Genomic DNA, 114281 nt, shown 5'->3' with positions numbered 1-114281 from the left:
AACAGAGATTCGGTCAGTTCGATCAGATCTTTGTAATCCGCATACGCCATATAGAGTTCCATCATGGTGAACTCAGGGTTGTGGCGCACGGAGATGCCTTCGTTACGGAAGTTGCGGTTGATTTCGAACACCCGTTCGAAGCCGCCGACCACCAGCCGTTTCAGATACAGCTCCGGCGCGATGCGCAGATACATATCCAGATCGAGCGCGTTGTGATGGGTGATAAACGGGCGCGCGGAGGCGCCGCCGGGGATCACCTGCATCATCGGAGTCTCGACTTCCATAAAGCCGCGCGCGACCATGAACTGACGCATGGTGGCGAGGATCTGCGAACGCACCTTGAAGGTGTGGCGCGACTCTTCGTTGGAGATCAGATCCAGATAGCGCTGACGATAGCGCGCCTCCTGATCCTGCAGGCCGTGAAACTTGTCCGGCAGCGGGCGCAATGCCTTGGTCAGCAGGCGCAGCTCGGTGCAGTGAATGGAGAGTTCGCCGGTCTGGGTTTTAAACAGCTTACCGCGGGCGGCGATGATGTCGCCAAGATCCCATTTCTTAAACTGTTCGTTGTAGACGCCTTCCGCCAGATCGTCGCGCGCGACGTACAGCTGAATGCGGCCGCCGACGTCCTGTAAGGTGACGAAAGAGGCTTTCCCCATAATCCGGCGGGTCATCATGCGGCCAGCCACGGCGACCTCGACGTTCAGAGAGGTGAGCTCGTCGTTTTCCTTACCATCAAATTCCGCATGGAGCTGGTCAGAAGTGTGGTCACGGCGAAAATCATTCGGGAACGCCACGCCCTGCTCGCGCAGCGCGGCCAGTTTTTCACGACGGGTTTTCAGTTCATTATTAAGGTCAATTGCCTCATCGGCACCTTGTGCTTGTTGTTCAGACATGTTGGTTCCTCATAACCCTGCTTGCAAACTTGCTTCGATAATTGAACCAGGTCACTCTCCAGCGCGGCCTGTTCCGGCGTCGACGCCAAAGAACAATCTTAAGGAGCCTGGCTTCAATTCCGGCTGATTTCGCTCAGCCATCGCTTCAGTAACAGTTTTTTATCTTCGGCTTCCGCGCCTGCCAGAATATCCTCCTCCTGTTCAGTAAACGGTGCAAGGAGCGGCTTGCCGCTCCACTGTTGGGGTTACCGATCCCCGGCTCGCGGCGTAAACGCCTTAGCCGGGCTACCAGCCAGCACGATTTTGTAGCCCCGGTATGCCGGACCTGTCGCCAGACGGGGCTAGGCGCCGCCGCCGGGAAGTTCACCGGCGGCCGCGCGGCGTTTGCCGACGCTAAACGCGGCGGCGAAGGCGACGACGACAATCACCGCCACGCAGACCAGCGTCCATTCGCCCATCTGGGCAAAGAAGTGCTGATACGCGGCAATCGCCGTATCGCTGATCTGCGACTCGGTGGTCTGCTGCGCCACCACTCCCGCCAGCCAGTTGGCTACCGCGCCGGTCGCCAGCATATAAATCCCGGTCAGTACCCCGGTGACGCCGGGCATATTGAGGCGGGTGATCTGCGCCATCGCTACCGGGTCGATAAATAGTTCGGCAAAGCCCATCAGCGCCAGGCCGGCCACCATCATGCCCATTGATGCCTGCCCTTCCGCCGCGCCGTGGCGCGCATTAAGCGCCAGCAGCATAAAGCCGCAGCCCATCAGCACCAGGCCAAAGGCGAACTTCAGCCACACGCGCAGCGCCGAGCGGGTCGCGCCTTCCGGCCGCATCAGCCACGCCAGCACGACGCCAGCCGCCATCACCGCCACGGCGTTAACCGACTGGAACAGCGCGGTCGGCACCTCAATATTCAGCAGATGACGGTTAACAAAGTGGTCGATGAACAGGCTGATCGAACTCCCGCCCTGCTGCGCCAGAACCCAGAACAGAGTCCCGGTCAGCATCAGCAGAACGATCTGCCACAGCGCGCGGCGATGCTCCGGCGATTTGACCATAATGCGCGCCACCATCTGGGCGGCGAACACGCACACGATCGCCAGCAGATAGCCGGACCAGTTATTCTCCAGCAGCAGCGTGAAAAACACCGGCGCAACGCAGAGCATCACCACCAGCCAGCCCCAGGTCGGCAGCACAAACTTTACCGCCCGCAGCGCCTGTTTATCGACGCCGCGCGCGTGGCGGAAGTAGCGGCTACCGCTGAGGAAAATCATCAGGCCAACAAACATGCCGATTCCCGCCAGCGCAAAGCCGATATGCCAGCCGTACCACTGCGCCGCCAGCCCGCAGGCGATAGGCGCGGCGATGGAGCCGACGTTACCGGCGGCGTACAGCAGCGAAAAACCGCCGTCGCGGCGAGGGTCGTCAACGGCGTAGAGCTCGCCCAGCAGGCAGCTGATGTTGGATTTGAACAGGCCGTAGCCGCAGATAATGATCGCCAGCGCGAGGTACAGGCTCCAGGTGGAATCGGATTCCACGCCCAGCACCACGTGGCCAAGCGTCATTAACAGCGCGCCGGCAATCACCGCCGTGCGGTTGCCGAGCAGGCGGTCGGCAAGCCAGCCGCCGAGAATAGGAGTGACGTACACGAGGGAAGCGTAAGCGCTGAACAGGCTGATAGCGTGGCTGTCATCAAAGCCGAGCTGATGGGTGAGGTAGAGGATGAGTAAGGCACGCATGCCGTAAAAGCTGAAATATTCCCAGATTTGGATCGCAACGATGTAATAAATCGCGCGCGGCTGTGAGGGTGTTTTCATGTGTTCTCCTTGCAGCGTGAAAAAGGGAAGTGGCAAGCCACTTCCCTGTTGTGCATCGATTATTTGTTATTTTCTTCTTTCAGCACTTTAACGGTGTAACGACCATCCGCCTGACGATAGGCGCCGTGGATATCGGTTTCGAAGCCCGGATAGTGGGCGCCGATTTCGCACAGCATCTGCAGGAACTCCAGCACCGGACGGCTCTCTTCGGTGATCATTTCACCCGGCATGACCAGCGGCACTCCCGGAGGATACGGCAGGATCATATTGGCGTTGACGCGGCCCACCATCTCTTCGAGATACACCTCTTCGGTCTGACCGTGCAGCTCTTTCTGGAACGCGGCGTACGGCGTGATCATCATGGTCGGCAGCACTTCGAACGCGCGGAACATCAGGTCCGGCAGGTTGTGGTGCTCAATCAGTTTGTGAATGTTCTGCGCCAGTTCCTGAACGCGCATGTTTTCGTAGAATTCCGGATCTTCACGATACAGCGACGGCAGCATGTTTTTCACCCGCAGGTTCAGGTCGAACGCGCGTTTGAAATCGGTCAGCGCACGCAGCAGGCTCAGCGCTTTGGTTTTGTCGATACCGATACTGAACAGGAACAGCAGGTTGTACGGACCGGTTTTTTCGACCACGATACCGTGCTCGTCGAGATACTTCGCCACGATGCTCGCCGGAATACCGAACTCATCCATGGTGCCGTCTTTCTTCATCCCCGGAGTCAGCAGCGTGACTTTAATCGGGTCGAGATACATGTGCTCGTTATCGATGTTTTTGAAACCGTGCCACGCGCTGTCGGAGCGCAGCGGCCAGCATTCAGGGCCATCGATATGTTCCGGCTGCCAGACGTCGAAGAACCAGCCGTCGGACTCGCCTTTCAGGCGTTTGATCTCTTTACGGAACTTGATTGAACGTTCGATAGAACCGTCAATCAGGCGCTTACCGGCGTTGCCTTTCATCATCGCCGCCGCGGTTTCCGTCGAGGCCACCACGCCGTAGTGCGGAGAAGTGGTGGTGTGCATCATGTAGGCTTCGTTAAAGGTTTCTTCGTTCACGTCGCCTTTAACGTGAATCATCGAAGCCTGAGAGAACGCCGCCAGCAGTTTGTGCGTGGACTGGGTTTCGTAAATCACTTTCCCTTCGACGCGGCCGCCGCTCATCCCGCATTTGCCTTCATAAATCGGCGAGAAGTTGGTGTAAGGCACCCACGCGGAGTCAAAGTGGATGGATTTCACATCCAGGGTTTTCTTGATGTAGTCCGTGTTGTACAGCAGACCGTCATAGGTGGAGTTGGTGATAACCGCGTGCACCGGCCAGGTCGCGTTCGGGGTTTCTTTCACGCGCTTCGCGATGGTCGCATGCTGGAATTCGCTCTGCGGGATACCGCCGAGGATACCGTAGGCGTTGCGGGTCGGGCGGAAGTAGATTGGCGTAATGTCGCTCATCATCATCAGATGGGTCAGCGATTTATGGCAGTTACGGTCAATCAGCACGGTGCTACCGGCCGGGGCGGAATACATGCCGACAATTTTGTTGGCGGTAGAGGTCCCGTTGGTCACCATGTAGCTGCGTTCCGCGTTGAAGACGCGGGCGATGTACTCTTCCGCTTCTTTGTGCGGGCCGCTGTGGTCCAGCAGAGAACCGAGTTCAGAAACCGAAATCGAGATATCGGATTTCATGGTATTGGAACCAAAGAAATCGTAGAAGATGCTGCCGACCGGGCTTTTCTGGAACGCGGTACCGCCCATATGGCCTGGGGTACAGAAGGTGTATTTGCCTTCACGCACGTATTTAAACAGCGCTTTGGTCAGCGGCGGCAGAATGGTGTCGATATACTCGTCGGTATTCTGTTTGATTTTGTTGGCAATATCTTCCGCTGCGCCCAGCGCATATTCGAAGAAGCGAACCTGCATCCGCAGATCGTTGAGGCTCACGTCCAGCGTTGAGTAAGTGTTCGCAAAGGCGTACAGCGGCATGTATTCGTTCATTTTGCTGATGTCTTCGCACAGTTCGAGATTGTATTTATCCCAGTCGAAGATCACGCCGCACAGACGCGCATTGTTTTCGATAAGTTTTAATAAGTCTTCACGGTCGTTCGGGTAGACAATACGGAAGTCCAGGCGTTCGAGGGCGCGATGCAGTTCACGGATGGGTTCTTCTTTGAAGTAGACACCCATGTGATTCATGATTGCGATAACGTTCATAGTCAAATCTCCAGATAAAGAAAGCCCCTCCCGCCACGTCGTGACAGGTGATGGAAGGAGCCTCAGGAATAGGGTTGCTGATTAATGCGCGCTGGCGGTGCTGCTATCAGCGGAGTTGTCGTTGTTCTGGCGCTGGTGCATTTTGCGACCGTAGAACATCAGGATAATCAGGCTGACGATAAAGGTACCGGCCAGTTCGAAGGAGCTTGCCCCCATCAGGGCGATGAAGCAGAACGCGCAGCCGAGTACGGAGCAAATCAGGCTGACGAAGTTGCGTACATTGATGCCTTCGAAGCGAATCAGGTCAACGCAGGAGTAGAAGTAAGGCAGCATGGTCAGCAGTACCGCGATACCGGTCAGCTCACCGAACAGGTCAGACGCTTTGCCGCCGGTGGAGTTCATCAGGGTAATCAGCACCATCAGCGCGGTCATTTTCACCGCGGCCAGCAGCAGGCCTTTTTTCGGAATACCGTTGCTGTCGAGTTCGCCATACACTTTCGGGAAGTTACCGTCATTGGCGGCACGTACGCCAGCCTGACCCACCAGCATCATCCACGAACCCAGCGAAGTCAGGCAGGCAAAGGCGGTGAAGGCGGAAACCATCGGCGCAGCCCAGCCGCCGAGAATGGTGGAGGCGCTCACTGCAAACGGCGCACCGGATGCGGCCATCTGAGAGGCAGGATACATACCCGCAATCACCTGGGTCGCGGCGATGTAGACGATACCGGCCATCGCGGTGCCCAGCATGGTGGCCAGCGGCACGGTGCGTTTCGGGTTTTTCACCATCCCGGTACTCACGGCGGCAGATTCTACCCCGACAAAGGCCCACAGGCAGAGCAGGATACTTTTGATTACCGCGTGGCTGTCAGTGGTGCTGGAGGTGTTCCAGTTTGCCTGATAGGTTGCGGCATCAAACCAGTGCCAGCCGACCACCGCGGTCATGACCACAGGAATAAGTACCAGTACCAGGCCAATTGTTGTCAGGCGGCTAACCCAGGTCCCGCCGAGCATATTCACGAAGGTGAAGATCCATACGATGGCGATACAGGCAATACCTGCCGGCACCGGGTTATTTAAAATTGGGAAGAATGTTGATAAATAAGAGACGGCGGTAATACCGATTGCCAGGTTACCGATCCAGTTGGCGTGATAATAAAGCACGCCGGTCTGGAAACCGAACGCTGGGGATATTTCACCGGCGTAGGCAATTGGGCCACCCTGCTGCGGATTCTTGGTCGCCAGCCGGGCATAAACATAAGCCAGAGACATTGCGCCAATAATAGAAATCACCCAACCCCAGATGGCAATACCACCGATGCTAGCGAGGTTTGCAGGTAATAATGCAATACCGCTCCCCATCATATTACCGGCGACTACGCCGGTACAGGCAAATAGCCCGATCTTCTTGGCAGAACTCATGTTTGCTTTTCTCCTAAGTTTATTTGGGAGGTACAGATCATGATGATGAACCTTTTATTGACCCGACCAACTGCCAACAAGATTACGGATTAGTACGAGATAAGTCCTAAAGATAAAGTGAAATAACTGCAAACATCAGACAAATGATATTTTGACCTTTTTCGCGCAACATATCAGGATGACATGTTGATATCAGGAAAAGGTAAATTTAGATATTTTTCATTAGGTTATAAGGTCAACTTCATGTTGAAAAAGTGTTACATGCGGAACCGGAGAGGTTATAAAAAATAACAACCCGGTGGCTCATGAGAAACATAATTTTAACCTCACCACGGCCAAAACCATGACCATGATGAGGGTTTACTTATTCTGAAGCGAGGAAGTTATCGAGATACGGAACCACGCGGGTCACGGAGGTCTGGAATACGGCGTTTTCAATCCAGTAAAATGTATTCTCACCCGGGCGTAAATTAAACGCCGTCAGGTAGGCATCGGCAGCTTCCCGGTTCTGCCCTTTCATTTCGTAGACTTTGCCCAGCAGCACATAATTCATCCACGACATTTCCAGATCAATCCCGGCATTAATCGCGTCATAGGCTTCATCCACTTTTCCTTTGCCCAGCATATCCACCGTTTTAATCTGATAAAATATTGCCATATCTTTAATCCCCGGCATATTACCCACCCGGGTTATTTCGCTGTACAGATCGGCGAGCTGTTTCTCATCCAGCGGCTGCTGAGAATGACGCAATACGTCAACCAGCGCTTTTTCCGCCCACGCATAGGTAAAGTCCGGCGACTGCTTATTCACGTCGGCAAGCAGGCTACTGGCTTTGCCCAGCGAATCAACGTCTCCGTTCATTAATAGCTGATGCGCCTGATAGAAATGGGTAAGCGCGATACTTTGCGACGGCTGATACTGCTTTAACATCTCCTGCATCCGCGCCGGCCACGGCTGCTTCAGCGCCTCAGAGAGGCTGCTCAGCAGGTCGTTCTGAATCGAAAGCTGGTTGTCGCTGGTGACAAAGTAACGCTTATCCATCATGGTCGAGCCGTCGGCGTTATCCACCACCTTCACCGACATGAAGCACTGCTGTGCGCGATAGTGCCGCTGGTTGACGAACTCAATGGTCAGGGTTTTACCGGAACTGCTCGGCTCATTGATGTTGTAGTTGGTTTTGTCGTGCACCATAAAGGTGGAGAAGGTGTTCAGCGAGGTGGTAATCAGGCTCCCCAGACCGATGGCATAGGAGTGCTGCGATGACCAGTTGTTGCAGGTGTTGCCGCTGAGCAGGTGAATATCGACATCACGCGGGTTAAGCAGCAGCCGGGTTTTCGTGACCGGCGGGCGCGACTGCAGGGTTGACAGGGCCACCAGCGCCACGCAGCTCGCGAGGGCCAGCAGGAACAGACCCCAGACGATAAACGTGGTCAGCCGCTTACGTTTTTCCGGCTTCGCCACCGGTGTGCTGTCTGGCGCAGCCGCATCGGGCTGCGGGGAGGTCAACGGCGCCTCAAACCCGACCGTCTGCGTTTCTGCGGGAATAACCGGCGTCGGCTCCTCCCCCTCTTCGGTACACCAGATCACCGGCACCGTCAGCTTATAGCCGCGTTTGGGTACGGTAGCGATATATTCAAGGCTGCCATCGTCGCCATCTTTCAGCGACTTACGTAGCTCGGAAACGCTTTGCGTGACGACGTGACTGGTGACAACGTTGCGGGTCCAGACATTATCGATGAGCTCATCCCGACTGAGTACTTCGCCGGGATGACGGGCGAAGAAAACCAGAAGATCGATTAAGCGCGGTTCGAGAGTTAGCTGACGCCCCTTGCGGCTAATTTGGTTAACAGAGGGAGTAACCAGCCATTCTCCAACGCGAACAACAGGTTGTTGCATAAAAAAGAGCCCCAGGACGAAAAGGGAAAGGCGCGATGATACCACATTTACCCTACCTATTAATGATAGGGGTCATGACCATGAACGCAATATATTCCTCTTCGTTTTTGATGACTGGCAAACTTTCATTTGCTAAAGGCGTCTTTTGCCTGAGGGCGATGTTCCCTGGGGCGACGAAAGCGCGCCATTTTTAGCCCTATTTTTCCCGAATGTGTGACCTGAGCAAAGCTTAGGCGCGACAATCGTCGCCCATCCGTGGGGATATGCTATTTTTAGCTCGCCCGACAGAGATCGGACCGCCGAACAGATGGCCGAAAACAGTGCCTCACCCGCAGCGTAAGGAATGTCGACGATGAACTACAAATTAGATAAGCAAATTGTGCACAATGACGTGTTAAGAAATAGCTTCATTGACCTGGCGATTAAAACCTTCGATCTCTCCTTTAAAGAGTGGTACCGCAAAGGGTACTGGACCGACGCCTATATTCCCTACGCCCTGGTGAGCAACAATAAAGTGATTGCTAACGCCTCCGCCAATATTATCGATCTGATCTGGCAGGGTGAACCCCGCCGCTATATTCAAATCGGCACCGTGATGACCGATATCGATCATCGTGATAAGGGCCTTGCCGGGCAGCTCGTCAGGGAGATTCTGACGGACTGGCAGGATAAGGCCGACGCCTTTTTCCTGTTTGCTAACCCGACAACCGTTGATTTTTATCCGAAATTTGGCTTCGAGCGCACCGCCGAGCATCAATATATTATGCCGGTGGTACCGGCAGCGGGCGACTTCCGCAAGCTTGATATGGACCAGCCGGAAGAGGTTGCGCGATTACAGCGGTACTATCAAAAATCGAATCCGTTTTCACAGCTGCGGGTACAGGATAACTTCGGTTTATTGATGTTCTACTGCTCCGCCTTTATGAAGCACTTCGTCTATTATTCCGACAAAAACCAGGCCATCGCGATTGCGATGCAAAACGGTCCGGCGCTGATCTGTTTTGATATTTTCTGCGACAGCGGACGCTCCCTGTCGGCCATTATTAACGAGCTCGCCGATGAAAATACGTACCAGGCTATCCTCGGCTTTACCCCCAAAGAGAATCGGACCGGCGAGTATGAGAAAATCGAAGGCGAAGATATTCTGTTTATCTACGGACAAAAAGAAAATATCTTCAAAGAGAATAAGCTGATGTTCCCGCTTTTATCCCACGCCTGAGGCTGCGCTTAACGCGTCTACGGCCCGCGCCCGGGCCTTATTGCGCCAGTAACCACTGTTCAAACGCCTGTAGCGCCGATTCGTTGACGCCGTTTTCCAGCGGCCTCACCAGGCAAAAGCGCTTGCTCAGGCTGCGGGCCTGCGGCCAGGGCGCAGCCAGCGTCCCGTTTTCGAGCGCTTTTTCAACGTACACGTGCGGTACCAGCGCAACGCCCTGCCCGGCCAGCGCGGCGGCTATCGCCATCTCATGCAGATCGTAGCGCACCCCCTGCGCCGGATTATCCAGCGCGATCCCGCACTCTTCAGCATAGCGCTGCCAGGCGTCAGGATTCTGCCGTCGATGAATACGCGGCAGCGCGTTCAGCTGGCTGGCGAGATCTTCCCCCGTAAGTAGCCCGGCGTGGCATACCGGCACCAGTCTCTCTTCAAACAGAAACCGCAAGCGCATTCCTGCCCATGCGGGATGCTCGAAATGAACCGCCGCGTCAAAACCGCTGCCGGTGAGGATAAACGGGTCGGTTCTGACCGCGATATTCAGGGTGATATCCGGATTCCGGCGCTGAAAATCCCCCAGTCGGGGAATGAGCCAGCGGCTGGCAAAGGTCGGCGGCGCGGCGATTTCCAGGCTTCGGCTGCCGTCCGCAGCCCCCATCAGATACTGCGTATCTCGCTCAAGACGTTCCAGCGTCTCGCGGACATGGTGGGCATAGCGCGCGCCGTTGGGGTTCAGCCGCACCCGGCTCCCCGTCCGTTCAAACAGCTTGCAGTTTAACAGCGATTCCAGGCGGGCGATTTGCCGGCTGATCGCGCCTTCGGTAAGCGACAGCTCTTCCGCCGCGCGGGCAAAGTTACCGTGCCTGGCGGCAGCCTCAAAGGCCTGCAGCGAGGTACTGCTGGGGAGTTTTTTTCGCACGAACGCCGCCTCTGCTGAAAGTTTATCAATGACGAAATGTCATTGAGTGGTGAAATAATATCGTTTTATAGCGCTTAATGCCCAACGTAGCATGATCAAACGTCAATAACATCATTCCATCATGCAGAGGTCAGCCCATGTTATATATCGTTGAGTGCAGCTACGCCGACCCGCAAAGCGAAGCCGGCTGGAACAGGTTTTACAGCGAGGACAAGCTGCCTGCGCTGGTGTCCGTCAGCGGATTCCGCGCCTCGCAGCGCTTCAGGGCGCTCTCCTCCGGCTGCCCGGTCTATCTTGCTATTCATACCATCGAGCATGGCGATACGCTCGCCAGTGAAGCGTATCGCCAGAAAGGCGGCGGCAGCTTTTCCCGCTGGCAGGCGCATATTCGCGACTGGCGGCGAAACCTGTATCGCTACGGCGGCGTCTTTCCTGCCGTCGCTGAGGGGGATGTTTTGCTACTGAGCCCCGAGCCGCTGGACGTCATTGAGTCGGAACCGGGATATCCGCCAACAAAACTTTCGGCCGCCGGGCTGGATAACAACCCGCCGCAGCGCGTGGCGTACGTTCTGCCGCGCCGGGAAGCCATGCTGCTGGCGGGACGGGAAAACGTCTCAATTTATGAGCCCATGGCCGGTCAGTTGCAAAGCCCGACTGAAATACAGTCCCCATCACGCTAAGAGGTTGATATGCACAAACCCGCTTTTCTCTCCCGCCAGATTGGCGATTTTCAGGTGGCGCCCCTCAGCGACGGCAGCATGGCCGCTGGCCTGGCGCTGCTGTCGGGTATTAATATCGACGATGCCGCAGACATTCAGCGCAGCGCGGGCGTCATCGACCCCGGCAATATCGACATTAGCGGCTATCTTATTCGCGGTCGGGGAAGAACGATTCTGGTCGACGCGGGTACGGGAGGCGGCGTGCTGGAAACCAGCCTGCGAGCGGCGGGGAGTGCGCCAGACGACGTGGATACTGTCCTGCTGACCCACGCTCACCCGGATCATATCGGCGGCCTGCTGGATGCCAACGGCGCGCCGCGCTATCGCCACGCCCGTCTTTATCTGCACCCTCTGGAAGCCGAATACTGGCAGGACGACGCCATGCTAAACCGGGCCAATGCGCGGGGGCAGCGCAACTTCACGCTCGCCCGCCGCACCCTGGACGCCTATTCCCGCAGCCTCGGTTTTCTGGATGAGCGCGAGGCCGTCGCGGGTATCCGCCCGCTATGGCTACCCGGGCACACGCCAGGCCATAGCGGGTTTCGCATCGACGCCGCGGCGCAAAGCCTGCTGATCTGGGGCGACATCGTCCATTTTCCGCATGTTCAGACCGCACGACCCGCCGCCGCCGTTGCTTTTGATTGCGATCCCGCGCAGGCCAGAGCGACGCGGGAAGCGATCCTCGCCCAGGCCGCCAGCGAAAACCTGCTGATTGCCGGTATGCACCTTGGCGGGTCGGGATTTGCGCATATCGTACCGACCTCGCACGGCTATCGTATTCAATATTCCGCGCCGTAAAGAGAAAGCAGGCCGGAGGTTAACGCCCTGGCCGCCTTTTCTTATCCAACAACGCTTTATTTTTCACCTGCTGAAAGATTGAACTGACTCGCGTTTATTTTTTGCCATAAACATAAAATGTCATTTTATTTTAAATGAATTTGTATTTTGTTTTTTACAGGCGATATGACATTAAGGGAAATTTATGCGCAATACCTTTGGACCTTCACGCAGTATGCTGGCGCTGGCTATCGCGCTGGCTGGCCTCGCGGGCGGCTGTAATGACAGCGGCGGCCCCCGCGACAATCAGCAGGATGCGCCCGCCTCCGCGCCGCAGAATGTCTTCGTTCCCGCGCTTTCTGCCGATGAAAACAGCCTGGTGCTGGTCTGGGAAAAACCGGAGTCGGAAACCGAGCAGGTGGTGGACTACGCCGTCTATCGTCAAGGCCAGCGGCTGGGTCAGGCGCGTGAAAATCAAAACCATTTCTCCCCGGCAAAGCCCTATATTGATAACTTCTATCAGCGGATTGCCAGCGACGGCTGGCAGCAGCCAATCGATTTGCGTACCTTTACGGTCACTCACCTGGAGCCGGATACGGAGTACGCATTTACGGTACGTGCGGTCTACGCCAATGGCAAAGAGTCGCCGGATAGCGCGGTGATTAAAGCGCGGACCGGCAAAACGCCGCACATCATCAAAGCCAGCACGTTCGGCGCGAAGGGTGACGGCACAACGCTGAATACCCAGGCGCTGCAGCAGGCGATCGATAGCTGCACCGTCGCGCACTATCCTCAGGGCTGTAAGGTGATGATTTCCGACGGCGAATTCAAAACCGGCGCGCTCTTCCTGCACAGCGATATGACCCTGGAGATTGCCGCTGGCGCCACCCTGCTGGGTTCGGACGATCCGGCCCAGTATCCGCTGGAAAAAGGCTACTCTCTCTATCCCTACAGCGATCATCCGCAGCCCCGTCGCCCGCCGTCATTAATTAACGTGCTGGAAGCGGACGATAAGGGCGAATCTCCGGCCGGGACGTTTCGCAATATTCGCATCGTCGGTCAAGGCACGATTGACGGCAACGGCTGGACCCGGGGCGTCAAAAGCGGCGGCGAGGCCACCATCATCGACGAAATGGGGAACGCGCTGCCGCAGTACCGGGCCAGCAATGCGGCAAAAGTCAGCGCGGACGGCATTCTGGCAAAGTATCAGACCGAAGCGGCCATTGCGGAAGGGATTGAAAGCAATAGCGCCTATAAGAACCGCCGCTCCAGCCTGATGACCCTGCGCGGCGTGCAGAACCTCTACCTTGCCGGGCTGACGATCCGCAACCCCGCGTTCCACGGCGTGATGGTGCTGGAGTCAAAAAATATCACCCTGAATGGGCTGGTCCACCAGACCTTTGACGGCAATAACGCCGACGGCGTCGAGTTCGGCAATAGCCAGAATGCGCTGGTTTTCAACAACTTCTTTGATACCGGGGATGATTGCGTCAATTTCGCCGCCGGGTTTGGTAAAGGCGCGAAAACGTTTCATCAACAGCCGCAAAGCGGGGCGTGGATCTTTAATAACTATTTCCGCAAAGGCCACGGCGCCGTGGTGACCGGTAGCCACACCGGCGCGTGGATCGAAAAAGTCCGCGCCGAGGATAACGTCATGTATATGACCGATGTCGGCCTGCGCATGAAAAGCCGCCCCTACTATGGCGGCGGGGTGCGGGATGTGTTGTTCCGTCATAATGCGATGAAAGATATCGCCAAAGAGCCGTTCGTTTTTACTATCAAATACAGTGCCGACGTGAATGATACGACCCCTGCCGACGAGCCCGCTCAGTTCCGCGACGTTCAGGTACAGGACGTCACCGTCGATGGTACTTCGGCTAAGCACAGCATCCTGATTGACGGCATGACGGTAGCCGAAATGGCAGAATCATTTGGGCTGACCTATTCTCGCGATGCCTATCACCAGAATCTGCGTTTTTCCAACGTCAGCTTCCGTAACACCAAAGCGACCAGTATCTCCTTCCTGCACGACAGTCGGTTTGATGAGGTGACGTTCGCCAATACGCCGCAGGCCTGGGCTTTTTTCGCCGTCAATGACGTGACGCTCGCTGACAGTCTGCATCAGCAGAGCATCACCCGCGGAGAAAAGGACAAACTTATCCTTGAGGGGGCAATGAAGTAATGGCGTTCCCGGCGGCGTAAGTCGCCGGGTTTTATCAGCGCTTCTGGCCTCGACAGATATCTGTCGCTCAGTGGTCCAAAGTAAAGACGCAGGTCATAACCGGCGTATTCAGCGTTCCCCGGACGATATAATTCCATTACATCCCAAATGTGCTCGCCAGCTTAGTGTTCAAGAGCGAGCGCGCAGACATGCTCAACATGAGACAGATCGTGGTATAAGTCAGGTAAGGTCATTTTCTGGCGAATAACCATTTTCAAATTAACCTCAATCTTTCCCTTTTTAAGGTCTCTAATCGTAATATTCTCGATAATATTTTTTTGCTGATGAATACGGCTTATCAGCTTTTCAAGGGCCCCTCGTTCATCAAGAACCACCCGTACTTTCACTTTTCCAGGGAACTGATTTTTAGTTTGCAGGAATATAATGAACGGGCTTAATTTTATCGCCAATAAGAACAAACCCGTGGCGAAAAAAGCATGAAAATAAAAACCGGCGCCGCAGGTAATTCCAACCCCGGCAGATGCCCAGACAATGGCCGCCGTCGTCAGGCCTGAAATAGCATCGTCGTGTCGATGCAGAATCACTCCCGCCCCCAGAAAACCGACGCCGCTGATAATCTGGGCCGCCAGGCGCATCGGATCGCTACGAATGTTCATCGAAATTTCAGCATAGTATTCCGCCGACTGTATTGAAACGATGGTTAACACACAGCTGGCGACAGACAAAATGACGCAGGTTTTGAATCCGACAGGTTTCCCTTTCGATTCTCTTTCCAGGCCAATGATGCCTCCCAGAATAAACGCAATGCTGATTTTGACGATGGTCAATAACGGAAACCATCCGTGATCGACGATCGTGGCGGCCAGATTATTCATATTATTACCTTAATGAAAGATCCGTTATCAATCAGGAATTCGCTTTCTTCAATGCAAGATCCGTTTTGCGTTTTGACAGATCGTCGCGAAAGAAAATCAGGAAGAAGACGCTCACTACCGCGGCCACACCGGCAGAAACTAACCAGAATGTTTCCCATTGCGGTAACGCTTCCGGCCCTTGCTCTGTCACGGTACTGTTAAAAATCTGCCCGCAAACGGTAGAAGCAAACAGCAGCCCGACGCCGTTGGAGACGATAAACCTCAAGCTTTGCGCCTGCGCTTTGATCTCTGGCGCGGCTTTGCGGTCAACATAAATATCGCCGACGGTAAAGAAAAAGTCCCAGCAGAATCCCTGTAACATCAGGCCAATCAGCACAAACATCATGTTGGCATCCAGCGAGGCATGAGCAAACAACAGCGTGCGGATGATCCAGCAAACGGCCCCCAGCATCAGCGTGATTTTAAAGCCGGCTTTTAATAAGAAGAACGACAGTAGGAACATGAAAATCACTTCGCAGGCAATCCCGATCTGCATCATTGATGCGGCATTATCGAACCCCAGCGCTTTCAAAAAGACCGGAATATAGGCGGAATATGCGGTTTTGGGGATCATTAAGACAAAGATACTCAGCATCAGCACGCTGAAGCTACGATCTTTGAAGAGTGCCAGAGCATCGAGACATAACAGATCGCGCAGCGCAAAAGCATTTCCTTTTGCTTTTGGCGGCGTATTCGGCAATGTGAAGCAATATAAGCCCAGGACGACGCCGGAAGCTGCCGCGATATACCAGGTAACCGTGTTGCCGGAATATCCCATTTCACCAATGATAAAGCCGATTGCCATAAAGCCGAAGGTGCCAAAAACGCGGATGAATGGGAAATATTTAACCCCATTGATATGGCTAAAACTGATACTGTTAGCCAGCGCAGTTGTCGGATAAAACAGCAGACCAACGAGGAAAATCATGGTCAGCGTCATGCCGGTATTTTGTGCTTCAATAAATTGCGGAACAAACAGCAGAACGCCAGCATTGACTAAGTGCAGGATCGCCATGACCTTTTGTGATGCAAAGAAGCGATCGGCCACCATACCAATAAATAACGGTGAAATAATTGTCGCTAATCCGAGCAAGGCATAGGATGAGCCGATTATAGTCGCCATTCCATAGGTACTTAATACCAGCCCCATGGTCATATTCCAGGCACCCTGCATAAAATACTGTATGAACATCATAATTAACAGGCGTGGTGTTTTATTAAGGTCCATATTGCATATCCTTTATTGGTTAATGCTCAGGTTAAGCCCGTCCCAGGCAACAAGAATGTTCTCTTTATCGCATGCTGCTACTAGCTCATCGTGCAGAAGACCGCCGCTGTGTGAAATATGCGAGACGACAAGCTGACTTGTTTTCTTCAGGCAGCCCAGTTCCGCCAGTCTGTCTCTGGCAGCGAACACCGTTTCCAGACTCATATGGTTATTGGTACGATTTTCTCCATTAAAGCCGTAGGTACACTCCAGAACGGCCAGATCGATTTTTTTCCCTTCCAGCCACTGCCAGGTGAGCTCAGGAAACCAGCCAGAGTCATGACCGTAAAATATTGACTGGCCCTCTTTTTCGATAAACCAGGTATAACAAAGCTCCCATTTAGCATGGTTAGCCAGCAGCGGAGTTATCCGATAACCACGGGTTTCTACGGTGACGAAGGGCACCAGGCAATGAAAGGCAAAGCGCTCTGCGCTATAGCCCGGCAAAACCTCTGCCGCGCCGTTAATCGCACGATCGTTCCCAAAGATATTCAGCGGATGGGTAATCTCAAATCCGTAACCCTCCATTCGGCTGAAAAGATCGCCGACGTTGAAATGATCGGGATGAGTATGGGTAAACAGAAGCGACCTGATTTCAGTTGCGTCCATGCCGTCGCGCAGCAGCTGCTGGCTAAATTCCGGTGCGACGTCAATCAACAGTTCATCATCAATAATCGCGGAAGAGTGTGTCCGAATGTCTTTTCCCTTACGTATACGGGCTTGCTGACAGTGCTCGCAGCGGCAAAACGGGTTAGGTATCCCTTCAGACGCTGCCGTTCCCAGAAAATGGATCTTCATGATTTCCTCTTATCACTAACAGGTTGCTGTTTTTATCATCAGAAATGTAATCAAACGTAATTGGAACGTGTCAATTATGATTCTGCCGTTTAACAGGAACAATGATCTTTTATCCCAGAAGTGATCACCTTCAAAAACTTATTGTATTTATCTTAAATTTCAACAAATTGTAATCTTTATCACATGGTTACTCGTCTCAAGCCGAAAAAGATTAATATTTTTAATGTCTATAAATCACACAAATTTATTTTGTAACGTTCAAATAACATCGGCAACGATAGTTTTCAGAGGTGTGCCGTGCTAGCATCAACGCATGAGGGTAAGGATTAAAATATGCCAACAATCAAAGACGTAGCAAAGCTAGCCGGTGTGTCACACGGCACTGTCTCGAACGTACTTAATGGCAGAGGTAATGTCAGCGTTGAGAAGATTGAAGCGGTTCAACGAGCGGCTAAGGAAGTGGGCTATCAGTTAAATGCGCAGGCGCAATCGTTAAGAGCCAGTAAAAGCCAGGGGTTGGCGCTACTGCTGCCAGACATTAATGCGGAGCAGTATTACCAGCTTTACCGGGGCTTACATCAGGTCTGTCAGCCATCATTAAGCGAACCGCTGGATCTTTACCTGACCAACGATCTGCCCAACCTGGAACTGGAGATTCTGCAAACGCTGGCGGCAAAATCTTACCAGACCATTGTTACCGTCAGCTGCCTGAGCAATAGCCAACCTTATTATGAAATGCTTAAGCTGCCCGCGGAACAGATCCTTTTTGCGTACCGGCAACCTGCCGGAGCTGACAACTATTTCAGCCTCGATTACGTCACTGCGGGTGAACACCTTGCGAGAAGAGCGCTCGCGCAGCGGCCGGGCCATATCGGTATCTTCTGCGAACCACTTGAATATGCTCATAGCGCATGTTTTATTCAGGCGATACAGGAGACCTGCCGGACAGTAAGTCCGCAGACTAAGCTCACCGTTTTATCCTCGCAGGCGGGCGAGTCTAACACCGTAGCGTTTGATTTTTTCCGCGGCGTTCCCCCCGATATTTTCATCACTCAGGATAGTGATAAAACGCGAGCCGTGACGCAGGCAGCCTGGTTTGGTAGCGCGCACTCCTGTCCGCAGATACTGCAGTTGAGTGATAATCTTCCGGCAGCCTTCGACGGCGTCACAAACTACCAGATGGACTATGGTCGCCTGGGTACCGCCATCGCTTCCCATATTCGCCAGCCTAAAAAACAGGTAACGCAGCGAATTCTGACAAATAGCGGATTTTCATTAGATGGCCAATCCGTCCAGCCGCCTGAGACTGAGGCGACGCTGAATATGTTAATTTTGCCCAGCCCCTCAACCGATGCGCTGAAAAAACTGTTACCTCACTTTTATCGTCAGACCGGTATCAAGGTAAATCTTGCGGTTTATCCTTATGATGAAGTGTTTGAAATTCTTTCCCATCTTCATCTGCATCCCTATTACGATCTCCTGCGCATCGATATGGCCTGTTTTCCCTGGTTTGCAGAAAAAGCGTTATTGCCGCTGGAGTCGATTTCCCCTGCGCTGCCGCAGCTGCTGACTCATTTTTCTGACCAGATTCAACAGCACTTCAGCATGGTGAATGGCACCGCGTGGGCCATCCCCTTTGATGCCAGTATGCAGCTCCTGTTTTACCGACGCGATCTCTTTGAAGATGCGACGATAAAACGGATGTTCTACGAAACGACGGGCAAAGAGTTAACCCTACCCGAAAACTTTGCGCAATTTGATGAGTTAGCGGCTTTCTTCAGTCGCCAGCATCAGCCGGATAACAGGCTGCGCCCGATGGGCACGGCGGTGACCTTAGGCAGCTCAGGGCTTATCGCCACGGAATATCTGCTGCGTTACTACGCGCTCGGCGGACGTCTGGTTCGCGAAGGCGAACCAGTTCACCTGGAGACTTCGCTTGCCGCTACGGCGCTTGAACAATACCTGCAACAGCTCTCCGTCGCCGTGAATCTCTCAGGAGAATGGTGGAGTGACGCCGTTAAGCAGTTTGAGCGCGGCAACCTCGCCATGTTGATCATGTATCTCAATTTGTTCAACGACGTCGCGCATAGCCCTATCGCTCCCACTATCGGCTATGCTTCAGTCCCGGGACAGCTTCCACAGTTGGGAGGGGGATCCATTGGGATGTCCCGCTACAGCAAAAAGAAAAAGCAGGTTGAGCAGTTCTTCAACTGGCTTTATTCCGATGAAATTGCGCGTCATCTGGTTCTGCTCGGAGGAAACTGTGCCTGGTCAGGGGTTTGTCACGATCAGAACGTCCTGAACCTCTATCCATGGTTTAATTTATTGAATGAAAAGGGCATGGTCGGGATAAGAGAGTCGCAGGGTACGCAGGGTAAGCCCTTCAACCTGCGCCAGGCAGAAATTATTATCGGCCAGGGCGTGACGAACGCGATAAATGGGATTATGGATGTCTCTCAGGCCGTGGAATACATTAACAGGCGAATAAAAAATGAAACCGGCGCCTGAGGCCAGGAAAACGAGCGTACCATTCAGCGTTTTTCTTCCGGCGTGCCCCGGTGTCCTGGCAAAATGCTGTTTTAGCTGCGGCTGCACCCGAGACGAAGCTCAATCGCATGGATAGCGTGTCAATCCACTTCCAGGATGCTCTCTCTGCAGCGCAGGCGCGACATCCAGTTACTGATATTTTTTAACACGGCGATTGAGTAGAATGCACCATTAACGTCATGTCATCAGCCTCTACTAATATCATCCAAAAGCAGGGATTCGCTTCTTCGCAGATAGCAAAATATGCAGCTTAAACCACTCACCAAAGGTCGTTTTCATAGCATTTGGCAACAGGATGATGCATTTATTGAGAGAACGTTTCGCGAGCTACTCTCAGATAAACAGCTTATTGCCGAAAATGAGCATCTTTATCATCAGGGGCAGGTTGTTGACCGCTTAATCATGGTCGAATCGGGCAGAATATCTCTGCGTTACAGCGCGGAAAACGGCCGCCGCTTCCAGCTGGGTGCGATGGAATGCGATGAGCAACTCTTTGGTGAAATGGAGTTTTTCACAGGCTATCGCTGTCAGCTGGATATCGTAGCGGAGGAGCCACTTACCGTTGCGGTATGCAGCTGCGAGCGGCTCGAAGAAGCATTGAATCAACACCCTAAACTGGCGATATTTTTTGCCAGCGCCATGGCGGTAGACTACCAGGATATGCTGGAAATCTTCTTGCATCGCATGCTCTACCCCATCGTTCATAATGTTGCCTATGACCTCTACCGGCAGCACCTGAACAAACAGCCAATGGATGGATTCAGTAAGAATTATCAGGAAGCGGAAAGATTCGGCACCACCGACCGCGTTTATCGCCGCGCGGTTAAAGCGCTGATTGATGCCGGACTGGTAGTACGAACTAAACAAGGCATTGCAATTCAGGATCTTGATGGATTGCGGAAGTTTCTCGGCAACGATATTGCTGAATGACGCGCCGGTGGCGGCGCGCCATTCATATCCAATTAAAACTTCCAGGTGAGACTAAAGTAGTGCCCGAGGCCGGTTGTGCGGCCTGCGCCGCCGTGGTTTTGCATCAACGCCATATTGCGGAAATATTTTAAGCCGTAGCCTACCGCATAGTTTTCCGTGTGCCAGTAGATCCCGTTATACCATTCAATCGCATTGTTACTGTAAAGCGACCGATCGCTATTTTTATTGGCAGCAAATTGATAATCGAAATACCCCTGGTAATTTAAATGACTGCCATTGGAAAACCGGTAAAAGGGTGTTGACCAGTTCGTGGAGAACATATACCCGTCCCACTTGCCTTCGTTTTCCGCGCCATAGTTTTCCCGCACATAGTGAGCATAGATGTTCATACCGACCATGCCGAACCAGGGTACGGTTACATCCGTCCCAAGCCCAACATAGTGCTCAAAGAGCTCGCGATCGCCTATGTTATTGACCGTTGCGATATAAAACTCGTTGAACGGGCCGACGGATAAATCTGTATTGAAAAGAGCATCCAGCGAAAAACGCGGTGATAGCTTAGCAAAAAAATTATCCCCACCATGGCGATCGTCGTGTTTGCTGTCAAACACATCAAAAATATCAACGTAGCCGTAAAGATCGACAATACCCGAGCGCGCACCGAACTCCAGTTCAAGATAAGTGTCGTTACGAATTCCATATGGAACTTTGGCATCAACGCTCTGCATTAAATTCATTTGCATCCAGCTAAAATCATTTTTCCTGGTATTTCCGTCGCGATAGTCTGCGGCTATTGCCTGCGAACAGCCAACGCTAACGACCATTGCCAATATCGTTTTTTTGACATTAAACATATTCCATTCCTTAGATAAAGCCTGAAGCTCATCGCTCGCCAAATGGAGCAATGTCAACAGATTAAATTGAAAAGAGAGATGCGTTTACTGTACTGATTTACGTTTTAATTTAAGAGTGGCAATCAGCATAATAAAGATAATCAAATATAAAACGGGTATGGCATACATAATTTTCTGCAGGCCCATCGTTTTTTCCATTAACGCACTGATCGCCGGGCTGAACATGGCTCCCGCGCTTCCGCTGATTAAAATATATGATACATTCTGACTGCTGGCGCGTTTAACAAAGGATACGCCATAGGCAATAAACGAGTTGTAAAGCGCTGCACATACAAAACCATAGCTGTAAGCCAGATAATCTAATCCAGAGATTGTTTGCTTAGTGACAATAATCGTCGTAATAACACAGGCCAGTAAAATAATGCTTAGCAAGAAATAATGTATCCTGACCCGGGCAACGATAACGGTTGACACTAATGCGCCCACCAGCGCAGCTCCCCAATATTGAGTGATGATATTTCCAGCCTCTTCAAAGGGAATACCAAATTTGTTTTTCACAAACAGCGGCGCCCAGGTCAGGAAGGTATAGAGTGCCAGCATACCGAGAAACAGGCCAATCCCGCCGCTGATAATCCCAGGGTTCCACTCGGACTTAACCGTATCAGGCTGTTCCGCTGAGGGCGTCGCTTCACAGGCGCTAAAGCGGGTCAGAGCCACAATGCCGAGGGTGACAAGCGCCACCATCCCCACGCTCAGGTAACTGTAGCTCCATGACATATTGTGGGTCAGTGCATAGGTGGTGATCAGCGGGAAGACCACGCCCGCCACGTTAAAGGTGGCATCCTGGACGACCAGCATCGTGCTCTGGATACGGTCCTGCCAAACGGAGACCACGATGGTACCCGCTACGCACAGGCCAATGCCGCCGCAGAGCCCCACCAGGGTCATCGCCACCATCACCGGCCATAAACCGCTGCTCATATGCATCAAGAGCGCGCACAGGAACACCACGGCGTAGATAATCAGCGTCATGCGTTTTACGCCGACTTTTTCAATAAGGAAAAAAGCCGCAATCGTCCCTGCTAATGCGCCACCGTTGAGTAAAGAAAAAATAGACGCAACCGCGTTGATATCCGCATGATAATGCTGTGCAATGGGTTCAATCAGCATGCCAAACTGACTGGCAAACCCGGCCATAATAAAATTGGCCAGAAAACTAATTAAGGTCAGTGAGAGTTTATTTTTCATATAACACATCCCTGCAGGAGTTAATGAACGAAAGCTAAGCCGTCATAGCCGTATTCAGAGCCAGCTCAATCATGTTATTGAACGTTAGCTGTCGCTCTTCCGCCGTGGTTTCCTCGCCGGTCAGGCAATGATCGGAGACCGTTAAAATAGCAAGGGCTTCAATTCCGAACTGATGGGCTAAGGCATAAAGCCCGGCCACTTCCATATCAATCCCCAGTACCCCAAACGCCTCTAATGCAGGGATCAGATTTTCATCCGGGTCGTAATAAAGATCGCCACTAAATACGTTGCCCACTTTGACATCGACGCCATTTTTTTGCGCAACTAACCATGCCTGATGTAATAGTTTAAAATCCGCAGATGTCGCCATTGAATATCCAGAGCTGCGTTTCAGATTCGTGACAGAGTCAGTCCCGGCAGCAACCGCCAATATTATATCGCGCATTTTAACATGATGTTGCGTCGCCCCCAGGCTGCCTACGCGGATGATTCGCTTAACGCCATAATCATTAACCAGCTCATGGGCATAAAGCGTCATTGACGGTATTCCCATACCGTGCCCCATTATCGATACACGCTGTCCGGAATAAAAACCGGTATATCCCAGCATGTTGCGAACATTGGTCACCTCCTGATAATCCTGCAGATAGTTTTCCGCAATAAATTTAGCGCGTAATGGATCCCCGGGCATAATAACAGTTGAAGCAAAATCACCGAGCCGGGCATTAATATGTGCAGTCATAACAACTCCAGAAATTTCATAATAAAGAGATGCTGGAATTGTAACCGGCGACAACGCGAGCAGAGAGGACAAAAGTCCTGCTCAAACGATCGGCTTCGCATTTTCGAGAGTTATTGTTTGTAAGGGGTACACCTTTTCAGACGCTGTCGGCGAGCCCCATTCTGGGCAGGAGATGCGGTAAAGAGCGGCAGCTTCGCCCATAAAATGTCGTGATGACCTTTATTCACTTACAACCCGTGACCGTGGCTGCTCTATGCAGTTATCTGCTCACATAGCCCTGCCACACTCCCCGCCTCAATCCTGTGATTTGTCGTGATGAGAGCCTGCCGGAAATGTCGCCCGTAATCCTGCCACGCCACCCGCGGTCATCAACATACCGAAATCAGCAGGTTGCCCGTGGTGTTGTGTCAGAAAAGTACGTTTTTCCGAGATGGTTGATTCAATACATTACGTAAGGTGTAAGTATTTTCCTCCAACATAAATAAGAGAGCAAAGTATCGCTTTTAAGCGCCAGTGCCTTTCTTCACCTTAAGCATATAGTCAGCCAGCGCAACGGACTCTGAAGATTGGCTGTTGATTAACCCCTGCAGCGTTCCTCGCTGATCGGCCTGAGAACGATGCTGCCCCAGCTTTTCTTTGGCCTGAAATTCCTCAATTTCAATTTTGAATCCAATAATATTTTTTAATTTTTCTTCGATAAATGCCTTTGGCATAACGTCTTTCTGCGCCTGAAGGGTTGGTTCATGTTTATGAACTAAAGCGTCCATCATCGTGCGCAATTCATTGACGGGAACAAGGCTTACCGTGCCATAACAGTGAATGGCGGTATAGTTCCACGTTGGCACCGCGGGAGAAGTTTGATACCAGGTTGGAGAAACGTAACTATGGGGCCCTTGAAATATGGCGAGAACCCTCTTTCCGTCAAAGTCTTTCCATAGAGGATTCGCACGGGCCATATGGGAAAGAAGAATTCCCTGCGATGAAGAACTACGATCGAGGATAAAAGGAAAATGGCTGGCGTTGAGGGTGGGAGAAACGACTAATCCAAAGCTATAAGTGTCAATAAAATCAAAAATATGCTTTTTATCTGATAGCTTCATTGCATCAGGTGTATACATTATTTACCTCATCATGTTGACCCGCCAGGTAGTTTCTTTGAAAAAGATAATGCCCCCTTTTTATTAAGCAATGATTTAGTGTATCAAAGCGTTGGCGCCAGGGAACGTCATCCACTTCACCTCCCCTTATCGCACTGGTTAGTAATATTTTTTGTTGTTTTTATCGTTTTAGTTAGAATTGTATAAAGTTTTTATGTATTTTTTAATGATATTAATTATCAACACCTTTTTAACCAATTGAATATAATGATCTTACATAGATATACACATTCTGTGTTCGTATTATCTACATATTGATCTCTTGCCAGACTATTGTGTTTTTTTGATCTACCGGGAAAGCATCGAAATGGTACGCCGTTATGCCCAGCTGGCGCCTAACCATTTAACGGAACACGCAAGGCAAATTGACTCGATTTTTGCAGAAGATGTCCCAAATGTGTTCCATGAGAAAACATCAGCGAGAGGAGGAAGTTGATAACTTATTGATTTTAAATGGTACGCCCTACAGGGTTCGAACCTGTGACCTACGGCTTAGAAGGCCGTTGCTCTATCCAGCTGAGCTAAGGGCGCATTGAGAAGCGAGCTTCATGATGTGCAATCGCCGGAATTATACGGTCCACGCCTGATGAGTCAATGTATTTTGCCGCGAAACTGCGCTTGCCTGTGCAGGCTGGCGGCTTATGCCGCAAAAGCAGTATAAAGTTTATCCAACCTTATGTTTCTGCACGTTAACTTTTCTCCGGCTCTCGGGCTCCTTTTTGCGCCATTCGCGGCGTGGTCAGGCCCGTTTTTCAGCCGCCGTAACGCCAAAGAAAGATAAAATCTTAAACGAAGACTGACAGCGGGGCTGGCTTCTGACAAAATATCGCCATCCCCCTTTCGTAAAGATACAGATGGAATCCTCTCTCTGATGGCAGCAAAAATTATTGACGGTAAAACGATTGCGCAGCAGGTACGCTCTGAGGTTGCGGAAAAAGTGAAGGCGCGCGTTGCGGCCGGATTTCGTGCTCCAGGGTTAGCCGTCGTGCTGGTCGGCAGCAACCCGGCATCGCAGATTTATGTCGGCAGCAAGCGCAAAGCGTGTGAAGAGGTAGGCTTCGTCTCCCGCTCGTACGATCTCCCGGAAACCACCAGCGAAGCGGAGCTGCTGGAACTTATCGACACCCTGAATGCGGATAGCGCCATCGACGGCATTCTGGTCCAGCTGCCGCTGCCCGCCGGCATTGATAATGTCAAAGTGCTGGAGCGCATTTCGCCGGACAAAGACGTTGACGGTTTCCACCCGTATAACGTGGGCCGTCTGTGCCAGCGCGCGCCGCGTCTGCGTCCGTGCACGCCGCGTGGGATCGTCACGCTGCTTGAGCGTTACAACATTGATACCTACGGCCTGAACGCGGTGGTCATTGGCGCCTCCAATATTGTCGGACGCCCGATGAGCATGGAGCTGCTGCTGGCAGGCTGCACCACCACCGTCACCCACCGTTTTACCAAAAACCTGCGTCATCACGTCGAAAACGCCGACCTGCTGATCGTGGCCGTAGGTAAACCGGGCTTTATTCCGGGCGAATGGATTAAAGAAGGCGCGATCGTGATCGATGTCGGCATTAACCGCCTGGAAAGCGGCAAAGTGGTCGGCGATGTGGTCTATGAAGATGCCGCCGCGCGCGCGTCGTACATCACGCCGGTTCCCGGCGGCGTCGGCCCGATGACCGTAGCCACCCTCATTCAGAACACGCTGCAGGCGTGCGAAGAGTATCACGACATTCAGGAGGCCTGAGATGGCGAATTTTTCTTTAGGCAAACACCCGCACGTTGAACTGTGCGACCTGCTGAAGCTGGAAGGCTGGAGCGAAAGCGGCGCGCAGGCGAAAATTGCTATTGCCGACGGCCTGGTCAACGTTGACGGCGTGGTGGAAACCCGCAAGCGCTGCAAAATCGTCGCCGGTCAAACGGTGAGCTTTGAAGGTCAGAGCGTTACCGTCACCGAGTAAAACGTTCAGGCGCCGCAGCCGGCGCCTGTCCCCCCACCCCGACAGATGGTCTCTCGTTTTTCTGCACTTCAGTCAGCGCCGCCATCTTCCGATATCACGTCCTGTGTAGTACAGCCGCTCCCCTGGCTGCCCCGGCAACCTGCGCTTCCGCCTGATACCTCTTCTTCCCGATGAATGCTGCAGCCGCTGGCCGGGAACGTACGCAGGCGAAATCAGGACCGCGCTTCGTTTCTTAGCCTGAGTCAGGGCAAAAAAATGCCGGGGATGGCCCCGGCTAAAAAGAGAGAATGAGACTACTTACGGCGCCAGGTGGTGCCCTGCGGGCCATCTTCCAGCACGATGCCCATCTCGTTGAGACGGTCACGCGCGGCATCCGCCGCCGCCCAGTCTTTCGCTTTACGCGCGTCCAGACGCTGCTGGATCAACGACTCAATTTCCGCCACTTCCCCGTCGTCCGCCTGCGCGCCGCTCTGCAGGAAGGCATCCGGCTCCTGTTCCAGCAGCCCCAGCACCGAAGAGAGCTTGCGCATATGCGCCGCCATCGCGTTGGCCGCGGCGGCATCTTCGGTTTTCAGGCGGTTAACCTCACGCGCCATATCGAACAGCACGGAATAGGCTTCCGGAGTATTAAAATCGTCGTCCATCGCTTCGATAAAGCGCGCCTCAAACGCCTCGCCGCCGGCCGGCTCTGCGGTTTTGTCGGTTCCGCGCAGCGCGGTATACAGACGCTCCAGCGCGGAACGCGCCTGCTTTAAGTTCTCTTCGCTGTAGTTCAGCTGGCTGCGATAGTGGCCGGACATCAGGAAGTAGCGAATGGTTTCCGCGTCGTAGAACTTCAGCACGTCGCGCACGGTAAAGAAGTTGCCCAGCGATTTTGACATCTTCTCGCGGTCAACCATCACCATCCCGGAGTGCATCCAGTAATTGACGTACTCGCCGTCGTGGGCGCAGGTGGACTGGGCGATTTCGTTTTCATGGTGCGGGAACATCAGATCCGAACCGCCGCCGTGAATATCAAAATGGTTGCCCAGCTGTTTGCAGTTCATCGCTGAACACTCAATGTGCCAGCCTGGACGGCCCGCGCCCCACGGCGACGGCCAGCTTGGCTCGCCCTCTTTCGACATTTTCCACAGCACAAAGTCCATCGGGTTATGCTTGACGTCAACGACATCAACCCGCGCGCCGGCCTGCAGCTGATCGAGATCCTGACGCGACAGCTGACCGTAGTTCGGGTCGGTCGGCACATCGAACATCACGTCGCCGTTGTCGGCGACATACGCGTGGCCTTTGGCGATCAGCTGCTCGGTAATCTCAATGATTTCCGCGATATGGTGGGTGGCCCGCGGCTCCATATCCGGGCGCAGGATATTCAGCGCGTCGAAGTCTTTGTGCATCTCGGCAATCATGCGATCCACCAGCGCAACAAAGCTTTCGCCGTTTTCATTAGCACGCTTAATGATTTTGTCGTCGATATCGGTGATATTGCGCACGTACTTTAGCTTGTAGCCCAGGAAACGCAGGTAGCGCGCGACCACATCGAATGAGACGAAGGTACGGCCATGGCCGATGTGACAGAGGTCATAAACGGTAATACCACACACGTACATGCCAACTTCCCCGGCATGGATAGGTTTAAATTCTTCTTTTTGGCGCGTCAGTGTATTAAAAATTTTTAACATCGAAGATTCCGTGTAGACGTGTGTGGATATAAGTCGCGTATTCTAACCTTAATTCAACCCCGAAGCAGCACACATTGCAAGGTGATCCAACCCCGCGGTTATGCTATAACAGCCCCCTATATCTCACCCGACTCCGGGTGCAGGCACCACAATCATCGGAACAGGATGCAAAAATGGTTACTTTCCACACCAATCATGGCGATATCGTAATCAAGACGTTTGACGACAAAGCGCCGGAAACAGTTAAAAACTTCCTGGACTACTGTCGTGAAGGTTTCTACGACAACACTATTTTCCACCGTGTAATCAACGGCTTTATGATTCAGGGCGGCGGTTTTGAGCCGGGCATGAATCAGAAAACCACCAAATCTCCTATTCAGAACGAAGCGAACAACGGTCTGAAAAACACCCGCGGTACGCTGGCGATGGCCCGTACTCAGGCGCCTCACTCCGCCACCGCGCAGTTCTTCATCAACGTCGCCGATAACGACTTCCTGAACTTCTCCGGCGAAAGCCTGCAGGGTTGGGGCTACTGCGTATTCGCAGAAGTCGTTGAAGGGATGGACGTGGTCGACAAAATCAAAGCGGTCGCCACCGGCCGCAGCGGCATGCACCAGGATGTGCCGAAAGAAGATGTTGTGATCAAAAGCGTCACCGTTAGCGAATAATTCGTGGCGACACTTTTTATTGCGGATTTGCATCTGCAAACGGAAGAACCGGCGATTACCGCCGGTTTTCTGCGCTTTTTACAGGGGGAAGCCCGCAGGGCGGACGCCCTGTATATCCTCGGAGATCTCTTTGAAGCCTGGATCGGCGATGACGATCCAAACCCGCTGCATCGGCAAATCGCCTCAGCGCTCAAAGCGCTGGCCGATTCCGGCGTCCCCTGCTACTTCCTTCACGGCAACCGCGACTTTCTCGTCGGCAAGCGCTTTGCCCGCGAAAGCGCGATGACCCTGCTGCCGGAAGAGAAGCTTCTCGACCTCTACGGGCGCAAGGTGCTGATTATGCACGGCGACACCCTCTGCACCGACGATGCGGGCTATCTGGCGTTTCGCGCGAAAGTCCACAATCCCTGGATCCAGCGCCTGTTTCTGACCCTGCCGCTGTTTATCCGCCGCCGTATCGCCGCCAGAATGCGCGCCGACAGCAAAGCGGCCAACAGCAGCAAGTCGATGGAAATTATGGATGTGAATCCCCAGGCGGTCGTTGACGTCATGGAGAAACATCGCGTTCAGTGGCTGATTCACGGGCATACGCACCGCCCCGCCGTCCACCCGCTAGAAGCCAACGGCCAAACCGCGTACCGCGTGGTGCTCGGCGCCTGGCATAGCCAGGGCTCTATGGTCAAAGTGACGCCAGAAGACGTTGAGCTGATTCATTTTCCTTTCTAGCCCCGGCAAGGGCTGATTCTTTATTTTCCGCGATTTATCCGGGCCGCACGATGAGCGCGTTGTGCAAATCTACCTGCTGGTGATGGGCATTCTTATGCTGACCCGGGGACGGGGGCTGGTTTTACTTTTTGCCCGTTCATAACCGGCGCGTTTCATCGAATACCGACAACACAAAGGCGGCTGGCCATGCGCACGCAACCGTTTTCCTTGCCGGGAGTTCATGCTATTCTCTGTGGCCTCTAAAGCAGTGTGAAACACACCCACAGGAGTTTTAAGACGCATGTCTTCCCGCAATAATTCGGCGCGTATCGCCATCGTGATGGGGTCCAAAAGCGACTGGGCTACCATGCAGTTTACCGCAGAAATCCTTGATGCCCTGAACGTTCCGTACCATGTCGAAGTGGTCTCCGCCCACCGCACGCCCGATAAGCTGTTCAGCTTCGCCGAAGGCGCGGAAGAAAACGGTTTTCAGGTGATTATTGCCGGTGCCGGCGGCGCGGCGCACCTGCCGGGCATGATTGCGGCGAAAACGCTGGTGCCGGTGTTAGGCGTGCCGGTTCAGAGCGCGGCGCTGAGCGGCGTAGACAGCCTCTACTCCATCGTCCAGATGCCGCGCGGCATCCCGGTGGGTACGCTGGCCATCGGCAAAGCCGGGGCCGCCAACGCCGCCCTGCTGGCGGCGCAGATCCTCGCCCAGCACGATGCGGAACTGCACCAGCGCCTCAGCGCCTGGCGCCAGGCGCAAACCGATGACGTGCTGGATAACCCGGATCCGCGGGGTGCGGTATGAAGCAGGTTTGCGTTCTCGGCAACGGCCAGCTAGGCCGGATGCTGCGCCAGGCCGGCGAGCCGCTGGGTATTGCGGTCTGGCCGGTCGGTCTGGAAGCCGACCCGGAAGCGGTGCCGGTACAGCAAAGCGTGATTACCGCAGAGATTGAACGCTGGCCGGAAACGGCGCTGACCCGCGAGCTGGCGCGTCATTCCGCCTTCGTTAACCGCGACGTTTTCCCGATAATCGCCGACCGCCTGACGCAAAAGCAGCTGTTCGATAAGCTGGCGCTCGCCACCGCGCCGTGGCAGCTTCTGGCGGATAAAAGGGAATGGCCTGCGGTATTCGCCCGCCTCGGGGAGCTGGCTATCGTTAAGCGCCGCGTCGGCGGCTACGATGGCCGCGGCCAGTGGCGTTTGCGGGAAAATGAAACCGCGCAGCTGCCGGAGGATAACTACGGCGAGTGTATCGTTGAGCAGGGGATTAACTTCTCCGGCGAGGTGTCGCTGGTCGGCGCTCGCGCCCGGGACGGCAGCACGGTCTTCTATCCACTGACCCGCAACCTGCATCAGGACGGTATTTTACGCGCCAGCGTCGCTTTTCCGCAGGCCAACGCCCGCCAGCAGGCGCAGGCGGAGCAGATGCTGTCGGCGATCATGCATGAGCTGGGCTACGTTGGCGTGATGGCGATGGAGTGTTTCGTCACCGCTGATGGCCTGCTGATTAACGAACTGGCGCCTCGCGTGCACAACAGCGGCCACTGGACGCAAAACGGCGCCTCTATTAGCCAGTTCGAGCTGCATCTGCGGGCGATTACCGATCTGCCGCTGCCGCCGCCGGTGGTGAACAGCCCGTCGGTGATGATCAACCTGATCGGTACCGATCTGAACTATGACTGGCTGAAGCTGCCGCTGGTGCATCTGCACTGGTACGACAAAGAGGTACGTCCGGGTCGTAAACTCGGCCACCTGAACCTGACCGACAGCGATACCGACCGCCTGAGCGCGACGCTGGAAGCGCTGAAGCCGCTGCTGCCGCCGGAATATGCCAGCGGTATCTTCTGGGCGCAGGCGCAGCTGGCGTAATCCTCTCTCCTTTATCCCGGCTTGCGGCGCGCTGCGCCTTAGCCGGGCTACCCAACTCGCCAGCCCCACGGATGCTTAAATCCAGCCATTCCTGACGCTATTCAGCGATACACCGTGAAAAATCAATTCAGCAGGGCGCTCACCGCGTACAATAGAGGAATTATCGCGTCGAGCGACGCGTCTGAATGGCTTAACGGTTTAAATGATGGAATTAGTACCACAGAATATTCGGCAGATTCTCGCCAGCGATACGCCGCTGATTGACGTACGCGCCCCGGTTGAATTCAGGCAAAGCGCCATGCCCGCGGCGATCAACCTGCCGCTGATGAACGATGACGAGCGCGCCGCCGTCGGCACCTGCTATAAGCGTCAGGGGCCGGACGCCGCCCTCGCGCTGGGCCATCAGCTGGTCAACGGCGAGATTCGCGCCCGCCGCCTCGCCGCCTGGAAAGAGGCCTGCGCGCGCTATCCCGAGGGCTACCTGTGCTGCGCTCGCGGCGGCCAGCGTTCACATATCGTCCAGCAGTGGCTGAAGGAAGCGGGCGTGGATTACCCGCTGATCGTCGGCGGCTACAAAGCGCTGCGCCAGGCGGCGATACAGCTTACCGAAGAGCTGGTGCAGCGCCCTATCGTGCTGATCGGCGGCTGTACCGGTAACGGTAAAACCCAGCTGGTCGGCGCTCAACCGGACGGTATCGATCTCGAAGGGCTCGCCCATCACCGCGGCTCTTCATTTGGCCGAACCCTGCAGGAGCAGCATCAGCAGGCAACCTTTGAAAATCACCTGGCCGTGGCAATGCTCAAAAAGTCAGGGCAGCAGACGCGCTGGGTGCTGGAGGATGAGGGGCATATGATTGGCGCCAATCACCTGCCGGAGTGCATGCGCCTTCGCATGGCGCAGTCGCCGCTGGCGGTGGTGGAAGATCCGTTCGCTGTCCGTCTTGAACGGCTGCGGGAAGAGTATTTTGCGCGCATGCATCATGATTTCCTGGCGGCCTACGGCGAAGAGCAAGGCTGGCAGGCGTATAGCGAATATCTGCATCATGGTCTGTTCGCAATCCGCCGCCGCCTCGGGTTACAGCGTTTTGCCCAGCTCACCGCCCGGCTTGATGAAGCTCTGCTTGAGCAGCAGCGAACCGCCAGCACCGAAGCCCACTTCAGCTGGCTGATTCCCCTGCTGAACGAGTATTACGATCCGATGTACCGCTACCAGCTCGGCAAAAAAGCGGAGAAGGTTATTTTTCGCGGCAGCTGGCAGGACGTCGCCGCCTGGCTGGCGGAGTAATCACATCCTCTCCTGTCCCGGCTTGCGGCGTAAACGCCTTAGCCGGGCTACGGGTCCGCAGACGGCGGTGAACCTGTAGCCCCGGTAAGCGCAGCGTCACCGAGGAAGTGTCAGCGCTTAGAAGTCGTAGCGCAGACGCACCAGGTTCATATCGCCCAGGTTGTCGGTGCTCGACGTGAAGACGTGTTCATAGTCAACGCGGAAACCATAATCCAGCTGGAAGCTCACGCCGACGCCGTTATCAATCCGCTGATAGTTGCGGCCGTTCACGTACTGCAGGCGGTCGCCCATAAAGTACGGCTGAATAGATTTCACCGCATACTGACCAATCGGGAATTTATAACCGGCAAAGTACTCAATACCCCAGGCATCGCCCGCGAAGTAGTTATGAACATCGGTTTTTTTGGTGGTCAGGAAGTTCTGATACCAGCCGCCGCCGAAGGAGAAGGTCCAGTTATCCGGCGTCCAGCTTAGCGCGGTACCGACGATATTCTGATCGTATGATTTGCTGTCTGAACTGGAGGGGTTACGCATATCGGCGCGGGTATAGTTCCACGCTGCGCCCCAGGTCAAATCCTTCATGATGTGGTAATCGGCGCCGATGGAGCCGCCGCCTTTACGCTTGTAGCGCAGGCCGTTGCCCGGCAGATATTCGCTGTCCTCAAACAGATAAGAGGCGTAAAGATCGACATCACCAACGGTTTTCTTATATTTCAGCATATTGCGTGAGCGGTAGGAGCCATCGTAGTCGCCGTTGATGCCGTTACCCGGCGCCTGGCCTATCATGTCGTAATCCCAGATATCGGTTTTTACCCCGACCACGTCGTAATAAACGCTGTTCTGCTGACCGTAGGTTAACGTCCCCCAGGTATCGCTTTTCAGACCGGTATAGAGCATACGGCGGCTGGTGTTATTCGCGCCTTCGGCGTAGTGGTTATCCCAGTCGAAAAGCGCCGGAATATTGACGCCCAGCTCGTAGTAGCTGATCCAGCTAATATCATCGAACAGATAGTAGTCGGCGGCGAAGCGGAAACGGGTACCGCCATCGAAGCCGTTACGTTTATAAGAGCCTTTGTCTCCGTCGCCGGACATCATGTTGAACTGGGGACGGATACTCCCGCCGACGGTGAAATTAAGCCGGCTTAACGGGTCGCCCGCCTGCGGATCTTGTTTTAAAAGCGTAATTTCCGCCTGGGATGCAAAAGAGGTTAACGCCAGGGCTGCGCCGATCGTTATCGCCAGCGCTTTTATTTTATGTGCCATACTTTTTCCTTGATTAATAAGCAACCTTATATTTGCCAGTTGAATATTAACTGCGATCGAGTATGGCGTGTTGTTGAGTTTTTAATGTTTCGTGCGGTTAAAAATCAGTGACTTACCATTTTGTGCCATTAAAAAAACTGTGGTTATCTTTTCATCGCCATGTCATTAAAATGGTCTATTACCGCGCAAACATCATCCATGGAGGAAGTATGTCGAAAAAACTACTGCAGCTGCACTTTGCCTTTAACGGTCCCTTCGGCAGCGAGATGTCCCGTCAACTCGTGGAGCTGGCCGAGTCCATCAATCAGGAGCCGGGGTTTATCTGGAAGGTCTGGACGGAAAGCGAAAAAAATCAGGAGGCGGGCGGGATCTATCTTTTTGCGAATGAAGAAACCGCGCTCGCTTATCTCAACAAGCACACCGCGCGCCTGAAATCTCTCGGCGTAAACGAGGTTATCTGCAAAATTTTCGACGTTAATGAGCCGCTCACCGCGCTGAACCACGGTCATCTGCAATAGCAACGCGCATCCGTACCGGGTACCCCCCGGGTTGCGGCTGACGCCTTACCCGGGCTACTTTCCCGCATACAGTGAAACCCCCGGGTGGCGGATAACGCCTTACCCGGGCTACATAGCTAACCCTATCCCTGACTAAACTGGCGGAACAACGCCTTACCTTTCAGCAGACGCAGCCCCAGCCAGCCGCCGCACAGCGACAGCAGTATCGCCCCGCACAGCGGCAGCATCACCCACAGCCGCCAGTCCGGAGACCACGGGAAGTCAAAGATTTTGCTTTGCAGCAGCGCCAGCGCCACCTCAGCGCCAATCGCCGCCACGACGCCGGACACCACGCCCAGCAGCGCGAACTCCGCCCACAGCGTGGTGCGCAGCAGAGACTTCCCGGCCCCCAGCGTGCGCCAGACCACCAGCTCCTGATAACGCTGACGCATCCCGACCTGTACCTGCGCCAGCAGCAGCAAAACGCCGCAGGCGGTCACCAGAATCACCATCACCTCAAGCGCGCGGCTTACCTGGGTCAGCACCTGGCCAATCTGCTGCAAAATCGCGCCGATATCCAGCAGGCTGACGGTGGGGAATTCGCGGTTGAGCTGCGTGAGCATCCCGTTGCCGTTATCCCAGCGGAAGCTGGTCAGCCAGCTTTGCGGCTGGCCGTCGAGCGCCCCCTGCGGGAAGATAAAGAAGAAGTTCGGCCGCAGGCTCTCCCAGTCGACTTTACGCACGCTGGACACCTTCGCGCTAAAATCCTGAGTATCCCCGGTAAAGGTCACGCTATCGCCGAGCTTGACGCCCAGACGCTGCGCCAGCCCCTCTTCAATCGACACCTCGCCCGCCTTCGGCGGCCAGCTACCGGCAACCAGCGGATTATGATCCGGACGCTCGCGGCTCCAGGTGAGGTTAAGCTCCCGGTTCAGGGCTTCATCTTTATTGCCCTCCGTCACCTGACCGTTAATTTGCGTCAGGCGGGCGCGCACGATGGGGTAGAACTCGGTGGCGCGGGTCTGATGTTCGGCGAGGAAGGTTTTCACCGGCACCACCTGCTCCGGCGCGATGTTAATCAGGAAATAGTTAGGACTTTCCGGCGGCAGCTGCTGCTGCCAGCGGTCAAGCAGATCGCCGCGCAGCACCAGCAGCAGCGCCAGCAGCATAAACGACAGCGAAAAGGCCGCCAGCTGGCTCAGGGTCGACCACGGCTGACGCAGCAGACGGTTCACCGCCAGGCGCAGCGGCAGCGCTTTTAACGTCAAACGCTTCAGTAGCCACAGAACGCCCCATCCCGCCAGGCCGCACAGCAGCGCCAGCACCACGGCGCCCGCCAGCACCGCCCATAGCAGGGGGCTGCCGCCCATCAGCAGCGCCAGCAGGGCTACCACCACCGCGCACACCACTGGAATATAGAACGTCAGCGGCCAGACGTTGGCGACGACATCCTGGCGCAGCACCCGCAGCGGCAGCGTCGCCAGCAGCAGTCTATAAGGACGCAGCCCGACCAGCAGGGAAATCACCACCATCGCGCCGATCGCCCACAGCCACGGCCAGCCGCTCGCCGCCGGCAGCGCCGCCGGGAGCACCGGCTTAAGCATCAGCAGCAGAATATGCTCCAGCCCGACGCCCATCGCCCCGCCGGCGACCACCGCCAGCGCCAGCAGCATCAACCACTGGCCGACAATCAGCTTGCGCAGCTGCGCCCGCCCGGCGCCGAGGGTTTTAAGGATCGCCACCAGATCGTAACGACTGCGGCAGTAATGACTCATCGCCACCGCCACCGCGGCGACCGCCAGCAGCAGCGTTAACAGCGCCGACAGCAGCAAAAACTGCTGCGAGCGCTCCAGCGATTTACCCAGCGCGCTGTCGTCCTGCTCCAGGCCGATCCAGCGATGTTCAGGCCCCAGCTTCGGCAGCAGCCACTTTTCGTAGTCCGTCAGCTGCTGAGGGGTTCCGGCATACTTATAGCGCCAGGAGACGCGGCTACCGGGCTGCACCGCGCCGGTTTTCGCCACGTCTGCGGTATTCATCATCAGCCGCGGCGCCATCTGGAAGGGGTTAAATCCGGCATCCGGCTCCTGTATCACCTCGCCGGCGATGCGCAGCGTGGCGTCGCCCACGTCGATGGTGTCGCCGGTTTTCAGATTCAGCAGCGCCATTAATCGCGGCGCCAGCAGTACGGTGCCGGCGTGCGGCTTCAGCCCCGGCGGCTGGGTCTGCAGCTGACCATATAGCGGATAGGTGTCGTCAACCGCTTTGACGTCCGCCAGCTGCGGCGTATCGCCGGAAAACGTCATAGTGGCGAAGCTCAGCTGTTCGCCGACGGTTAAACCAAGGCGACGCGCTTCGTCAATCCATGCGCCTGGGACTTCGCGCGAGCTGCGCAGCGTGCGGTCGCCGGCCATAAATTCCCGGCTCTGCTGGCTGAGTCCTTTCTCCATGCGGTCGCTTATCGAGCCCAGCGCCAGCACGCAGGCCACCGCCAGGCTCAGCGCCAGCCAGACGATCAGCAGCGACGGCGAGCGCCATTCGCGCCAGAACCAGCGGGCGATCATGCTTCCTCCCGCAGCTGGCCATCCACCAGCCTCAGCCGTCGGTCGCAGCGCGCCGCCAGCAGCGGGTCGTGGGTGACGAGGATCAGCGTGGTGCCGTGCTCGCGGTTCAGCGAGAACAGCAGGTCGGCGATTTTATCCCCGGTGTGACGGTCGAGGTTGCCGGTGGGTTCATCGGCGAACAGCAGCTCCGGGCGGCCGTTAAACGCGCGCGCCAGCGCGACCCGCTGCTGCTCGCCGCCGGAGAGCTGTACCGGCAGGTGATGCAGGCGTTTGCCCAGCCCCAGCTGCTCCAGCAGCGCCCGGGCGCTGCCGCGGCTCTGGCTATCGCTTTCGCCGCGCAGCAGCGCCGGAAGCTCAACGTTTTCCAGCGCATTGAGGGTGGGTATCAGCATAAAAGATTGAAACACAAAGCCGACGTGCTTAGCGCGCAGCTTCGCCCGCGCCTCTTCGTCCATCTGGTGCAGCGGCTGTCCGAGCAGCGAAACCTCCCCGCTGCTGCCGTCGTCAAGCCCGGCGAGGATCGCCAGCAGCGTCGATTTACCGGACCCCGACTCGCCAATCAGGGCGATGGTCTGCCCCTGTTTGACAACCAGCTCAACTCCGGTAAGGATGGAAAGCTGATGCTCACCCTGACCGACGGATTTCTTAAGATGATGAACTTCAAGTATGTTTTCCGCTGGCATTTGCCTTTCCTGTTTCTGGTCCTGTTTACCTGCCGCGCGATGGCGGCCGACACGCTGTTGGTTCTCGGCGACAGTCTGAGCGCCGGTTATCGCATGGCGGGCAATACCGCCTGGCCTGCGCTGCTTAACGATAAGTGGCAGACCAAAACGCCGGTGGTTAACGCCAGCATCAGCGGCGATACCTCGCAGCAGGGGCTGGCAAGGCTGCCGGCTCTGCTTAAGCAGCATCAGCCGCGCTGGGTGCTGGTAGAGCTGGGCGGTAACGACGGGCTGCGCGGTTTCCCGCCGCAGCAGACGGAGCAGACGCTGCGTACCATTATTGAGCATATCAAAGCGGCGAACGCCCAGCCGCTGCTGATGCAAATTCGCCTGCCCGCCAACTATGGCCGCCGTTATAATGAAGCCTTTAGCGCAATTTATCCGGCACTGGCCAAAGAGTTTGATATTCCTCTGCTGCCCTTTTTTATGGAAGAGGTTTATCTGAAACCGCAGTGGATGCAGGACGATGGAATTCACCCTAATCGCGACGCCCAGCCGTTTATCGCCGACTGGATGGCGACGCGTTTGGCTCCCTTAGTTAATCATGACTCCTGATAACAGCGAGTCATTTGCAGGTAAAGTTATGCAAAAATCGGTTTTAGTTACAGGATGTTCCAGCGGAATTGGTCTTGAAAGCGCCCTTGATTTAAAGCGCCAGGGCTTTAACGTGCTGGCCGCCTGCCGCAAAGCGGAAGATGTCGCACGGATGCAGGAGCTGGGGCTGACCGGTGTGTTGCTGGATCTTGACGATCCGCAGAGCGTTGAACGCGCCGCCGCCGAGGTGATTGCCCTGACCGACAACCGCCTGTACGGCCTGTTTAACAACGCGGGCTACGGCGTCTACGGCCCGCTGCCGACCATCAGCCGCCGGCAGATGGAGCAGCAGTTTTCCGCCAACTTTTTCGGCGCCCATCAGCTAACGATGCTGCTGCTTCCGGCAATGGAGCCGCACGGCGAAGGGCGTATCGTGATGACCTCATCGGTGATGGGAATTATCTCCAGCCCCGGCCGCGGCGCCTATGCCGCCAGCAAATTCGCGCTGGAAGCCTGGTCCGACGCGCTGCGCATGGAGCTGCGCCACAGCGGAATTAAGGTCATCCTGATTGAGCCGGGCCCGATCCACACCCGCTTCACCAACAACGTCAACCAGACCCAGGCCGATAAGCCGGTGGAAAACCCCGGCATCGCCGCCCGCTTTACTCTCGGGCCGGAAGCGGTGGTGGAAAAAGTGCGCCATGCTTTTGTCAGCGATAAACCGAAGCTGCGCTACCCGGTCACTCTGGTGGCGCATGCGGTCGCCCTGCTGAAACGCCTGCTGCCGACCCGCGCGATGGACAAAATTATCCAGGGCTAAGTTGAAGCGCCAGCCGTCGTCCCCATATATCTATACAAATATCGATCAAAGAGACTTGCTCATGTCCGCACAGAATATTGTCAATATTACCGAAGCTAACCTACACCAGACGCTACAGCAGTCCGCGACAACGCCGGTACTGTTCTATTTCTGGTCCGCGCGCAGCCAACATTGCGAGCAGCTGACGCCGGTGCTGGAGAGCCTCGCCGCACAGTACAACGGCCTGTTTACCCTCGCTAAAGTTGACTGCGATGCCGAACAAATGCTGGCTTCGCAGTTTGGCCTGCGCGCAATCCCTACGGTTTACCTGTTCCAGAACGGTCAGCCGGTCGACGGCTTCGAAGGCCCGCAGCCGGAAGAAGCGGTGCGCGCGCTGCTGGATAAGTTCCTGCCGCGCGAAGAGGAGCTCAAAGCGCAGCAGGCGCTGGCGCTGATGGAGGAAGAGAACTACGCCGAAGCGCTGCCGCTGCTGAAAGACGCCTGGCAGCTGTCGAACCAGGAGAGCCAGATTGGCCTGCTGCTGGCGGAAACGCTGATTGCCCTGCACCGTTCCGATGAAGCGGAAACGGTGCTGAAAACCGTGCCGCTGCAGGATCAGGATACCCGCTATCAGGGACTGGTGGCGCAGATCGAGCTGCTGAAAAAAGCCGCCGACACGCCGGAAATTCAGCAGCTGCAGCAGCAGGTAGAGCAGAACCCGGAAGACGCGGCGCTGGCCTCCCAGCTGGCATTACAGCTGCATCAGGTGGGGCGTAACGAAGAGGCGCTGGCGCTGCTGTTCAGCCATCTGCAAAAAGATTTAGGCGCCGGAAACGGCGAGGTTCGCAAGCTGCTGCAGGAGATCCTCTCCGCCCTCGGCACCGGCGACGCGCTGGCCGCGAAGTACCGCCGCCAGCTCTACTCTCTGCTTTATTAATCGTAAAAAACCCGGCTCGCGCTGCGCTTAGCCGGGCTACAGGTTCTCCGCCGTCAGCGGGACGGTAGCCCGGGCAGGCGCGTTCAGCGCCGCCTCCGGGGAAAAACTTACGCGCGTTTTTTCAGCTGCGTCACCACCAGCTGATGGCGAGCATTAAAGAACTTCAGGTAGGTCAGATACCCGGCGATAATCGTTGACAGGCTGGCGGTCGACAGCAGCATAAACGTCACCATAATCTGGTACTTAATCGCTTTTACCGGATCAATCCCGGCGAAAATCAGCCCCGACATCATCCCCGGCAGGCTCACCAGCCCCACCGTTTTCGCCGAATCTACCGTCGGGATCAGCGCGGCGCGAATGCTATCGCGGATAAGCCTTGCAGAAGCCATCTTCGGCGTCGCGCCCAGGCTCAGCTTCTCCTGGATCTGCTGCTGCTCGCTGCTGAAACGCTGCCCCATGTTGTTGTAGCACAGCCCGACCGCCACCATCGCGTTACCGGCCACCATCCCGGCAATCGGAATCACCTGCATCGGCACAAACGCAATCGATCCGGAAAAAACCAGCACCGCCAGGGTTAATCCGGCGCCGGTGGTTATCGCGATAAACGAAGAAACAAAGGCTTTATCGATATATTTGCTGCGCTTTTTCGCATTCCACGCCGCGTTAAAGCAGATAAACAGCACCATCAGCAGCGTCAGCACGGCGTGATTAACGTTAAAGATATATTTCAGCACATAGCCGACGATAATCAGTTGCACAATCGCCCGGCAGATACTCCAGATAATATCTTTTTCCAGCGCCAGCTTTTCCCGGTAGCTGACGACGATCGCCACCAGCACCAGAACCATGGAGAGCGCCAGCGATTCGTTAGTAATATTATGCCCGTTCATTTTTTTTCTCCTCCTGCGCTTTTCCGCCGGCAGGCTTTAGGGTAATCACTTCATCGGCATGGGCAATTTCATTGCTATCGTGAGTGACCCACAGAACGGCGATATTTTTTTCGGTCGTGTAGCGATGGATAATCTCATTCACGTTTTTTTTATTGCTCTCGTCCAGCGCGCTGGTAATTTCATCGAGCAGCAACACCTGCGGTAAAAACTGCAGATTGCGAATCAACGAAACGCGCTGCTTTTCCCCGCCCGAAAGTTCATTGATTGACTTTTCCAGCGTATTCTCCGCCAGCCCGAAGCGCAGCAGATCGGCGACCAGCGCGTTGGGATCCGGCTGTTGATGACGGATCTGCCACGGGAAGACCAGGTTGTCATACACTGAATCGCCGAACAGCGCCGGGGTTTGCGCGCAGTAGGAAACCTGCTGACGATAGGTTTCCGGCGTTAAGTCATTAATGTTTTTACCGGCGAAGAAAATGCTTCCCGCGGTGGGGCTCAGCAGCGAAGCGATTATTTTTAATAACGTGCTTTTTCCGCAGCCGGAAGGGCCGGTAATCAGCTTAAATTCCCCTGCCCTGAGCTGAAAACTCATCTCATTAAGGATGGTCACTCCATCGGCCTGAAAACCCACATTGTCCAGGCGCAAAATAGCGTTACTTTCGGTCATTATTATTCCCAGTTTTTCGACAACGCCTCTAGTTTACTCCACTTTTCTTTCACCCGGATGCGCGGAAAGATATACTCTGGTTAAACGCGCGCCACTCTCCCGGCGCATCAACAGGCAACAAGACAGGAGGTTTTTGATGCTGATTTTTATCCCCATTCTTATTTTCGTCGCGCTGGTTATCGTCGGAGCGGCGGTAAAAATCGTTCCTCAGGGCTACCAGTGGACGGTAGAGCGCTTTGGCCGCTATACGCAAACGCTGCAGCCGGGGATGAGCCTGGTGGTGCCCTTTATGGATCGTATCGGGCGCAAAATTAATATGATGGAGCAGGTGCTCGATATCCCTTCGCAGGAGGTGATTTCGCGCGATAACGCCAACGTCACCATTGATGCGGTGTGCTTTATTCAGGTTATCGACGCGCCGAAAGCTGCCTATGAAGTCAGCAACCTCGAGCTGGCGATTATCAACCTGACCATGACCAACATTCGTACCGTGCTGGGCTCCATGGAGCTGGACGAAATGCTCTCCCAGCGCGACAGCATCAACACCCGCCTGCTGCATATTGTCGATGAAGCGACCAACCCGTGGGGCATCAAAATCACCCGCGTTGAGATCCGCGACGTACGCCCGCCGGCGGAGCTTATCGCCTCCATGAACGCCCAGATGAAAGCCGAGCGAACCAAGCGCGCCTATATTCTCGAGGCCGAAGGGATACGTCAGGCGGAAATTTTAAAAGCCGAGGGCGAGAAGCAGTCGCAGATCCTCAAAGCCGAAGGCGAGCGTCAGTCGGCGTTTTTACAGGCAGAGGCGCGCGAACGTTCCGCGGAAGCGGAAGCGCGCGCTACGCAGATGGTCTCATCCGCTATCGCCTCCGGCGACATTCAGGCCATCAACTACTTTGTCGCGCAGAAATATACCGATGCGCTGCAGCAAATTGGCGCGGCCAACAACAGCAAAGTGGTGCTGATGCCGCTCGACGCCAGCAGCCTGATGGGCTCCATCGCCGGGATCGGCGAGCTGCTTAAAGAAGGCGCTGGCGCGCAGAAAAAATCATGATCGCGCTGATTCTCGCCCACCCGCATATTTTCTGGCTCAGCCTCGGCGGGCTGCTGCTGGCGGCGGAAATGCTCGGCGGCAACGGTTATCTGCTGTGGAGCGGCATTGCCGGCGTCGTAACCGGGCTGCTGGTCTGGATGCTGCCGTTGAGCTGGGAGTGGCAGGGTACGCTGTTCGCCGTCCTGACCCTGCTGGCGGCCTGGCTGTGGTCGCGCTGGCTGCGTAACCGCGTTAAGCGCCAGAAGCCGGCGGACGCTCAGCTTAATCAGCGCGGGCAGCAGCTGCTTGGCCGCCGCTTTACGCTGGAAACGGCGCTGGTTAACGGCCGCGGACACGTCCGCGTGGGCGACAGTTCATGGCCGGTCATTGCCGATGACGACCTCGCGGCGGGCAGCAAGGTTGAAGTGGTCGCCGTCGAGGGGATTACGCTGCGGGTCAGGGAGCTCCCTAACGGCCGCTAGGCCTGGACTTTGCGGTGACAGCAGCCTGAGAGATTATCGATGATCGGGCAATCCGCGCTGTCATCGCCGGGGCAGGAGTCCGCCAGCGCCAGCAGCTGCGTACGCATGCCCTGCAGCTCGCTGATATGCCGCTCAATTTCCGCGACTTTCTCCAGCGTCCGGCGTTTCACGTCGGCGCTGTGCCGCGAGGGATCGTTGAACAGGAATATCAGCTCGCGACACTCTTCCAGATTAAACCCCACCTGGCGCGCCTGGCGCAGCAGGGTCAGTTCATCCAGATGCTGCTGGCTGTAGCTGCGGTAGCCGTTTTCGCTACGCAGCGGCGGCGTCACCAGCCCCTTCTCCTCGTAAAAACGGATCGCTTTGCTGGTTAAACCGGTCTTTTTCGCCACATCGCTAATATTCATCTTTCCCCCTTGACCTTCCCCTTGCTGGAAGGTTTAACCTTGTTAATACTCGATGAAAGAGTGTGTTCGGTCAATCATTAACCGGAAATTTATTCAGGAGTTATGTATGTCTACCACTATCGACCTCGCGCTTGATGGCCTCTCCTGCGGCCACTGCGTTAAACGGGTGAAAGAGAGTCTGGAGCAGCGTCCCGACGTTGAGCAGGCGGAAGTCACCGTTACCGAAGCCCACGTCACGGGCAGCGCCAGCGCGGAAGCGCTGATTGAGACCATTAAACAGGCCGGATACGGCGCGGAGCTCAGCCACCCAAAGGCTAAACCGCTGGCAGAATCATCAATCCCGCCGGAAGCGCTGACAGCGGCCACCTCTGAGCTTCCGGCAGCCCGTGACGAAGATGACAGCCAGCAGCTGTTAATCAACGGCATGAGCTGCGCCAGCTGCGTATCCCGGGTACAACACGCGCTCGCCGCGGTGCCGGGCGTCTCGCAGGCGCGGGTCAACCTGGCGGAACGCACTGCGCTGGTTATGGGCAGCGCGTCCGCCGCAGAATTAGTCCAGGCCGTAGAGAAAGCGGGCTACGGCGCGGAAGCTATCGAAGACGACCTCGAGCGCCGCGAGCGCCAGCAGGAAACCGCCGTCGCCACAATGAAGCGCTTCCGCTGGCAGGCTATCGTCGCCCTGCTGGTCGGTATCCCGGCCATGGGCTGGGGAATGATCGGCGACAATATGATGGTCAGCGATGATAACCGCTCCCTGTGGCTGGCTATCGGTGTTGTCACCCTGGCGGTGATGGTCTTTGCCGGCGGCCATTTCTACCGCAGCGCGTGGAAAAGCCTGAAAAACGGCACCGCGACCATGGATACGCTGGTAGCGCTGGGTACCGGCGTCGCCTGGCTCTATTCAATGAGCGTCAACCTGTGGCCGCAGTGGTTTCCGATGGAAGCCCGCCACCTTTATTATGAAGCCAGCGCGATGATTATCGGTCTGATTAACCTCGGCCATATGCTGGAAGCCCGCGCGCGCCAGCGCTCTTCGAAAGCGCTGGAAAAACTGCTCGATTTAACCCCGCCGTCAGCGAGGGTGGTCACCGACGAAGGCGAAAAAGATCTGCCGCTGGCTGAGGTTCAGGCGGGAATGATCCTGCGTCTGACCACCGGCGATCGCGTACCGGTCGACGGCGTCATTAGCCAGGGCGAAGCCTGGTTCGATGAAGCGATGCTCACCGGCGAGCCGGTGCCCCAGCAAAAAGGCGACGGTGACGCCGTTCATGCCGGGACCGTAGTGCAGGACGGCAGCGTACTGTTTACCGCCAGCGCCGTCGGCAGTCAAACCACCCTGGCGCGCATTATCCGCATGGTGCGCCAGGCGCAGAGCAGTAAACCTGAAATCGGCCAGCTGGCGGACAAAATCTCCGCCGTGTTCGTCCCGGCGGTCGTGGCGATAGCCCTGTTCAGCGCCGCGATCTGGTACTTTTTTGGCCCGGCGCCGCAAATTGTCTATACCCTGGTGATCGCCACCACGGTGCTGATTATCGCCTGTCCGTGCGCCCTGGGGCTGGCAACGCCGATGTCGATTATCTCCGGCGTGGGCCGCGCGGCGGAGTACGGCGTACTGGTGCGCGACGCCGATGCGCTGCAGCGCGCCAGCACCCTCGATACGCTGGTCTTTGATAAAACCGGTACCCTGACCGAGGGTAAACCGCAGGTGGTGGCGATAAAAACCTTTACCGCCATGGATGAGTCCACCGCTCTGCGTCTGGCGGCGTCTCTGGAGCAAGGTTCCAGCCACCCGCTGGCGCGCGCCATTCTCGACAAAGCCGCGGACCAACGCCTGCCTGCGGTAGAAAACTTCCGCACGCTGCGCGGGCTGGGAGTCAGCGGCGAAGCCGAAGGCCGCCGTCTGCTGCTCGGCAACCAGGCGCTGCTTAATGAGCACAAGATTGCAACGGCTGAAATAGAAGACGACATGACCGCCCAGGCGTCACAGGGTGCCACGCCGGTGCTGCTGGCGGTGGATGGTCAGGCGGCGGCGCTGTTCGCCATCCGCGATCCGCTGCGCGAAGATAGCGTGGCGGCATTAGCCAGGCTGCACCGCCAGGGCTATCGTCTGGTGATGCTGACCGGAGATAACCCCACCACCGCCAAAGCTATCGCCAAAGAGGCGGGCATTGATGAGGTGATTGCCGGGGTGCTGCCGGACGGGAAAGCCGATGCGATTAAGCGCCTGCAAAGCGAAGGGCATCAGGTGGCGATGATCGGCGACGGTATCAACGATGCGCCCGCGCTGGCGCAGGCCGATGTGGGGATCGCCATGGGCGGCGGCAGCGATGTCGCCATTGAGACGGCGGCGATTACCCTGATGCGCCATAGCCTGAACGGCGTTGCCGATGCGCTGGACATCGCCAAAGCCACGCTGCGTAATATGAAGCAGAACCTGCTGGGGGCATTTGTTTATAACTCGCTGGGCATTCCGATTGCCGCCGGGATCCTGTGGCCGCTGACCGGAACGCTGCTCAACCCGGTGGTGGCGGGCGCGGCCATGGCGCTCTCTTCGATTACCGTCGTGAGCAACGCCAACCGCCTGCTGCGCTATAAGCCGAAAGAGTAGATGTTGTATCCCATACGCGCTAGCATGAAGCCTTCACTTCATGGAGCACGTATGGGCCTGTTAAACCGAATAAAAATGCTGTGGCAAGCCGCCGTCGGCTCGTCTTATTCCTGGCCCGCGCTGGATATCACGCTTCCCGGCGAGCGCTATCTGCACCTGGTCGGCAGTATTCATATGGGCACCCGCGACATGTCGCCGCCGCCCGCCAGGTTATTAAAAAAGATCCGCCAGGCCGATGCGCTGATTGTGGAAGCGGATATTAGCGGCAGCGAAACGCCGTTCAGCAACCTCCCCTCCTGTCCGCCGCTGGCGGAACGCCTGAGCGCCTCCCTGCTTGCTGAACTGCAAGAGCGGGCGGGAGAAATGGGGCTGTCCATCGCCCTGTTCGACAGCCAGCCGCTGTGGCAGGTGGCGATGGTATTGCAGGCGACTCAGGCGCAAAAACTGGGCCTAAGGGCGGATTACGGCATTGATTATCAACTGCTGATGGCGGCACGCGAGAGCAATATCCGCGTGATGGAGCTGGAGGGAGCCGACAGCCAGATAGCGCTGCTGCGGGATCTGCCCGACGGCGGCCTGGCGCTGCTGGAGGATACCCTCACCCACTGGCGCACGAATGCGCGTCTGCTGCAGGTGATGATCGGCTGGTGGCTGGAGCAGCCGCCGTCAACGGGTGCAACCTCGCTGCCGACAACGTTTAGCCAGTCGCTGTATGATGTGCTGATGCATCAGCGCAATCTCGCCTGGCGCGAAACGCTGCTGGCGCTGCCGCCGGGGCGCTACGTGGTTGCCGTAGGGGCGCTTCATTTGTACGGGGAAGGGAATCTGCCGGACATGCTAACGTAAAAAAATGGCCAATATTGCTATTGGCCCGTCAAAGAGGAATTTCATCATTATTATTATTCCGGGGTTCGCGCCCCGGATCGTCTGATTGTCGCTCAAAGTGACCATCACTGCCAATACTATTGCGCAAGATGATACTATTTTTTAGACAGCCGTCGGGCGTATGCTTATGTCACATTAAATCGGTTGGTAAGAAGGATAACGATGACTCCCGCCGTAAAATTACTCGAAAAAAACAAAATTAGTTTTCACATTCACAGCTACGATCACGATCCGAACGAAACCAATTTTGGCGATGAGGTGGTGCGTAAGCTGGGGCTCAACGCGGACCAGGTCTATAAAACACTGCTGGTCGCCGTCAACGGCGACATGAAGCATCTGGCCGTCGCGGTGACGCCGGTAGCGGGTCAGCTGGATTTGAAAAAGGTGGCGAAGGCTTTAGGCGCTAAGAAAGTCGATATGGCAGACCCGATGGTCGCGCAGCGGGTCACCGGCTATCTGGTGGGCGGGATCAGCCCGCTTGGGCAGAAAAAACGCCTGCCGACGGTGATTGACGCGCCGGCCCAGTCGTTTGCCACCATCTATATTTCCGGCGGCAAACGCGGGCTGGATATTGAGCTGGCGGCCAGCGATCTGGCGAAGATCCTTGAGGCAAAATTCGCCGATATCGCGCGTCGCGATTAATTGACGGTTTTTCGTCTGATGACACTCCCGGAGGCGGCGCTGACGCGCCTTGTCCAGGCTACAAAATCCAAAACCACTCAGACCTGTCGCCCCGGTAAGCGCAGCGCCACCGGGGCGCTGCTCTGACATTACTGCCAGCTGACCTCGCCTTTCGGTTCATAAGCTGCCGCGTCAAGCGGTGAGTTTTTCTGGATATACTCTTTCAGCACCTCGGCATCGATAAAGCCGGTATTCACATAGCCGGGCTTAGTATCAATATGCGGGTAGCCGTCGCCGCCGGTGGCGTTAAAGCTCAGGGTCGCCATACGGTAGGTCTTCGCCGGATCGACCGGTTCGCCTTTGATAGTCAAATTATTAAGCTTACCGTCTTTGGCCACAAAACCGACGTTGGCAAACTGCGGATAGGCGCCAGAATCGGGCTTCATCTGCGCCACGGCGGTCAGATACTCCGTCACTTCCTTACCGCTCATATCGACATACACCAGCACGTTGCCGAAAGGCTGTACCTTCATCACGTCTTTATAGGTGATATCGCCCGCTTCAATCGAATCACGCACGCCGCCGCCGCTCATCACCGCGAAATCGGCATTGCTGCGCGCCATTTGCGCCGCCAGCAGCAGACGTCCCATATTGGTTTGCACAAAACGCACTTTGCTGCGATCGCCCTCCAGGTGCGCGTTTACGCTACCGATTTTGACCTGCAGCTGCGCTTTGCCCTTATTCTGGAACGGCGTCAGCAGGGAGAGCATCTGCGGATTTTCGGCGATTTGCGGCGTATAGAGCACGCGCTCGCTCTCGCCGTTGTCGTAAGTGACCTTTTTCTTCAGGTTGACCGGGATCAGCTGATAGTGCACCAGCTTCATTTCGCCGTTGCGGAATTCGAAGTCGGCGCGGCCCACATATTTGCCCCACTCATGGGCCTGGACGATCCAGATACCGTTCTGCTTGTCCGGCGCGCACGGGCTGCCCGGAACGTAATCCACCTGTTTTTTATTCTCAGAGGCCATACATACCGGATCCTGCGAGTGGCCGCCGACGATCATCGCCAGCGAACCTGCCGGCAGGCTGCGCGCCATCTCGACGTCGCCCGGCGCATTCGAGCCGTGGGCGCCGTTGTCATAATGGCCCATGTGGGTGGTGGCCAGAATGACGTCCGGTTTTTCATTCTGCTGCAGCTCCTGGATAACGAGTTTGGCCTCTTCCGCCGGTTTGCGGAACTCGATATCCGTAAAGAACTCAGGGTTACCAATTTTGGCCGTATCGTCGGTCGTCAGGCCGATAACCGCAATATTCAGCCCGCCGCGTTTGAACAGCGCCCACGGCTTAAACAGACGCTCGCCGGTGCTTTTCTGGTAAATATTGGCGGAGAGGAACGGGAACTTCGCCCATTTTTCCTGCTGACGCAGTACGCTAAGGGGGTTATCAAACTCGTGATTGCCTACCGCCATCGCATCATAGCCAATCAGGTTCATCCCGCGAAAATCGGGTTCCGCGTCCTGTAAATCGGATTCCGGCACGCCGGTGTTGATATCACCGCCGGATAACAGCAGCACGCTGCCGCCCTCTGCCGCCACCTCTTTGCGAATGCCGTCCACCAGCGTTTTTTGTGCCGACAGCCCGTATTCGCCGTAGTCGCTGCGCCAGAAGTGGCCATGATGATCGTTAGTATGCAGGATGGTAATTTTATAGGTTTTATCCTGCTCATAAGCCTGCGCAGACAGGCTCCCCAGCGATAACGCCGTGAATAGCGCCAGCGCAACGCCTTGCTTCATAAAGTGCATATTTCTCTCCCTGACGAAATGACAAGTGCCGAAAGTATAGCGAGTTAGCCGATTAGACAAATATGTTTTCAGAATTGCGACTTCCTTCAAACCTTAGGGGCAGGTATGTTAGGCAGATAATAATTCCACCTGCATCCTCTATAAAAAATACTTAAGCGAACCTATAGCAATGAATCAGACCGCACAACCCTTATCCGGCCCTGCTGCTGCGCCGCAAAAAGCACGCACCTCGTTTCGCATTCTCGGCGCTATCAGCCTCTCGCATTTGCTAAACGATATGATCCAATCGCTTATTCTGGCTATCTACCCGCTGCTGCAGGCCGAGTTTTCGCTGACCTTTGTGCAGATAGGGATGATTACCCTCACCTTCCAGCTGGCCTCATCGCTGCTGCAGCCGGTCGTCGGCTATCTGACCGACAAACACCCGATGCCGTGGTCGCTACCGATAGGCATGTGCTTTACCTTAAGCGGTCTGGTGCTGCTGGCGATTTCCGGGAGCTTCGGGATGGTTCTGCTGGCTGCCGCGCTGGTCGGTACCGGCTCTTCGGTCTTTCACCCGGAGTCTTCACGCGTGGCGCGAATGGCCTCCGGCGGTCGCCATGGCCTGGCGCAGTCGATATTCCAGGTCGGCGGCAACTTTGGCAGTTCGTTAGGCCCGCTGCTTGCGGCCCTGATTATCGCGCCCTACGGCAAAGGTAACGTTGGCTGGTTTGTCCTGGCGGCGCTGCTGGCGATCGTCGTGCTGGCGCAGATCAGCCGCTGGTATGCCGCTCAGCACCGTATGAACAAAGGTAAACCCAAAGCGGTCATTGTCAATCCATTGCCGAAAAACAAAGTCATTCTGGCGGTTAGCATTCTTTTGCTGCTGATTTTCTCAAAATACTTCTATATGGCGAGCATCAGCAGCTATTACACCTTTTATCTGATGCAAAAGTTTGGATTATCGGTGCAAAACGCACAGTTTCATCTATTTGCTTTCCTTTTTGCCGTCGCGGCGGGAACGGTGATTGGCGGGCCTGTAGGCGATAAGATTGGGCGAAAATATGTTATTTGGGGCTCTATCCTTGGCGTAGCGCCGTTTACTCTTGTTTTACCCTACGCATCGCTGGAATGGACCGGAATTTTAACGGTGATAATTGGTTTTATCCTCGCGTCGGCTTTTTCCGCCATTCTGGTCTACGCTCAGGAGCTGTTGCCGGGGCGGATTGGCATGGTTTCTGGTTTGTTCTTCGGATTCGCTTTTGGCATGGGTGGCCTTGGCGCCGCGGTGCTGGGGCTGTTAGCTGACCATACCAGTATCGAGCTGGTCTATAAAATCTGCGCTTTCTTGCCACTGATTGGCATCCTGACGATATTTCTGCCTAACAACCACCAAAAGTCCTGATTCTTCGGCAGCCAAAGTGTAACTTTGGCTGCCTCAATCCCTTACCCCACCAGCATTACCCCGCATAAGCTGCTGCCATTTTGCGGTCCGTGCTTTTTTGCATGCCAATTCCATCTTTCTGCAAAATTCAACGATTATTCATAAACAAAACCGCTGAAATTGTCATAAACTATTATTCGGTTTTTTGGTTTTATACCCTAAATAATTCAAGTTGCAGGAAGGCGGCGACGCAGGGAATCCCCTGGAGCTTACTGAAGTAAGTGACTGGGGTGAGCGAGGAAAGCCAACGCCCATGCAAATTGAAGTATGACGGGTATATGCCGAAAATGGATCAGCTCACCACTGCAAGGAGACGGAATGCACCACGCAACACCGCTAATCACCACCATTGTCGGCGGCCTTGTGCTCGCCTTTATTCTCGGCATGATTGCCAATAAGCTACGTATTTCTCCTCTGGTGGGATATTTATTAGCGGGCGTGCTGGCCGGACCTTTTACCCCAGGTTTCGTTGCTGATACCAAGCTGGCGCCGGAGCTGGCCGAGCTTGGCGTGATCCTGCTGATGTTCGGCGTGGGTCTGCATTTCTCCTTAAAAGATTTGATGGCGGTCAAGGCCATCGCTATTCCGGGGGCAATCGCCCAGATCGCCGTGGCGACGCTGTTGGGTATGGCGCTCTCTGCCATGCTGGGCTGGTCGTTAATGACCGGGATCGTTTTTGGTCTGTGTCTTTCTACCGCCAGTACCGTGGTGCTGCTGCGCGCGCTGGAAGAACGACAGCTTATTGATAGCCAGCGGGGGCAAATCGCCATCGGCTGGCTGATTGTGGAAGATCTGGTGATGGTGCTGACGCTGGTGCTGCTGCCGGCGGTCGCCGGCATGACCGAGAAAGGCGACGTTGGCCTGGCTACCCTGGCCCTCGATATGGGCATTACCATCGGTAAAGTCGTTGCCTTTATCGCCATTATGATGCTGGTCGGCCGCCGCCTGGTGCCGTGGATTATGTCACGCAGCGCGGCAACCGGCTCGCGCGAGCTGTTTACGCTGTCGGTGCTGGCGTTAGCGCTCGGCATCGCCTTCGGCGCCGTTGAGCTGTTTGACGTCTCCTTCGCCCTCGGCGCCTTTTTCGCCGGTATGGTGCTCAATGAATCCGAGCTCAGCCATCGTGCGGCCCACGATACCCTGCCGCTGCGCGACGCCTTCGCCGTACTGTTCTTTGTTTCCGTGGGAATGCTGTTTGACCCGATGATCCTGATCGATCAGCCGCTGGCTGTGCTGGCGACGCTGGTCATCATTATTTTCGGTAAATCGGCCGCCGCCTTCTTCCTGGTACGAATGTTCGGCCACTCGCCGCGCACCGCGCTGACCATTGCCGCCAGCCTGGCGCAAATCGGTGAATTTGCCTTTATTCTCGCCGGGCTGGGAATGGCGCTGGATCTACTGCCGCAGGCGGGGCAAAACCTGGTGCTTGCCGGCGCCATTATCTCCATCATGCTCAACCCGGTCCTGTTTACCCTGCTGGAAAAATATCTCGATAAAACGGAGACGCTGGACGAACAGACGCTGGAAGAAGTGCTTGAAGATGAGAAACAGATCCCCGTCGATATCTGTAACCACGCGCTGCTGGTCGGTTTCGGTCGCGTCGGGAGCCTGCTCGGTGAAAAACTGATGGCGCAGGGCGTGCCGCTGGTGGTTATCGAAACCTCGCGTACCCGCGTTGACGAACTGCGCGCACGCGGTATTCGCGCGGTATTAGGCAACGCCGCCAATGAAGAGATTATGAATCTGGCGCATCTTGACTGCGCCCGCTGGCTGCTGCTGACCATCCCTAACGGCTATGAAGCCGGGGAAATCGTGGCTTCCGCGCGCGAGAAGTGCCCGAATATCGAGATCATCGCGCGCGCCCACTACGACGATGAAGTGGAGTATATCGTTGAACGCGGCGCCAACCAGGTGGTGATGGGCGAGCGGGAAATCGCCCGCGCCATGCTGCAGCTGCTCGAAACGCCGCCAGCAGGCGAGCTTATTACCGGTTAATGCTTCCGGCCCCGGCTTCTCGGGGCCGGCTTTACTTACCGCTTAGCGATCCCAGTAAGCCTCTTCCAGGCTATCTTCACGCTCCGGCAGTCCCCGGGTCAGACGCGGCGAGTGCTGGTTCAGCACCTGATAGCTCACGCGGTTAGCGTATTTACACACCTGCGCCAGCGATGAATAGGTCAGCCACTTGCACTTGTGCTTGCTGGAGTTCGGCACGTTGTTGCGATGATAGTTATTGGCGGTGATATCGTGCAGCAGCGCCGCCAGCGCGCCGTCGCCCGCGCCGTTGGTATTCATGATCTTCTCCGGCCCGCCCATATAGGGTGCGATATGCGAATAAATACGCAGCGGATTTTCGCAATCCTGATGGCGCATCGCGCGGCTGAATTCATACTGGTTAAACTCGGCAATCGCGCCCGGCAGCAGCGGATGCTGCGTTTTGCGCTTAGCCTCATCCTCGGTAAAACTGGCCATATACAGCCCGGCAGGCCCGGCTGTGCACAGTACCAGGTCAACCCACTCCAGCGCCTTGTCGGAGGCCAGCAGCGGATCGGATAATCCGGTCAGCGCTTCCGCCTCCTCTTCGTTCATCGCCAGAATAGAGACGTGCTCCTTGAGGAACGCCTGCCACCACGCCGGATTATCGGCGATGACGTATTTGGTCCCCAGAGTCAGGACCACTGGTACATCGTGCTTTTTCGCATATGCGATGGCCTGCATCGTCGCGTCCGGCATCGGCTCGCCCGGCTTGCAGCGCACGAGATAGGAGGTCAGCACCAGCGCGGAGGCGCCGGCGATAACGCTTTCCGGAATGCTTTCCGGACGGAGCTTGTTCATATGCCCGGGGCTGATCGCAAAGGTGCGCTCGCCGGAGTCGCTAATCAGCGTAAAGCAGCGCCCAATCGCCCCATCCACCCCCTGCAGGTAGTTCAGATCGGTACGGCTGGAGGTGTTGCACAGGTAGCGGTAGGCGTAGCCGCCGATTTCAATATTGCTGCACATGACGCCAAGCAGAACCGAACGGTCATCCGCCAGCACCGAGTAGTTGTGCATGGTGTTACCGATGGTGCCGCCGGCAAACTGGTGGGTAATCAGGTCGTTGCGAACCAGTTCCTGATACAGCGCTTCGGCGACATCGTCTTCAATCACCAGCGAATGCCCGGCGCTCAGGCCGTAGCGTACGATAAACGCCTCATCCACTTTCGCTTCGATATCGACCAGGGTTTGATCGATGCCGACCACCCAGGCGACGTTAGACTCGTTGTCCGGCTGAATTTGCTGCAGCAGCGGATCGCGAGCGTTGACGGGAAAATAGTGTTTGGATTTGCGTTTACCGGGAAATTTCATAGTGGCGATTTATTGACAGTGAACAAGCGGGGAATAGTAGCATACTCCCCGCCGCACGCGCGATCAGCGATATTTCGCCGTCAGGTTGACCATCATTTCAATATGCGCGGTGTCCGCATTAAGCGCCGGAATGTACTCATATTGTTGGCCGCCGGCTTCGAGGAAGATTTCCCGGTTCTGCACCGCGATCTCCTCCAGCGTCTCCAGGCAATCGGCGGAAAAGCCGGGGCAGATAACCTGAATATGCTTCACCCCTTTCTCACCGAGCATTTTCAACGTTTCGTCGGTGTAGGGCGTCAGCCAGGGCTCACGACCAAAGCGCGACTGGAACGTCATCATCACCCGGTCAGGTGGCAGCCCCAGGGCTGAAACCAGCTCACGGGTGGTATCGCGGCAGCGCTGAGGATAGGTATCCCCTTGCTGGGCGTACCGCTGCGGGATGCCATGATAGGAGAGCAGCAGTAAATCTGGCTCACCGTGCACCGCAAAGGACGCGCGCACGCTGGCGGCCAGCGCGTGAATATAGTCCACGTCATCGGCGTAGTCGCGAATAAAAGAGATGCCGGGGATGGCGCGCTTTTTGGCAAGGATACGCCCTAGTTCATCCCAGACCGCCGCCACGGTGGAGCAGGAGTACTGCGGATAGAGCGGTAGCACCACGATGTGATCCACGCCCTGCTCCAGCAGTTCATCAACCGCGCTCTCCAGCGACGGCGAACCGTAGCTCATCCCCAGCGCCACCGGCGTATCCGGAAGCCGCGCGGCCAGCGCCTGCCGCTGCTGCTGGCTATAGACCATCAGCGGCGAGCCATCTTCCATCCAGATGGACTGATAGAGCTTAGCGACCCTGGGGGCACGCAGGGGCAGTATCACGCCGCGCAGCAGCGGCCACCACAGTAGACGGGAGGTATCCACCACGCGCCGATCGCTAAGAAACTGTCGTAGATAGCGCTTTACCGCGTCGGGCGTGGGCGCATCGGGAGTGCCTAAATTGGCTAATAAGATACCTGTTTTCGTCTGATGCATTACCGCCTCTTAACCATTTGAATCGCTGACAATTGTAGCTGAAATGGCGCTAAACGGAACCAATCATAGAAAAAGGTAAAATGAGAGGAGTTCTCACCCCGCCGCGGCGGGATGAGAACTAACGGAATTAACCGAGGATTTTTTCCAGTTCAACGCGAACGTCGGCCACCGCTTTGGTGCCATCGACTTTCGCGTACTGGGTATTGCCCGCTTCGGCTTCTTTCTGATAGTAGCCGATCAGCGGAGCCGTCATCTGATGATACTCAACCAGACGCTTACGCACGGTCTCTTCCTGGTCGTCTTTACGGGTGGTCAGCTCTTCGCCGGTCACGTCGTCTTTGCCTTCAACTTTCGGCGGATTAAATTTGATGTGGTAAACGCGGCCGGAAGCTGCGTGAACGCGACGCCCGATGATGCGGTCAACGATCAGTTCGTCAGGAACATCGAATTCCAGCACGTAATCCACGGTGATACCCGCTTCTTTCATGGCGTCAGCCTGCGGAATGGTGCGCGGGAAGCCGTCCAGCAGAAAACCGTTGCGGCAATCTTCCTGAGTAATACGCTCTTTGACCAGGGCGATAACCAGTTCGTCGGTGACCAGCTTACCGGCGTCCATAATATCTTTCGCCTGTTTGCCCAGCTCGGAGCCTGACTTCACCGCGGCACGCAGCATGTCGCCGGTGGAGATTTGCGGAATACCGTATTTCTCCATGATGAACTGAGCCTGAGTTCCTTTACCCGCGCCCGGAGCGCCAAGCAGAATAATACGCATTACGAAAATCCCCTCAAAAGTTGATTCAATTTTTCAAAAAACGCTAAACCATACCACCAGAACGCGGATGGCTCAAGGAAGGCGGGGCGGCTGAAACGGTTAATGGTGAGATATTTTACGTAGAGTGCGGTTTGATGCCCTCACCCCGCCCCTCTCCCAGCGGGAGAGGGGTAGAGTGAGGGTAAAGATTACGACGCCAGCAGCTGGTTCATGCGGCGGATAAACTGGTTCGGATCTTCCAGCGTACCGCGCTCGGCCAGCAGCGCCTGATCGAGCAGCAGCTCAACCCACTCGCCGAACTGCGCATCATCCTGGGTATCCGCCGCGCGTTTTACCAGCGGATGCAGCGGGTTCAGTTCAAAGATGTACTTCACTTCCGGCGCGGCCTGGCCCGCAGCGGCAAACAGTTTTGCCATCTGGGTGCTCATTTCATCCGCGTCGGTGGTGACGATGGCCGGCGTATCGGTCAGACGATGGGTCAGACGAACCTCTTTCACCCGGTCGCCGAGCAGCGTTTTGGCACGCTCAACGAACGGCTCCAGCGCCTTCTCGGCTTCTTTAGTGGTTTCATCCACTTCGTCCGTCAGCTTATCCAGCGATTCATCGGCTTTCGCCACCGACTGGAACGGCTTACCGTCGAACTCGGTCAGATAGCTCATCATCCACTCGTCGATGCGATCGGAAAGCAGCAGCACTTCAATGCCTTTCTTACGCAGCAGTTCCAGATGCGGGCTGCTTTTCGCGGCAGCGTAGCTGTCGGCGGTAATGTAGTAAATCTTCTCCTGCCCTTCTTTCATGCGGGAGACGTACTCTTCCAGCGACACGGTCTGCGCGGCGGAGTCGGTATGGGTGCTGGCGAAACGCAGCAGTTTGGCGATGGCCTGCTGGTTAGCGTGGTCTTCCGCCGGGCCTTCTTTCAGCACGAGGCCAAACTGCTGCCAGAAGGTCTGATATTTTTCCGCATCGTCTTTCGCCAGTTTTTCCAGCATCTGCAGAGCGCGCTTGCTCAGCGCGGTACGCAGATTGCGGGTGACGCTGCTGTCCTGAAGGATTTCACGCGACACGTTCAGCGGCAGATCGTTAGAGTCGACCAGGCCGCGGACGAAACGCAGGTAGTTCGGCATAAACTGCTCGGCGTCATCCATGATGAAGACGCGCTGCACGTACAGCTTCAGGCCGTGTTTATGATCGCGATTCCACATATCCCACGGCGCCTGCGACGGGATATACAGCAGGCTGGTGTACTCCTGCTTACCTTCAACGCGGTTGTGGCTCCAGGTCAGCGGATCGCTGTAATCGTGGGCAATGTGCTTATAAAATTCGTTATACTCGTCGTCTTTGATTTCCGACTTATTGCGCGTCCACAGCGCCTGGGCTTTGTTAATTTTCTCCCAGCTAATGACGGTTTCGCCGTCAACGTCTTCGCGTTTTTCAATTTCCACCGGCAGCGCGATGTGATCGGAGTATTTGCTGATGATCGAACGCACGCGCCAGTCGTTGAGGAAATCGTCCTCGCCTTCGCGCAGGTGCAGCGTGATCTCGGTACCGCGATCGGCTTTGTTAATGTCGGCAACGGTGTATTCGCCTTCGCCAGCGGATTCCCAGAAGACGCCGTTTTCGGCGCTGTCGCCCGCTGCGCGGGTACGAACGGTAACTTTATCGGCAACAATAAACGCCGAATAGAAGCCCACGCCGAACTGGCCAATCAGCTGGCTGTCTTTCGCCTGGTCAGAGCCCATGGACTCAAGGAACGCTTTGGTGCCGGACTTGGCGATGGTGCCGAGATGGTCGATGACCTCATCGCGATTCATACCAATGCCGTTATCGGCGATGGTCAGGGTGCGGTTGTCTTTATCAAATGAAACACGCACGCGCAGCTCCCCGTCGCCTTCGTACAGATCCGGCTGGGACAGCGCGCGGAAGCGCAGCTTGTCGGCCGCATCGGAGGCGTTGGAAATCAGCTCACGCAGGAAAATTTCTTTATTGGAATAAAGAGAATGGATCATCAGGTGCAGAAGCTGCTTGACCTCTGACTGAAAACCACGAGTTTCTTGTCCTTTCATCTAAATCAACCTCAACAATGCCATTGTTAATGGTAAAAAAACCGTTGAGGGTGAGATGGGGACAGAGGGAGAAGTTTTCAAGCGGAGGCCCCGAAAAGCGCCTCCGTTTGATTAAAAACGAATCTTATGCCGCCCGGCGAGCGAGTGGGATAGCGTCGTGCCGTCAACCATTTCCAGCTCGCCCCCGACCGGTACGCCATGGGCGATACGGCTCGCATCTACGCCATACTGCGCGCAGAGCTCGGCGATATAATTGGCCGTCGCCTCCCCTTCTACCGTTGGGTTGGTCGCGAGGATCACTTCCTGCATCGATTCGTCACGCAGACGCTGTTCCAGACGATCGAGCCCAATGTCATCCGGCCCGATACCGTCAAGCGGCGACAGGTGGCCCATCAGCACAAAGTAGCGACCGGAAAACTGCCCGGTCTGCTCGATAGCGTAGATATCCGCTGGGCTCTCTACCACGCAGATCTGGCCGTTTTCCTTGCGCCGAGGGTTGCTGCAAATATTGCACACCTCCTGCTCGGTGAAGGTACGGCAATCGGCGCAGTGGCCGATTTCCGACATCGCGCGCGTTAGCGCCTGCGCCAGGCGCATTCCGCCGCTGCGGTCGCGCTGCAGCAGGGTAAACGCCATGCGCTGCGCCGACTTCGGGCCGACGCCCGGCAGGCAGCGCAGTGCTTCCATAAGCTGCGTTAACAGCGGACTGGTCTGCATCAGAACGGCATCTTAAAGCCTGGCGGCAGCTGCATACCGGCGGACACGGACGCCATTTTTTCTTTCTGCGTCTCTTCGATGCGGCGGGCGGCGTCGTTAAACGCGGCAGCCACCAGATCTTCCAGCATCTCTTTGTCGTCTTCCAGCAGGCTCGGGTCGATCTCAACGCGACGGCAGTTGTGCGCGCCGTTGATGGTGACTTTTACCAGGCCTGCGCCGGATTCACCGGTCACTTCCAGCCGGGCCACTTCTTCCTGCATCTGCTGCATTTTTTCTTGCATCTGCTGGGCCTGCTTCATCAGGTTACCCAGACCGCCTTTTCCACCAAACATAGGCTTCTCTCTCAGTAAGTCATCGTTAAGGATGCTGACCGCAAGTCAGACTTGCAATCAAATGGGGCGAATACTCTCTTCATCCAGGTCCGCATCGAAGAATCGACGCAGCGTCTGAATGTTATTATCCGCAATAATCGCTTCACGCGCCTGCGCGAGCTTTTCTTCATAAATTGCCTGCCGCCACTCAAGCGGCGTGCGCATCGCGGGATTATCATCTTCCACGATGGTCAATTCAACCGGCGTACCGTACAAAATACCGAGCGCTTCCGCCAGCTTTTGCTGCGCGCCCGCCGAATTCAGGTGACGCTGGCTCGGACGCAGATGCAGGCAGACGCGATTGCCCTCCTGCTCTTTCCAGGCGTTCAGGGCGACCTGCTCCACCAGTTTGGGTACCGCAAGCCGGCTGACTTCCGCCGCCCAGCTATCGCGCTCGACCGCTTCGACTGCCAGCTTTGCCGCCAGTTCCGGCGTTTTTTCATGCTCCAGCGCTTTTTTCAGCGCCTTCGGCGTCGCCACTTCTTCTTTTACGGCTTCAACAACCGTCGTCGATTTCCAGCGATAGGCTTCCTTTTTCGCCGGCGCTTTCTCCAGCGCAGCCGCCGCCGGACGCGCCTGTACGCGTTCGGTAATTGAACTCAGTCGTTCCAGCGCAGCGTTATTCACCGGCCGCGCGCGGGAAGCGGCTGCCGGTTCACTCTTTTTTGGGGTGGGCGCTCCCTGGCTTCGCTGCAGCTGGCTGCGGGCCGCCAGCACCTGGCTGGTGGTCTGCGGCAAATTCGGCGGCGGCGACGGCGGCGCGGATGCCGGGACAGCCTGCTGGGCCGATGCGGTCTGAATAGCCTGCACCGGCGGCGCCTCCGGTTCCGGCAGCGGCATACGCGGATGGAAAGCCAGCGCACGCAGAAGCGTCATCTCGACGCCCATTCGTCTGTCCGGGGCGTACGGGAGCTCTTTGCGGCCAATCAGTAGCGTTTGATAGTACAGCTGAACATCGGTTGGCGGCACCGTCCGCGCCAGCTCGCGCATGCGCAGCTCAATCGCGGCCATATCCGTTCCCAGCGCCGACGGCGAGAGCTGAACCATCGCAATACGGTGCAGCAGGCTTTGCATTTCCACCAGCAAGGCCTCCCACTCCACGCCGCGGGCGGCAGCCTCATTGACGCCGGCCATGACCCGCTCGCCGTCGGCAGCCACCAGCGCCTCAATCAGCGAAAGCGCCTGATCGTCGTCAAGGGTGCCGAGCATGGTGCTGACGGATTCAGCCGTCAGGCGACCGTCGCCGCTGGCAATGGCCTGATCGGTCAGGCTTAACGCATCGCGCAGGCTACCGTCCGCCGCGCGCGACAGCAGCTGCAGCGCGCGCGGTTCAAAAACGATCTGCTCGGCGCCGAGAATATGCTCCAGCTGATGGCGAATCTGTTCGACGTCCAGCGCCTTAAGATGGAACTGCAGGCAGCGGGAAAGAATAGTCACCGGCAGCTTCTGCGGATCGGTCGTCGCCAGCAGAAATTTAACGTGCGCCGGCGGCTCCTCCAGCGTTTTTAACAACGCGTTGAAGCTGTGGCGCGAAAGCATATGGACTTCATCGATCAGATAGACCTTGAAGCGACCGCGGGCCGGCGCGTACTGGACGTTATCCAGCAGATCGCGGGTATCTTCGACTTTGGTGCGCGAGGCGGCATCGATCTCAATCAGATCGACAAAGCGCCCCTGTTCTATTTCACGGCAGTTATCGCAGACGCCGCACGGCGTGGCGGTAATGCCGGTTTCGCAGTTTAATCCTTTTGCCAACAGGCGCGCGATAGAGGTTTTACCGACTCCGCGGGTACCGGAAAAAAGATATGCGTGGTGAATGCGCCCTAACGACAAGCCGTTCGCCAGTGCGGTCAGCACATGTTCCTGGCCGACGACGTCAGCAAAGGTTTGTGGGCGCCATTTACGGGCTAAGACCTGATAACTCATGGGCTGGCTCTGAAACGCTGGAAGGTGAAATCACGAGGGGTCATGCTATCACAGCCCCGCTCAATCAGCGAGGCTATGTGGCGGGATTTGCTTAGTGGCCCGGGAAAGGGACCAGGCTATAGCAGTTGATTCCCAGTTTTTCCAGGCGCTGCTCGCCGCCCAGATCGAACAGATTAATAATAAAGGCCGCATCGTGCACTTCACCGCCCAGGCGACGAATAAGCTTCACGGTGGCGTCAATGGTGCCGCCGGTTGCCAGCAGATCGTCAACCACCAGGACTTTATCGCCTTCTTTGATCGCATCGACATGGATTTCCAGCTGATCGGTGCCGTACTCAAGCTCGTAGCTTTCTGCGATAGTTTCACGCGGCAGCTTACGCGGCTTGCGTACCGGAACAAAGCCTACGCCCAGCGCCAGCGCAACCGGTGCGCCAAATAAGAAGCCACGCGCCTCGGTGCCCACCACTTTTGTAATCCCCGCGTCTTTATAACGCTCGGCCAGCAGCTCAATGCTGAGCGCGTAGGCCTTCGGGTCTTCCAGCAAGCTGGTGACATCACGGAAAAGGATGCCAGGTTTCGGATAGTCCTGGATGCTTTGGATGCTGTTCTTCAGATATTCAAGCTGCTGTGCTGTTGCGGTCATAAGTGTATGCCTGATTAAAACGGTGTTACTCGCGGGCATGCCAAATGGGCCAAAGAAACTTTTGTTTAACCTTTGACCAGGCTTACCCGCGCTCGAAAACGCCAGAATTTACTGGCTGTCAGCGACAATTGCAACCATCATTATTGCGCATCAGTGCTTTTGTTGCTTTGCATCAACCACCGGAATGCGCCACATAAATATCAGCAGACAGGTCAGAATGATCAGCAGCAAGATGCGCACCCAGGTAAGATTAACCAGCCACAGCGAAATGGCAAAGGTCAGCAAAATCATCGCGACCGCCCGCGGCTTTGCGCCCGGCGGCATGGCGCGGTATTTCTGCCAGTGACGCAGGTAGCCGCCAAACCATGAGCGATACAAAAGCCAGTGGTGAAAGCGCGGCGACGAGCGCGCAAAGCACCAGGCGGCAAGCAGGATAAACGGTGTCGTCGGCAGTAGCGGTAAAAACACGCCCAGCGTTCCCAGCGCTACCGCCAGCCAGCCAATGATGATCAAAATAATACGTGGCATAATGCGAATCGTTATCACGAAGATAACGCTAATGTAGCACAGTTGCTTATCAGGGGATGGAGGAGTTATTTGAAAACCGCCCGGCTTTTACATTCACTGGAAAACCAGCTTGCGGAGCTGGCCGCTCAGGTGGCGCCCATGGCCAATCACGCGACCCTCAGCCCGCGCTTCGATCGTCAGCTGTTCCGTACCCGCAGCACGCAGATGCAGGCTTATCTCAATGAGGCCAGAGACGGCTTAACGGCGTTAAAACAGGCGGCCGAACGCCAGCAGCTTGCGCAGGTCGCCTGGCTGGCAGAACGTCTCGTTGCTCAAATCGCCGCGATTAACCGGGAAACGGCGACCTGGTCATTACGCGCCTGGGATAGCGCGTCGCCAACGCTTAGCCGCTGGCAGCGCCGACGTCTACAGCATCAGGAGTATGAACGGCGCCTGCTGGCCATGCGCAACGACCGACAGAGACGACTGGCGCAAGCCATTAGCCTTGATGACCAGCAGCGGCTGGCAAAGGAAGTTGAAGCCTATACCGGGCGCCTGGCCCGCTGTCGCGACGCGCTGGAAAAAATTGAAAACAGACTGGCCCGCTTAACGCGCTAACGGGAGGAAGAAGTATGTCGCTGGAAAATGCCCCTGACGAAGTCAAGCTGGCCGTCGATTTAATTATGCTGCTTGAGGAGAATAAAGTTCCTGCGCAAACCGTGCTAGCTGCGCTGGAAATTATCCGTCGAGACTATGAAAACAAAGTAAAAAGTGCGGAAGAGGCCTCGCAAAACGCACAGGAGTAGCCTGTTGGCGGATCTTTAGGGGTGGCAGAGTTGTCGCCTGCCCCTTACCACAACGGATAGATGCTCATGGAAAGATTCTCACGTACGCCGCACGATGCTATTTTTCGTCAAATGCTGGCCCAGAAAGAGGTCGCTCGCGATTTTTTACAGCTTTATCTTCCCGCGCAGTTTTTAAGTATCTGCGATCTCAATACGCTGCAGCTGGCTTCCGGCAGCTTTATCGAGGAAGACCTGCGATCCAGCTACTCCGACATTCTCTACTCCCTACAAACGCAGCACGGCGCGGGATATATCTACGCGCTGATTGAACATCAAAGCTCGCCGGATAAGCTGATGGCTTTTCGCCTGATGCGCTATACGCTGGCCGCCATGCAGCGCCACCTGGATGCCGGCCACAATACGCTGCCGCTGGTGGTCCCGATTCTGTTTTATCACGGCACCGTCAGCCCCTGGCCACATACGCTCAACTGGCTCCAGCTTTTTGACTATCCTGAGCTTGCCGGCGCGCTGTACGGCGGAGATTTTCCGCTGGTGAACCTGACCGTTATGCCAGATAATCATATCCTCCGCCACCAGCGTATGGCGATGCTGGAACTGTTGCAAAAGCATATCCGCCAGCGCGATCTGGCCGAACTGCAACCGATGCTGATTACGCTGCTGGCGCAAGGATATCTGACGGAAAACCAGATCAATATCCTCATCAGCTATATGCTGCAGGCGGGAACCTCGGAAAAACCCGGGCCCCTGTTTCGCGAGCTGGCGAAGCAGTCGCCCAGGCACAAGGAGCTACTGATGACAATTGCCGAATGGCTGGAAGAGAAAGGCCGTAAAAAAGGTAGAAAAGAAGGCAGACAGGAAGGTTTGCAGGAAGGTTTGCAAGAGGGCCGTAGAGAAATCTCGCGCAGCATTGCCCTGAAAATGCTCGCCTGCGGGCTGGAGCCGAAGATGGTGATGGAACTGACCGGTCTGAGCCAGGAAGAACTCTCCTCGCTCAGCCATTAACATCTGCGGGGCGGATACCCACCGCCCCGTTATGCTTAGCTTATCGCCGGGGAGGCATCGTCGCCCTTATCCCGCTTCACCTCTGTCACTTCATCGCCCTTCTCATTGCGCAGATGCACCTCCAGCTGGTTAAAGGCGATGTCAATATTGTTCTCGCGGCACAAACGATCGATAGCGCGGTTAAGCTCATCCACCGCATAGCTGCGATCGCGAAGTTCACGCACGTACAGGCGCAGTTCATGATCGAGCGTGCTGGCGCCGAAGGTGGTAAAGAAGACCGAGGGCGCGGGCTCTTGCATCACTTTCGGATGCTCATGCGCGGCCTGGAGCAGCACTTCTTTAACCTTATCCAGGTCGGAACCATAGGCCACGCCAAGGCGGATGACCACGCGGGTGACGGTGTCGGAGAGCGACCAGTTGATCAAGCGTTCCGTCACGAAGGCCTTATTCGGGATAATGACCTCTTTACGGTCAAAATCGGTGATCGTCGTGGCGCGAATGCGGATTTTGCTAACGGTACCGGAGAAGGTACCAATGGTCACCGTATCGCCAATACGCACCGGGCGCTCAAAGAGAATAATCAGACCGGAAACAAAGTTACCGAAGATTTCCTGTAAGCCAAACCCTAAACCAACCGACAGGGCGGCCGCCAGCCACTGAAGTTTGTCCCACGAAACGCCCAATGAGCCAAATACCGTCATCGCGCCAATAACAATAATGGCGTAATTAAGGATGGTCGTAATTGCATACGACGCCCCCTGGCGCATATTGAGTCTCGATAGCACCAGCACTTCCAGCAGGCCCGGCAGGTTGCGGATTAACGCCCAGGCGACCATCGACGCGACAATCGCGAACAGCAGGCTGCCCATGGTGACGCTTTTCACGGCGCTGACGCCGGCTTCCGTACCGTTGTAATGCCACAGCGTAATACTGTCGAGATAGGCGAACACGGTGATCAGATCGGACCAAATCGCCCAGAACAGCACGGCAAACAGCGCAATCATCACCAGCATCGTAATACGCAGCGTTTGCTGGTTAACCTGCTCCAGGGCAATCGTCGGCTCTTCCTGGGGTTCGGCCCCTTCAGCGCCCTCTTTAACCAGATGCTGACGACGCGCCAGCGCACGGCGCCAGGCAATACGCCGGGCGGCCACGCTCAGGCCGCGCAGAACGGTCTGGTACAGCAGGTTCCACAGCATCACCAGGTAAACGGTTTCAATCCAGCGGCCGGCCAGACGCAGCGTCGTGTAGAAGTAGCCGGTTGCCGTCAGCACCATCAGGGCGATGGGCACAATCGATAGCACGGTGACGGTGATAAGGCGCAGGCTGTGGGACTCTTTATCACGCCAGCTCTCGCGGCACATCGGCAGAACAAGCACCGCAATCAGCAGCAGGTTGAGGAAAATAACAAACTGCCCGAGCACGTCATCCATCAGGTGCAGCGGCGACAGCTCCGACATCACCGACCAGAAATTGAGCGGCAGCAGCGCAAGGCTGACGCGGACAATCTGCCGCCGCCAGTGGCTGGTCAACTGCGACGGCATATTAAAGTGGCGCACCGCCACGCCGTCTTTTTCCAGCACCTTCCAGCACAGGCCAAACACCAGCCAGAACAGCGCCAGCTTCTTACTATAGGCCCACAGCAAATCGCTGATATTCAGCTGCATAGTCAGCAGAATCAGGCCAATGGCCAGAATCACCAGCACCACAGGCAGCGCGCGGATCAGATCGATAAGAATCGCTTTCGGCGTATGAAGCTGAGTGTCATTGCGCAGTTGCCCCACCTGTGAAGCCAGCTTCGCCTGATACGCTTTCAGCCAGTTAAGACGCCAGCGAATCAGACCGGCAATCAGCAGCAACGGCAGGCCGGCAAGGAAAGCGATAAATACCGCAGGCCAGGCTTTTTCCCAGTTTACGGTGATTTTCATCGCCTTAAACTGCCCTTTCAGCGCTTCCGGGAAGGCTTTAACCCACTCCCAGTCCATCGGACGGTTACTGTTTACCCAAAAAATCTGCTGCGTCAGAATGGCTTTCAGGTTGGTCGACACGCTCATTAACTGCTGCTGATTGATCTGCAGGTTAATGGCCATCATCAGCTGGTTACCCAGCTGTTTGTTGAACTGATCGAGCAGCTCCCGGCGCATATCAACGATTTCAAGAAGCGCGCTATGCACTTCGGCATTGACATCGCTGCTGTGCCCTTCCTCCAGCTTCGCGACGTACGCATCGCTCTGGAACAACGCATCGCGCTGCTGGTTAACCTCAAACTGTTCGAGGCGCAGGTCGGCGATGCGGTTCGTCATATCGCTCAGCTCCTCCGCAGAGGGCAGCGTTTGCTGCTGCTGATAAAGGATACGCGACAGCAGCAGGCTACCTTTCAGCACGGAAATCTGCTCTTTTATGTCACGCTCGGATTGCAAAGCGCGATCGAGCCAGGTCTTCACTTTGATGTTGCGCTGAACCAGCTGATTACCATTTTCCGTCGCCGAAATCAGTCTTTCGCTAAGCTGGTGGTTAATCTCCAGCTCCTGCTTCACCAGCGGGTTTGCCTGAATACGCGCCGTTTCGTCCGGGGAAACCGCTTCCTGAGCCGTCTTTTCCGTCAGCGTCAGGCGCTTGCTATTCACCGCTTCCTGCAATAACTGAAGCTGGTGTTCAAGACGGTTGCTGTAGGCGGTGATGTAATCACGCTGCTTTTGCAGGGTATCCTGCAGGACCGTGTTACCTTCCAGGCTTTTGCGCTGCTGGTCTATCTGCGCATTCAGCAGAGCCTGCTGAGCCAGCAGCAAACTCTGCTGGGTAGGACGCAGCGTCTCCTCGCCCGTCGAGGTGCCATTCAGGCGGTTACGGATCTGCTGCAGCTGCTGCGAAGCGGAGTACATCGCATTCTGCACACGTTCCGGCTGGGTTTGTAGGGAGACTAACTGGCTGTTATAGGTTGCCAGATCGTTCTGCGCGTTTTGCAAATCGTCCAGCGTCTGAGAGACGCGTGATTCCAGCTGACGTAGCGATAACGTGCTCAACGTTTTACGCGTCGCCTCATCATCGGGAACATCGCTTAGCGCGTTGAGGCTATCGATAGCCTGATTCATTTTCGCTGGCGCCTGAGCCACCTGCTGACGCAGCTGCGTCGTTTCCGACTTAATGCGTTCGATTTTATCGAGGGTTTCCAGGGTCTGGGTCAGGTCCTGCTGAACCAGCTTGTCCTGCGGAGTCAGCTCTTTTTGCTTATTCAGCGTCGTGAGCTGGCTTTGCACCTCGGAACGTTCAGGTAAGTCAGCCGCCAGCGCCGTGTTAACGCTAATACAGCCGATAAAAAACATCAGGGTAAGAACAAAAGCGGATATGGCGTTTCGCCAACGGATAGTATGCAGCATAGTGTTAACATGAGTGATTGCAAAAGCCGGAGAATACCGGGGATCGTCGCAGCGCGAAGAATAGCACTTCTGTTATCGCGCGAATAGCGGCGGACAGCAGGAAAAATACCCCTTTTGTCCGCGAGGATACTTAAGCTTCCGCGCCTTCAGAACTGCGCAGAGAGGGGCACAATTGATACATTTCAAGCAGCGTTTCGACATATGCCCGCGCTTCATGCTGCAGATCGAAAGCGTTGGGCGCCAGCAGCCAGTTCTCCATCAGGCCAGAAAGATAGCTGCGCATTAAAATCGCCGCCCGCCGGGTGAGTAAATTGGCGGGCAGCATCTTCGCCGCAATGCACTCGTTTAATGTCTGCTCGATACGATCGTAGCTCTCAAGGCATAAACTTCGCTGCGCTTCTTGCAGCGTGACCATCTCTCCGACGAACTCGCATTTATGGAAAATGATTTCCATCATCAAGCGCCTGCGTTTTTCTGTCACCGTTGCTTCAAGGATATACACTAAGATCTCTCTGACAACTGACAGTGGATCGTTGGGGAATTTTGCCCGATACTCAACTTCGAGATCGTTGATGTTGGCTTCTGAAAGCACCCATATTTCATTAAATAAATCTGATTTATTTTTGAAATGCCAATAGATAGCGCCCCTCGTCACACCGGCCTCTTTTGCAATTGCGGCCAGCGAGGTGGATGATACGCCTTGCTGCGAAAACAGACGCAGAGCAACATCCAGAATATGTTGCCGGGTCTCAAGCGCCTGTTGTTTGGTTTTTCGTGCCATAGGTCGATGAGTTTACAGAGGTTACGTTTACATACATTTGTGAATGTATGTACCATAGCATGACCATAATAGAAACACAGCAGTGGGTTTGTGGTCGATTGAGCCACTGAACAATTTGAAATTGGACACTCGAGGTTTACATATGAACAAAAACAGAGGGTTAACGCCTCTGGCGGTCGTTCTGATGCTCTCAGGCAGCTTAGCGCTAACAGGATGTGACGACAAACCGGCTCAGCAAGGAGCCCAACAAATGCCGGAAGTCGGTATTGTGACGCTCAAATCCGCTCCTCTACAAATTACAACCGAACTGCCAGGCCGTACCAGCGCCTATCGCGTTGCGGAAGTTCGTCCTCAGGTCAGTGGCATTATTCTTAAACGTAACTTCACCGAAGGGAGCGATATCCAGGCAGGGGTGTCTCTTTATCAAATCGATCCGGCGACCTATCAGGCCACTTATGAAAGCGCGAAAGGCGATTTAGCCAAAGCGCAGGCCGCGGCAAATATGGATCAGCTGACGGTTAAACGTTATCAGAAACTGTTAGGCACTAAGTACATCAGTCAACAGGATTACGATACTGCCGTCGCAACCGCGCAACAGAGCAACGCCGCCGTGGTTGCCGCCAAAGCAGCGGTTGAAACCGCGCGCATTAATCTGGCCTACACCAAAGTCACCTCGCCAATCTCAGGCCGCATTGGTAAATCCGCGGTCACAGAGGGTGCTCTGGTGCAAAACGGCCAAACCACCGCCCTGGCGACCGTGCAACAGCTGGATCCTATCTATGTTGACGTGACGCAATCGAGCAACGATTTCCTGCGTCTGAAACAAGAGCTGGCCAACGGCAAGCTGCAGCAGGAAAACGGTAAAGCGAAGGTTGAGCTGGTGACGAACGACGGTCTGAAATACCCGCAGAACGGTACGCTGGAGTTTTCTGACGTCACCGTTGATCAGACCACCGGTTCTATCACGCTGCGCGCCATTTTCCCGAACCCGGATCACACTCTGCTGCCGGGGATGTTCGTCCGCGCGCGTCTGGAAGAAGGCGTCAACCCGGATGCGCTGCTGGTTCCTCAGCAGGGCGTAACCCGTACCCCGCGCGGCGATGCCAGCGCGATGGTCGTCGGCGAAGGTGATAAAGTCGAAGTTCGCCAGATTACCGCCACTCAGGCTATTGGTGATAAATGGCTGGTCACCGAAGGGCTGAAAACGGGCGATCGCGTCATCATCACCGGTCTGCAAAAAGTCAGACCTGGCGTGCAGGTTAAAGCGCAGGAAGTCGTTTCTGACGATAAACAGCAAGCCGCAGGCAACGCTCAGTCAGAACAACCCAAGTCTTAACTTAAACAGGAGCCGTTAAGACATGCCTAATTTCTTTATCGATCGCCCCATATTTGCGTGGGTGATCGCCATTATCATCATGCTGGCTGGGGGGTTATCGATCCTCAAGTTGCCGATAGCGCAATATCCGACGATTGCGCCGCCGGCAATTTCCATTACAGCCATGTACCCCGGTGCCGATGCTGAAACCGTGCAGAACACCGTGACCCAGGTTATCGAACAGAACATGAACGGTATCGATCACCTGATGTACATGTCTTCTAATGGCGACTCCACCGGTACAGCAACCATCACCCTCACCTTTGAATCCGGTACCGATCCGGATATCGCCCAGGTACAGGTTCAGAACAAGCTGGCGCTGGCAACGCCGCTGCTGCCGCAAGAAGTTCAGCAGCAGGGTATTAGCGTTGAAAAGGCATCCAGCAGCTTCCTGATGGTTGTCGGCGTTATCAATACCAACGGCACCATGAATCAGGATGACATTTCTGACTATGTTGCCGCCAACATGAAGGATTCGATTAGCCGTACCAGCGGCGTCGGTGACGTACAGCTGTTCGGTTCCCAGTACGCGATGCGTATCTGGATGGATCCGAACAAGCTTAATAACTTCCAGCTGACGCCGGTTGACGTGATCAGCGCCCTGAAAGCGCAGAACGCCCAGGTCGCAGCCGGACAGTTAGGCGGTACTCCACCGGTGAAAGGTCAGCAGCTGAACGCCTCCATCGTGGCGCAGACCCGTCTGACCAATACTGAAGAGTTCGGCAACATTCTGCTGAAGGTTAACCAGGATGGTTCCCAGGTGCGTCTGCGCGATGTCGCGAAGATTGAGCTGGGTGGCGAAAGCTACGACGTCGTTGCGAAGTTTAACGGTCAGCCCGCGTCCGGTCTGGGTATTAAGCTCGCGACCGGCGCGAACGCGCTGGATACCGCCAACGCCATTCGTGCCGAACTGAAGAAAATGGAACCTTTCTTCCCGTCAGGCCTGAAGATTGTTTACCCGTATGACACCACCCCCTTCGTGCAGATCTCCATTCACGAAGTGGTGAAAACGCTGGTTGAAGCCATCATTCTGGTGTTCCTGGTGATGTACCTGTTCCTGCAGAACTTCCGCGCAACGCTGATTCCGACTATCGCCGTGCCGGTCGTACTGCTGGGGACGTTCGCTATCCTCGCGCTGTTCGGCTTCTCGATAAACACCCTCACCATGTTTGGTATGGTGCTCGCCATAGGCCTGCTCGTGGATGATGCCATCGTTGTGGTAGAAAACGTCGAGCGTGTAATGGCCGAAGAAGGGCTACCGCCGAAGGAAGCTACGCGTAAATCAATGGGCCAGATTCAGGGCGCGCTGGTGGGTATCGCGATGGTGCTTTCCGCGGTATTTATCCCGATGGCCTTCTTCGGCGGTTCTACCGGTGCGATTTACCGTCAGTTCTCGATCACTATCGTTTCCGCGATGGCGCTGTCGGTACTGGTGGCACTGATTCTGACCCCGGCGCTCTGCGCCACGATGCTGAAACCCATCCAGAAAGGCAGCCATGGCGCCACCACCGGCTTCTTCGGTTGGTTTAACCGCATGTTCGATAAGAGCACGCATCACTACACCGATAGCGTAGGCAATATCCTGCGCAGTACCGGTCGTTATCTGGTGCTGTACCTGATCATCGTTGTCGGCATGGCCTGGCTGTTCGTTCGTCTGCCAAGTTCGTTCCTGCCGGACGAAGACCAGGGCGTCTTCCTGAGCATGGCGCAGCTGCCTGCTGGCGCAACTCAGGAGCGTACCCAGAAAGTTCTGGATGAGATGACCGACTACTATCTCACCAAAGAGAAAAACAACGTTGAATCGGTATTCGCCGTAAACGGCTTTGGTTTCGCGGGTCGTGGGCAAAATACCGGTATCGCGTTCGTTTCACTGAAGGACTGGAGCCAGCGTCCGGGCGAAGAGAACAAAGTTGAGGCGATTACCGGTCGCGCAATGGGGTATTTCTCGCAGATTAAAGACGCAATGGTCTTCGCCTTTAACCTGCCGGCAATTGTTGAACTGGGTACCGCAACGGGCTTTGACTTCCAGCTTATCGACCAGGCGGGACTGGGCCATGAAAAACTGACCCAGGCACGTAACCAGCTCTTTGGTATGGTCGCGCAGCATCCTGACGTCTTAACCGGCGTGCGTCCAAACGGACTGGAAGATACTCCGCAGTTCAAAGTGGATATCGATCAGGAAAAAGCGCAGGCTCTTGGCGTGTCTATCAGCGACATTAACACGACGCTTGGCGCGGCATGGGGTGGTAGCTACGTCAACGACTTCATTGACCGCGGTCGCGTGAAGAAAGTGTATATCATGTCTGAAGCGAAATACCGTATGCTGCCGGAAGATATCGGCAACTGGTACGTACGCGGCAGCGATGGACAGATGGTGCCCTTCTCCGCCTTCTCGACTTCACGCTGGGAATACGGCTCGCCGCGTCTGGAGCGTTACAACGGTCTGCCATCAATGGAAATCCTCGGCCAGGCGACACCGGGCAAGAGTACCGGTGAAGCGATGAACCTGATGGAAGAGCTGGCGGGTAAACTGCCTGCGGGTATTGGCTATGACTGGACCGGTATGTCTTATCAGGAACGGTTGTCAGGCAACCAGGCACCAGCGCTGTACGCTATCTCGCTGATTGTCGTCTTCCTGTGCCTGGCGGCGCTGTATGAGAGCTGGTCGATTCCGTTCTCGGTCATGCTGGTTGTTCCGCTGGGGGTTGTGGGTGCGCTGCTGGCGGCTACCTTCCGTGGATTAACCAACGACGTCTACTTCCAGGTTGGTCTGCTGACCACCATCGGCCTGTCGGCGAAGAACGCGATACTTATCGTTGAATTCGCCAAGGACCTGATGGATAAAGAGGGCAAAGGCCTGATCGAAGCCACGCTGGAAGCCGTTCGTATGCGTCTGCGTCCGATTCTGATGACCTCGCTGGCGTTCATCCTTGGGGTCATGCCGCTGGTTATCAGCTCCGGCGCAGGCTCCGGCGCGCAGAACGCCGTCGGTACTGGCGTAATGGGTGGGATGGTGACCGCGACGGTGCTGGCGATTTTCTTCGTGCCGGTGTTCTTCGTGGTGGTTCGCCGCCGCTTTAGTAAGAAAAATGAGGATATTGAGCACAGCCATCCGGTTGAGCATCATTAATCTCTCTCCTCTCAGGGCCGCATTTGCGGCCCTTTTCTTTTGTTCCTCGTTAAAACGCACGGATTGTTATTGTCTAATTTATAAGCTGAGATATAATATTTAATGATGAGTCGCGGTGCTTATCTCCATTTTTTTTCCACAATTTTCTTTCCTGCGCCCCTAACTCAGAATATTCTTAATCACTGATTTTGTGTATGGTTGTCTCTCTATAACGGCTAAACGCGTCGGCTAACCTGATGAAATATAAGGTCAGTATTCGTTTTTTCCGATCGGGGTAACGGCACGATATAATAAAGTCCGAGTCATTGAAGATAAAAGGACGCTGATAATTGTAATTTTTCGTAATAGCACGATGAAATCTTTTTAAGAGTGGATTATAGTTAAACAGCAAGATTACAATGTATGTGTCAGGTCTGTTAGTCGTGTTCATCCCACAACGGTGTCGATAATCGTCGTTTAAACCACTCAAAAGGGGATGCGTTATGGACGAATACTCGCCAAAAAGACATGATATTGCGCAGCTTAAATTTCTCTGCGAAACCCTGTATCATGACTGTCTTGCAAACCTGGAAGAGAGCAACCACGGCTGGGTTAATGATCCAACCTCGGCTGTCAATCTTCAACTTAATGAATTGATCGAGCACATTGCCGCGTTTGCACTTAATTATAAAATTAAGTACGCAGAGGATAATAAGCTGATTACCCAGATTGACGAATATCTGGATGACACTTTCGTCTTGTTCAGCAACTACGGCATTAACAGCGCAGATCTGCAGAAATGGCGTAAATCTGGCAATCGGTTATTCCGCTGCTTTGTCAACGCCAGTCGGGAAAACCCGGCCAGTCTTTCTTGTTAGTATTATTACAATCAAAAGGTGAATTTATGTCTGATAAAACATTAACCAAAATAGACTATTTGATGCGTTTACGACGCTGTCAGACAATTGATACGCTGGAGCGCGTAATTGAAAAAAATAAATATGAACTTTCCGATAATGAACTGGCGGTATTTTACTCTGCGGCCGATCATCGTCTTGCAGAGCTGACGATGAATAAACTGTATGACAAGATCCCCCCTTCAGTCTGGAAATTTATCCGCTAGTTTATTTCAAATGAAAGTCATACATCTCGTGCCGAAAACGCCCCTCTCTCGTGATGATAATAAGTGTGACAGTGCTCACAGATGTTGGCTCAATGCGAATATGAAACCGGTTTCTTTTTTATACTATGGCGGCCTAACGATAAGGAAATAAGGAAAGCCTCCATGAGCGAAGAGAAACAAAAAATGATTGCCGGCGAACTGTATCTGGCAGGTGACGCCACGTTGAAAGCCGATCGTCTGCGGGCCAGACAGCTGCTGCACCGCTACAATCATTCGGCGCCTGAAGAACGTGAATTAAGAAACGCATTACTTTCTGAACTGCTTGGGCACGCGAGTGACGCGTATATCGAACCCACATTTCGCTGTGACTATGGCTACAATATCTTCCTCGGCAAAAATTTCTACGCTAACTTTGATTGCGTCATGCTTGACGTCTGTCCAATTCATATTGGCGATAACTGCATGCTGGCGCCGGGCGTGCATATTTATACCGCTACGCATCCCCTTGACCCTGTCGACCGCAATAGTGGTCAAGAGTACGGAAAACCCGTCACCATTGGCCACAATGTGTGGATTGGCGGCCGGGCAGTGATTAATCCAGGCGTCACTATCGGCGATAATGCCGTGGTGGCGTCGGGGGCCGTCGTAGTAAAAAATGTGCCGGCAAACGCCGTCGTCGGCGGAAACCCGGCACGGATAATCAAAATGCTGGAGAGCGAAAAACGGTAACTGTTATGCTTTTCTGCAACCAATCTGTTACTTTCCCCATGGATTTACGCAACATAAAATAGCCTTCAGGCTGAGCCCGGTTTGTCACGCCTGGATACGGGCTCATGGCAGAATTTGGGGAATAAGATGACAGAAATACAGCTGCTGCTGAAGAGCACCATTGATGAGCTTAATGTGAAAGAGAAGCGCGACAACCGTCCGCGCTTTAGCATTAGCTTTATTCGCAACCATCCATGGCTTTTTGTCGCCATGTACGCGGCTTTCCTGGCCACGCTTATTGTGATGCTACGTTCCGAAACGCTGGTAGATTCTGTCTGGCTGTTAATTGTGTTATTTGTTCTGCTAAACGGTTTCTTCTTCTTCGACGTCTACCCGCGCTATCGTTATGAAGATATTGACGTTCTTGATTTCCGCGTGTGCTACAACGGTGAGTGGTACAACACCCGATTTGTCCCTGAGCAGCTGCTTGAACACATTCTGCAATCGCCACGCGTCGGCAGCGAACAAAAGGCTCAGCTACAAAAAATGATCGCCACCAAAGGCGAACTCTCCTTTTACGATGTGTTTTCTCTTACCCGCGTCGGTCCAGCGCAATAAGACGGCTCAGCGTCCGTACCGCAGCCATAAAATGCGAGGCGGACGTATTACCGTAGCCCAGAACAAAGCCGCTTCGCGCCGTGTTTACATCCAGGTAAAAACGGCTTAACGCCCCGGGTGCCAGCTGAAACCGCCGGGCCTGCTGCACAATCGCCAGGTCATCCACGTTGTCGATAGCAACGGTCAGGTGCAGGCCCCCCTCGCCGCCAAACAGTTCATAAGGATGCCTGAGCTCTTGAGCCAGAATCTCCCGCAGCTGCTGCTGACGTTTACGGTATAAACGGCGCATGGCGGCTAAATGACGTGCGTAGTGCCCCTCTTCAATGAACAACGCCAGCGCCCTCTGTTCGGCCCGATGGCCGCCGCGTAATAGCGAACCAATGGCGCCACGTGCGGCCTCCGCCAGCGCGGGAGGCATCACCATAAAGCCAATGCGCAGCGACGGAAATAGCGTTTTGCTGAATGTCCCCAGATAAACCACCGGCGCCTGCCTGGCCATCCCCAGCATGGCCGGAATGGGCTCACCGCTGTAGCGAAACTCGCTGTCGTAATCATCTTCAATAATCCATGAATCATGCCGGCGGGCATACTCCAGTAGCGCCAGTCGCCTCCCGGCGCTCATCACTGCCCCGCAGGGGTATTGATGGGAAGGTGAAGTAAAGATCAATCGCGGCACTTCACTATCATTATGACTATCAAAACGCATCCCTTCATGATCAACCGGCACGCCCTCTATATGAAGTCCGGATTTGAGAAAGATGCTTTTTGCTCCCGGATAGCCGGGTTCTTCTACCCATACCGTATCGCCAGCGACGCTCAGCAAATGCGTGCATAAATCGACGCCTTCCAGCGCACCTTCCGTAATCACAATCTGGCTGGCTTCACAGCGGATCCCCCGCGAGAGCGCAAGGTGGCGGGCAATGGCTTTTCGCAGTACGAGCTCTCCCTGCGCATCGCCGTAGCCCAATAATGCGCTTCCCTCTTCACGCAGTACGCGATCCAGGAGCCGGCGCCAGATGGAAAGCGGAAAGTAGTTAACCGCAGGCATTCCCGGCGTAAAGAGCAGCGTGGGTGAATCACGATGGATTGCCGCTGGTAATCCCTGTAAGTATTCAGGGAGCACAATATGGCGCGCCTCAACGTCCCCCTCTCCCTGAGTTCCTAAAGGCGCGACGGACGTCCCCTGGCGGCTACGTAATAAATACCCCTCTATCGCCAGCTGCTCCAGCGCGCCGTTGACGGTGTTGCGCGACAGTCCCAGACGCTGGGCCATGGCGCGCGAGCCGGGTAAACGGCTATCACCTGCCAGCGCCCCCTGCAAAATCGCCTCGCGTAGTGTCTGATAGAGCGTACGCTGCAGGGTTCCACCTCCCCTGCCGCGCAGGGCCTGCTCCAGTAAAGCAAAAAAAGCATCATCCGGAATATTCATCATCGCTCCTCGTGGCACCCTAAAAACATACTCCTGTGGTTCTTTTTATGGAACCAACAAGCGCCTAATCTCGCAGCATTCACCTGCCAAAGGAAAACCTCATGAGCCATCTTAATCAATTCGATCAACCCGTTGGCGCAGCCCTGCCCGACTGGCTGCCCCGTCCGCATCCTGAAAGGTTGAATCTGCAGGGCCGCCTTTGCCGCCTTGAGCCATTGCGCTCCACGCACGCCGGTGCGCTGTTTGACGCCCATCGGCTGGCCCCGGACACCCGAAGCTGGACGTGGCTGCTGCGTGAGCCGGATAACAGCGTAGAGGAATACCGCGCGTGGATAGAGCACGTTTCCGGGCAGGCCGATCCCATTCACTTTGCCGTGATAGATCAACGGACAGACCAGCCCGTCGGCTCACTGGCGCTGATGAGAATCGATGCTAAAAATGGCGTTGTTGAAGTCGGCCACGTTCACTTCTCGCCTTTACTAAGCCGGACGGCGATGGCCACCGAGGCCCAATGGCTGCTGATGCATTATATTTTTGCAACGCTCGGCTATCGTCGCTACGAGTGGAAATGCAACAGTTTGAACGAGCCTTCACGCCGGGCGGCGCTGCGGCTGGGATTTCAGTATGAGGGGCGTTTTCGTCAGGCGCTGGTGATAAAGGGCCACAACCGCGATACCGACTGGTTTTCGATTATCGATTCCGAGTGGCCGCATATTGACAAGGCAATGCAGCAGTGGCTGGCCGCCGACAACTTTAGCGCCGACGGCCGGCAGTTACGAACGCTGGAGAGCTTCCGTTAACGTCTCTTCTTGCGCCCCTGGACGGCCTTAAAGCGAGGATTACTTTTGCAGATAACGTACAGCCGCCCTTTACGCTTGACGATCTGGCAATCCGGGTGGCGCTGTTTCGCGCTACGCAATGAGTTGAGCACCTGCATTATTTACTCCTTTTCGCATCAATAAAACCGCCGAAGCGCTGGCGGAAACGCGCGGTGCTGCCTTCATTGTTGAAGGCCTTCTGTTTGCCGGTGTAATACGGATGCGATTTGGAGGAGACATCGAGCGTTACGTAGGGATACGTCTCGCCTTCCAGCTCAATTTCGCGCTCGGTACGGATCGTTGATCCGACTTTGAAGTATTCATTGGCGCTGGTATCGTGAAAAACCACCGTACGATAATGCGGATGAATATTGGGTTTCATAGCGACCTCAATCATTACGTTATAACATAACATTATGGTACGCCGGGTGAATACAAAGATCAACCCTGAGAATGGAAGGGGCTAAAGGGCGGCGCAGGCCGCCCGTTGCGGATTAAGGATTAAGCTGATGCGCCAGCGCTCTGAGCTGTTCGGCAATAGACTGCAGGTTTTTACCCGGCTCCGTTTTTGGCCCGGTAGAGTGGCGCACGACCAGACGAGCCGGAAGGATAGAAGAAGTATGAGATGTCTCGTGATCGCCGCTATCGAGAAGGCGCCGGACGGCCTCTTTTCCTTGTAAATCAAGATCCAGCGAAACGGTGGTGAGCGCCGGGTAAAAGAACGAACTCTCATAGGTGTCATCATAACCAATAACCGATTTTTCCCCCGGAATCGGCACCTGATGTTGGTGAAACGCGCTCAGTACGCCCAGCGCCATCTGATCGTTACCCACCAGAACGGCGGTAAAGTTTGGCGTCTCCCGCAGCATTTGCAGCGCGCCGGCATAGCCGCTCTGCGCATCCCAGTTACCGCGAATCACCGTGACCGGCTGCAGGCCATATCCCTCAAGGGTCTCAATCCAGCTTTTCAGACGCAGTTTGGCCGATACCGAGCTTTCCGGGCCGGCTAGCAGCGCGATCTCCCGATGCCCCATTTCATAGAGATATTTGACGCTGGCCCGGGTGCCGTCAGCCGGGTTAAACGAAACGTTAAACACGGAGCTGTAGGGGTCAACATCTAAAAAAAGACAGACGATATCATCGTTATCAGCGGCAATTTTTTGAGCCAGTTCAGTCTCCAGCGGCACGTTGATGATGACCTTATCTACCAGCTGAGACTTAAGTTCATTAATGGAATCTTGAATACTTTGGTTGACGCTCTCATCAATCATAGAGATGAGCACCTGATAGCCTTCTACATTCGCATAGCGTTTTACCGCAGCAGCCACCTGAGAAGGCGCGTGCAATGCGAGGGAGATGGTGACCAGGCCCACGGTGCGGCTTTGCTTTCCTACCAGCTGCTGCGCCAGGCGGTTTGGGACATAGCGCAGCTCCTCGATGGATTTCTCCACCTTGCTGCGTGTGGCTTTGGATACATTAGCAGATTTATTGAGTACCCTGGACACGGTCTGATAGGAGACGCCCGCATGGCGAGCAACGTCTTCTAAGGTCGCGCTTTTAGACTTCATAGTCCGGTTCCTTATGTTGTTATCCCTGGATTGTAACAGGGGCAATGTGAAAAAACGCTCATCGCCGCGTCCCCCGAACCACAATCATCACAAAAAGTATTACGCTCACAATACAACAAATTGTGAATGGACTCACTAGTCGTAACAAAACCTGCCAATTTATTTGCAGTTAATCACACTATAGCGATCATTTAATTGCCTGAATTCGGGTTTAAGCATTTTATGACATCGGTTATGTGAACGTAATACAAAACAATAAGAGGATAGACATGAACACTACGCTGCGCACACTCTCCGCTGCGTTGGCCGCTGCGCTGATTTCACCATCCGTGTTTGCTGCTTCCGCCACGCTTCCGGGTATCGATTTTCATGGCTATATGCGCGCCGGGGTTGGGGTCTCCGGCGACGGTAGTCAGGCCGAATGGCAAAAAAACAAAATTGGCCGTCTGGGTAATGAGTCCGATACCTACGGCGAGCTGGAGCTGGGATCAGAGGTCTATAAGAAGAATGACGTTAGCTTCTATCTTGATAGCATGGTCAGCATGGTCTCTGACGGTTCTAACGATAACGAAACCACGCTCGATGATGATGCCCAATTCGGCCTGCGCCAGCTCAACCTGCAAATCAAAGGGCTGGTCCCCGGCGATCCGAACGCGGTCATTTGGGGCGGTAAACGCTACTACCAGCGCCACGATCTCCACATCATTGATACCAAATACTGGAACATTTCCGGATCCGGTGCCGGGATCGAAAACTATACGCTTGGCCCGGGGGCCGTTTCATTTGCCTGGATCCGCGGAGATGCCAATGACGTCGACTACCGCGTCGATGGCGATAGCAACGTCAACATTAACTACCTCGACCTGCGCTACGCAGGCTGGAAGCCGTGGGCCGGTTCGTGGACCGAATTTGGTATCGACTACGCGATGCCGAATACCACTAAAAAGCAGGACTCCTACGGTGGTCTATACGATGCTGAAAACGGCGTCATGCTAACCGGTGAAATCAGCCAGGATATGCTGGGTGGTTACAACAAAACGGTGCTGCAGTACGCCAACAAAGGGCTGGCGCAGAACATGGTTTCCCAGGGCGGCGGCTGGTACGACATGTGGAACTACGTCAATGACGCCACCGGATACCGCGTGATTAATACCGGTTTAATTCCGATTACCGAAAAGTTCTCCATTAACCACGTTCTCACCTGGGGCTCCGCGGACAACATCACCGATTACACGGATAAAACGCGCATGCTGTCGCTGGTGGCTCGCGGGCAGTATCAGTTCACCGAATACGTGCGCCTGATTGGCGAAGTGGGTGGCTTTTACCAAAAAGATAGCTACAAGAACAATACTGATTATAAGCAGGCCGGTGAGAAATATACCATCGCGCTGGGCCTGGCCGATGGCCCTGACTTTATGTCCCGCCCGGAACTGCGCATTTTCGCTTCGTATCTGAATGACTCTGAAAACGGTAAACCGTTCGAAGATCAAACTGCCAATAATACGTGGAACTTTGGTGTACAGATCGAGGCCTGGTGGTAGTCGTCATTTAACTGTTTTATCTCCAGCTGTAAGGTCGTTAATTACCCTCCGGTAATCATTATTGCCATTGAATGCTTTGTTTTCTTTTCGGGATAACTCATTATTGCGTTATCCCGTTTTATTTTATTTACGGCTGGCAAAGTGTTCGTCAAGTAATTGACGCAAAGCATCCGACTGTTTACCGAAAATAGCATGCACCTGCTGCCCAAGGATAATAACGCCAAGCGCTCCCTGCTGCTGTAGCCCCTGAGAGTCAACAATCGACAGATTATTCACCGTGACGCGTAAGCGGGTGATACAGGCGTCAACGTTGACAATATTCGCCTCGCCGCCAAAAGCCTGAATTAAACGTTCAATCTGTTGTTGTTCCGCCGGGCTTAACGTTACCGCCGGACGAGACTGGGAGAAATAATTCAGAAAGGATTTTAAACTCACCATAATAGACTCCTGATAAGCAGATAAAAAAACGCCTGCTCTTGCGAGCAGGCGTGGATAGAGAAAAATTACGCGTGACGGCTGAGAATGCGGCAATCCCACGCTTTTAAGGTCAACGGCGCGTTCAGTGCCGTGCCGGTGAGGCTGTCCTGATAGCCCTGCGGTAAGGTCACCTGCTGCTGCTGCGCGCTGTAGTTTTGCAGGAACACGTAGGTGGTCTCACCGTCCGTCCGTGCGGTCGCCACCACGCCCGGCGGGAAATCGGCTGCCACCGCACGCGGCAGCGACAGCTCTTTACTTATGGCGGTGAAGAAGTCCCGCTGGAAAGCCAGATCGTTGCGCGAAGCGACGTGCCAGGCCTTACCTTTACCCACGTGATTGACGGTAACCGCCGGTCTTCCCGCGTAAAAATCATCGCGGTAGGTCGCCAGCGGCTGCGCCGTTTCGACATGGATCAGTTCACACAGATGGCGTACCTGATACGGTCCCTGCAGGCCCCCTTCATTGCCCGCCAGCCCCTGTACCAGGTTGCGTTCGCCGTCGTTCAGGCAGTCAATCTCTTCCGCCCAAATGCCCAGCAGTTTACGCAGCGGGCCCGGGAAACCGCCGAGATGGCAAAGGTCGGATTCGTTAACAATACCCGTCCAGTATGTTGTAACTAAATGACCACCGTTAGCCACAAACGCTTCGGCACGTTCGGCAAATCCCTCACGAACCATATACAGCATTGGCGCAATGACCAGTTGATAAGGACTCAGGTCAACGTCAGCATCGATAACATCAACCGCAATCCCCTGCTCCCAGAACGGACGGTAATGTTCGTTGACGGTATTTTCATACTCCATGCCGAGATTTCGCGGCCCCTGCGCATCATCCAGCGCCCAGCGATTTTGCTGGTCGAAGATAATCGCCACTTTCGCATCCGTCCGGCAGCCCACGACGCCCGGCAGCTGGCTTAACATCTCGCCGAGCGCCGTCACTTCACGGCCCACGCGCGTATCCAGATGACCGACATGATCGATAATCGCGCCATGAAACTTCTCAACCGAACCGCGGCTCTTACGCCACTGAAAGTACTGCACCGAATCCGCGCCGTGCGCCACCGCCTGCAGAGAAGAGAGAATATGCATTCCCGGTTTCTTTAGCTTACTGGTCGGCTGCCAGTTGGTCGCGCTCGGGGTGGATTCCATTAATACAAACGGTTTGCCGCCCTTCAGGCTGCGCATCATGTCATGATACATGGCGGTGTAGCAGGCCAGCGTGGTTTCATCTTTATCACGGTGCCACATGGGGTAGCTGTCCCATGAGATAAAGTCCAGCACCTTCGCCAGCTGCCAGTAGTCGTAATCGTAGAAATACTCCATAAAGTTGGTTGTTACCGGCAGCGCAGCATTCGCCGCTTTCAGCGGCGCAATTTCGTGGCGGCAGAAGTCCGTTACCTGAGCGGTATTAAAGCGATGCCAGTCCAGGTTCAGACCATGAATGGAGACTTCCCCCTGCGGGGCCGGAGATTCGATCTGCGACCAGTCGCTGTAGGTGTGGCTCCAGAAGGTGCTCCACCAGGCGTGATTGAGGTTATCCAGCGTTTCATAGCGCGCTTTCAGCCAGTCGCGGAAACGCTCCTGGCACAGGCTACAGTGGCACTCTCCTCCGTATTCATTGGAGATATGCCAGCCCAGCACCGCCGGATGCTGCGAGTAGCGCTCCGCCAGCAGGGAATTTATTTTCAGGGTTTTATCACGGTAGACCGGCGACGACATACAGTGATTATGACGTCCACCGTGCAGCGCAGGCACCCGATCGCGACCGACGCGCAGGACCTGAGGATATTTCTGCGACATCCAGGCCGGGCGCGCGCCGCTTGGGGTCGCGAGAAAGACATGAATGCCGGCGGCATAGAGTTTATCCAGAATACTGTCCAACCAGCCAAACTCAAATACGCCTTCCTGAGGTTCAAGTTTCGCCCAGCTAAATATCCCTACCGACATAACATTACATTTTGCCTGCTGCATCATGGCAATATCTTTATCGATAATATCGGGATAGTTCTCCCACTGCTCCGGGTTATAGTCGGCGCCATGCAATAGCGCATTGACCTTCGGACTCAAAGGCGCAAATTTTTTCATAATAAACATCCTGAAGTGTAAAGCTGAATAATTAATTGAATACCTTCATCGACGGCAATGCTTTTCCCTGGCAATCAAACAGCGCCTGATTTTCCCGGGCATTCCCCTCTTTCCATTCATCATGGATATATTTCATTCCGGCAGGCGTCGCCCAGGTATTTCCCGGTACGGCAATCCACGTCGGCTCCCAATAAAAAATACCTTTACCGCGGTGATCCGGTACGTCCGCAACGGCCTGCATTAAGTCGTGAATATAATTATATTGCCCCTGTACGGTGGCAGGATAACCGCCATCCTTTTCCTCTTTCGCCTGGAAACTATTTTCGGCGTTGTCGCAGTTTTCCAGGGTATAGGCATAAGCGGCTTCCACCACTATCACGTCTTTGTTATAGCGCTTGCTGATATCGTCCATATTGGCTTTCAGCGCGCTAATCGGACCATTCCAGTAGGTGTACATCGACAGACCAATGATGTCGTAAGGCACGTTGCGCTTGCTGATTTCATCAAACCACCAGCGGAAGGTGTCGTTTTTCGTGCCTTCGGCCAGATGAAGCATAATTTTAATCTGCTCGCCGCCGGTGAGGTTTTCCTTCAGGCCGTCAATGGCGGCGTTTAGCAGCCCCGCCAGGCGATCGAACTCGCCGCCGCCCTGCCCCCAGCTTTTGCCCTCCGGCCACAGCATACCGCCGTTGATCTCGTTGCCGATCTGGACCATATCCGGCAGCACCCCCTCCTGCTTAAAGCGGGCAATCGTGTCGCGGGTGTAGTCGTGGATCGTGGTTTTCAGCTGCGGATAATCCATTTTCTCCCAGGCCTTCGGCTTGAACTGCTTGCCCGGATCGGTCCAGAAATCGCTGTAGTGAAAATCAAGCAGCAGCTTCATACCCTGTGCTTTTGCGCGCTTCGCCAGCGCCAGCGTCGCCGCCAGATCGTTATCGCCGCCGCCGTAACGCTGACCCTGGGCGTCTTTTGGATCCACCCACAGGCGCAGGCGAACATAGTTCACGCCGTCGGCCTTCAGAATCGCGATCGGATCCTGCGGCTGATTGTTGTGGTTAAAGAACTTCGCGCCGTGCTTTTCCGCATCCAGCAGCGTGGAGATATCCGCGCCTTTAATAAAATCAGCGGGCATATTGCTAAACGCCTTCGTTTGCAGCGCATCTGCCGCCAGCGTACCGGCGGAAAAACAGCATGCCAGAGAAACAGCAAGCCACGCGGGTGTTAATCTTTTCATGGGGTTATCCTTTTGTACTGCCTGAGGTGAGGCCGGAAACAAAGTATTTTTGTAGCGCCAGATAGAGAATTGCCACCGGGACGGCAATCAGCACCGCGCCCGCCGCGTAGGTGGTATAGCTGGCGCCCATTTTCTGCGCCACCAGGTTATACAGGCCAATCGGCAGCGTGTATTTATCCGGGGTACGCAAAATGGTGCTGGAGAGGATGAAATCCCCCAGCGGGCCGGTGAATGAAAACAGCGCCACCACCGCCAGAATCGGCTTCGACAGCGGCATAATGATTTCGATAAAGATGCGGAAGCTGCTGGCGCCATCCATCCGCGCGGATTCATCCAGATCTTTGGGGATCGCGTCCAGATACCCCTTCATGAGCCAGGTATTCATCGGGATCATGCCGCCAACGTAGATCAGCACCAGCGCCAGATGGCTATTGATCAACCCCAGCAGCTGAGAGAGAACAAAGATCGCAATCAGCGCCGAGAACTGCGGGATCATCTGCAGCAGCAGAAACAGCATCAGCCCGTTCTGCCGCCCTTTGAAACGAAAACGGGAGAACGCATAGGCCGTGAAGCTCACGCTGATTAAGGTCAACGCCATGGTCATGAAGCTGATTTTCATCGAGTTCCAGTACCAGGTGAGATAATTCACATTGCCGTTAAACAGATCCGCGTAATGCTGGAACGACAGGTTTTCAGGAATAATCGACGTACTCAGCAGACTGTTCCCGGCGTTCAGAGACGCCCCTACCGTCCAGACCAGCGGATATATAATGATCGTCGATACAAAGAGGACCACCAGCCAGGTGAGAGACAGGCGAATCCACTTTTCGCGTTTAATACTCGGTGATTTAGCCATGTTGCTTCCCTTACGCCATGTCGTCGTTTTTGAAGGATTTCGTGGCGCGGAACTGCCACAACGCCAGGCCGACGACAAAAATCGACAGCAGAATCGTGATGGTGGCCGCGATGGCGTATTGCGAAGACGACATCGTTAATTTGTAGATCCACGACACCAGAATATCCGTACCGCCGGCATTCGACCCGGCTACCGCCGGTCCGCCGTTATTGAACAGGTAGATGATATTGAAGTTGTTAAAATTGAAGGTGTACTGAGTGATGATGATCGGCGCAATGGAGTAGAGCACCAGCGGCAGAGTAATGGTCCGCAGGCGGGTAAACGCGCTGGCGCCATCCATGGTGGCCGCTTCATACAGATCGTCCGGGATCGCCTGCAGGACGCCGGTGGTCATGGCGAAAACAAACGGAAAGCCCAGCCAGGTTTGCATCATGATCAGCGCCGTTTTAGTCCAGAACGGGTCGGTCAGCCAGGCCTTCGGCGTGATGCCAAAGAAGGACAAAATGGCGTTGTTAATCACCCCGAATGAATCATTGAACATGCCGGCAAAAACCAGAATCGTCACGAAGCCCGGCACCGCCCACGGCAGAATGAAAATTGTGCGGATCAACGGCTTAAAGCGCAGATCTTTCTGGTTGACCAGAATCGCCAGCAGCACGCCGACGGTACATTGCAGGGTCGTCGCCAGCAGCGTCCACACCACCGTCCACTGCAGTACGTCAAAGAAGGTCGAGCGCCAGATGGATAATGTGAAGATATTGATGAAGTTTTTGAATCCCACCCAATCCACCAGCTTCGCCGGCGGCGTGTGATAAAGGTTGTAGTTAGTAAAGGCGATAGCAAAACCAAACAGGATCGGGAAGATGACCACAAACACCAGCAGTATGAAGCCGGGCGTGATCATCAGATACGGGAAACCCTCGCTGAGCAGCATCTGATACTGCTTGCGTACGCTATTCAGCGCCATGCCTTCATCGCGCCTTTTGCCGTTAACCCAGGCATCGCGCAGCGAGAGGAAATAGACCAACAAACCGAATGCGATAATCAGTACGCTGATTATCCCTTCCGCCAGCAGGAAAATAGAGTTATCCCGCGGGACTTCCTCGCCTAAGGTATATAACCCCCACAGGCCTTCGCTGAGAAAGTCATAGAAAATGCTCATAAAACTGCTCAGCAGCACCAGGAAGACAATCCCCTTCAGCCACTGGCGGTGATAAAACTGCCCAAAACCCGGCACGATAGCCAGCAACAGGCCGCACCACGCATGGCGTCCTGCGCCGCGCGCTTCGGCAATATTTTCGCTGGGATTGATAATCACACACGACTCCTTCTGAAAACGGGAGGACGGCCCTCCCGTTCTGTTACATCACCGAATTATTGATTGCTGGCCTGCATGGCTTCGATCTGCATCTTGATCTGCTTTTCAGCGTTATCGAGCGCCGCCTTCGGCTCCTGTTTACCGGTCAGGCTAAGCTCGAGCGCGGCGTTCGCCGGGCCCCATACCTCTCCCATTTCCGGGATCCCGGGCATCGCCGTCGCCCGCGCTGACTGCACCGCCACCGCGCTGGCCTTTTCGTCATTCTTAATCAGCGGATCGTCAATCATGGCCTTCAGCGGCGGGATTTCTCCGGTGGCGACATAACGCGCTTTCACGTACTGCGGCTGGTTAATGAACTCGATAAACTGCTGCGCCAGCGCTTTATCTTTACTCCACGTCGAGACGACATAGCCCTTCACGCCGAGGAAGGAGCTCATCGGTTTGCCATCCGGCAGCGTCGGCAAAGGCGCGACGCCATAATGAATGCCTGCCGCTTCATACGGCTGGAAGGCCCACGGGCCGTTAATCACCGCAGCCGCTTTCTTCTCGGTGAACAGCGAGTCGATGGCGTTCAGCCCGTTATCGCCGAGGATCCCCGCCGGGAATACCTTGTCGGTGTAGAATTTTTTCAGGAAAGTCACCGCTTCCACCGCGCCTGGCTTATTCAGGCCGACATCCTGCGGGTTGAAGCTGCCTTTGTCGTTTTTGCCAAAGATATAGCCGCCCATTGGGCCAATAGCGCCCCAGCTGTAATAGATCTGGTCAAACTTCGCCAGCAGGCCGTACTTACCCTCTTCGCGCTGCTTCTTCGAATAGTCGAACCAGGCCTGCAGGCTATCCAGCGGCTTATCGATCAGGTCTTTGTTGTAAATCAGCACCAGGGTTTCCACCGCTTTCGGTACGCCGTAAAGCACGTTATCCATATGGAACGCGTTGATTGATGCCGGCGTAAAGGCCTCCTGCTTCGCCTGGTCCAGCGTCAGGGGAGACAGCAGTCCCTGGACGACCGCACCGCCTAGCTGGTCATTAGGGATCACCAGCACGTCCGGGCCAATGCCCGCCGGGCCATCAAGGCGTAGCTTTTCCAGCTGCTGGGCGTACGGCATTTCCTGCACGTTCACCTTAACGTTGAACTGCTTTTCAAAATCGCTTACCGCGGCCTTAATGCCGTCGGATTTTTTGATGTCTTCCCAGACGTTGAGCTGTCCGGCCGCGTGCGCCTGCAGGCTAACCAGCTGCCCGGCAGCCAGAGTAGTAAGGATCAGTGCAGCAAGAGTGTTCTTTTTCATTACCAACCTCATGTGAAGGTATAACAATTTAATGGTTTTTATTGGGCGATGTGACTTCCGAGAATCTTTCAGTTAACTGATAAACGGTGATTCATAAACAAATATGCCGTTATTCCTGATTTGTTATACGGTACGCTTTGAATGCTGACAAAACTACTGAAAGCTGCCAGTTGTGTGATCGTGATTGCAGAAATGAAACATCGATATAGGGCGCTAAAACTCTGGAAGTTATAGTCACTGCATGATTTTAGTGTCGTTGAGCATCGCCCGGCTGAATTGTTACACGTTATACAAATAATGCGTCACAGCCCAAATCCCAACGGCAAAAACGGCTACTAACCCGGGGAGTGTTGATGTCCAATATACGACTGAGGAATGTCACCAAACGGTTCGGCAGTACAGTGACGCTGCATCAGGTAAATCTTGATATTGAAGATGGCGAGTTTGCGGTTTTCGTCGGTCCGTCAGGCTGCGGCAAATCGACGCTACTGCGAATGATTGCCGGTCTCGAAGAGGTGAGCGAAGGTGAAGTGCTTATTGGCGATGAGGTGATGAATGATGTCGTTCCTGCCCATCGCGGCGTCGCCATGGTATTCCAGTCCTATGCGCTCTACCCGCATATGACGGTAGCGGAAAATATGGGCTATGGCCTGAAGGTGAATAAAGTGCCAAAAGATGAAATTCGCCGCCAGGTTGAAATGGTGGCGAAAACGCTGCAGCTCTCTCATCTGCTGGATCGCAAACCTAAGCAGCTTTCCGGCGGCCAGCGCCAGCGCGTGGCGATCGGTCGCGCCATCGTGCGTAATCCGCGGGTGTTTATGTTTGATGAACCCCTCTCCAATCTGGATGCCGAGCTGCGCGTTGAGATGCGCCTGCATATTGCTAAACTGCATCATGAACTCAAAACCACCATGGTTTATGTCACCCACGATCAGGTTGAAGCGATGACGCTGGCCGATAAAATCGTGGTGATGAACTACGGCAAAGTTGAGCAGATGGGTTCGCCGATGTCGCTGTATTACAACCCGGTCAATAAGTTCGTTGCGGGATTTATCGGTTCGCCGAAAATGAACTTCCTGCCCGCGACGGTCACCGCATGGCAGCCGGGCCAGCTTAGCGTGAAGATGGCGCAAGATCATAATCTGACGCTCAATATCACCACATCGCCGCTGCAGCCCGGCGCTGCCGTTACCCTCGGTATTCGCCCTGAACATCTCTCAACTGATGTGAATATCGGTACCGTAGTTGAGTTTCAATGTGAAGTCGTGGAGAGACTGGGTAACAACACCTATCTGTTCGGCCAGTGCTACGGCCACGATAACGTCAAAATTCTGCTGCCCGGCGACGTTCATTTCCGTCCATGGCAGAAGATAAGGGTCGCGTTTGACGATCGCTACTGCATGGTCTTCGACGAAAACGACCAGCGGATTAGCGCTGACATCGCTGCGCCGGACGCCCATTAAACGCAACATATGACTGTCATGATTGCGCTTTAGAATATGAATCTGTGCTGACAACGCTTATTGCCAGCATACCAGCCCTCGTTTTTCTCCGCGACGCTCCAGGCCTTGGGCGTCGCGGTTCATCCACTGTTAGCCCGAATTCGTTGCTATCTTGCGGTTCGGGCCTTTTTCTACCCCGTGCTGAATCCTCTTTTATCTTTCGCGTATACTCATCGAACCCCTCAATAAAATAAGGAAATACTCATGACGACCCGGCATCAGGTGAGTCTGGTTACAGGGGTATTGATACTCGCCATTATCCTGCCGGTCGCGCTGAGCATCTGGCTGGCAATGCAGCAGGCCAAAGAGCAATTTTATAGCGAACTGGACAACTTTTCCGTCCGCGTACTGGCCCGCGTTCAGCAGGTTGCCGATCAGGCAAGAGAGGCGCTAAACGAAGCTGATGCGCATGCGGCTACCACCTGCAGTCCGCAGCATTTGCTCACGATGCGACGGATCGCCTATACCCATCGCTACGTTCAGGAAGTGCTGTGGTTACATGAGGGTATTCCGCAGTGCTCTTCCCTCGAAGATCATCAGGTTTCGGTTACCTTTCCTGCTCCCGACCATATCACGGCCGATGGCTATCGTACCTGGCTTACCTCAGTTAACGACCTGGGTCTGAAACATAAAATGACGGCCATGGGCAGCGAGCATCACGTGGTGATGATCGATCCCGTGTCGTTTATCGATGTCATTCCATTAGGCCATGAAGAGATTCACACGCTCTTGTTCGGCACGCAGCACGATCAAATCATCATTAGCAGTAAACCGCTCAACGCTGCCGTCTGGGAGAAAATTAAGCATCAGTATGCCAGGACCCTAACCCTCGATAGCACCGTTTATCGTCTTCATCGTCTCCCGGAGCTGGGGCTGGCCATTGCCACCTGGTCCTCGACGGTGCCGCTGCAGAAAAAGCTACATCAGCAGCTGATGCTGTGGCTGCCGATTGGTCTGTTCACCAGCCTTCTGGCCTCATTTCTGCTGCTTCGCCTGCTGCGGAGGCTGCGCTCACCGCGTAATGGGATGCTGGACGCGCTGAATTCTCATGCCATCCAGGTTTATTACCAGCCCATTATTTCGCTGCAGAGCGGAAAGATCGTCGGTGCAGAGGCGCTTGCTCGCTGGAGGCAGCCCGATGGCAGTTTCTTATCGCCGGATATTTTTATTCCGCTTGCCGAACAAACCGGGCTGATTACCCGCTTAACCGAAGATATTGTACGAAAAATTTTTACCGATCTCGGTACCTGGCTGCGGCAGCGCCCGGAGATACATATCTCGATAAACCTGTCGGTTGATGATTTGCGTTCGCCAAGGCTGCCGATGCTGTTACAAGAGCAGCTTCAGCGCTGGGGCATCAGCGCTCAGCAGATCATTCTGGAAATCACCGAGCGCGGTTTTGTCGACCCGCAAACCACTCTGCCAGTCATCGCCGGCTATCGTCAGGCCGGACACCGTATCTCCATCGATGACTTCGGCACCGGCTATTCCAGCCTGAGCTATTTACAAAAGCTGGACGTTGATACCCTGAAAATCGATAAAGCATTTGTCGATACGCTGGAGTGTGAATCGCTGACGCCGCACATCATTGAAATGGCGAAAGCGCTCAATCTGGCGACCGTCGCAGAAGGCGTCGAAACCGAAAGCCAACGCGACTGGCTGCGCATGCATGGCGTGCTGTATGCCCAGGGCTGGCTTTATAGTAAGGCGCTGCCAAAAGAGAAATTTATTCTGTGGGCCGAGAATAACCTTAAGGCGTATTCATCGCCGTCCGGAACACATGATGACTGAGCCTATTTCAGATAGGATTTTATCACCTGCATCACCACATCAAGGTCAGCCTCACGCTGACCTTCTTCCGGCTCCTTCACGACATGATCCGTTAAATGCCCCTGGATAACCTGCATCATCATGCCGTTTACCGCACCGCGAATGGCAGCCAGCTGCTGTAGAACCTCTGCGCATTCATGCTCGCGGTTAAGCATTTTTTCCAGCGCGGCGCTTTGCCCCTGAATTTTCTTCAATCGGGTCAATAACATCTTCTTGTGACGAACGGTATGTGACATTTCGCGATCCACTATTTGATTAATCGATCGTTTCCACTAACGACCCTTGTATGCAATCAGAACAGCATAACATGCCCTACTCCCCCGGAGTATTTTTCTACTGGGGGGTAGTATTTATGTACTGGGGGGGAGTAGCATACAAGCACTTTTTAGTTAGGGATCACGTTATGAACGATTTCGCTTCACTCTTGCAGCAGGGCAACGCCTGGCTATTTATTCCCAGCGCGATTCTGCTGGGCGCGCTGCACGGCCTTGAGCCCGGGCACTCAAAAACCATGATGGCGGCATTTATCGTGGCGGTGCGGGGAACATTAAAGCAGGCGGTGCTGCTGGGGCTGGCGGCGACGGTATCGCATACGGCGGTGGTCTGGCTGGTGGCCATGGCAGGCCTGTGGTTCGGCCGCGGCTGGAATGCACAAACGTCGGAACCCTGGTTTCAGCTGATCTCAGGGGGGCTTATCGTACTGATTGCCTGCTGGATGCTGGCGCGTACCTGGCGCGAATCGCGTTCACATACCCATACCCATACCCATGACCATACCCATGACCATGACCATGACCATGAACATGAACATGACCATGAACATGAACATGAACATGAACATGAACATGAACATGAACATGAACATGAACATCATCACGATCGCCACCTTGCGCATCAACATCATCCTCACGCTCACCAACCTTCGCGGGTTGCCGCCGATGACTGGCAGGACGCCCATCAGCGCGCTCATGCGCAAGCGATCAATCGCCGCTTTAACGGCCAGCGGGTCACCACCGGGCAGATCGTCTTGTTCGGACTGACCGGGGGACTCATTCCCTGCCCGGCATCCATTACCGTACTGCTCATTTGCCTGCAGTTGAAAAAGTTCTCGCTGGGGGCAACCCTGGTACTGGGGTTTAGCGTTGGGCTGGCGATCACCCTGGTGGCTTCCGGCGCAATTGCCGCCCTCAGCCTGAAGCACGTGGCAAACCGCTGGCCCGGGCTGAACGATCTCTCGCGCAAAGCGCCGTGGATTTCCGGCACCCTGATTATGGTGGTGGGTTTTTATATGCTGCTGCATGGCTGGAGTCATCTGTAGCGCGTCTATCGCCATCCCCAAAAGCTATGGGGATGGCAAAGATGAATTACTCATCCAGAAGCGGGGCAAAGCCGCCGTATATCATTCGTTTTCCATCAAAGGGCATCGATTCGCCAAACTCTTTCATCCGCGGGTCGGCCATCATTTTGGCATTCGCGGCATCGCGAACCTCTTTAGAGGGATACTCAATCCAGCTGAACACCACCTCTTCACTCTCCTCCGCTTTCACCGCCAGGCGAAAATCGGTCAGCTTGCCATCCGGGACATCATCCGCCCAGCACTCGACCACGCGGAGTGCGCCAAACTCTTTAAATAATGGCGCGGCCTTTGCTGCCATCTCGCGGTATGCCTCCTTATTTTCCGCCGGTACGGCAACGACAAAACCATCAACGTACTTCATGAGTCTGCTCTCCGAAGTGAACAGTACGGCCGGAGAATCCGGCCGTATCTGAATTGATAAGTTTAGTCTCCAGGTCTGATGGCAGCGTAAAATCAGGAGATAGCCTCACCGGGTTTCGCCAGAGCCTTCCGCGCGGCTGGCTGATGAAACCACGGCAGACACAGCTGGATTAGCGGGCCGATAGTTAACGCATAGAGTACGGTTCCCACGCCAAACTTGCCGCCCATCATCCAGCCAATCAGCAGGACCGAAACTTCAATCGCGGTGCGGATACCGCGCAGCGACCACCCCGTACGAGCATGCAGACCGGTCATCAGCCCATCGCGCGGCCCGGGACCAAAGCCCGCGCCAATATACATCCCCGTCGCCAGCGCATTCAGTACGATAGCGCCCGCCAGCAGCAGGCTACGCGCCACCAGCGAATCCAACGGCGGCAGCACGGCTAAGGTCGCGTTTGCCGCCAGCCCCAGTACAATCACGTTGCTCACCGTACCCAGCCCCGGCATTTGCCGTAGCGGGATCCACAGCAGCAGCACTGCCGCTCCCGTCAGGATCATGACCGTACCAAAATCCAGATTAAACTGCTTACCGATCCCCAGATGAAAAACATCCCACGGATCGGCCCCCAGATTGGCATGCACAAATAACGCGGTCGACACGCCGTACAGGACCAGACCAATGTAAAGTTGCAACAAGCGACGTACCATTTTTCACCTCAGGGCAATTGCGATTTCCCTTATCATCAGTAAAAATGGATTGATAATTAATGGCCAGTTTTTAAAAAGTGGATTGCTATGTTATCTCGTCGCTTTGGTGCACAATCGCTGGTACGGCTGCTCGGTCACTGGCAGGAGTCCACTTCTCGCACGCCTATCTGGCGTCAGCTTGCAGAAGCGCTGCGCCTGCTCATCCTCGATGGCCGCCTGGCGCTGGAAACGCGACTGCCTGGGGAACGTGAACTGGCGGCTGCCCTGAATATCAGCCGCACCACGGTTGCCAGCGCGCTCGGTCAGCTTCGGGAAGAAGGCTATCTCTACAGCCGTCAGGGAAGCGGTTCGCGGATCGCCTTGCCGGAGCGTCCGGTAGAGGCGGCGGCCAAACAAACGGACCCGCTATCGGTGAATCTGGCCGTTGCCGCCCTTAGCGCCGGCCCCGAGATCCATCAGGCCTACAGCCAGGCCTTAAAGATCATGCCTGAACATTTATCCAACACCGGTTACGATCAACAAGGGCTCCCGCTTCTGCGCGAAGCCATCGCCCGCCGCTATAGCGAACGCGGGCTGCCAACCCGCAGCGATGAAGTGATGATCGTCAACGGGGCGCTTAGCGGCTTTGCGCTGGTACTGCGTTTATTCACCGGGCCCGGCGATCGGGTGGTGGTAGATGCGCCAACTTACCCCATGGCGCTTAGCGCGATACAGGGCGCATCATGTCGTCCGGTTAGCGTGGCGTTACCGCAGCAGGGATGGGATTGCGACGGTCTGGCGGCAACGATTGCCCAAACGGCTCCGCGTCTGGCCTGGCTGATGCCGGATTTTCATAATCCCACCGGCCGCTGTATGGATAGCGCAACGCGCCAGCGGGTAGCGGACATCGCCGCACAAACCCGCACCACGCTGGTGGCAGACGAAACGATGGTGGATTTATGGTATGACGCCCCGCCGCCGCCGCCTTTAGCGGCATTTAATCCTGATGCCCCGGTGATAACCATCGGTTCAGCGGGAAAAAGCTTCTGGGGCGGCCTGCGCATAGGTTGGATCCGCGCGTCTTCGCGAACCATTGCTTCGTTGGTTCAGGCCCGCGACTCTCTCGATCTCGGCTCCCCGCTGCTGGAACAGCTGGCCTGCTGCTGGTTGCTTGAGAATGAGCACAGGCTGCTACCGTCACGGCGCGCCATGCTGGCGACTCGCCGGGATATGTGCGGCGCGCTGATGGCGGAATATTTTCCCCACTGGCACTTCACGCCGCCGGAGGGAGGACTCTCTTTTTGGGTGGAATTACCGGGAATGCTGGCGACGCTCTTTTCCGTTCGCGCTGAAAGCCGGGGAATTCACATCGGGACGGGAACTCGCTTTGGCCTGGCCGGCGCGTTTGATCGCTATTTGCGTTTGCCCTTTACCCTTTCGGATGACGAACTGCGCAGCGCGTTTACGACATTGCAGCCGTTGTGGCATAGTCTGACTGAGCAGAAAGAGAGTTTCCGCCTGAGGAAAATCATTTAAGAAAATATCGACGGGCTGGAGCCAGCCCGTCAAAAACCATCATCCATGACGCATATGAGATGTTTTTATAAAATTGCGCTTCAATTTTGTCTTTCTGACGTGTCAGCCCGATGACAAAATTGCAATAGTTTCATTAATGCTGACGCGGGATCGGAAACCCTTTCAGAGAAATAATAAAGCCGTCTTCATCTTTTTTTATTTTTGCCCCTGTGTCACACCAGTCGGAGGCAATGCGAAAGAACTCATCGCTACCGATATTCCAGTTCAGGCGTACGTGCTTAACGTATCCGGAACGCAGCATATCGCAGGCTTCGCTATAGTTGCTGGCTGTAGAGAGTTGTTGTTTCATTTTTTCTTCTTCAGAATTTTACGTAATGCTTTGATTTCTTTAGGGGTTAATGGAGACGCTTCCTCTTCGGTATGCTGGCTATCGATATCTTCTTCCGAAACCCCCGCCTCGTCTGCTGATTCCGCTACCTGAAAGGCCAGCTGCAGCAGTTTCTCCGTAGCTGTTCCTAAATTTTCGTTATTTTCTTCCGCATACTGACGCAGCTTTTCTTTTAACTCGCCATCAATTTTTACGTTCAGAACCACAGTGGTCATAGTCACGCTTCCCGTGAAATAAAATCATCATATAATTAATACACGAAGTTAACATGCTGATCCAGAGATATATTTTTAGCTTATATCAAACAACATTTTCCCATGAATAATCTGCACGTTATATATGACATAAAGATGACAATAATATTTCAGTTAAATTTCAAATTTATGACGTAGTGAATTTTTTGGCATAAAAAATAGAGGGTTTAGAAACCAAAAATACTCACAATATATTTGTGGATATTAAATATGAAGGCTGAGGGAAACCATGGAATGAATGCGAATAGCGAGAGGGCACCCTGAAATGGGTGGGGGCCCTGCCAGCTACATCCCGGCACACACGTCGTCTGCTCTGGCTGCTTCCTTCCGGACCTGACCTGGTAAACAGAGTAGCGTTGCGGGAGAACCAACAGAGCCCCCATTGAGAACGTTAGTTACCTAACGCGCTGGCGCATTATCCCTGCTGAACCCCTGAATTGCAAGCCGCCGGCGATTGGGTGCTGGTTTATTGCGCAAAGTCGCGTCTACAGCGGCTTCTCACCGTAAAATGGCCCCGATCCCCTTATGAGATTGCGAGCACACTCTCAGCGGAAATCCTCGCCAGCGGCCATAATGAGGCTTATCTACCGTCTTTTTTAATCAACGCACTGTCTCAATGGTATATGAATGAGTGAATCACCGCGTTTAATCACTACCCTGGCGATGCCGGCCATCGCCGAAGTGACCGTTTCCTTCCGCGGTTTAAACTTTCTGCGTCCGGAGGTCATCCTCGATTTTGTGACGATTAGCAATAATCAGCTGCTCGCCGTCACCCCGGTCGCGCTGCTCTACTCTACCGTCGGCGTCCTTCAGCACATTGAATTACGTAAACTCCCCATCGACGTCAGCGGTCGCGTGGTGTATCCGATATCAACGCTTAAGCTTCCGGCAATGCGCGCAAAGCTGGTGATTAACGCCCAGTCAAAACGCCTGAAGTTTCTTGAAACACTGCTGAGCAATACGGCGAATGAAAATGTTCATGGCATGCAGGTGCTGGGTCTGGCGCTGGAATTTACCATCGTTAAATCGGCCTGACCCGCTATCTGTACAGCCCGTCATACAACGCTTATCCTGAGCCTTTTCCGGCAACAGGACGTACTATGGATTCTCACGATACTTTTCCGCAGCGGGTCTGGCAGATAGTCGCCTCGATTCCAGAGGGATACGTTGCCACCTACGGCGACATTGCTCATCTGGCGGGTTCACCGCGAGCGGCTCGCCAGGTGGGCGGAGTATTAAAGCGCCTGCCGGAAGGATCGACTCTCCCCTGGCATCGGGTCGTCAACCGCCACGGCGATATCTCCCTTACCGGACCAGATCTGCAGCGCCAACGCCAGGCGCTACTGGCGGAGGGCGTCCAGGTTTCAGGCAGCGGACATATTGATCTCCAGCACTACCGCTGGATTTATTGAAGGCAAAAAAATGCCCCTGTAAAGGGGCATGGTGGGGAGTTACTGGGCAGCAGGAGCGCTGTTGTTCGCCACCGGCACCGCCGTTTGCTGAACCGGCACCAGCACCAGATCGGCCCGGTTACCGCCCTGGTTAATCACCGTCTGCACGGTATCGGTAATAAACATCAGCTGACCGTTAACGGTAATCGCCGCGCTGAGAAGAATGCGGGCATTAGGCTGAATTTGCGCCTGGTTATAGGGCAGGACAAAGTTAAACGGCGCCTGCTTCCCTTCGGTCCTTACCGCTTTTTGCGACAGCACGTGCGCTGGCGCATCGGCCAGAGACGCATCCGACAGGGTTACGGTCAATACCGCGTCCGGCGGTAACGCCACGCGCTGTCGAATATTGATGGTCCCGGATACGTTAGGCTGCTGCTGCGAGGAGCTTAGTGAGGCAATGCCATAAGGATCGGGCGCCGCCTGGTTCGCTGCATTGCTGTTGTGGTTGTTCGCACAGGCAGACAGCGTAGCCGCTACGGCTAAAGCACTTAACATATAGGCAAATTTCATTCTTTTCTCCTTTTCATCCCTTCTTTAACAGGAGTACATCCAGCCACAATCGGGGACAGGACATTAGTATCGTGAATAAGTGTGGCACAGATCTCAGATCTCTTCCTGGAAAAGAGCCCATATTCAGATTATTGAACCCATCGGACCACTTGCGATTCCAGGTTATACTTTGCCTCAATAACGCGCTGCGCCAGGCAGTCATCATTGATTGAGGATAACTATGAGTCAGGCACTAACCCATTTGCTGGCATTGTTAAATCTGGAAAAAATTGAAGAGGGATTGTTCCGCGGACAGAGCGAAGATCTGGGATTGCGACAGGTCTTTGGCGGCCAGGTAGTGGGTCAGGCGCTGTATGCGGCAAAAGAGACGGTGCCCTCAGAACGCCTGATTCACTCGTTTCACAGCTACTTCCTGCGTCCCGGCGATAGCCTGAAACCTATCATCTATGATGTTGAAGTCCTGCGCGATGGCAATAGCTTCAGCGCCCGCCGGGTGGCGGCGATTCAAAACGGGAAGCCCATTTTCTATATGACCGCCTCTTTCCAGGCGCCAGAACCCGGCTATGAACATCAGAAAACTATGCCAGCGGCACCCGCTCCGGACGCGCTTCCCTCCGAAACGGATATTGCCCGCAAGCTGGCCCACCTGCTGCCGCCGCAGGTCAAAGAGAAATTTCTCTGCGATAAACCGCTGGAGATTCGCCCGGTCGAATTCCATAACCCTCTGAAAGGACACGTTGCAGAACCAACGCGTCAGGTCTGGATCCGCGCCAACGGCGCAGTGCCGGAAGATCTCCGCACCCATCAGTCTCTGTTGGGTTACGCTTCGGATTTTAACTTCCTGCCCGTTGCCCTGCAGCCTCACGGCGTCGGTTTTCTGGAGCCGGGCATGCAGGTTGCCACCATCGATCACTCAATGTGGTTCCACCGCCCGTTCAACATCAACGACTGGCTGCTGTACAGCGTTGAGAGCACCTCCGCCTCCAGCGCGCGCGGTTTTGTCCGCGGCGAGTTCTACACTCAGGACGGTACGCTGGTGGCTTCCACGGTGCAGGAAGGCGTCATGCGTAATCGCAACGCATAAAAAAGCAGAGCCTCCCCGAGGGGAGGCTCTGCAGCTTCAGGAGATAACTCGTTTTATCAGGCGTTGTAGGCGTTTTCGCCGTGGCTGTTTACGTCCAGCCCTTCACGCTCTTGATCTTCCGGTACGCGCAGGCCAACGGTCATATCGGCAACCTTGTAACCGATAAAGGCGACGACGCCTGACCAGACGATGGTGATACCGATGCTTTCCAGCTGTACCAGAACCTGATGGCCCATGGTGACGCCTTCCGCGTAGCCCACACCGCCCAGAGAAGTCGCGGCGAAGATACCGGTCAGGATGCAACCTACGATACCGCAGACGCCGTGGACGCCAAACACATCGCACGGGTCATCAACGCGCAGCCAGCGTTTCAGAACGGTGACGCCCCACAGACCCGCAAGGCCCGCAGCGATACCCACAATCAGCGAGCCGCCGACGCCAATATAGCCACAGGCCGGAGTGATGCCGACCAGACCAGCAATCGCCCCTGAACAGGCGCCCAGCAGTGACGGCTTGCCGCGGGTTGCCCACTCGCCGAAGGTCCATGCCAGGATAGCCGCCGCCGTTGCAACCACGGTGTTAACGAACGCCAGACCGGCAATTTCATTCGCCGCGCTTGCTGAACCGGCGTTAAAGCCAAACCAGCCAACGTAGAGGATGGCGGTACCGGTGAAAACCATCGGCAGGTTATGCGGTTTGAACGCTTCTTTACCAAAGCCGACGCGTTTGCCCATCATGTAGGCGCCCACCAGCCCCGCGACCGCGGCGTTGATGTGAACAACCGTACCGCCGGCGAAATCAAGCGCGCCGTGCGTAGCCAACAGACCGCCGCCCCATACCATGTGCGCAATCGGCACATAAGAGAGCGTCATCCATACCACAACGAATATCAGTACCGCCGAGAAGCGAATACGTTCCGCCAGCGCACCGACGATCAGGCCAACGGTAATACAGGCAAAGGAGCCCTGGAAAGCAACGTGGATGTACTGATAGAAGCTCCCCATCAGCGCTTTCAGTTCAATATTTTTCAGCAGTACCCAGTCGAAGTTGCCGAAGAAGCTGCCGCCAGCGCCGAAGGCCAGCGTGTAGCCATAAACCACCCACAGTACGCAGACCAGCGCAAACGTCACGATGACCTGCGTCAGCATGGAGAGAACGTTTTTACCGCGGATCAGCCCGCCGTAGAACAGCGCGATGCCCGGAATCGTCATAAACAGCACCAGCGCGGTGCAAATCATCATAAAAGCGTTGTCGGCTTTGTCCGCGACCGCCGGTGCGGCCATCGCCAGCCCCGGAAGAAGAGCCAACGCTCCCAGACCTGTTTTCATTGTTGCTATCTTCATTGTTTCGTTCCCCATCACTGTGTGGTCTGAAAGTTACAGTGCCGCTTCGTCTGATTCGCCGGTACGGATGCGAATCACGCGCTGCAGCTCGGCGACAAAGATTTTGCCGTCGCCAATCTTTCCGGTGTAAGCCGCTTTACTGATGACATCGACGACTTCGTCCAGCTGATCGTCGGCAATCGCGACGTCAATCTTCACTTTCGGCAGAAAATTGACGCTATATTCCGCGCCGCGATAGAGCTCCGCGTGGCCTTTCTGACGGCCGAACCCTTTAACTTCAGTGACCGTCAGGCCCTGAATACCCATTGAAGATAATGCTTCACGCACGTCTTCCAGTTTGAATGGTTTGATTACCACGGTAACCAGCTTCATAAGTCCCCTCCAGTCAGAATTCGGTAATGGCCGCAGCTAACACGTTTCTAATAAAGCAAGGGCTATGCCAGAAATGAAAAAGGACCGCCAGGCGGCCCTTTTTGAGGAGGAAGGAGAATAATTCGGCGGAAACGAAGCGGCAAAATGCCTCTTTTGCCTGAAACTGCACCATTTCAGTGCGCAGCTTGTGACGATTTTGCACCACCTCAGGCCGCGGCGGCGCAGCTGCCTGTTTATGGTGCATCAGGCGATAAGCGACTCTTCCTGCGCGCTGGCCGCCAGCTCTTCGCCAGCCAGCTGCAGCTGATACATCTGCCAGTAGCGGCCTCTGGCCGCCAGCAGCTGCTGGTGACTTCCGCGCTCAACGGCCTGACCGCGGTGCAGTACCAGGATCGTATCGGCCTCGACGATGGTCGATAAGCGGTGCGCAATCACCACCAGCGTGGTGTGCTCGCGCACCCGAGCCAGAGCCTGCTGAATCGCCTGCTCGGTACCGGAATCGATATTGGCCGTCGCCTCATCAAGAATCAGCACCTGCGGCGTATCGACCAGCACCCGCGCCAGCGCCAGCAGCTGTTTCTGGCCAACGGAGAGATTATTCCCCTGCTCGCCCAGCAGCGTATAAATACCGTTTTCCATTTCACGGGCCAGCGCCGCCAGCTGTACCGCTTCCAGCGCTTCCCACACCTGCTCTTCGCTGATGTCGCGACCGAGGGTGACGTTGGCATAGAAGGTGTCAGCCAGCACCACCGGATCCTGCTGCACCATTGCAATCCCCTGACGCAGCGCGCTGTGGCTTAAGGAAGAAAGCGGACGACCGTCGATGCGAATCTCTCCCTGGGTTAACGGGTAGTAGCCCATCATCAGGCTGGCCAGGGTGCTTTTACCGCTCCCGGTATGACCAACCAGCGCCACAAAGCTGCGGGACGGGATATCGAGATTAATATCCTGCAACACCAGGCTATCGTCGCGGTAGGCAAAAGAGACATGATCGATACTCATCGCCCCGCTGCGCAGCGGCTCGCTATCTTCACCCCACGCCTGACGCGGTTTGTCCATGAGCTCGAAGACGCGCTCGCCCGCCACGACCGCCTGCTGCAGCATTGACTGCTGGGTGGTCAGCTCGATCAGCGGCTCGTTCAGTCGCCCAAGATAGCTAATAAAGGCGTATAGCACCCCGACTTCGATCGTTCCGCTGCTGCTGAAACCAAACAGCATCAGCAGGCCGCAGAGAATTAATGAAGAGAACAGGCTCAGCAGTGGGCGCAGCAGGAAGCCATCAAGACGCAGGGTTTGCATACGCGCCAGATAGTGGGCGTAGCTGGCCTCGCGCATCCGCTCGCCGAACCGCGCCTGCTGGCGGAACTGCTGGATGACGCCCATGCCGTTAATCACTTCATTAAAACCGTCGTTGATGTCCGCCAGCCAGGCGCGAACCCGCCTGACGATGGGCGTGCTGTAGCGCTGATAAATCATCATCACGATCAGCACCGCCGGGAAAATAGCGATAGCCACCAGCGCCATCCGCCAGTCAAGGCTGAACATCGCCACCAGCATCGCGCCAATCAAAGCGGCGCTTCGTAGCACGGTCGCCACCACGGTCACGTAGAGATCGCGAATCACTTCGGTATCGTTGGTAACCCGCGAGATGAGCTGCCCGACCGGCTGCGTATCAAACTCGCTGAGCGGCTGACGCAGCGCGGCGTCCATCACATCGCTGCGCAGCTGCTGCACCACGCCGACCGCCGCGCGATTAAACAGCAGCGCCTGGCAATAATGCAGGCCAGCGGCAAGAAGTTGCAGGCCGATATAGGCCACGGCGAGACCGCAGACCAGCTTCAACGGCAGCGAGTGCTTCGCCACCATATTGTCGATAAAGTAGCTGATCAGCAGCGGGCCGCTGACTTCCGCCACCGCCGCAACCCACATCATGGCAACCGCTATCATCAGCGGTTTACGCCACGGGGAGCCGTAGGCCAGCAGGCGCTTTAAGGTCGGCCAGAGTTCAGTGAAACTACGCACCGGCGACCTCCTTATCTTCCTGCGGGACATCATCCAGCGCCGCTTCCAGCTGCTGATAACGGTACATATCCCGATACCAGCCCGGCTGCGCCGCCAGCGCCTCATGGCGACCGCGCTGGGAAATATGCCCGTGCTGCATCACCAGAATTTCGCTGGCCTCGGTCAACGCCGACAGGCGATGGGCGCTAATGATCACCGTCCGCCCCTCTCCCCACTGCCGCAGGTTATGCAAAATCTGGTGCTCCGTTCTGCCATCCACCGCCGACAGCGCATCATCAAGGATCAGGATCTCCGCCTCCAGCAGCAGCGCGCGGGCGATGGAAATACGCTGTTTTTGCCCACCGGAAAGCATCACGCCGCGCTCGCCGACTTCGGTGTTATACCCCTGCGGCAGGCGCAGGATATCCTCATGCACGCTGGCAAGCCGCGCAACGTGCTCGATTTGCTCCTGCGTGGCGTCCGGTTTACCGAGGGCAATGTTGCTGGCGACGGTATCGGAGAACAGGAACGGTGTCTGATTGACGACCGCCAGCCGGGCGCGCCAGCTATCCAGCTGTAGCCGGGTCAGGGGAACGTCGTGGAAGCGGATATCGCCCTCGGTGACGTCAAAATGACGCTGAATCAGCGCCAGAATGGTGCTCTTGCCGGAGCCGGTCGGCCCGCAAATCCCCAGCATCTGCCCGGGCTGGAGCGTAAAGTTGACCTTTTCCAGCGAGACCTTGTTCGCCTGCGGGTAGATAAACTCGCGCACGGCGACGCTAAGCGTACCGCGCCCTTCCGGCGTCGGCTCGCTGCCGTCGTTCACCACCGGCGCCTCCTCCAGCATGGTGCGAATGCGCGCATAGGCCGCGCTACCGCGCTCCACGATGTTAAACATCCACGCCAGCGCCAGCATTGGCCAGATCATCAGGCCGAGGTACATCACAAAGCTGGTGAGCTGACCCAGAGTCAGGCTGCCCTGGATCACCATCCAGCTGCCGCCGCCGATGGCCAGCAGGTTAGCGGTCCCGATAGCGATATAAATCGTCGGGTCAAAGCGGGCGTCGATACGCGCCACGCGCATGTTTTTCGACCCGGTATCCGCGGCGTCGGCGGCAAACAGCGCCGACTGTCGGTCTTCGAGGCCAAAGGCTTTGATCATGCGGATGCTGGTCAGGCTCTCCTGGGTGCGGTCGTTGAGGCTGGAGAAGGCCGCCTGCGCGACGCGAAAGCGTTCGTGTAATGCATCGCCGTTACGCTTAATCGCCAGCGCCATCAGCGGCATGGGCAGCAGCGCCAGCAGGGTTAACTGCCAGCTGATTTGCGTCGACATGACAATCAGCACCGCGCAGCCCATGACCAGCGAGTCAACCAGGGTTAATACCCCCTCGCCGGCGGCGAACACCACCCGATCCACATCGTTGGTGGCGCGGGCGATCAGATCGCCGGTACGGTGGCGCAGGTAAAAGGCCGGATGCTGGCGGCTGAGCTGGCGATAGAAATCCTCGCGCAGTTCGACGGCCAGCTGATAAGAGGCGCCGAAAAGCAATACGCGCCAGACGTAGCGCAGCAGATAGACCATCACCGCAATAACGACCAGCAGGCCGATCCACATCCACACCTTTTCCGCGGTGTAATGTTGTTTTGTTACGCCGTCAACCACGATACCCACCACCTTTGGCGGCACCAGTTGCAGAATGGCAATGACGATCAGCAGAGCAATAGCGCCGAGGTAACGACGCCACTCCCGGCGGAAATACCAGCTAAGTTGGGCAAATAATCGCAAGCAGTTAAATCCTGAGTGTGTAATTCGTAGCGGCTGATGCCGTTAATCAATCGGCAAGGCAGTGGTGTATTTTATCTGTTCCATGGCAAAACTCGAAGTCACATCCGAGAGCCCCGGCACGCTGTTTACCAGGCGTTTATAAAAATCGTCGTAGTTCTTCATATCCGCCACCTGGACCCGCAGCAGGTAGTCATACTCCCCCGCCATACGCCAGAAACCGAGAACCTCCGCCATCTGCGTGACTTCGCTGACGAAGCGGCAATACCAGTCGCTACTGTGATGCTGAGTCTTAATCAGCACAAACGCCGTCAGCCCAAGCCCGACCTTTTCCGCATCCAGCAGCGCAACGCGTCCACGCAGAATACCTTCATCTTCCAGCCGCTTCAGGCGCTTCCAGCAGGGCGTGGTGGTCAGATTAACGGCATCGGCCAGCGCCTGCAAAGAGAGGGTGCAGTCGGTTTGCAGTAAAGAAAGCAGCTTACGGTCAATTTTATCTAACATAGGGCACCTTGGGAGAAAAATTTACTCCATTCATTGTAATTGAAAGGCTAAATGGCAACAATTTTTCCTTCGATTTCCGCTAAGCTGGGCACAAAATGACAAACAGGAATTTGAGATGAACAGCGCCTGGGTTAAACACGCGATTAGTGAAATTAATGCCGATTATCAGCGTTCCGCCGACACGCACCTTATTCGTCTGGCGCTTCCGGGGTTCCCGGGGATCCAGCTCTACCTGAAGGATGAAAGCACCCATCCAACCGGTAGCCTGAAGCACCGCCTGGCCCGCTCGCTGTTTCTCTATGGTCTGTGCAACGGCTGGATTAAAGAAGGGACAACGATTATCGAATCCTCTTCCGGTTCGACCGCCGTCTCTGAAGCCTACTTCGCCCGTCTCTTAGGCCTGCCGTTTATCGCCGTGATGCCTTCCTGTACGGCAAAACGTAAAATTGAACAAATTGAGTTCTACGGCGGCCGCTGCCACTTCGTCGATAGCGCCTGCGAAATCTATGCCGCCTCCGAAACCCTGGCCCGCGAGCTGAACGGCCATTATATGGATCAGTTTACCTATGCCGAACGGGCGACCGACTGGCGGGGAAACAATAATATCGCCGACAGTATCTTCCGTCAGATGAACCACGAGCCGCATCCGCAGCCGTCGTATATCGTGATGAGCGCGGGCACCGGAGGCACCTCTGCCACCATCGGACGCTACATTCGTAGTCAGGGCTACGATACGCAGCTGCTGGTGGTTGACCCACAAAACTCGGTGTTTATGGACTACTGGCAGAGCCGCGACGCCAGCCTGCGCAGCCCGGTCGGCAGTAAAATTGAGGGCATCGGCCGCCCGCGCGTCGAACCGTCGTTTATTCCCGACGTGGTCGATGAGATGCTGCGGGTACCGGATGCCGCCAGCGTCGCCACCGCGCTATGGCTGGAAACGCTGCTCGGACGTAAGGTCGGCGCCTCCACCGGCACCAACATGTGGGGCGTACTGCAGCTGGCCGTGCGGATGCGCGAAGAGGGGCGCACCGGCTCTCTCGTCACGCTGCTGTGCGACAGCGGTGAACGTTATCTGGAAACCTACTACAACCCGCAGTGGGTAGCGGCCAATATTGGCGATATCTCCTCATGGCAGGCACAAATCGCCGACATGCTGCAGGCAAAATAAAAGAAGCCAGATATCACAGGATATCTGGCTTGCTGGCAGGGTCTCTTTATTCGGGGGAATAAGGAAGATCGGGATTATCCAGCCAATGAGTCAAAAAGTGGGAGACGGCCTGATGACGGCAGTCGCCAATAACCGGTAGATGTGGGAGTTCCGCTTTCAGCTGATTCATCGCATTGCCCATAATCACGCCGCGCCCGACGCTGCCGAGCATTTCCAGGTCATTCATGGCGTCACCGAACGCCATACAATCCTGCATCGTCAGCCCCAGATGCTGGCTTAATACCGCCAGCGCCGCGCCTTTGTTACAGCGGCCAGGCAACACTTCAAGGCAATCCATCGCCGAAAAACAGAGATCCGCTCGGCCGCCCAGCGCTTCACTCAGTTGAAGCCTTAGCCGCCGCAAATCGTCATGATCGCCGCAGAAGCAGATTTTAGTGACCTGATGCGCCGGTATTCGCTTTGGATCGTACAGCTGATAACGAAAACCGCTAAAGACGTGCGCTTTCAGTAATTCCGGGATCGCCTGCCCGGTGTACCAGCCGCCGTCGTTAAAGAAATGCATACTGGCCGTGGTTTCCCAGGCGCTGTGCAGCACCTCTTCCGCCACATCGGGAGCCAGATCGCGGCGATACAGCTCCTCACCTTCCAGAGAGTGAATTCGCGTCCCGTTGCCGGTGATTAAAAACGCATCCAGAGAGAACTCGCCGATAACGTGGCGCATTTCCAGAGCATGACGACCGGTGGCGAAAGTCAGGGTGATATCGCGATCGCGCAGACGTTTGAGCGTCGAAAGCGTTTTTTCTCCCAGACGATGGTCCGGCATCAGTAGCGTACCGTCCATATCGAATGCAGCCAGTCTTGCCATCTTCTGCTCCCCAAATCGTGGTGGATTTTGCTTGTGTTGCAGTATTGCCTGAGATATACGGAAGTAATAGTGAATAGATAAATTTTATTGTTCCGGGTTTACCAATCTACGCAGGATTACACAGCGATGAGGCTATTAAACCGTCTGCATCAGTACCAGCGACTCTGGCAGCCCTCCGCCGGAGAGCCGCAGCAGGTAACCGTCGGCGAGCTGGCCGAACGCTGCTTTTGCAGCGAACGCCACATTCGAACCCTGCTGCGCCAGGCGCAAGAGTCAGGCTGGCTAAGCTGGCAGGCCAGCTCCGGTCGCGGAAAGCGCGGGCTACTCCAGTTTTATAAAGCGCCGGAAGCGCTGCGCAATGAGATGATGGAGCAGGCGCTGAATAAAGGGCAGCAGCAAAATGCCCTCGAACTGGCCCAGCTGGCGCCGGTGGAGCTTAAAGCGCTGCTTTCCCCCTTTCTCGGCGGCCAATGGCAGAACAATACGCCGACCCTGCGTATTCCTTACTACCGTCCGCTGGAGCCGCTGCGCCCGGGTTTTATGCCGGGACGCGCGGAGCAGCACCTGGCCGGGGAGATATTTTCCGGTCTGACCCGATTTGATGCGCAGAGTACCTGTCCGATAGGCGATTTAGCCCATCACTGGGAGGTGTCGCCTGACGGCCTGCGCTGGCACTTTTATATTCGTTCTACCCTGTTCTGGCACAACGGCGATCCGATTAAAACCTCACAGCTGCAGCAGCGGCTCCTGATGCTGCTGCAGCTGCCCGCGCTGCGCACGCTGTTCGCCAGTATCAGCGAGATTAGCGTCACCCACTCCCAGTGTCTGACTATCACCCTGCATCGCGCCGATTACTGGCTGCCGTTCCGCCTTGCCAGCTACTGCAGCGTGCTGGCGCATCCTGACGATCCGGCGATCGGCAGCGGACCGTTTCGCCTGAAGCGATTTACTGCGGACCTGGTGCGGCTGGAAAACCATCAGCGCTATCATCTCACTCACCCGCTGCTGCAGGCCGTGGAATACTGGATCACGCCGCAGTTGTTCGAGCAGGATCTGGGCACCAGCTGTCGTCATCCGGTACAGATAACCATTGGCGATCCTGACGAACTGACCAGACTACGTCAGGTCAGCAACAGTATTAGCCTCGGCTTTTGCTATCTGACGCTGCGCCAGAGCCCTCGTCTTAACAAAGCGCAGGCGCAAAGGCTGGTCTCGCTGATTCATCGCTCCACCCTGTTAGAAACCCTGCCGCTGGATGAGGATCTGATCGCGCCCAGCAACGAAGTATTGCCGGGCTGGTCTATTCCGCAGTGGCCTGAAAATCATAGTACCCCTCTGCCCGAACGGCTTACGCTGCTCTATCACCTCCCCGTAGAGCTACACGCTATGGCGGATCGGCTTCGTCAACGGCTGGCGGAACTGGACTGTGAGCTGACGATTATTTTCCATGATGCGAAAAACTGGGATGGCTGCCAGCAGTTTGCACAGGCGGACCTGATGATGGGCGACCGCCTGATTGGCGAAGCGCCGGTCTATGCGCTGGAGCAGTGGCTACGCTGCGACGTGCTGTGGCCTAATTTGCTGACCGGGGCGCAATATGCGCATCTCCAGGCGACGCTGGATGCCGTTCAGGCCTTACCGGACGAACGCAGCCGTAGCGAAGCGTTGCGCAACGTCTTTAACAGCCTGATGGACGATGCCATCATGACGCCGCTGTTCAATTATAATTATCGCATCAGCGCGCCGCCGGGGGTCAACGGACTACGGCTAAACGCGCGCGGCTGGTTTGATTTCGCCAGCGCCTGGCTACCGGCCTCTACGCCGTGACGGGGCTGGTGGTCACGTTCATCAGGCGCTACCATATGCGCCTCACTTCGATTGTCAGGAATTACCATGAAACGCGCCGTAGTTGTCTTCAGCGGAGGACAAGATTCGACGACCTGCCTGGTGCAGGCTCTGCAACAGTATGATGAAGTGCATTGCGTCACTTTTGATTATGGCCAACGTCATCGCGCGGAGATTGACGTTGCTCGCGAACTGGCGCTAAAGCTGGGGGCCGTGGCCCATAAAGTCCTTGATGTCACCCTGCTTAACGAACTGGCGGTCAGCAGCCTGACCCGCGATAGCATTCCGGTTCCGGATTATGAACCGGACGCCAGCGGCATTCCGAATACCTTCGTACCCGGGCGCAACATTCTGTTTTTAACCCTGACGGCCATTTACGCGTATCAGGTGAAGGCGGAAGCTATTATCACCGGCGTTTGCGAGACCGACTTTTCGGGCTACCCGGACTGCCGCGACGAGTTCGTGAAAGCGCTGCACCATGCCGTCAGCCTCGGTATGGCGAAAGATATTCGCTTTGAGACGCCGCTAATGTGGCTTAACAAAGCCGAAACGTGGGCCCTGGCCGATTACTGGGGCCAGCTCGACCTGGTGCGCCATGAAACCCTCACCTGCTATAACGGCATTAAAGGCGACGGCTGCGGGCAGTGCGCCGCCTGTAACCTCCGCGCCAACGGGCTGAGCCAGTATCTGGGCGATAAGGTTGGGGTGATGACGGTGATGAAGCAGAAAACCGGGCTCCAGTAACCAGTTACTTCCCGGCGGCGTGGCGGGATCGCAGGCGGCTCACGATGCATAGCCCGGTCAGATACGCAGCAGCGCCTTCGGGGAAGTTCTGCCACTTTCTGTGCGCCTGCCCGCGCTACCGGATCGCAGACAGCTGAGGAAACGTAGCCCGGACAGGTGCGCAGCACCGCCTCCGGGACATCCCCCTCCGGCTGGCCTGTTAGCGAGGCTCAAGCTGCTCCAGCTTCTCCCGCAGTTCGCCCTCAAGCGGCAGCGCTTTCTGCGTTTTTAGATCGATACAGACAAAAGTGATAAGCGCATCGGCGACCACTTCGCCGTTAGGATTGAGGGTGACCACCTGGCTTAGCGTCCCGCTTTTTCCGTTCAGCTGTTCGAGCTTGCTGGTGACGGTTAACACATCGCCCAGTACCGCCGGTCGGCGGTAGTTGATATTGATATTGACCACCACAAAGGCGATGTTGCGAGCGGTCATCCAGTGGAAGGCCGGGCTGCTTTCCAGGCCATCCCAACGCGCTTCTTCGAGAAACTCCAGATAACGCGCATTGTTAACGTGCTGATAGACATCCAGATGATAGCCGCGAACTTTGATTTGTGTCTGCATAGCGCAAATGCCTTATCTTTAATTGTTGTTTTGAGGTCAGAGGTCACACCACTAGTGTGACCTCTTCAGTCTGGCAAATAATGACGACTGTGCAAACTTTCGCTGAAAATTTACAGCTTCAGATGTGACAGATTTCTCTCTACCAGCGAGTTGCCCATTCCGGGCACCTGCTTAAGATCGTCAACGGTTTTAAATGGCCCGTACTCTTCGCGATAGCTCACTATAGCCTGCGCTTTCTTCAGGCCGACGCCATTCAGCGCCTTAGCCAGCTCTTCCGCGCTGGCGTTATTGATACTCACCCTGGTGCCTTCACTATCCGGCGCATTTAACGCATCCGGCGCTTTTGCCTGCGGCGACTGCACGCTTTCCTTTACCGGCGCCGACGCTTTGCCGGCAGAAGGCGCCGCCTGCGCTATCTGACTCCCCGCCGCGCAAACCAGTACGGCGGCAATAAGCGTTTTCATTCCTCGTTTCATGCTGTTATCTCCTTGTTTGTAGACAGCAAGGTCACGATAGCGACGAAGGGAAAAGAGTACAAAAGGCAAAATGCAGAAATGGAAAAGGCCGCGAAAGCGGCCTTTGAGAATGACATCACGTTACTTGCTTTTGCGAAGCAGCACGTAATTATTGTTGCTGATCGATAATGTCGCCGAGCTTAATTTTCGCCGCTTTACGCAGGTTGCTCATCAGCGCTTCGAAAGCGATCTGGGCGTTATTCTGGGTGATCCCCTGAATCATCGCTTTTTTCTGCTCTTCCGGCATCGTACCCGCTTTCACTTCGTCCAGCGCCAGCAGCACCACGTTGCCCTGCAGATCGGAGCCCACGCCGTAGCTTGGCTTACCTGCCTGCGGCAGCGGAAGTGCAAAGACGGACTGGCTCAGCGCTTCCTGACCGGTGCGTGACAGCGTCTGCGGCGCACCAAAGCTCAGGCCTGCGGCTTTCATCGCTTCATCGCCTTTGCCCTCTTTCAGGGCCGTCAGCAGCTTGTCGGCATCCAGCTTCGCCTGCTGTTCCGCTTTCGTGTGCTTAACAATATCGCTCACCTGCGCTTTTACATCCGCCAGCGGTTTCACCGCTTCCGGTTTATGCTCGCTGATGCGCAGAACAAACGCACGATCGCCGTCGACGGTGATGATATCGGAGTTGCTGCCCGGCGTGCCGTTTTCGCCCACCAGGCCGCCGTTGAAGATAGCTTCAGAGACCGGCTTGAAATTCAGCTCTTGCGGCAGGCTGTCGCGGCCAAACCAGCCGGTTTCAACCACTTTAAGACCGGCAACCTGGGCTGCGCCCGCCAGCGACTCGTTATCGTTGCTCGCCGCGTCGCTCACTTTCTGCTGCAGGGCATAGTACGCATCCAGGGCTTTTTCCTGCTTCACTTTCGCCGCAATATCGTCGCGAACTTCAGCCAGCGGTTTAACCTGTGCTGCCTGAATATCGTCCAGACGGGCAACCAGGAACCCAACGGAGGATTTAATTACGCCAGAAAGCTGGCCTTTTTCTTTCAGACCGGCCTCTTTCAGCTCTGGCACGGTCGCAGCATCTTCCAGCCACCCCATATCACCGCCGCTGCGGGCAGAGATAATATCGGTTGATTTTTCTTTGGCCAGCGTGGCGAAGTCAGCGCCTTTCTTCAGCTCATCAAGCACCGCCTGCGCATCCGCTTCGGTTTTGGTCTGAATGATGCTGTAGCGGTTACGCTGCGGCTGAGTGAACTGATCCTGATGCTGGTCGTACCATGACTGAATTTCTTCGTCAGAGACGTTTTCCTGCATGCTGGCAGCGTCCAGCTTGATGTAGCTGACGCGGAACTGCTCAGGCGCCATAAAACGCGCCTGGTTCTGCTGGTAGAACGCGTTGATTTCATCGTCGGTTGCGGTTTGCTTCGCCGCCAGCGCGTTCACGTCGAGAGTGGCTTCACGGACGACGCGCTGTTGAGAAACCAGCGCCGCCAGCTGGTCGGATTCGCCCGGCAGCATAAAGTCGGTACCGGCTACGGCGTTGATCAGCTGCTGAGTCGTCAGCTGATTACGAAGCGCCTGCGCGTACTGATCCGTCGTCATCCCCATCTGATTAACAATACGGCTGAAGCGCTCGTTATCAAATTTGCCATCCGCCTGGAAAGCCTGGGTCTGGAAGATAGCCTGCTTCACCTGGTCGTCGCTGATGTTGAGACCCAGTTCACGGGCATACTGATCGAGCAGCGCCTCGTCAATCAGACGGTTCAGCACCTGCTGACGCATGGTCTTCATGTAATTTTCATTGGCCGCCAGTTCTGAGAACTGGTCGCCAAGCTGCTGCTGCATGCGATTACGCTCGCTGGCAACGGCATTTTCAAACTGTGCGCGACCAATCTCCTGGTCATTAACTTTTGCGGCATAGTTGTTACCACCGCCAATCAGGTAACCACTCACCCCGGTCAAAATGAACGAGACGATAATGATACCGAAAATAATCTTGAGCACGACGCTGTTGGCGGCCGTGCGTAGGTTGTCCATCATGGTGTAACAACGCTCCGCTGTAGATGACTTTAGCTCGCGCAGCATAGCATGTGATGGCCGCCGCGCGTGAGGACGTATTTTGACAAGAAAACGGGGTAATTGTCAGCCCACAAGTGCGTATAAAGTCACATTAAGTCTCATTCTGGCAAATAAAAAAGGCACATCTTACGATGCGCCCTTGTACTTCGTCACAGACCCCAGTGGGGAAGTCGATCAGTTTACCGCGTCTTTCAGCGCTTTACCTGCACGGAAACCCGGTACTTTAGCAGCAGCAATGGTGATTTCTTTGCCTGTTTGCGGATTGCGACCGGTACGGGCAGCGCGCTCTTTAACAGCAAAAGTACCAAACCCTACCAGCGCAACGTCATCCCCAGCCTGCAGAGATTCAGTAACAGAAGCGATTAAAGCATCTAACGCACGTCCAGCTGCGGCTTTAGAAATGTCCGCACCGGCAGCAATTTTGTCAATCAGTTGAGATTTATTCACTGTTCTCTTCCTCTCTTTATAATTTATATCGCACCAGAATCCTTCGTGGCGCGACCGCGCAGCAGTTATATCAGGACTGTCATGCCCTTACAACAGAGTTGTAATTGACCCCCCTGCCAGCGATCTAAGTTAGCTACACAAAAAAAGGCTGGCAAGTACGAATTTACTTACCAGCCCTATTTTTCTTAGCGCAATTTGCGCGAAATCACTATTTTGCCGTGACGACTTCCATACCAAACGGCTCGTTCTGCAGTGCAAGTGCCAGAACTTCCTCGATTCGTTTCACCGGATGGATATCTAAATCGGCGATAACGTTATCTGGAATTTCTTCAAGGTCACGTTTGTTTTCATCAGGAATCAGAACAGTCTTAATGCCGCCGCGGTGCGCGGCCAGCAGTTTTTCCTTCAGACCACCGATTGGCAACACCTGACCACGGAGGGTAATTTCCCCGGTCATCGCCACATCGGCGCGCACCGGATTGCCCGTCAGACAGGAAACCAGCGCGGTACACATCGCGATACCTGCGCTTGGGCCATCTTTCGGCGTAGCGCCTTCCGGTACGTGCACGTGAATATCGCGTTTTTCGTAAAAGTCTGAGTTGATACCCAGCTTATCCGCACGCGAACGCACCACGGTCAGCGCAGCCTGGATAGACTCCTGCATCACCTCACCCAGTGAACCGGTATAGGTCAGCTTACCTTTACCCGGAACGCAGGCGGTTTCAATGGTCAGCAGATCGCCGCCCACTTCCGTCCACGCCAGACCCGTCACCTGACCCACGCGGTTTTCGCTATCCGCCCGGCCATAGTCATAGCGCTGCACGCCAAGGAAGTCATGCAGGTTGTCGCCGTTAATCTCGATGTGCTTCAGCGATTTATCCAGCAGCAGCTGTTTTACCGCCTTACGGCACAGTTTCGAGATTTCGCGCTCCAGACCACGCACGCCCGCTTCACGCGTGTAGTAGCGGATAATGCCGATAATTGCGCTGTCATCCACCGTCAGCTCGCCTTTTTTGAGCGCGTTACGCTCAATCTGTTTTGACAGCAGGTGGCGTTTGGCGATGTTCAGCTTCTCATCTTCGGTGTAGCCGGAGAGACGGATCACTTCCATACGATCCAGCAGCGGCGCCGGAATGTTCATGGAGTTGGAGGTCGCGACAAACATCACGTCGCTGAGATCGTAATCCACTTCCAGATAGTGATCGTTAAAGGCCACGTTCTGTTCCGGATCCAACACCTCCAGCAGCGCCGAGGCCGGATCGCCGCGCATGTCCGAAGACATCTTGTCGATCTCATCCAGTAAGAACAGCGGGTTTTTAACGCCCACTTTGGCCATTTTCTGGATCAGTTTGCCCGGCATTGAGCCAATATAGGTACGACGGTGACCGCGGATTTCCGCTTCATCGCGCACGCCGCCCAGCGCCATACGCACGTAC

The 114281-nt window shown here is 55.4% G+C and carries 106 protein-coding genes, 1 tRNA gene, 1 other RNA gene, 2 pseudogenes and 1 other annotated feature (2 of these 111 cut by a window edge); of the genes and pseudogenes, 47 read left to right on the top strand and 63 right to left on the bottom strand.

Annotated features, from left to right (window positions below; translation table 11 throughout):
- The 5 genes from lysS to cadC all read right to left on the bottom strand — a co-directional run.
- A protein-coding gene (lysS, locus tag ABLU88_RS13895) for a lysine--tRNA ligase (RefSeq protein WP_004848495.1) crosses the window boundary here: on the bottom strand, positions 1-893 show its 5' portion. The gene continues 625 nt to the left of window position 1, outside the view; 893 of the gene's 1518 nt are visible here — the first part of the coding sequence; the start codon lies at positions 891-893; the stop codon falls past the left edge of the window.
- 341 nt (positions 894-1234) lie between these two features.
- Complete coding sequence (gene dtpD / locus ABLU88_RS13890) at positions 1235-2710, bottom strand: dipeptide permease DtpD (protein ID WP_201993215.1); 1476 nt, start codon at positions 2708-2710, stop codon at positions 1235-1237.
- Positions 2711-2769: 59 nt separating this feature from the next.
- Complete coding sequence (cadA, locus tag ABLU88_RS13885) at positions 2770-4917, bottom strand: lysine decarboxylase CadA (protein ID WP_009652676.1); 2148 nt, start codon at positions 4915-4917, stop codon at positions 2770-2772.
- An 81-nt stretch (positions 4918-4998) separates the two neighbouring features.
- Positions 4999-6336 (bottom strand): cadaverine/lysine antiporter, encoded by a 1338-nt coding sequence (cadB, locus tag ABLU88_RS13880; RefSeq protein WP_004848490.1) that lies wholly within the window; start codon positions 6334-6336, stop codon positions 4999-5001.
- Positions 6337-6700: 364 nt separating this feature from the next.
- Positions 6701-8233: a lysine decarboxylation/transport transcriptional activator CadC gene (gene cadC / locus ABLU88_RS13875; RefSeq protein WP_348836752.1), complete on the bottom strand. Its 1533-nt coding sequence runs from the start codon at positions 8231-8233 to the stop codon at positions 6701-6703.
- A gap of 352 nt (positions 8234-8585) precedes the next feature.
- Between cadC and ABLU88_RS13870 the strand changes: the two genes are divergently transcribed.
- Positions 8586-9452: a GNAT family N-acetyltransferase gene (locus ABLU88_RS13870; protein ID WP_025107114.1), complete on the top strand. Its 867-nt coding sequence runs from the start codon at positions 8586-8588 to the stop codon at positions 9450-9452.
- Positions 9453-9489: 37 nt separating this feature from the next.
- Here ABLU88_RS13870 and ABLU88_RS13865 read toward each other — a convergent pair whose 3' ends face one another.
- On the bottom strand, positions 9490-10365 hold the full coding sequence (locus ABLU88_RS13865; RefSeq protein ID WP_046876924.1) for a LysR substrate-binding domain-containing protein: 876 nt from the start codon (positions 10363-10365) through the stop codon (positions 9490-9492).
- Positions 10366-10502: 137 nt separating this feature from the next.
- Here ABLU88_RS13865 and ABLU88_RS13860 point away from each other — a divergent pair, with 137 nt between their 5' ends.
- The 3 genes from ABLU88_RS13860 (at position 10503) to ABLU88_RS13850 (ending at position 14043) form a co-directional block, all read left to right on the top strand.
- Entirely contained in the window at positions 10503-11045 is a 543-nt protein-coding gene (locus tag ABLU88_RS13860) for a sugar ABC transporter (protein WP_348836749.1), read from the top strand.
- 9 nt (positions 11046-11054) lie between these two features.
- Positions 11055-11882 carry an MBL fold metallo-hydrolase gene (locus ABLU88_RS13855; protein ID WP_348836748.1) on the top strand — a complete coding sequence of 276 codons (828 nt, stop codon included), beginning with the start codon at positions 11055-11057 and terminating at the stop codon, positions 11880-11882.
- Between the two features lie 184 nt (positions 11883-12066).
- Positions 12067-14043 carry a glycoside hydrolase family 28 protein gene (locus tag ABLU88_RS13850; RefSeq protein ID WP_348836746.1) on the top strand — a complete coding sequence of 659 codons (1977 nt, stop codon included), beginning with the start codon at positions 12067-12069 and terminating at the stop codon, positions 14041-14043.
- A gap of 161 nt (positions 14044-14204) precedes the next feature.
- Here the strand turns inward: ABLU88_RS13850 and ABLU88_RS13845 are convergent, their stop codons facing one another.
- From ABLU88_RS13845 to ABLU88_RS13835, 3 genes are read right to left on the bottom strand one after another with little or no spacing between them, the layout of a single operon-like run.
- On the bottom strand, positions 14205-14918 hold the full coding sequence (locus ABLU88_RS13845; RefSeq protein ID WP_004099822.1) for an MgtC/SapB family protein: 714 nt from the start codon (positions 14916-14918) through the stop codon (positions 14205-14207).
- Positions 14919-14949: 31 nt separating this feature from the next.
- Positions 14950-16185, bottom strand: coding sequence for an MFS transporter (locus ABLU88_RS13840; protein ID WP_049127595.1), 1236 nt, complete (start codon positions 16183-16185; stop codon positions 14950-14952).
- 12 nt (positions 16186-16197) lie between these two features.
- Positions 16198-17022, bottom strand: coding sequence for an MBL fold metallo-hydrolase (locus tag ABLU88_RS13835; protein ID WP_032748501.1), 825 nt, complete (start codon positions 17020-17022; stop codon positions 16198-16200).
- Positions 17023-17355: 333 nt separating this feature from the next.
- Between ABLU88_RS13835 and ABLU88_RS13830 the strand changes: the two genes are divergently transcribed.
- Together ABLU88_RS13830 and ABLU88_RS13825 are read left to right on the top strand one after the other, a co-directional pair.
- A complete protein-coding gene (locus ABLU88_RS13830) occupies positions 17356-19530 on the top strand; it encodes an extracellular solute-binding protein (RefSeq protein WP_348836743.1) in 2175 nt (724 codons plus the stop codon).
- Positions 19531-19812: 282 nt separating this feature from the next.
- Positions 19813-20499: a Crp/Fnr family transcriptional regulator gene (locus tag ABLU88_RS13825; protein ID WP_004099815.1), complete on the top strand. Its 687-nt coding sequence runs from the start codon at positions 19813-19815 to the stop codon at positions 20497-20499.
- Between the two features lie 32 nt (positions 20500-20531).
- Here the strand turns inward: ABLU88_RS13825 and ABLU88_RS13820 are convergent, their stop codons facing one another.
- The 4 genes from ABLU88_RS13820 to ABLU88_RS13805 form a co-directional block, all read right to left on the bottom strand.
- Positions 20532-21353, bottom strand: a complete 822-nt coding sequence (locus ABLU88_RS13820; RefSeq protein WP_348836742.1) for an outer membrane protein OmpK — start codon at positions 21351-21353, stop codon at positions 20532-20534.
- Between the two features lie 84 nt (positions 21354-21437).
- Entirely contained in the window at positions 21438-22601 is a 1164-nt protein-coding gene (gene tsgA, locus ABLU88_RS13815) for an MFS transporter TsgA (RefSeq protein WP_109240774.1), read from the bottom strand.
- A 34-nt stretch (positions 22602-22635) separates the two neighbouring features.
- Positions 22636-23343 (bottom strand): purine-nucleoside phosphorylase, encoded by a 708-nt coding sequence (deoD, locus tag ABLU88_RS13810; protein ID WP_109240775.1) that lies wholly within the window; start codon positions 23341-23343, stop codon positions 22636-22638.
- A gap of 503 nt (positions 23344-23846) precedes the next feature.
- A complete protein-coding gene (locus tag ABLU88_RS13805) occupies positions 23847-24461 on the bottom strand; it encodes an FMN-binding negative transcriptional regulator (protein WP_348836739.1) in 615 nt (204 codons plus the stop codon).
- Positions 24462-24795: 334 nt separating this feature from the next.
- Here ABLU88_RS13805 and ABLU88_RS13800 point away from each other — a divergent pair.
- A pseudogene (locus tag ABLU88_RS13800) lies at positions 24796-24936 on the top strand (integrase); the annotation flags it as partial.
- Between the two features lie 18 nt (positions 24937-24954).
- Here ABLU88_RS13800 and ABLU88_RS13795 read toward each other — a convergent pair.
- Positions 24955-25031: transfer RNA gene (locus ABLU88_RS13795), tRNA-Arg, on the bottom strand.
- A gap of 340 nt (positions 25032-25371) precedes the next feature.
- Between ABLU88_RS13795 and folD the strand changes: the two genes are divergently transcribed.
- Together folD and ybcJ are read left to right on the top strand one after the other, a co-directional pair.
- Entirely contained in the window at positions 25372-26238 is an 867-nt protein-coding gene (folD, locus tag ABLU88_RS13790; RefSeq protein WP_004099791.1) for a bifunctional methylenetetrahydrofolate dehydrogenase/methenyltetrahydrofolate cyclohydrolase FolD, read from the top strand.
- A gap of 1 nt (position 26239) precedes the next feature.
- Positions 26240-26452: a ribosome-associated protein YbcJ gene (gene ybcJ, locus ABLU88_RS13785; RefSeq protein WP_025107125.1), complete on the top strand. Its 213-nt coding sequence runs from the start codon at positions 26240-26242 to the stop codon at positions 26450-26452.
- Between the two features lie 293 nt (positions 26453-26745).
- Here ybcJ and cysS read toward each other — a convergent pair whose 3' ends face one another.
- A complete protein-coding gene (gene cysS, locus ABLU88_RS13780; protein WP_004848430.1) occupies positions 26746-28131 on the bottom strand; it encodes a cysteine--tRNA ligase in 1386 nt (461 codons plus the stop codon).
- Between the two features lie 173 nt (positions 28132-28304).
- Between cysS and ppiB the strand changes: the two genes are divergently transcribed.
- The 6 genes and pseudogenes from ppiB to mnmH all read left to right on the top strand — a co-directional run bounded on the left by ppiB (position 28305) and on the right by mnmH (position 32664).
- Positions 28305-28799 carry a peptidylprolyl isomerase B gene (ppiB, locus tag ABLU88_RS13775; RefSeq protein ID WP_004099775.1) on the top strand — a complete coding sequence of 165 codons (495 nt, stop codon included), beginning with the start codon at positions 28305-28307 and terminating at the stop codon, positions 28797-28799.
- Positions 28800-28802: 3 nt separating this feature from the next.
- Positions 28803-29525, top strand: coding sequence for a UDP-2,3-diacylglucosamine diphosphatase (gene lpxH, locus ABLU88_RS13770; RefSeq protein WP_348836736.1), 723 nt, complete (start codon positions 28803-28805; stop codon positions 29523-29525).
- Between the two features lie 37 nt (positions 29526-29562).
- Positions 29563-29652 (top strand): annotated as a pseudogene (locus ABLU88_RS13765) (hypothetical protein); the annotation flags it as partial.
- 153 nt (positions 29653-29805) lie between these two features.
- A complete protein-coding gene (gene purE, locus ABLU88_RS13760; protein WP_348836734.1) occupies positions 29806-30315 on the top strand; it encodes a 5-(carboxyamino)imidazole ribonucleotide mutase in 510 nt (169 codons plus the stop codon).
- Positions 30312-31379: a 5-(carboxyamino)imidazole ribonucleotide synthase gene (gene purK, locus ABLU88_RS13755; protein WP_348836732.1), complete on the top strand. Its 1068-nt coding sequence runs from the start codon at positions 30312-30314 to the stop codon at positions 31377-31379. The genes purE and purK overlap by 4 nt, the downstream gene beginning before the upstream one ends.
- A 205-nt stretch (positions 31380-31584) precedes the next feature.
- Positions 31585-32664: a tRNA 2-selenouridine(34) synthase MnmH gene (gene mnmH / locus ABLU88_RS13750; protein ID WP_348836755.1), complete on the top strand. Its 1080-nt coding sequence runs from the start codon at positions 31585-31587 to the stop codon at positions 32662-32664.
- A gap of 117 nt (positions 32665-32781) precedes the next feature.
- On the opposite strand, the gene ABLU88_RS13745 is transcribed toward mnmH, so the two are convergent.
- Positions 32782-33927 (bottom strand): porin, encoded by a 1146-nt coding sequence (locus ABLU88_RS13745; protein ID WP_004130005.1) that lies wholly within the window; start codon positions 33925-33927, stop codon positions 32782-32784.
- A gap of 209 nt (positions 33928-34136) precedes the next feature.
- Here ABLU88_RS13745 and ABLU88_RS13740 point away from each other — a divergent pair, with 209 nt between their 5' ends.
- Positions 34137-34445, top strand: a complete 309-nt coding sequence (locus ABLU88_RS13740; protein WP_014228233.1) for a monooxygenase — start codon at positions 34137-34139, stop codon at positions 34443-34445.
- Positions 34446-34567: 122 nt separating this feature from the next.
- On the opposite strand, the gene ybbP is transcribed toward ABLU88_RS13740, so the two are convergent.
- Entirely contained in the window at positions 34568-36985 is a 2418-nt protein-coding gene (gene ybbP / locus ABLU88_RS13735) for a putative ABC transporter permease subunit YbbP (protein ID WP_348836730.1), read from the bottom strand.
- Positions 36982-37668 (bottom strand): putative ABC transporter ATP-binding protein YbbA, encoded by a 687-nt coding sequence (gene ybbA, locus ABLU88_RS13730; RefSeq protein ID WP_004099723.1) that lies wholly within the window; start codon positions 37666-37668, stop codon positions 36982-36984. Before ybbA ends, ybbP begins: the two co-directional genes overlap by 4 nt.
- Here ybbA and tesA point away from each other — a divergent pair.
- From tesA to ABLU88_RS13715, 3 genes are all read left to right on the top strand, one after another.
- Positions 37639-38262 carry a multifunctional acyl-CoA thioesterase I/protease I/lysophospholipase L1 gene (tesA, locus tag ABLU88_RS13725; RefSeq protein ID WP_014228230.1) on the top strand — a complete coding sequence of 208 codons (624 nt, stop codon included), beginning with the start codon at positions 37639-37641 and terminating at the stop codon, positions 38260-38262. The two genes, ybbA and tesA, sit on opposite strands and share 30 nt — an antisense overlap.
- The gene (locus ABLU88_RS13720; RefSeq protein WP_161505845.1) at positions 38252-39061 is read left to right on the top strand and encodes an SDR family oxidoreductase; all 810 of its coding nucleotides are present in this window, start codon (positions 38252-38254) and stop codon (positions 39059-39061) included. The genes tesA and ABLU88_RS13720 overlap by 11 nt, the downstream gene beginning before the upstream one ends.
- Positions 39062-39122: 61 nt before the next feature.
- A complete protein-coding gene (locus ABLU88_RS13715; RefSeq protein WP_014228228.1) occupies positions 39123-39977 on the top strand; it encodes a co-chaperone YbbN in 855 nt (284 codons plus the stop codon).
- Between the two features lie 107 nt (positions 39978-40084).
- Here the strand turns inward: ABLU88_RS13715 and fetB are convergent, their stop codons facing one another.
- Positions 40085-40867, bottom strand: coding sequence for an iron export ABC transporter permease subunit FetB (gene fetB, locus ABLU88_RS13710; RefSeq protein WP_004129987.1), 783 nt, complete (start codon positions 40865-40867; stop codon positions 40085-40087).
- Entirely contained in the window at positions 40854-41534 is a 681-nt protein-coding gene (gene fetA, locus ABLU88_RS13705; RefSeq protein ID WP_004848402.1) for an iron ABC transporter ATP-binding protein FetA, read from the bottom strand. Before fetA ends, fetB begins: the two co-directional genes overlap by 14 nt.
- Positions 41535-41670: 136 nt before the next feature.
- On the opposite strand from fetA, the gene ABLU88_RS13700 reads away from it, so the two are divergent.
- Together ABLU88_RS13700 and ABLU88_RS13695 are read left to right on the top strand one after the other, a co-directional pair.
- On the top strand, positions 41671-42588 hold the full coding sequence (locus tag ABLU88_RS13700) for an SPFH domain-containing protein (protein ID WP_004129981.1): 918 nt from the start codon (positions 41671-41673) through the stop codon (positions 42586-42588).
- Positions 42585-43049: an NfeD family protein gene (locus ABLU88_RS13695; protein ID WP_348836728.1), complete on the top strand. Its 465-nt coding sequence runs from the start codon at positions 42585-42587 to the stop codon at positions 43047-43049. The genes ABLU88_RS13700 and ABLU88_RS13695 overlap by 4 nt, the downstream gene beginning before the upstream one ends.
- Here ABLU88_RS13695 and cueR read toward each other — a convergent pair.
- Entirely contained in the window at positions 43046-43456 is a 411-nt protein-coding gene (cueR, locus tag ABLU88_RS13690) for a Cu(I)-responsive transcriptional regulator (protein ID WP_004099697.1), read from the bottom strand. The two genes, ABLU88_RS13695 and cueR, sit on opposite strands and share 4 nt — an antisense overlap.
- A gap of 106 nt (positions 43457-43562) precedes the next feature.
- Here cueR and copA point away from each other — a divergent pair, with 106 nt between their 5' ends.
- From copA to ybaK, 3 genes are all read left to right on the top strand, one after another.
- Entirely contained in the window at positions 43563-46064 is a 2502-nt protein-coding gene (gene copA / locus ABLU88_RS13685; RefSeq protein ID WP_348836726.1) for a copper-exporting P-type ATPase CopA, read from the top strand.
- 51 nt (positions 46065-46115) lie between these two features.
- Complete coding sequence (locus ABLU88_RS13680) at positions 46116-46910, top strand: TraB/GumN family protein (protein ID WP_014228217.1); 795 nt, start codon at positions 46116-46118, stop codon at positions 46908-46910.
- Positions 46911-47111: 201 nt separating this feature from the next.
- Positions 47112-47591 (top strand): Cys-tRNA(Pro)/Cys-tRNA(Cys) deacylase YbaK, encoded by a 480-nt coding sequence (gene ybaK / locus ABLU88_RS13675; protein WP_014228216.1) that lies wholly within the window; start codon positions 47112-47114, stop codon positions 47589-47591.
- A 128-nt stretch (positions 47592-47719) separates the two neighbouring features.
- Here the strand turns inward: ybaK and ushA are convergent, their stop codons facing one another.
- Complete coding sequence (gene ushA, locus ABLU88_RS13670) at positions 47720-49372, bottom strand: bifunctional UDP-sugar hydrolase/5'-nucleotidase UshA (RefSeq protein ID WP_032748309.1); 1653 nt, start codon at positions 49370-49372, stop codon at positions 47720-47722.
- Between the two features lie 163 nt (positions 49373-49535).
- Between ushA and ABLU88_RS13665 the strand changes: the two genes are divergently transcribed.
- On the top strand, positions 49536-50756 hold the full coding sequence (locus ABLU88_RS13665; RefSeq protein WP_004848370.1) for an MFS transporter: 1221 nt from the start codon (positions 49536-49538) through the stop codon (positions 50754-50756).
- A 357-nt stretch (positions 50757-51113) separates the two neighbouring features.
- Positions 51114-52790, top strand: coding sequence for a YbaL family putative K(+) efflux transporter (gene ybaL / locus ABLU88_RS13660; protein WP_014228214.1), 1677 nt, complete (start codon positions 51114-51116; stop codon positions 52788-52790).
- A 42-nt stretch (positions 52791-52832) separates the two neighbouring features.
- Here the strand turns inward: ybaL and ABLU88_RS13655 are convergent, their stop codons facing one another.
- The 9 genes from ABLU88_RS13655 to ABLU88_RS13615 all read right to left on the bottom strand — a co-directional run bounded on the left by ABLU88_RS13655 (position 52833) and on the right by ABLU88_RS13615 (position 62183).
- Entirely contained in the window at positions 52833-54137 is a 1305-nt protein-coding gene (locus ABLU88_RS13655) for an inosine/guanosine kinase (protein ID WP_004137947.1), read from the bottom strand.
- 63 nt (positions 54138-54200) lie between these two features.
- The gene (gene hemH, locus ABLU88_RS13650) at positions 54201-55163 is read right to left on the bottom strand and encodes a ferrochelatase (protein WP_004129953.1); all 963 of its coding nucleotides are present in this window, start codon (positions 55161-55163) and stop codon (positions 54201-54203) included.
- 127 nt (positions 55164-55290) lie between these two features.
- Positions 55291-55935 (bottom strand): adenylate kinase, encoded by a 645-nt coding sequence (gene adk / locus ABLU88_RS13645; RefSeq protein WP_004848363.1) that lies wholly within the window; start codon positions 55933-55935, stop codon positions 55291-55293.
- Between the two features lie 188 nt (positions 55936-56123).
- Entirely contained in the window at positions 56124-57998 is a 1875-nt protein-coding gene (htpG, locus tag ABLU88_RS13640) for a molecular chaperone HtpG (protein ID WP_348836724.1), read from the bottom strand.
- Between the two features lie 111 nt (positions 57999-58109).
- On the bottom strand, positions 58110-58715 hold the full coding sequence (gene recR / locus ABLU88_RS13635; protein ID WP_004129946.1) for a recombination mediator RecR: 606 nt from the start codon (positions 58713-58715) through the stop codon (positions 58110-58112).
- Complete coding sequence (locus ABLU88_RS13630; protein ID WP_004099673.1) at positions 58715-59047, bottom strand: YbaB/EbfC family nucleoid-associated protein; 333 nt, start codon at positions 59045-59047, stop codon at positions 58715-58717. The genes recR and ABLU88_RS13630 overlap by 1 nt, the downstream gene beginning before the upstream one ends.
- A gap of 57 nt (positions 59048-59104) precedes the next feature.
- Positions 59105-61012, bottom strand: a complete 1908-nt coding sequence (gene dnaX, locus ABLU88_RS13625) for a DNA polymerase III subunit gamma/tau (protein ID WP_148850932.1) — start codon at positions 61010-61012, stop codon at positions 59105-59107.
- Positions 59708-59772: a sequence feature (DnaX frameshifting element), on the bottom strand. Its footprint overlaps the gene before it by 65 nt.
- A gap of 91 nt (positions 61013-61103) precedes the next feature.
- The gene (gene apt / locus ABLU88_RS13620; protein ID WP_004099669.1) at positions 61104-61655 is read right to left on the bottom strand and encodes an adenine phosphoribosyltransferase; all 552 of its coding nucleotides are present in this window, start codon (positions 61653-61655) and stop codon (positions 61104-61106) included.
- A gap of 150 nt (positions 61656-61805) precedes the next feature.
- The gene (locus tag ABLU88_RS13615) at positions 61806-62183 is read right to left on the bottom strand and encodes a DUF454 family protein (protein WP_004848353.1); all 378 of its coding nucleotides are present in this window, start codon (positions 62181-62183) and stop codon (positions 61806-61808) included.
- A 69-nt stretch (positions 62184-62252) separates the two neighbouring features.
- Between ABLU88_RS13615 and priC the strand changes: the two genes are divergently transcribed.
- The 3 genes from priC (at position 62253) to ABLU88_RS13600 (ending at position 63970) form a co-directional block, all read left to right on the top strand.
- On the top strand, positions 62253-62780 hold the full coding sequence (gene priC, locus ABLU88_RS13610) for a primosomal replication protein N'' (protein ID WP_025107143.1): 528 nt from the start codon (positions 62253-62255) through the stop codon (positions 62778-62780).
- Positions 62781-62794: 14 nt separating this feature from the next.
- Positions 62795-62968, top strand: coding sequence for a pleiotropic regulatory protein RsmS (gene rsmS / locus ABLU88_RS13605; protein WP_014228211.1), 174 nt, complete (start codon positions 62795-62797; stop codon positions 62966-62968).
- A gap of 66 nt (positions 62969-63034) precedes the next feature.
- Complete coding sequence (locus ABLU88_RS13600; protein ID WP_348836722.1) at positions 63035-63970, top strand: Rpn family recombination-promoting nuclease/putative transposase; 936 nt, start codon at positions 63035-63037, stop codon at positions 63968-63970.
- 35 nt (positions 63971-64005) lie between these two features.
- On the opposite strand, the gene mscK is transcribed toward ABLU88_RS13600, so the two are convergent.
- The gene (gene mscK / locus ABLU88_RS13595) at positions 64006-67347 is read right to left on the bottom strand and encodes a mechanosensitive channel MscK (protein WP_014228209.1); all 3342 of its coding nucleotides are present in this window, start codon (positions 67345-67347) and stop codon (positions 64006-64008) included.
- A gap of 130 nt (positions 67348-67477) precedes the next feature.
- Positions 67478-68128 carry a multidrug efflux transporter transcriptional repressor AcrR gene (gene acrR, locus ABLU88_RS13590; protein WP_014228208.1) on the bottom strand — a complete coding sequence of 217 codons (651 nt, stop codon included), beginning with the start codon at positions 68126-68128 and terminating at the stop codon, positions 67478-67480.
- A gap of 142 nt (positions 68129-68270) precedes the next feature.
- Between acrR and acrA the strand changes: the two genes are divergently transcribed.
- The 5 genes from acrA to maa all read left to right on the top strand — a co-directional run bounded on the left by acrA (position 68271) and on the right by maa (position 74464).
- Entirely contained in the window at positions 68271-69464 is a 1194-nt protein-coding gene (acrA, locus tag ABLU88_RS13585; RefSeq protein WP_004136054.1) for a multidrug efflux RND transporter periplasmic adaptor subunit AcrA, read from the top strand.
- Between the two features lie 22 nt (positions 69465-69486).
- Complete coding sequence (gene acrB, locus ABLU88_RS13580; protein WP_014228207.1) at positions 69487-72633, top strand: multidrug efflux RND transporter permease subunit AcrB; 3147 nt, start codon at positions 69487-69489, stop codon at positions 72631-72633.
- 482 nt (positions 72634-73115) lie between these two features.
- On the top strand, positions 73116-73490 hold the full coding sequence (gene tomB, locus ABLU88_RS13575; protein ID WP_004129911.1) for an Hha toxicity modulator TomB: 375 nt from the start codon (positions 73116-73118) through the stop codon (positions 73488-73490).
- Positions 73491-73516: 26 nt separating this feature from the next.
- Positions 73517-73735, top strand: a complete 219-nt coding sequence (locus ABLU88_RS13570; RefSeq protein WP_004099646.1) for an HHA domain-containing protein — start codon at positions 73517-73519, stop codon at positions 73733-73735.
- Positions 73736-73897: 162 nt separating this feature from the next.
- Entirely contained in the window at positions 73898-74464 is a 567-nt protein-coding gene (gene maa, locus ABLU88_RS13565; RefSeq protein WP_032748289.1) for a maltose O-acetyltransferase, read from the top strand.
- On the opposite strand, the gene ABLU88_RS13560 is transcribed toward maa, so the two are convergent.
- Positions 74436-74570 carry a hypothetical protein gene (locus ABLU88_RS13560; RefSeq protein WP_223226764.1) on the bottom strand — a complete coding sequence of 45 codons (135 nt, stop codon included), beginning with the start codon at positions 74568-74570 and terminating at the stop codon, positions 74436-74438. The two genes, maa and ABLU88_RS13560, sit on opposite strands and share 29 nt — an antisense overlap.
- A 20-nt stretch (positions 74571-74590) precedes the next feature.
- Here ABLU88_RS13560 and ABLU88_RS13555 point away from each other — a divergent pair, with 20 nt between their 5' ends.
- Positions 74591-75061: a YlaC family protein gene (locus tag ABLU88_RS13555; RefSeq protein ID WP_134899185.1), complete on the top strand. Its 471-nt coding sequence runs from the start codon at positions 74591-74593 to the stop codon at positions 75059-75061.
- On the opposite strand, the gene ABLU88_RS13550 is transcribed toward ABLU88_RS13555, so the two are convergent.
- Positions 75036-76490 carry a PLP-dependent aminotransferase family protein gene (locus tag ABLU88_RS13550; protein WP_134899451.1) on the bottom strand — a complete coding sequence of 485 codons (1455 nt, stop codon included), beginning with the start codon at positions 76488-76490 and terminating at the stop codon, positions 75036-75038. The two genes, ABLU88_RS13555 and ABLU88_RS13550, sit on opposite strands and share 26 nt — an antisense overlap.
- 101 nt (positions 76491-76591) lie before the next feature.
- Here ABLU88_RS13550 and ABLU88_RS13545 point away from each other — a divergent pair, with 101 nt between their 5' ends.
- Positions 76592-77290 carry a GNAT family protein gene (locus tag ABLU88_RS13545; protein ID WP_348836719.1) on the top strand — a complete coding sequence of 233 codons (699 nt, stop codon included), beginning with the start codon at positions 76592-76594 and terminating at the stop codon, positions 77288-77290.
- Here the strand turns inward: ABLU88_RS13545 and ykgO are convergent.
- The 3 genes from ykgO to ABLU88_RS13530 form a co-directional block, all read right to left on the bottom strand.
- Positions 77287-77427, bottom strand: coding sequence for a type B 50S ribosomal protein L36 (gene ykgO, locus ABLU88_RS13540; protein WP_003859006.1), 141 nt, complete (start codon positions 77425-77427; stop codon positions 77287-77289). The genes ABLU88_RS13545 and ykgO overlap by 4 nt on opposite strands.
- Positions 77427-77690 carry a type B 50S ribosomal protein L31 gene (locus ABLU88_RS13535; protein ID WP_004848323.1) on the bottom strand — a complete coding sequence of 88 codons (264 nt, stop codon included), beginning with the start codon at positions 77688-77690 and terminating at the stop codon, positions 77427-77429. The genes ykgO and ABLU88_RS13535 overlap by 1 nt, the downstream gene beginning before the upstream one ends.
- Before the next feature lie 112 nt (positions 77691-77802).
- Positions 77803-78876: a LacI family DNA-binding transcriptional regulator gene (locus ABLU88_RS13530; RefSeq protein WP_048261451.1), complete on the bottom strand. Its 1074-nt coding sequence runs from the start codon at positions 78874-78876 to the stop codon at positions 77803-77805.
- Between the two features lie 269 nt (positions 78877-79145).
- Between ABLU88_RS13530 and ABLU88_RS13525 the strand changes: the two genes are divergently transcribed.
- Complete coding sequence (locus tag ABLU88_RS13525) at positions 79146-80417, top strand: maltoporin (protein WP_348836716.1); 1272 nt, start codon at positions 79146-79148, stop codon at positions 80415-80417.
- 123 nt (positions 80418-80540) lie between these two features.
- Here the strand turns inward: ABLU88_RS13525 and ABLU88_RS13520 are convergent, their stop codons facing one another.
- From ABLU88_RS13520 to ABLU88_RS13495, 6 genes are all read right to left on the bottom strand, one after another.
- Positions 80541-80855: a glucose PTS transporter subunit EIIB gene (locus tag ABLU88_RS13520; RefSeq protein WP_032748282.1), complete on the bottom strand. Its 315-nt coding sequence runs from the start codon at positions 80853-80855 to the stop codon at positions 80541-80543.
- A 65-nt stretch (positions 80856-80920) separates the two neighbouring features.
- Positions 80921-82978, bottom strand: coding sequence for a beta-galactosidase (locus tag ABLU88_RS13515; protein WP_348836715.1), 2058 nt, complete (start codon positions 82976-82978; stop codon positions 80921-80923).
- 31 nt (positions 82979-83009) lie between these two features.
- Positions 83010-84212 (bottom strand): arabinogalactan endo-beta-1,4-galactanase, encoded by a 1203-nt coding sequence (locus ABLU88_RS13510; RefSeq protein ID WP_032694156.1) that lies wholly within the window; start codon positions 84210-84212, stop codon positions 83010-83012.
- Positions 84213-84216: 4 nt separating this feature from the next.
- Positions 84217-85068 carry a sugar ABC transporter permease gene (locus ABLU88_RS13505; RefSeq protein ID WP_004848313.1) on the bottom strand — a complete coding sequence of 284 codons (852 nt, stop codon included), beginning with the start codon at positions 85066-85068 and terminating at the stop codon, positions 84217-84219.
- 10 nt (positions 85069-85078) lie between these two features.
- Positions 85079-86386 carry a sugar ABC transporter permease gene (locus ABLU88_RS13500; protein WP_348836713.1) on the bottom strand — a complete coding sequence of 436 codons (1308 nt, stop codon included), beginning with the start codon at positions 86384-86386 and terminating at the stop codon, positions 85079-85081.
- A 56-nt stretch (positions 86387-86442) separates the two neighbouring features.
- Positions 86443-87675, bottom strand: a complete 1233-nt coding sequence (locus tag ABLU88_RS13495; protein WP_025107152.1) for a maltodextrin ABC transporter substrate-binding protein — start codon at positions 87673-87675, stop codon at positions 86443-86445.
- A 353-nt stretch (positions 87676-88028) separates the two neighbouring features.
- Here ABLU88_RS13495 and ABLU88_RS13490 point away from each other — a divergent pair, with 353 nt between their 5' ends.
- Positions 88029-89138: an ABC transporter ATP-binding protein gene (locus ABLU88_RS13490; RefSeq protein WP_004848307.1), complete on the top strand. Its 1110-nt coding sequence runs from the start codon at positions 88029-88031 to the stop codon at positions 89136-89138.
- A gap of 243 nt (positions 89139-89381) precedes the next feature.
- Positions 89382-90968 carry an EAL domain-containing protein gene (locus ABLU88_RS13485; protein ID WP_048261436.1) on the top strand — a complete coding sequence of 529 codons (1587 nt, stop codon included), beginning with the start codon at positions 89382-89384 and terminating at the stop codon, positions 90966-90968.
- A 2-nt stretch (positions 90969-90970) separates the two neighbouring features.
- Here the strand turns inward: ABLU88_RS13485 and ABLU88_RS13480 are convergent, their stop codons facing one another.
- On the bottom strand, positions 90971-91243 hold the full coding sequence (locus ABLU88_RS13480; RefSeq protein WP_004129869.1) for a metal-sensing transcriptional repressor: 273 nt from the start codon (positions 91241-91243) through the stop codon (positions 90971-90973).
- A 167-nt stretch (positions 91244-91410) separates the two neighbouring features.
- On the opposite strand from ABLU88_RS13480, the gene ABLU88_RS13475 reads away from it, so the two are divergent.
- A complete protein-coding gene (locus ABLU88_RS13475) occupies positions 91411-92325 on the top strand; it encodes a nickel/cobalt efflux protein RcnA (protein WP_348836711.1) in 915 nt (304 codons plus the stop codon).
- 46 nt (positions 92326-92371) lie between these two features.
- Here the strand turns inward: ABLU88_RS13475 and ABLU88_RS13470 are convergent, their stop codons facing one another.
- A complete protein-coding gene (locus ABLU88_RS13470) occupies positions 92372-92725 on the bottom strand; it encodes a DUF1428 family protein (protein ID WP_004848301.1) in 354 nt (117 codons plus the stop codon).
- 92 nt (positions 92726-92817) lie between these two features.
- Positions 92818-93432 (bottom strand): membrane protein, encoded by a 615-nt coding sequence (locus tag ABLU88_RS13465; RefSeq protein WP_014228193.1) that lies wholly within the window; start codon positions 93430-93432, stop codon positions 92818-92820.
- Between the two features lie 87 nt (positions 93433-93519).
- Between ABLU88_RS13465 and ABLU88_RS13460 the strand changes: the two genes are divergently transcribed.
- Entirely contained in the window at positions 93520-94947 is a 1428-nt protein-coding gene (locus ABLU88_RS13460) for a PLP-dependent aminotransferase family protein (RefSeq protein ID WP_046876987.1), read from the top strand.
- A 133-nt stretch (positions 94948-95080) separates the two neighbouring features.
- Here the strand turns inward: ABLU88_RS13460 and ABLU88_RS13455 are convergent, their stop codons facing one another.
- The 3 genes from ABLU88_RS13455 to ffs all read right to left on the bottom strand — a co-directional run bounded on the left by ABLU88_RS13455 (position 95081) and on the right by ffs (position 95962).
- Complete coding sequence (locus ABLU88_RS13455; RefSeq protein ID WP_004129860.1) at positions 95081-95296, bottom strand: hypothetical protein; 216 nt, start codon at positions 95294-95296, stop codon at positions 95081-95083.
- Positions 95293-95550 (bottom strand): hypothetical protein, encoded by a 258-nt coding sequence (locus ABLU88_RS13450; protein WP_064374543.1) that lies wholly within the window; start codon positions 95548-95550, stop codon positions 95293-95295. Before ABLU88_RS13450 ends, ABLU88_RS13455 begins: the two co-directional genes overlap by 4 nt.
- A gap of 315 nt (positions 95551-95865) precedes the next feature.
- Positions 95866-95962, bottom strand: an RNA gene (gene ffs / locus ABLU88_RS13445) — signal recognition particle sRNA small type.
- Between the two features lie 254 nt (positions 95963-96216).
- Between ffs and ABLU88_RS13440 the strand changes: the two genes are divergently transcribed.
- On the top strand, positions 96217-96624 hold the full coding sequence (locus tag ABLU88_RS13440; RefSeq protein ID WP_025107156.1) for a hypothetical protein: 408 nt from the start codon (positions 96217-96219) through the stop codon (positions 96622-96624).
- A 65-nt stretch (positions 96625-96689) separates the two neighbouring features.
- The gene (locus ABLU88_RS13435; RefSeq protein WP_025107157.1) at positions 96690-97001 is read left to right on the top strand and encodes an MGMT family protein; all 312 of its coding nucleotides are present in this window, start codon (positions 96690-96692) and stop codon (positions 96999-97001) included.
- A 39-nt stretch (positions 97002-97040) separates the two neighbouring features.
- On the opposite strand, the gene ABLU88_RS13430 is transcribed toward ABLU88_RS13435, so the two are convergent.
- Positions 97041-97550, bottom strand: a complete 510-nt coding sequence (locus ABLU88_RS13430; RefSeq protein WP_004848288.1) for a YbaY family lipoprotein — start codon at positions 97548-97550, stop codon at positions 97041-97043.
- Positions 97551-97770: 220 nt separating this feature from the next.
- Here ABLU88_RS13430 and tesB point away from each other — a divergent pair, with 220 nt between their 5' ends.
- Complete coding sequence (gene tesB / locus ABLU88_RS13425; protein ID WP_004848287.1) at positions 97771-98634, top strand: acyl-CoA thioesterase II; 864 nt, start codon at positions 97771-97773, stop codon at positions 98632-98634.
- 56 nt (positions 98635-98690) lie between these two features.
- On the opposite strand, the gene amtB is transcribed toward tesB, so the two are convergent.
- The 6 genes from amtB to ABLU88_RS13395 are packed head-to-tail and all read right to left on the bottom strand — an operon-like array spanning position 98691 to position 104637.
- Positions 98691-99977 carry an ammonium transporter AmtB gene (gene amtB, locus ABLU88_RS13420; RefSeq protein ID WP_004848284.1) on the bottom strand — a complete coding sequence of 429 codons (1287 nt, stop codon included), beginning with the start codon at positions 99975-99977 and terminating at the stop codon, positions 98691-98693.
- Positions 99978-100010: 33 nt separating this feature from the next.
- Complete coding sequence (gene glnK, locus ABLU88_RS13415; RefSeq protein WP_004099573.1) at positions 100011-100349, bottom strand: P-II family nitrogen regulator; 339 nt, start codon at positions 100347-100349, stop codon at positions 100011-100013.
- Between the two features lie 13 nt (positions 100350-100362).
- Positions 100363-100593, bottom strand: coding sequence for a hypothetical protein (locus ABLU88_RS13410; protein ID WP_025107158.1), 231 nt, complete (start codon positions 100591-100593; stop codon positions 100363-100365).
- The gene (locus ABLU88_RS13405) at positions 100593-102371 is read right to left on the bottom strand and encodes a SmdB family multidrug efflux ABC transporter permease/ATP-binding protein (protein WP_025107159.1); all 1779 of its coding nucleotides are present in this window, start codon (positions 102369-102371) and stop codon (positions 100593-100595) included. Before ABLU88_RS13405 ends, ABLU88_RS13410 begins: the two co-directional genes overlap by 1 nt.
- Positions 102364-104136: a SmdA family multidrug ABC transporter permease/ATP-binding protein gene (locus ABLU88_RS13400; protein WP_154919299.1), complete on the bottom strand. Its 1773-nt coding sequence runs from the start codon at positions 104134-104136 to the stop codon at positions 102364-102366. Before ABLU88_RS13400 ends, ABLU88_RS13405 begins: the two co-directional genes overlap by 8 nt.
- A 42-nt stretch (positions 104137-104178) precedes the next feature.
- Complete coding sequence (locus tag ABLU88_RS13395; RefSeq protein WP_004135994.1) at positions 104179-104637, bottom strand: Lrp/AsnC family transcriptional regulator; 459 nt, start codon at positions 104635-104637, stop codon at positions 104179-104181.
- A gap of 115 nt (positions 104638-104752) precedes the next feature.
- Between ABLU88_RS13395 and ABLU88_RS13390 the strand changes: the two genes are divergently transcribed.
- Positions 104753-105805, top strand: a complete 1053-nt coding sequence (locus ABLU88_RS13390; protein WP_025107161.1) for a PLP-dependent cysteine synthase family protein — start codon at positions 104753-104755, stop codon at positions 105803-105805.
- A 46-nt stretch (positions 105806-105851) separates the two neighbouring features.
- Here the strand turns inward: ABLU88_RS13390 and cof are convergent, their stop codons facing one another.
- A complete protein-coding gene (cof, locus tag ABLU88_RS13385; protein WP_348836709.1) occupies positions 105852-106670 on the bottom strand; it encodes an HMP-PP phosphatase in 819 nt (272 codons plus the stop codon).
- 126 nt (positions 106671-106796) lie between these two features.
- Between cof and ABLU88_RS13380 the strand changes: the two genes are divergently transcribed.
- Both ABLU88_RS13380 and queC read left to right on the top strand, forming a co-directional pair.
- Positions 106797-108497, top strand: coding sequence for an SgrR family transcriptional regulator (locus ABLU88_RS13380; protein ID WP_025107163.1), 1701 nt, complete (start codon positions 106797-106799; stop codon positions 108495-108497).
- Between the two features lie 66 nt (positions 108498-108563).
- Positions 108564-109259: a 7-cyano-7-deazaguanine synthase QueC gene (queC, locus tag ABLU88_RS13375; protein ID WP_014228183.1), complete on the top strand. Its 696-nt coding sequence runs from the start codon at positions 108564-108566 to the stop codon at positions 109257-109259.
- 199 nt (positions 109260-109458) lie between these two features.
- Here the strand turns inward: queC and ABLU88_RS13370 are convergent, their stop codons facing one another.
- The 5 genes from ABLU88_RS13370 to lon form a co-directional block, all read right to left on the bottom strand.
- Positions 109459-109860 carry a YbgC/FadM family acyl-CoA thioesterase gene (locus ABLU88_RS13370; RefSeq protein ID WP_004848264.1) on the bottom strand — a complete coding sequence of 134 codons (402 nt, stop codon included), beginning with the start codon at positions 109858-109860 and terminating at the stop codon, positions 109459-109461.
- Between the two features lie 110 nt (positions 109861-109970).
- Positions 109971-110336 carry a helix-hairpin-helix domain-containing protein gene (locus ABLU88_RS13365; protein WP_004848263.1) on the bottom strand — a complete coding sequence of 122 codons (366 nt, stop codon included), beginning with the start codon at positions 110334-110336 and terminating at the stop codon, positions 109971-109973.
- 148 nt (positions 110337-110484) lie between these two features.
- A complete protein-coding gene (gene ppiD / locus ABLU88_RS13360; protein WP_049103919.1) occupies positions 110485-112359 on the bottom strand; it encodes a peptidylprolyl isomerase in 1875 nt (624 codons plus the stop codon).
- Positions 112360-112572: 213 nt separating this feature from the next.
- On the bottom strand, positions 112573-112845 hold the full coding sequence (hupB, locus tag ABLU88_RS13355) for a nucleoid-associated protein HU-beta (protein WP_002444653.1): 273 nt from the start codon (positions 112843-112845) through the stop codon (positions 112573-112575).
- A gap of 208 nt (positions 112846-113053) precedes the next feature.
- Positions 113054-114281: the 3' portion of an endopeptidase La gene (gene lon / locus ABLU88_RS13350; protein ID WP_004099539.1), read on the bottom strand. Its footprint extends 1127 nt past the window's final position; the window shows 1228 of its 2355 coding nt (coding positions 1128-2355); its start codon lies beyond the right edge, outside the window; its stop codon occupies positions 113054-113056.

This window comes from Klebsiella sp. GW_Kp182, assembly GCF_040062275.1.
GTDB classification, from domain to species: Bacteria; Pseudomonadota; Gammaproteobacteria; order Enterobacterales; family Enterobacteriaceae; genus Klebsiella; species Klebsiella michiganensis.
This window is presented reverse-complemented; position numbering and strand designations above follow the sequence as displayed.

Bases quoted from the DNA above. Each gene is read 5' to 3' on its own strand.
- ABLU88_RS13550 (WP_134899451.1), bottom strand. From the start codon at position 76,490: ATGAATATTCCGGATGATGCTTTTTTTGCTTTACTGGAGCAGGCCCTG.
- cof (WP_348836709.1), bottom strand. From the start codon at position 106,670: ATGGCAAGACTGGCTGCATTCGATATGGACGGTACGCTACTGATGCCG.
- ABLU88_RS13630 (WP_004099673.1), bottom strand. From the start codon at position 59,047: ATGTTTGGTGGAAAAGGCGGTCTGGGTAACCTGATGAAGCAGGCCCAG.
- ABLU88_RS13505 (WP_004848313.1), bottom strand. From the start codon at position 85,068: ATGGCTAAATCACCGAGTATTAAACGCGAAAAGTGGATTCGCCTGTCT.
- tsgA (WP_109240774.1), bottom strand. From the start codon at position 22,601: ATGAAAAATAAACTCTCACTGACCTTAATTAGTTTTCTGGCCAATTTT.
- cadA (WP_009652676.1), bottom strand. From the start codon at position 4,917: ATGAACGTTATCGCAATCATGAATCACATGGGTGTCTACTTCAAAGAA.
- ABLU88_RS13470 (WP_004848301.1), bottom strand. From the start codon at position 92,725: ATGAAGTACGTTGATGGTTTTGTCGTTGCCGTACCGGCGGAAAATAAG.
- mnmH (WP_348836755.1), top strand. From the start codon at position 31,585: ATGGAATTAGTACCACAGAATATTCGGCAGATTCTCGCCAGCGATACG.
- ABLU88_RS13410 (WP_025107158.1), bottom strand. From the start codon at position 100,593: ATGCACCATAAACAGGCAGCTGCGCCGCCGCGGCCTGAGGTGGTGCAA.
- ABLU88_RS13720 (WP_161505845.1), top strand. From the start codon at position 38,252: ATGACTCCTGATAACAGCGAGTCATTTGCAGGTAAAGTTATGCAAAAA.
- ABLU88_RS13545 (WP_348836719.1), top strand. From the start codon at position 76,592: ATGAGCCATCTTAATCAATTCGATCAACCCGTTGGCGCAGCCCTGCCC.
- ABLU88_RS13555 (WP_134899185.1), top strand. From the start codon at position 74,591: ATGACAGAAATACAGCTGCTGCTGAAGAGCACCATTGATGAGCTTAAT.
- ABLU88_RS13825 (WP_004099815.1), top strand. From the start codon at position 19,813: ATGCAGCTTAAACCACTCACCAAAGGTCGTTTTCATAGCATTTGGCAA.
- ABLU88_RS13870 (WP_025107114.1), top strand. From the start codon at position 8,586: ATGAACTACAAATTAGATAAGCAAATTGTGCACAATGACGTGTTAAGA.
- fetA (WP_004848402.1), bottom strand. From the start codon at position 41,534: ATGACCGAAAGTAACGCTATTTTGCGCCTGGACAATGTGGGTTTTCAG.
- hemH (WP_004129953.1), bottom strand. From the start codon at position 55,163: ATGCATCAGACGAAAACAGGTATCTTATTAGCCAATTTAGGCACTCCC.
- cadC (WP_348836752.1), bottom strand. From the start codon at position 8,233: ATGCAACAACCTGTTGTTCGCGTTGGAGAATGGCTGGTTACTCCCTCT.
- ppiD (WP_049103919.1), bottom strand. From the start codon at position 112,359: ATGATGGACAACCTACGCACGGCCGCCAACAGCGTCGTGCTCAAGATT.
- ABLU88_RS13695 (WP_348836728.1), top strand. From the start codon at position 42,585: ATGATCGCGCTGATTCTCGCCCACCCGCATATTTTCTGGCTCAGCCTC.
- tomB (WP_004129911.1), top strand. From the start codon at position 73,116: ATGGACGAATACTCGCCAAAAAGACATGATATTGCGCAGCTTAAATTT.
- ABLU88_RS13395 (WP_004135994.1), bottom strand. From the start codon at position 104,637: ATGTTAGATAAAATTGACCGTAAGCTGCTTTCTTTACTGCAAACCGAC.
- ABLU88_RS13365 (WP_004848263.1), bottom strand. From the start codon at position 110,336: ATGAAACGAGGAATGAAAACGCTTATTGCCGCCGTACTGGTTTGCGCG.
- ABLU88_RS13460 (WP_046876987.1), top strand. From the start codon at position 93,520: ATGTTATCTCGTCGCTTTGGTGCACAATCGCTGGTACGGCTGCTCGGT.
- ABLU88_RS13745 (WP_004130005.1), bottom strand. From the start codon at position 33,927: ATGGCACATAAAATAAAAGCGCTGGCGATAACGATCGGCGCAGCCCTG.
- ABLU88_RS13615 (WP_004848353.1), bottom strand. From the start codon at position 62,183: ATGCCACGTATTATTTTGATCATCATTGGCTGGCTGGCGGTAGCGCTG.
- ABLU88_RS13380 (WP_025107163.1), top strand. From the start codon at position 106,797: ATGAGGCTATTAAACCGTCTGCATCAGTACCAGCGACTCTGGCAGCCC.
- folD (WP_004099791.1), top strand. From the start codon at position 25,372: ATGGCAGCAAAAATTATTGACGGTAAAACGATTGCGCAGCAGGTACGC.
- ABLU88_RS13495 (WP_025107152.1), bottom strand. From the start codon at position 87,675: ATGAAAAAGAACACTCTTGCTGCACTGATCCTTACTACTCTGGCTGCC.
- amtB (WP_004848284.1), bottom strand. From the start codon at position 99,977: ATGAAGATAGCAACAATGAAAACAGGTCTGGGAGCGTTGGCTCTTCTT.
- maa (WP_032748289.1), top strand. From the start codon at position 73,898: ATGAGCGAAGAGAAACAAAAAATGATTGCCGGCGAACTGTATCTGGCA.
- copA (WP_348836726.1), top strand. From the start codon at position 43,563: ATGTCTACCACTATCGACCTCGCGCTTGATGGCCTCTCCTGCGGCCAC.
- acrR (WP_014228208.1), bottom strand. From the start codon at position 68,128: ATGGCACGAAAAACCAAACAACAGGCGCTTGAGACCCGGCAACATATT.
- cysS (WP_004848430.1), bottom strand. From the start codon at position 28,131: ATGTTAAAAATTTTTAATACACTGACGCGCCAAAAAGAAGAATTTAAA.
- ybbA (WP_004099723.1), bottom strand. From the start codon at position 37,668: ATGCCAGCGGAAAACATACTTGAAGTTCATCATCTTAAGAAATCCGTC.
- ABLU88_RS13830 (WP_348836743.1), top strand. From the start codon at position 17,356: ATGCCAACAATCAAAGACGTAGCAAAGCTAGCCGGTGTGTCACACGGC.
- purK (WP_348836732.1), top strand. From the start codon at position 30,312: ATGAAGCAGGTTTGCGTTCTCGGCAACGGCCAGCTAGGCCGGATGCTG.
- adk (WP_004848363.1), bottom strand. From the start codon at position 55,935: ATGCGTATTATTCTGCTTGGCGCTCCGGGCGCGGGTAAAGGAACTCAG.
- ABLU88_RS13530 (WP_048261451.1), bottom strand. From the start codon at position 78,876: ATGAAGTCTAAAAGCGCGACCTTAGAAGACGTTGCTCGCCATGCGGGC.
- ABLU88_RS13715 (WP_014228228.1), top strand. From the start codon at position 39,123: ATGTCCGCACAGAATATTGTCAATATTACCGAAGCTAACCTACACCAG.
- ABLU88_RS13510 (WP_032694156.1), bottom strand. From the start codon at position 84,212: ATGAAAAGATTAACACCCGCGTGGCTTGCTGTTTCTCTGGCATGCTGT.
- ybaK (WP_014228216.1), top strand. From the start codon at position 47,112: ATGACTCCCGCCGTAAAATTACTCGAAAAAAACAAAATTAGTTTTCAC.
- ABLU88_RS13480 (WP_004129869.1), bottom strand. From the start codon at position 91,243: ATGTCACATACCGTTCGTCACAAGAAGATGTTATTGACCCGATTGAAG.
- ABLU88_RS13450 (WP_064374543.1), bottom strand. From the start codon at position 95,550: ATGACCACTGTGGTTCTGAACGTAAAAATTGATGGCGAGTTAAAAGAA.
- ybbP (WP_348836730.1), bottom strand. From the start codon at position 36,985: ATGATCGCCCGCTGGTTCTGGCGCGAATGGCGCTCGCCGTCGCTGCTG.
- acrB (WP_014228207.1), top strand. From the start codon at position 69,487: ATGCCTAATTTCTTTATCGATCGCCCCATATTTGCGTGGGTGATCGCC.
- ABLU88_RS13520 (WP_032748282.1), bottom strand. From the start codon at position 80,855: ATGGTGAGTTTAAAATCCTTTCTGAATTATTTCTCCCAGTCTCGTCCG.
- ABLU88_RS13820 (WP_348836742.1), bottom strand. From the start codon at position 21,353: ATGTTTAATGTCAAAAAAACGATATTGGCAATGGTCGTTAGCGTTGGC.
- ABLU88_RS13835 (WP_032748501.1), bottom strand. From the start codon at position 17,022: ATGAAGATCCATTTTCTGGGAACGGCAGCGTCTGAAGGGATACCTAAC.
- cueR (WP_004099697.1), bottom strand. From the start codon at position 43,456: ATGAATATTAGCGATGTGGCGAAAAAGACCGGTTTAACCAGCAAAGCG.
- ykgO (WP_003859006.1), bottom strand. From the start codon at position 77,427: ATGCAGGTGCTCAACTCATTGCGTAGCGCGAAACAGCGCCACCCGGAT.
- fetB (WP_004129987.1), bottom strand. From the start codon at position 40,867: ATGAACGGGCATAATATTACTAACGAATCGCTGGCGCTCTCCATGGTT.
- ABLU88_RS13440 (WP_025107156.1), top strand. From the start codon at position 96,217: ATGAGTGAATCACCGCGTTTAATCACTACCCTGGCGATGCCGGCCATC.
- mscK (WP_014228209.1), bottom strand. From the start codon at position 67,347: ATGCTGCATACTATCCGTTGGCGAAACGCCATATCCGCTTTTGTTCTT.
- ABLU88_RS13515 (WP_348836715.1), bottom strand. From the start codon at position 82,978: ATGAAAAAATTTGCGCCTTTGAGTCCGAAGGTCAATGCGCTATTGCAT.
- recR (WP_004129946.1), bottom strand. From the start codon at position 58,715: ATGCAGACCAGTCCGCTGTTAACGCAGCTTATGGAAGCACTGCGCTGC.
- ABLU88_RS13390 (WP_025107161.1), top strand. From the start codon at position 104,753: ATGAACAGCGCCTGGGTTAAACACGCGATTAGTGAAATTAATGCCGAT.
- ABLU88_RS13490 (WP_004848307.1), top strand. From the start codon at position 88,029: ATGTCCAATATACGACTGAGGAATGTCACCAAACGGTTCGGCAGTACA.
- ppiB (WP_004099775.1), top strand. From the start codon at position 28,305: ATGGTTACTTTCCACACCAATCATGGCGATATCGTAATCAAGACGTTT.
- ABLU88_RS13475 (WP_348836711.1), top strand. From the start codon at position 91,411: ATGAACGATTTCGCTTCACTCTTGCAGCAGGGCAACGCCTGGCTATTT.
- ABLU88_RS13485 (WP_048261436.1), top strand. From the start codon at position 89,382: ATGACGACCCGGCATCAGGTGAGTCTGGTTACAGGGGTATTGATACTC.
- apt (WP_004099669.1), bottom strand. From the start codon at position 61,655: ATGACCGCAACAGCACAGCAGCTTGAATATCTGAAGAACAGCATCCAA.
- tesB (WP_004848287.1), top strand. From the start codon at position 97,771: ATGAGTCAGGCACTAACCCATTTGCTGGCATTGTTAAATCTGGAAAAA.
- ushA (WP_032748309.1), bottom strand. From the start codon at position 49,372: ATGCACTTTATGAAGCAAGGCGTTGCGCTGGCGCTATTCACGGCGTTA.
- ABLU88_RS13850 (WP_348836746.1), top strand. From the start codon at position 12,067: ATGCGCAATACCTTTGGACCTTCACGCAGTATGCTGGCGCTGGCTATC.
- ABLU88_RS13370 (WP_004848264.1), bottom strand. From the start codon at position 109,860: ATGCAGACACAAATCAAAGTTCGCGGCTATCATCTGGATGTCTATCAG.
- ABLU88_RS13740 (WP_014228233.1), top strand. From the start codon at position 34,137: ATGTCGAAAAAACTACTGCAGCTGCACTTTGCCTTTAACGGTCCCTTC.
- dnaX (WP_148850932.1), bottom strand. From the start codon at position 61,012: ATGAGTTATCAGGTCTTAGCCCGTAAATGGCGCCCACAAACCTTTGCT.
- deoD (WP_109240775.1), bottom strand. From the start codon at position 23,343: ATGACTGCACATATTAATGCCCGGCTCGGTGATTTTGCTTCAACTGTT.
- ybcJ (WP_025107125.1), top strand. From the start codon at position 26,240: ATGGCGAATTTTTCTTTAGGCAAACACCCGCACGTTGAACTGTGCGAC.
- ABLU88_RS13430 (WP_004848288.1), bottom strand. From the start codon at position 97,550: ATGAAATTTGCCTATATGTTAAGTGCTTTAGCCGTAGCGGCTACGCTG.
- acrA (WP_004136054.1), top strand. From the start codon at position 68,271: ATGAACAAAAACAGAGGGTTAACGCCTCTGGCGGTCGTTCTGATGCTC.
- glnK (WP_004099573.1), bottom strand. From the start codon at position 100,349: ATGAAGCTGGTTACCGTGGTAATCAAACCATTCAAACTGGAAGACGTG.
- ybaL (WP_014228214.1), top strand. From the start codon at position 51,114: ATGCACCACGCAACACCGCTAATCACCACCATTGTCGGCGGCCTTGTG.
- ABLU88_RS13655 (WP_004137947.1), bottom strand. From the start codon at position 54,137: ATGAAATTTCCCGGTAAACGCAAATCCAAACACTATTTTCCCGTCAAC.
- ABLU88_RS13855 (WP_348836748.1), top strand. From the start codon at position 11,055: ATGCACAAACCCGCTTTTCTCTCCCGCCAGATTGGCGATTTTCAGGTG.
- ABLU88_RS13455 (WP_004129860.1), bottom strand. From the start codon at position 95,296: ATGAAACAACAACTCTCTACAGCCAGCAACTATAGCGAAGCCTGCGAT.
- ABLU88_RS13525 (WP_348836716.1), top strand. From the start codon at position 79,146: ATGAACACTACGCTGCGCACACTCTCCGCTGCGTTGGCCGCTGCGCTG.
- ABLU88_RS13680 (WP_014228217.1), top strand. From the start codon at position 46,116: ATGGGCCTGTTAAACCGAATAAAAATGCTGTGGCAAGCCGCCGTCGGC.
- cadB (WP_004848490.1), bottom strand. From the start codon at position 6,336: ATGAGTTCTGCCAAGAAGATCGGGCTATTTGCCTGTACCGGCGTAGTC.
- ABLU88_RS13435 (WP_025107157.1), top strand. From the start codon at position 96,690: ATGGATTCTCACGATACTTTTCCGCAGCGGGTCTGGCAGATAGTCGCC.
- ABLU88_RS13570 (WP_004099646.1), top strand. From the start codon at position 73,517: ATGTCTGATAAAACATTAACCAAAATAGACTATTTGATGCGTTTACGA.
- tesA (WP_014228230.1), top strand. From the start codon at position 37,639: ATGAACTTCAAGTATGTTTTCCGCTGGCATTTGCCTTTCCTGTTTCTG.
- queC (WP_014228183.1), top strand. From the start codon at position 108,564: ATGAAACGCGCCGTAGTTGTCTTCAGCGGAGGACAAGATTCGACGACC.
- ABLU88_RS13465 (WP_014228193.1), bottom strand. From the start codon at position 93,432: ATGGTACGTCGCTTGTTGCAACTTTACATTGGTCTGGTCCTGTACGGC.
- ABLU88_RS13560 (WP_223226764.1), bottom strand. From the start codon at position 74,570: ATGAGCCCGTATCCAGGCGTGACAAACCGGGCTCAGCCTGAAGGCTAT.
- ABLU88_RS13860 (WP_348836749.1), top strand. From the start codon at position 10,503: ATGTTATATATCGTTGAGTGCAGCTACGCCGACCCGCAAAGCGAAGCC.
- rsmS (WP_014228211.1), top strand. From the start codon at position 62,795: ATGTCGCTGGAAAATGCCCCTGACGAAGTCAAGCTGGCCGTCGATTTA.
- purE (WP_348836734.1), top strand. From the start codon at position 29,806: ATGTCTTCCCGCAATAATTCGGCGCGTATCGCCATCGTGATGGGGTCC.
- ABLU88_RS13805 (WP_348836739.1), bottom strand. From the start codon at position 24,461: ATGTATACACCTGATGCAATGAAGCTATCAGATAAAAAGCATATTTTT.
- ABLU88_RS13600 (WP_348836722.1), top strand. From the start codon at position 63,035: ATGGAAAGATTCTCACGTACGCCGCACGATGCTATTTTTCGTCAAATG.
- ABLU88_RS13700 (WP_004129981.1), top strand. From the start codon at position 41,671: ATGCTGATTTTTATCCCCATTCTTATTTTCGTCGCGCTGGTTATCGTC.
- ABLU88_RS13840 (WP_049127595.1), bottom strand. From the start codon at position 16,185: ATGGACCTTAATAAAACACCACGCCTGTTAATTATGATGTTCATACAG.
- dtpD (WP_201993215.1), bottom strand. From the start codon at position 2,710: ATGAAAACACCCTCACAGCCGCGCGCGATTTATTACATCGTTGCGATC.
- ABLU88_RS13845 (WP_004099822.1), bottom strand. From the start codon at position 14,918: ATGAATAATCTGGCCGCCACGATCGTCGATCACGGATGGTTTCCGTTA.
- htpG (WP_348836724.1), bottom strand. From the start codon at position 57,998: ATGAAAGGACAAGAAACTCGTGGTTTTCAGTCAGAGGTCAAGCAGCTT.
- ABLU88_RS13535 (WP_004848323.1), bottom strand. From the start codon at position 77,690: ATGAAACCCAATATTCATCCGCATTATCGTACGGTGGTTTTTCACGAT.